This is a genomic window from Oceanobacillus sp. FSL K6-2867 (assembly GCF_037963145.1).
GTDB lineage: Bacteria > Bacillota > Bacilli > Bacillales > Amphibacillaceae > Oceanobacillus.
The window spans coordinates 346029-461371 of record NZ_CP150144.1 but is presented as its reverse complement, the minus strand read 5'-3'; the positions used below and the strand labels follow the sequence as shown (position 1 = coordinate 461371).

Here is a 115343-nt window from a genome sequence, read left to right as displayed (position 1 = left end):
CAATCACAGAGGGCAAGTTTCATCAAGTCAAACGGATGTTTGAAGCTGTTGGGAAGCGGGTTATATATCTCAAACGTCTTCGTATGGGAGATCTGCAATTAGATCCAGCCTTAAAGCTTGGATCATATCGTGCGTTAACGGAAAGCGAATTAGCTTATTGTAAGTCATTAAAAGATAAATGAGGGAATAAGGATGGCTCATTATTTCATCGCAATTCAACTCCCAGAGAATTTACAAGTATATTTCTCTGCCTGGCAAACTGAACTGCAAACTAAATTAACATACAAGCAATGGACACATCAGAAGGACTTGCACGTCACCCTACAATTTTTAGGCGAAGTGGACGATAATAAAATAAGGCAATTAACAGAAGCTTTAGATGAGCTTGAACGTGTTTCTTCATTCGATACCAAGGTCGGTAGTCTTGGGATATTTGGAAATCCGAATAAGCCGCGTGTATTGTGGGCAGGAGTTAACAAGACAAATGCATTGGCGCAGCTCCAAAAACGCGTTGAATCATGTACAAAAACTGTTGGTTTTCCAGAAGAGAACCGAGCTTATACACCACATATTACACTTGCAAAGAAATGGAATGGAACTGGCTCTCTAGACAGAAATACGATAGAAAAATTAAAGGAAGCCTGGAATGAAACACGGCCTATGACTGTAGAAGAGGTCGTGTTATACCGCATCCATCCAAAGCAAACACCAAAATATGAAGTTGTAAAACAATATAAGCTGAGGTAATGAAGTTGTAAGCAAAAAGGAGGTGGTAGCAATCGCGCAGTTAATCAAGCTTCAAGATTATATTTCACGTTACGAATGGGATGCTTATCGGTATCCGGCACAATATATCAGGCTTAAAAAAGATAATTGGCATAAGCTGTATCATATTTGGGAGAAGCCGGAAGCTGAAGAATCAATCATAGAAACAAATGATAAAGTGGAGCAGACGCTGAATGGGCGGTCTGCGTTTTCAAAGCTTAAGGCAAAATTCAAACGAGCAAATGAACAAGAGCAGGAAGAGGAACCGAAACAGGAAAATAATAATTATGCTGATTTACCTGAAACGGAACAAGAATTGAAGCGCTATTTTTTAAATAAACTGTTTCAATTCCAAATGAAGTGGGCCACTTCAACTGTTACGCACACATCTTTTGTAGATAGAAGCTATTATCAGGATCCTTTATTACGCTATTTACTGCAGCGATTACCAGATACATATCTGGTAATGTATTTTCCTGTATTTGAGATAAAAAATGCACCAGTTGAAACGGAAATACTCTTAATTAGTCCTATTGGTATTGAGGTTATACATTTTCTAGAAAAGGAATCAGGGGCAGTGATTATGGCTGGTAATGAACGAACATGGATGGTAGAAGAGGAGAGGGAACAAACGAAAATCCTAAGTCCTCTTATAGCCTTAAAACGAACCGAAAGACTTATTCGCAGCATATTACAGACCTATTCTATTGATTTTTCTATTAAAAAAACGGTACTTTCCCGCACAAATTCAATTGTATTTGCAACAGAGCCATACCAAACGAAGCTGATTGATCAATCGCGTTATGAAGAATGGTTTCAAGAGAAGCGAAGGCTGACAACTCCTTTGAAAAGTACGCAATTGAAAGTAGTAGAAGCGTTGTTAAAGCATTGCAAGTCAACCTCTGTAAGACGCCCTGAATGGGAAGAGGATAAGAGTTCTATATCGATTGTCGATATGGAGGAATAGGAGATGTATATATTTATTATTAATCCAAAAGCGGGCTCTGGCCGTGCTTTGAAGGTATTTTCCGATATTCAGAACTGTGCTGTGTACCGACGAATTGATAGTCACTATTATTTCACAGAATATAAAGGTCATGGAGAGGTCATTGCAAGTAAAGTTAGTGCTTCCCCAAAAGGGAAAACCATTATTGTCATTGGCGGCGATGGAACGATTCACGAGGTTATAAATGGCTTGTCAACGACAGAAATACCCGTTTCCTTTATACCTGCTGGGTCCGGAAATGATTTTGCCAGGGGCTGTAAAATAAAAGGAAGTCCGGAAGAAATATTGCATGATATCATCGAGCATGACACTGCGCGTCCTTATTGGATAGGGAAATATACAGCAGATGGGTGTGCAGAGCGTAAATTTGTTAACAGCATTGGCTTAGGATTTGATGCTGCTATCGCTCAAGCTGCAAATCAGTCAAGCTATCGAAATTTCTTTAATGCCTGTGGACTTGGAACGCTAAGCTATGTAATTGCATTAATTCATGTTTTAATTCATTATAAACCAATGTCGGTCGAGCTTGAAATTAACGATGAACAACGCACGCTAAAGGACTGCTGGATGGTGACAATTGGAAACCATCCTTATTATGGTGGCGGAATGAAAATTATTCCAAGTGCTATAATCCAACCAGATGTATTTCCGCTTTTAATTATCCACTCCATTTCTAAATGGAAGGTGCTTGCATTGTTTATGATCGTTTTCTTTGGTTTGCATACATGTTTTAAAGAAGTGGAAATACTGGAAGCTACCAGTTTGAAATTGACTGCCAAAACGACCACACCTTTTCAAACAGATGGTCAGACTGGAGAGTGCGCTTCCATTGTTATTACAAAGCAAAAGAAAGCAATACATATTACAGGAATAAATGAAGCATGGGAAAAATAAATAAAATTTATAGAAAAAGTTATTTGTGTTTTAATGGAAATCACTATAAAATGTATTATTGAATGCTAATTTTGAAAGATGTGAACGAATTATGATCGAGTGGCTTGGACAAGTATTAGGTGTTGGATGGACAATAACACCGGCAGGCGGACTTACTGGTGATGCATATGTTGCAGAAAAAGATAACAGACGGCTTTTTCTGAAACGTAATTCATCTCCATTTCTTGCTGTATTATCTGCTGAAGGAATCGTTCCCAAGCTGATTTGGACAAAGCGATTGGAAAATGGCGATGTGATTACGGCACAGGAATGGCTTGAAGGCAGATCGCTGAAATCATATGAAATGCAGCACCAGCAAGTGGCGGATATTTTGTATAAAATCCATCATTCGTCTGAGTTATTGCATATGCTGATGCGGATGGGGAAAAAGCCTGTTACGTCGGATGAGAGCTTTGGCTATGTAAAGCGCCTGTTAGCATCCTTGGGTCTTATGAAGCATCAGGAAGTTCAAGAGGCGATGAAGCATCTTGAGCAATTACTCCCTAAAACACGGAATCAAAACCTTGTCGTCTGCCATTGCGATATTAACCATAATAATCTTATTCTTACTGAGGAAAGTGATGTTTTTCTAGTGGATTGGGATAATGCGATGATTGCAGACCCTGTAACAGACTTTGGTATGCTGCTTAAATGGTACATCCCAAAAGAGAACTGGAATGATTGGCTGTATAAATATGGAATTACACCGAATAGTGATCTATTCGAACGCATGTACTGGTACCTAGTACAAGATGCGCTTCGATTTCTATGCTGGCATACTGAACGTCAAGAACCACAGAAAATGGCGGAACGGTTACGGGATTTAAAGGAATTAAATGAACATATTCGACAGTTTATTCTAAAGTAGATTGTTTTAATGCGTTTATCCAATCATCCATATTTTTCTTATGTGCTGTAATGTGATCTGGCAGGTTTTGTGCGGAAACACCTTGTCTGCCATAATAATAAATATCCGGTAAGAGTTTTAACAGCTGTTCATTAGTAATACTGTTATTTTTTATCATTGATTCGACTAAACGAATAATTTGTTCGTATTCACTGACACTAGCGCAGCAGTCAGCTTGCTGTTCATCCAAAATATCATATAATAATGTTAATTGATTGTTAACAGAAAGCGTCATTGTAATCACCTCCAGGTTAGTTTAGTCTGTTTCGTTTTTTCTATACACAAAAGCGCAAGGACTTATGCAGGCTAAATTGCTTCACACTGAAATTACACATACCTACATCATGGATAGTGTTTTTTGCATATAACTGTTAATCATATTTCTATTTAAAAAGTAATAAAGCGAGGGTTTTAGCAATGCGTCAACGACATAAACCATGGGCAGATGATTTTTTACAGGAAAACAGCCAGCTCATTATTCCGAATCCGTCGGAGCATAAGGGAAAATGGCAACAGCTTTTTAACAATGATCATCCGATCCATATTGAAGTAGGAACTGGTAAAGGCCAGTATATTGTAGGGATGGCTATGCAGCATCCAGAAATAAACTTTATTGGTATTGAGATTGTAAAGAGTATCATCGTAACAGCAGGGCAGAAAGCTTTAGATGCTGAAGTGGATAATTTATTGCTATTAAATGAAAATGCTGCTGATTTGCGGGATATTTTCGCTGATAATGAAATTGCAACGATTTATTTAAACTTCTCAGATCCATGGCCGAAAAATCGTCATGAGAAAAGAAGACTTACGTATCATACGTTTTTAGAACAGTATAAAGCAATTCTTGATCCAGCGGGAAAGGTAATTTTTAAAACAGATAACCGGGGGTTATTTGAATACTCGCTTGTCAGCTTCAATGCTTTTGGTATGAAATTTGAAGAAGTGAATTTGGATTTACATGCAATCGAGGATCCATTAAATATCATGACGGAATATGAGGAAAAGTTTTCTGCGAAGGGGCAAGTTATCTATCGTAGCAAAACGAGCTTTTAATGTATGAAAAGACCATATTGTAGTAATTATGGTTGTGTAGTACGATAAAAAGAAGATATTTGACTTAGCGACAGAGGATTAAAAATTAGCTTGACATATTGCGGCCTTTCTTGCAATAATAGATTTAACAATAAAATGAATTGCCTTTAAATCAGTCCTGTGAGGCTGGTAAGGATGAGACGGATACGTATGCACAGGTGGGAACAGGCTATGTCTGCTGCCATGTGCTGCATCAAACACCTTGCCAGTTTTTCAGCAAGGTGTTTTTTATGTTAGACACCTTGTATTTCGAAGGCGAACAAGGAGAGAAAGAAATGAAACAACGAGAAATACAAGTTAATGAGCGGCTGCCGTTATTACAAAGTCTGCCACTTAGCTTTCAGCACTTATTTGCAATGTTCGGATCAACCGTATTAGTTCCTATTTTATTCGGAGTCGACCCAGCAACAATCCTGCTCATGAATGGGATTGGAACATTACTATATATCTTCATTACAAAAGGTAAAATCCCGGCTTATTTAGGTTCAAGCTTTGCCTTTATTTCGCCGGTAACAGCTGTATTAACTGTTGGGGGAGGCTATGGTGCAGCGTTAGGAGGATTCTTTGTAGTAGGCTTAGTCCTTGTTCTAGTAGGTATTATAGTGAAATATGTAGGGACTTCTTGGATTGATGTAATCTTCCCTCCAGCCGCAATGGGGGCGATCGTTGCTGTAATTGGATTGGAGCTCGTACCAGTTGCGGCAGATATGGCTGGTCTTATGCCTGCAGAAGGTGCAACAGATACTACGGTTACCGTAACGGTTTCGCTGCTGACACTAGGAGCGACTATTATATATTGGGTGACAATGCGTGGATTTTTAAAAATTATTCCGATTTTACTTGGAATCATTACTGGTTATATTATTGCGACGCTTTTCGGAATTGTTGATTATACAGCTGTAAAGGAAGCGGCTTGGATTCAAATGCCAACGTACTATCAAATTGAGTTTAATTGGTCTGATATCTTAATTATTTTACCAGCAGCACTTGTACTTATACCTGAGCATATCGGTCACTTAGTTGTAACAGGGAATATCGTTAATAAAGATCTAACAAAGGATCCTGGCTTAGATCGCTCTTTATTTGGTAATGGTATTTCGACAATGATTTCTAGTTTGTTTGGTTCAACGCCGAATACAACATATGGGGAAAATATTGGTGTGCTTGCGATCACAAGAGTCTACTCAACTTGGATTATTGGGGGAGCAGCGATTATTGCGGTGATTTTATCATTCTGCGGAAAGCTTGCTGCGCTTATTTCTTCGATTCCAACGCCAGTAATGGGCGGGATTTCCTTGCTTCTTTTCGGCATCATTGCGGTAAGTGGACTTCGAATGTTAGTTGAACAGCAGGTTGATTATAATAACTCGCAAAACTTAATTCTTACCTGTGTTGTGTTAGCAATTGGAATTAGTGGTGCGTCAATTACAATTGGAAAAGTCGCACTAACAGGTATGGGGCTTGCAACAGTAGTAGCGATTGTGGTCAGCTTATTGTTTAAATTGTTCAATACACTTAAATTGTCAAATGAATAAATCTCATGCAAAAGCTCTGCAGTAGAGGATGGACTGCAGAGCTTTTGTTTTACATAGGCATTCACTCTGCGGGGCATGGTGAATGCTTAAAAGTGGAAGGACGTATGGATTTACTGGACCCCTGGTTTTCCGGGCCTTGTCAGATAACGTTTATTTGTCCATACACGATTATGATTTGTGTTTTCTGGAAATGTATCCCCAGCACTTAATTCAACCTTTTGGGGGTCATTGACATTCCCTCCAGTTTCACCAATCTCAATATAGACACCATTGTTCGGTGCTTTTTGCCCGGCACGAAACTGTCTGCTTTCACCCATTTTACATACTCACCCCTTAATATTTATTTTTCTTATTATGGACTCATCCGTATAATTCATAAGTGGGAATATAAGGGTAGAAAAAGTGTGCATCCAGGAGGATGTACACTTTTTTAACTTAATAAATCAATCAATTCGATTTTGGGATTCTTATCTTTAAACCAATTTAATGAGAATTCATTTCGGAATAAAACAAGTGGCTTGCCGTAACGATCTTTAACAAGTAAATTTCCACTATCAAATAATGATTCATCAACTTGGTCTTCTTTTAACCAGCGGGGAATTCGTTCTCCGATTGATTCAAATAGAACCTCTGCATTATATTCGTTTTGCATGCGATATTTAAACACATCATATTGCAGTTCTCCTACAGCTCCTAAAATAAAGGAATCAGTAAGGCGGTCACGGAATAATTGAATCGCTCCTTCTTGTACGAGCTGTTCAATTCCTTTTCTGAATTGCTTCGATTTCATAACGTTTTTTGCAGCTACTTTTTTAAATAACTCTGGCGGGAATACAGGTAGTTCATCGTATTCGAATGTTTCCTTGCCACCAATTAATGTGTCACCGATTTGATAAGCGTTTGGATCATAAATGCCAATAATATCTCCTGCATATGCTTCATCAACTGTTTCTCTGGACGAAGCAACCATTTGCTGGGATTGGGAAAGCTTAAATATTTTACCCGTTCGTGATAATTTGACGCTCATTCCGCGTTCGAATTTTCCGGAACAAACTCTTAGGAATGCAATTCGATCACGGTGAGCAGGATTCATATTGGCTTGGATTTTAAAAATAAATCCAGAAAAATCTTCGTGCTCCGGTTCGACAATCCCTTCTGTTGTTTTCCTTGGTGTTGGCGTTGGAGCCATTGTGATAAAGGTATCGAAAAAAAGCTCGACACCAAATGGTGCAAGGGCACTGCCGAAAAAGACTGGTGTTTGCTCGCCATTATTAATGGCATTAAATGAAAATTGATCACCTGCTTCAGCGACTAATTCCAGCTCGTCCTTGGCTGCTAAGTAGGTTTGATCTGTTGTGAGCTTTTCATGCTCGGCATTATCTAATTCTGCATAAGGAATATAGGTTTCTGCTTCGTTGGCATGATGCTGTACAAACTGTTTGCCATAGCGGTCGAATATGCCGAGGAATTGCTTGCCTGATCCAACTGGCCAGTTCATCGGATATGTTTCAATATCAAGTACTTGCTCAATTTCCTCTAATAGCTCAAGTGGTTCTTTGCCTTCACGGTCCAATTTATTGATAAACGTATATATCGGAATACCTCTCATACGGCAAACTTTAAATAGCTTGATTGTTTGAGGCTCGATTCCTTTTGTAGAATCGATAATCATCACAACACTATCAACAGCTGTTAATGTACGGTACGTATCCTCACTAAAATCCTCGTGTCCTGGAGTATCGAGGATATTGACGTGGTAGCCTTCATAAGAAAAGTTCATTACACTGGAGGTTACGGATATCCCACGTTGTTTTTCGATTTCCATCCAGTCTGATGTAGCAAATTTTCCAGATTTTTTCCCTTTCACAGTACCTGCTGAACGGATAAGATTTCCGTATAAGAGCAGCTTTTCTGTCATCGTTGTTTTTCCGGCATCGGGATGCGAAATAATCGCAAATGTTTTTCGTTTCTTTACTTCTTCATGTATTGCCATTCCAATAATCCCTTCTATTCATAAATGAGTGAACAACCTCTTAAAGATTCTTTAATCATACTATATGAAAGTGGAGTCTGTCACTCATCGGATTTTTTTAATTGATGTTAAGCGCGATTTAGACGAAGGCACAAAGTCACAAAGAATATGCTGACCCTTGCGGGGGGAGAGTAAGAATTACAAGTTTTTTCTTTTATATACACAAAAAAGAAGCTGCAATAATGACGCAGCTTCTAATATGACGAGCTATTCTTACATGGTAATAATAAGTGAACAATATATTGTCACAGATCAATAAACATGCTATACTAAGTAAGTTAACGACAAGGATTTTTATTAAATATAATTATCCAATTTTATTATATCAACATTTTTTGTTGTTGTCAATTAAAAAGGTGAAATTAATTATAGAGAGGATTGGATGCTATGAGTCATGAAACTGATAATCGCCAATATGAACAGCGTCGGGTTGAAATGGTAATCGAAGAAATCGACCATAAAGAAGAAAAGCTCTATGTGCAATCTGCTGGATTAAAGCAAGATGTTGTTGAGCTGCGTCAAACATTCTGGGATGATGTTACGGTTAACCTAGAGGAGCTTGACGATGTTATTGAGACCCAGGAAAGTATTAAGCAGCAAGCTGCGTTGTTATCCCAAAAGGAACGATTCCATGGAAAAATAAATGAAGAGATAAAAACATTACAACGACTCAGGAATGCTCCTTATTTTGGACGAATTGATTTTATTGAAGAGCCAGGAATAGAGAAAGAGTCGCTTTATATCGGGATAGCCTCATTGATGGATCGGGGAGATGAGGATTTTCTGATTTATGATTGGCGTGCACCAATCTCGAGTCTGTATTACGATTTTTCTCCGGGACCAGCTTATTATCAAACATTGGATAGCACGATACATGGTGAAATGACTTTAAAGCGACAATTTATTATGAAGCAAGGCACCATTGAAGGGATGTTTGATACAGGGGTTACAATAGGCGATGAGCTCCTGCAGAAAGCGTTAGGGAATAATGCGAGTACAACGATGAAAAATATTGTCGCCACCATTCAAAAAGAACAAAATAAAATTATTCGAAATGAGCGGAGCAAGCTATTAATCGTGCAAGGTGTGGCAGGGAGTGGCAAAACGTCTGCAGCCCTTCAGCGCATCGCATATTTAATGTATCGATATCGTGAAGAGTTACATGCAGATAATATCGTATTATTTTCTCCGAACCCGTTATTCAGCAGTTATATTTCCAATGTGCTTCCAGAGTTAGGTGAAACAAATGTCAGACAAATGACGTTTTTAGATTACTTAAGAAAAGGCATTAACGAATCCATTGCAATTGAATCACCTTTTGAGCAGATGGAATATGTGCTGACACAAATGGATAGTGAAGGTTATTCCATACGTATGAAGAGCATGGAATATTTATCGACAATCGATTTTATGCAGTTAATAGATGCGTTTACTACTGAGCTGCAGCAAGGCGGGATGGAGTTCAAACCGATTAAATTCCGTGGTGACACACTTATCACGAAAGAAGAATTGGAGGAATATTTTTACAGCTTGGATAAACAGGTAACAATCCCAAATAAGATGGAAATGGTAGCGAAATGGCTGCATCAAGAATTACTAAAACGTGAGCGGAAAGAAATGCAAGCTGATTGGGTAATGGAGCAAATCGAATTGTTAGATAAAGAGGATTATATGAGGGCATACCATCAAGCGGAAGAGAAGTTCCAGTCAAGCACTGTACAGGATGAGGAAAGACTATTGCGAAAATATATGGTAAAGCGGTTTTTCCGGCCGCTCAAAAAGCGCATTAAACAGCTGGAATTCGTCAACATTTTAGCTACTTACAGTCGAATGTTCACGGAATGGGAGCCGAAAGCCTATATTGTTGGCTGGAAGGAGATTCGCAGTCAGATTTCTGCGGATTTAGCACAACGATTTTTAACATGGGAAAACGCAACCCCTTATCTCTATTTTAAAGGCAGATTACTCGGTGCGAGTGAGGACCGATCTGTCCGGCAATTAATTATAGATGAGGCTCAAGACTATTCATCCTTTCAATTTGCCTATATTAAGCATCTCTTTCCATATACAAGGATGACACTATTAGGAGATATTAATCAAGCTATTTATACACATGTAACAAAAGATAATCCGCTCATACCAGCTGAACATACAGAGAGTCACGAGCGGATAACATTGACCAAAAGTTATCGTTCGACAAAACAGATTGTTGACTTCACAACTTATTTTGCACCAGGCGATGAACAAATTGAACCGTTTAATCGGGAAGGCGGTAAGCCAGAGCTTATCAAGGTGCAGGTTGACAAGGATTGGGTGACAAGTTTGCTTATGAGTGTGGAGGAACAATTGGAGAACGGCCACGAGACAGTAGCGTTGATTTGTAAGACATTAGAGGAAAGCAAGCGAATTTATCAATTATTACAAGATAAATTATCCGTTCATTTAGTAAATGAGGAAACCTATTCATTTGAGAAAGGCGTGCTTGTTTTGCCGGTTTATTTAGCAAAAGGAATTGAATTTGATGCTGTCATTATACCGGATGCATCAGCAGATAAATATCCTTCAGAATCGGAAAAATCCTTATTCTATACCGCTTGTACAAGGGCAATGCATGCATTGACAATGATTAGTATTCAGGAACCGAATGTATTTATTAAAGGTACTCCAGAAGAATTGTATAATGTGAAGAGCTGATTCCGATTCCATGCTGGTGCCCTGTCATAGATTTTTCTTGTTTAAAGAACTGTGGTGCTCGTATTGTTACTGAGCTTGCTTGTTTATTGGCGGCTGCTCAGCTAACATTACCCCAGTTGTTTGTAATCATGCTAAAGGGGTGATGCTGTATTCCTGGACGTGGTGCTGTTTATCTTGTGCGATCAATCAGCAGATGCTCCAATTCGATTTGGAAGAAATCTCCGTATCTATAGGATAAATAGTGAAACTCCTTTCCTGTTGTGCTATATTAAACAATTGAGGAACGCGGATTCAGTAATATAGATAGAAGCTCTTAGGAAGAGGAGAGAATGGCCTTGGTCTTATATACAGTAAAAAAGGCATTGAATAACAATGTGTTGATTGCAAGTGATGACGAGGGGCAGGAAGTAGTTTTAATTGGTAAAGGTATCGGTTTTAATCGGAAAAAGAATGATACGATTACAGAGGATGCGATTGAAAAGCTTTTTGTGTTAAGAAATGAAAAGGAACAGGCGAATTATATTAAACTTTTGCCTCAAGTAGATGAAGCGGTATTAAAGACGATTATTGAATCGATTAATATTATACAGGCTAGATCAAATACACCCTTACACGAAAAGGTGCATGTTGCATTTACAGACCATATCGCATTTGCAATTACCCGCCTGCTAAAAGGAGTGGCAATTAAAAACCCATTTTTAAAGGAAACAAAAGCGCTTTATCCTGCAGAATATGAAATTGCCGCTGATGTTGTTGATTATATTAATCAATCGCTGCAGCTTGAACTGCCAGAAGGGGAAATTGGTTTTATTGCATTACATATTCATAGTGCAATTACAGATAAAGCAATTGCTGATTTAAATAAATATTCTCAGCTTGTGACGAAACTGATTAATGTGATTGAAGACCAATTAGAAATACAGATTGATAGAGAAAGCATTCATTACCTTCGTTTAGTAAGGCATTTGCGTTATACAATTGAACGAATAATTAACAGAGAGTTTATTGATGAACCAGAAAAGATTGCAAACCTCTTGAAAACGGAGTATCCTGTGTGCTATAATCTTTCATGGAAGCTAATTAAAATTATGCAACAAACACTAAATACTTCTGTGTACGATGGAGAAGTTGTTTACTTAACGATGCATCTCCAGCGGTTAAACAATAAAATAGACTAGTACAATCTTACGTGTTACTGATTCGATCAGGCATGAGTTGAGATAATCACATGAATAAATGACAAGGGTTACAAGTTCCTTGCCATTCGTTTATCGTGTTTCTCTGCTCATGTCTTTTTTGTTCTTTAAAAGTGTTTGTTGGATAGTAAAAAAATGGAGGAAGATGTCAATGTTTAAAAAGGCTTTTGGTGTATTGCAAAAAGTCGGTAAAGCGTTAATGCTGCCGGTAGCATTGCTGCCAGCTGCAGGTCTTTTGCTTGGGATAGGAAATGCTATCCAGCAGGAAACGATGCTTAACTATCTTCCATTTCTAAATGCGGATTGGATTCAATTAGTCGCTTTAGTAATGGAAGATGCAGGGAATATTATATTTGCGAACCTCGCACTTATTTTTGCGGTTGGAGTTGCCATTGGACTAGCTGGTGATGGAGCGGCTGCTCTTGCGGCGCTTGTTGGATACCTTGTGTTGAATCAAGTAATGGGATCATGGTTGACGGTTACACCGGAAATGATTGAAAGCGATCCAGGTTTTGCGGCAGTGCTAGGTATACCAACGCTGCAAACAGGAGTATTTGGAGGTATTGTAGTCGGGCTAATCGCGGCATTTTGTTATAATCGCTATCATGATATTGAAATGCCTTCATTCCTTGGATTCTTTGCAGGGAAACGATTTGTACCAATTATGACAGCGGCAGTATCTTTTGTTGCAGGTCTAGTGCTTTTATTCATTTGGCCGCCTGTACAAGAGGCAATGAACGCCGCATCTTACTGGTTAATTGAAGAAGGCACCTATTTAGCGGTATTTTTCTTTGGATTTATTAAACGTTTATTAATTCCATTTGGATTGCACCATATTTTCCATGCACCATTCTGGTATGAGTTTGGCGCATATACAACAGCGGCAGGAGAAATTGTCCGTGGTGACATGACGATTTTCTTTGCGCAGTTAAGAGATGGCGTGGAAATCACTGCAGGTAATTTCATGGCTGGAGAATTCCCGATTATGATGTTCGGACTGCCGGCAGCTGCACTTGCTATGTATCATGCTGCAAGGCCAGAGCGCAAAAAGTTAGTCGCAGGGCTCCTTGCATCTGGTGCATTAACATCATTCTTAACTGGTATTACCGAACCACTTGAATTTTCATTTATGTTTGTATCACCACTGTTATTCGTGCTGCATGCATTTTTGGACGGTTTATCATTTGTGCTCATGACATTTTTAGGTGTTAATATTGGTTATACGTTCTCAGGTGGGGCCATTGATTTTGCGTTATTCGGTATTTTACCTGGACAAGAGCCATGGTGGCTTGCGATATTAGCTGGTCTTGTGTTTGCGGTTATTTATTACGTCTTATTCCGTTTCTTCATTAAAAAATTCAACCTAATGACTCCAGGTCGTGAAAAGGTTGAGGAGCAGGACGAAAGTGAAGCAGCAGATGCTGGTGAACTTGCTTATAATGTATTGGAAGCGATGGGCGGACAAGACAACATTACGCATTTAGATGCATGTATTACGCGTTTGCGTGTCTCTGTAGGCAGTGTAGCGAATGTTGATAAAGGTAAACTGAAAAAGTTAGGAGCTGCTGGTGTACTTGAAGTAGGTGATAATATTCAAGCAATATTTGGACCACGATCTGATATCATTAAAAGTCAAATGCAGGATATTATATCAGGAAAAACACCACGTCCTGTAAAAGTCGAAGAAAATAAAGCTAGTGAGGCAGCTGTAAATACTGGCTTCGATGAAACAATTGTCTCACCAATGAAAGGTGAAATCATTTCTATCACAGAAGTACCGGATGAAGTCTTTTCCGGAAAAATGATGGGGGATGGTTTTGCGATTGTTCCGGAAGACGGAGTTGTTGTTTCACCAGTAAACGGAAAAATCATGACTGTATTCCCAACGAAGCATGCAATCGGGATTTTATCCGATGGTGGAAAAGAAATTTTGGTGCATGTTGGTCTTGATACGGTGAACCTGCATGGTGAAGGATTTGAAACATTAGTTGGCGAAGGGGATATTGTTGAAACTGGACAAGCCTTATTAAAAGCTGATCTTGAAGTTATTGGCATAAAGGCAAAATCTATTGTGACCCCGGTTGTATTTACAAGTGTTCCAGAAGGGCAAGCAATAAAGCTTCCGGAAAACGGACATGTAAATGCTGGAGATACGATTGCTTAATTTAAAATAGAAAAAGAGCAACCCCTAACAAGGCTTAAAAGCAGTTAGGGGTTTTGCTTTTGATTACATCATTCTATTAGGATCTAACGCTTTTTCAATTTCAGGCGTAAATAGTCCTTGCTGCTCAAGTACTTCTCGAATGGTTATATTTTTATCGTCTGCTTCCTTACCAATTTGTGCAGCGCGGTCGTAGCCCATAATTGGGCTTAGAGCGGTAACTAAAGATAAACTTTTCTTCATCCAATGCTTGCATATTTCTTCATTTGCTTGAATCCCGCTAATACATTTCGCTTTAAGTGTTTCTACAGTATTGGAAAGTAATTCAATGGATTCAAGAAGAGTGTGTGCAATTAGTGGCATCATCACATTAATTTCTAATTGACCAGCGATACCTGCTGTAGAAACAGCTGTCTCATAACCAATGACCTGACAGGAAACCATATGTGTCATTTCCAATATTGCTGGATTTACTTTACCTGGCATAATGGTTGAACCTGGTTGAACGGAAGGTAGTGTAATCTCCGCTAAACCGGTTCTCGGACCAGAAGCCAGTAAGCGCAAATCACTCGTTATTTTAATTAAATGAATGGAAAGTTCCTTTAATGTCATCATCGTTCGGATTGGTGCACCCATATTTTGCATGAATTCGAAGAGATTTGCTGGTTCGCGAAAATCCAAACTCGTCCGTTCTGAAACTTCTTTAATAACTTTAGAGATATAGTCTGGGTGCAAATCAATCTTTGTTCCAATTGCATTTCCGCCTAAACCGAGTTCATATAAACTGTCAGCTGTCTTTTCGATTTGTTTAAAAACAGCATGAATGGTTTCGGCATAGCCAGAGAATTCCTGTCCCATTCGAATCGGGATGGCGTCATGAAGATGTGTCCGCCCAGATTTCATAACAGGCATAAATTCTACTGATTTTCTCTGTAACTCCTGTTGCAGCAGTAAAAGAGAAGGGAGGAGCCGTTGATTTATTTTTTCAATCGCTGCAATATGAAGTGCGGAATGAAAAGTATCATTTGTTGATTGGGACATATTGACATGATCGTTTGGGTGTACACGATGAGATTCGAGTGTTCCATCTAATAGTTCAGATGCTCGGTGAGCAATAATTTCATTTATGTTCATATTTTGCGACGTTCCTGCTCCTGCTTGGTATACATCCACAACGAAGTGATTGTCCCATTTCCCCTGAATTACTTCTTCCGCTGCTTCTATAATGGCTTCTCCAATTGATTTGGTCAGCATTCCTAGTTCCATATTTGTTTTTGCTGCAGAAGCTTTTATAATTCCTTGGGCGCGGATAAAAGATCTGGGAAGCCGTATTCCACTAATTTGAAAATTTTCCTTTGCACGCTGTGTCTGTGCCCCGTAATATGCTGTGAAAGGTACCTTAACCTCGCCAATACTATCTCTTTCCATACGATATTGCTCGAAAGCTGCCATTTTCGGGTCTCCTTTTTGTATGGTTGTTTCCTAGTAGTATTTCCGTTTTTGCATGAGAAACTCTTTATTTTTCGTTTGAGCCTATAGGAATTTCACTAACGGTCCTTTCATTTGTTGGAACACCCTGGGAAAGGCAATAAGGAGAAATAATTTCACTAAACACATATTATGATTGCCAACACAGCCGTTTAACCGCTGGTTAGTATAGTGTCAAGAAATCTCATAGCAATTTGACATGCTCGTCTATTATCAGAATTCCTATCATATACATAAAACGGGGGTGATGCGTTGGCAAATCAGGTTTTTTCGATTTTGTTAGTAGCTGCAACATATATTGGAACAGTTGTTGGAGCGGGATTTGCAACGGGAAAGGAAATTGTTGCGTTTTTTAGTGTGCACGGTACATTTGGAGCTATAGGTATCGTTATAACGGGTTTTTTATTTATTATAATCGGGACAAAAATTATGATTATATCCGCACGAATAGGGGCATATTCGTATCAAGAATTAAATATATATTTGTTTGGGGAAAAAGGTGGCAAAGTCGTTAACTTATTTATGTTTATTGTCGTCATTTGTGTCACTTCTGTTATGCTTTCAGGGGCTGGAGCTGTTTTCCGCGAGCAGCTTGGGCTTTCTTTTCAATTGGGAATAATGGTAACAATAATACTTTGTTATCTCGTTGTGTTAAAAGGCATGAAAGGTATTCTTGCAATTAATTCCTATATTGTTCCAATAATGATTTTATTTAGTTTGTTTGTATTTGTATCCATATTCAGTGGAAGAACAGATGGTTTAATTGGACAAGTGATGGCAAGCATTCAAACACAGAGCTGGGAATGGATTATATCACCTTTTACCTATTCTTCGTTTAATTTAATGACAGCACTCGTTGTACTTGTGCCGTTAGGAAATGAAATTCGCGATGAGCGAATTTTAAAATGGGGCGGTTTTATTGGCGGGCTTGGTCTATTTTTTATATTAATCATGAGTCATTTTTCTTTATCCGCTTTTCCTGCGACATTTAATTATGATATCCCGATGGCAGAGATCGTTAAATTATTTGGCAGTATGATCCATGTCTTTTTTCTGATCGTAATTTTTGGAGAGATTTTTAATACCGTTGCTGGGAATGTTTTTGGAATCACAAGACAATTAAAAGCGGCATTGGGCCTGCGATATCAGTATGCAGTATTAATTATACTGTTTGTTATTTTTATTATTAGTCAGGCAGGCTATGGAAAATTACTGACTGTTCTCTATCCATTATTTGGCTATTTAGGACTGTTTATGCTTTTTTTATTGATATTCAAGCGCATGCCAGAGAAGTGATTTTCGGAGTGAATGCAAAAGCAGGGTTAACCACTCAGGTTAGTCCCTGCTTAATGCTGGCATAATCTAATTTAACCAATAGATTGCTGTAATTTTTGGAGCTTCTCTAATAGATCTTGATATGTTTCCTTACCTAAATCATGTTCTACATTGTTTTGCAATTTTAACCAAATTGGAGTTGCTTCTTCTATTTTGCTAAGACCTACTTCAGTTATTGAAACCGACTTTGTTCTTGAATCATTTATCATTCTTGTGATATTTACATAGCCATCATTTTTGAGGAGGTTTACATTACGAGTAACAGTAGATTGGTCAAGCAGCATGATATCTCCTAACTTGCTAATGGAAATTTTACGATAGCGCGCGATATTAACTAGCATATAGTATTGCGTGGATTTTAAGCCGATCTCTGCCATTTCCCTTTCGTAAACCTGTGTTACAATTCGCGCTGCTTTTCGAATGTTGGCACAAGCACATGACTGAATAATAAAATCCAGTTCACTGTCCAGATTTTGCATAAAGTAGATCCCCTTCCATACTGATTAATTGATTGAAAATTAATTCTTGACAGATAATATAATTATTAATACCATTATATATGTATATACATCAATTTAAAAGAGGATATCAGTTTTTTATTTTCGCTTAATATATGTATATACATATATTAAATTTTAAAAAAGGAGACTGTTTATGATGTTAAAGGAACAAATAATAGGGGTATGGTCACTTGTTTCTTACCAATCTCAAGATAGTGCAGGGTATATTGAGTATCCTTTGGGTGAAAATGCAACTGGGTTTCTCATGTATCATCCAGAAGGATATATGTCTGCACAACTAATGCGACAAGGGCGTCCGGCTTATGCATCTGGTGATTCACATAAAGGAACAAAGGAAGAAATGGCTGAAGCTGCGTATGGTTACATGGCATATGCAGGGAAATACGAAGTGAATGAGGACAGGAATACATTAATCCATCATATGGAAGTGAGTATGAATCCTACTTGGCTTGGACAACAGCAACCACGAATTGTTTCAATTGAAGCGGGTATTCTTAGAATTCGCAACGGCTTGAATCCAAATCAAAAGCTCATTTGGAAGCGTGTACAGTAGAGTTTTATTCTGGATATCGCTCTGAACACCTTTTAAGAATCCGTAAGTAAAAGTTAAGACTAAATATAATGATAATAGGCCCTTAAAGGAGGTACTTATATTGGCTAATCAAATTCTTTATCTCGAAGATTTAAAAGTAGGAGACGTGTTTATCAGTGAAACATATGAATTAAATGCAAATAAAATAAAAGCATTCGCGCGGGAGTTTGACCCACAGGATTTTCATAGTGATGAAAATCTAGCAGAGCATACCTTTTTTAAAGGGTTAGCTGCGAGCGGCTGGCATACTGCAGCGGTTACGATGCGACTATTGACAGAAAGTTTACCGTTTGCACATGGTGTGATTGGAGCTGGAGGAGAAATTAAATGGCCTCGTCCTACTCGCCCAAATGATGTATTATACGTAAAGAGCACTATAAAAGAGATCAAACCTTCTAAATCAAAACCGAATCAAGCTCTTTTGTTCGTAGAAAGTAAAACATTCAATCAGCATAATGAGGTTTGTCAGCAATTAGTTGCAAAGCTCTTAAGCTTTCAAAAGAATTGAAGGGAAAGTGCACGTAATTACTATGATTAGGTGCACTTTTATTTTCTTAAAGTGAGTAAAACCGTTATCTTCCACTCAACTGCATAATCGTCATATCATCCATCGGTGGGTTATGGAGTCCTGCGCGCACATCACGGTAATAGCGCTGTAATGGGCTTTGCTTTGATAAGCTGCGCGCTCCAACAATGCGCATTGCCAAATCGACAATATGGATAGCTTTATTGACGACGGATATTTTAACTGCACCAAGCTCAGATCCCATCTTTTGGCGAATCGTATCATCACTTTCATCCCATTTTCTTGCAACAGAATAAAGGAAATGCTTCGATTCTAATATTGCAAGCTCCATTTCGCCTAACTTTTGCTTAACATTCGGTAAGTCAGAGATGGTCCCTTGAATGCTGTTGGGTGAGTAGGTTGTTGCAAACTCATTTGCATGAGCTTGTGCGGCCCGTGCTATTCCAAGATAGCATGCAGGAATATGTAATAGCCATCCAGCGGGCTTTTTTCGACCTGATTTGATTCGTTCCACAAGGTCATCAGCATCTACATGAACGTTTTCTAATACTAAATCATGGCTTCCACTTCCGCGCATCGCGATTGAATCCCATGTTTCATCAACACGCACACCTTGTTTATCACGTTTTATCAGGAAATTCCCAATTTGATCTTCACCATCAATGGAAGCACTGACGATAAAATAATCGAGAATGGGTGAGAGTGTTGTGAAGGTTTTTCTTCCATTTACAATCCAGCCACCCGTTGATTTCGTTGCCAAGGTTTCCGGTTTGCCGCCGCGCGTTGGGCTTCCGGTTGCTGGCTCGGAAGCGGCATTATTTAATAATGCGCCATGTTTAACGACATCGTTGGCAACAGATGCGTAGCGCCCTTCAGGCCAACGTTCATTTTCACCGAGATGCTTGACAATGCCCATATGCCAGCCAATTGAAAGTGCTGTTGAGCCATCAGCCTGGGCAATGATTTCTTGATGCTGCAGCATTTCGGTCAGCGTTATTTCCAATCCGCCAAATTGTTTTGGCACTGTTAAAGCAGGATAATCAATTGCTCTTAAGTCTTCAAAATTTTCATAAGGAAATGATCCGTGCTCATCATGCTGCTGAGCGCGGTCTTTAAAGGGTTCAACTGTTTTTTTTAATAGTTTCATTCGTTCTGCTGCAGTATTTAATGTGGTAAGTTTCATGGTAAACCTCCTGTACAATGAAATTTGTCCCTAAATCTTATCAAACTTATAGGATTAATATATCTATTATTTCATTCAATTGCAAAAAAGTAAATTGAATTTGCTAGTTAAGAAAAAATCAATTATGGAGTATACTCATAGTATCCCATTGAAGTTCAATAGCAAAATCAGCATTAAAACGAGAAGCTGGAATCAGCAGGTGTCAAACGGAGGTGATTGGATTGGATCCATTAGAGGTGATGTTAAATTTGAAGCAGGTTGTACCGTATTATCAGCCGGTTATCAGTGCGGATACGCAATTAATTGCTGGTTATGAAGTACTGCCTTTATTTCAGGAAGAAAGCGGTAATTTAAAGCAATTGGACTGGTTTTTTGATGACAGTTCAATCCCTGAAGATTTTCACCTTGAGCTGAATCATAATATTCAACAAAAGGCATTAAATACCTTTATGGAAAATGATCAGTCAATGAATCTGACATTTTATTATAATGCAAGATTATTAATGAAGGATGGTGGGGAGTCACTGTTAACCCTTTTACAATCCCATGCCGGCAAGGGGATGGATTTGAATAAAATTATTATTGAAATAAAGGAAGCTTCGATTACTGAACAAAGCAATGATTTAAGAAAACTAATCAAATATATGAAAACGTTAGGAATTCGTATCGCAATTGATGTTGAACAACGAAATGCTAGCTTAGAACGTTTAGTTCAGTTAGAGCCAAACATTGTAAAGGCAGATGCTGGTTTTTTAGAAGACAATTTAATGCCGCAGCTTTATGGTGATGTTCATCATTCGCTATCCATGCTTTCCCGCAAAATCGGAGCGGCACTTTTATTTAAGGGTATCAGTACATACAGTCAATTAAACTATGCTTGGCGCCATGGTGGACATTATTACCAGGGAAGTTATCTAAAGCAGGCACAACCTCATTTTGTTGCAGCGAATTCATCACAAGAGAAGATTAAATCAGACTTTCAGCGCTTTGTATTATTTGAACGAAAAAAAATCAAAGCACAGCTTGAATTAACCAATTGGATTAATGAACAATTTAAAATAATGCTGCCATCGATAAAATCTAATGCGTCCTATGATGATATTATTCTTAAAATTGGCAAGGCCTGTACTAGTTTCGTTTTCCGTGTATATATTTGCAATGCAGATGGAATACAGCTGTCTTCAAATGCAGAGAAAAATATTGCAGGTGAGTGGGAACTGCAATATGAAGGCAAGAATAAAAACTGGAGCTGGCGCCCATATTTTTTTGAAAATGTTATGCGAATGAATGTAGAAAAGAAAGGGCTCCTATCTGACTTGTACACAGATATTGAAAGAGATGAACGAATCAGAACCTATTCATTTCCAATTTCCGAAAAGCTGTACGTATTTTTAGATATTCCATATGCTTATTTATATGAGCAAGAAGGCTTGCTTTGATTAGCTGATGAACGTCTAAGAAAAAACCATAAAGATGCTGAAAAAGACTCCATTTTGATCAGTTTTTGTAAAATGGAGTCTTTTCTTATTGGAATATTGAAATTGCGCGCGTATTATTCTGGAATTCTACGTTAATCACTCCCATCATTTTTTATGTAACATATAACTTCTCAACTGGTAAATTTTCTGTGAAAAATAAAAAGCTGATAAAAATCAGCTTAAGGTAGTATTTAGTTTTGTGTGATTTTACCCCTGATTTCTCCATCCGGATAGGATTTAGTTTGGATACTGACATATGCTTTTCCTGCGTTCATAAGATCAACTAAATCTGATATCGATTTATCTTTAAGTGGTCCGGTTAAATCATCCGCTGTTAGAAACCCTTCTAAAATAGCTTCTTTTTCCCCGGGGCTAGCAACTTTATTGGATAAAAAAGCGATAACGGGTCCATTAATATTTCTGCGTCCGACATGAATATGTGCCTGTGTCATATTTGTTAGATTCGTTGCAGCAAGTCGATAACGAATCTCATTTTTATTTTTGCTCACATGAAACAGTGCTGTACCATCAGCATATGTGTGAACTGGCGGTGACTGTTGTGAGCCTGTTAATTCCGCAATATAGAAATAGTCATTATACATAAAGGTTACCTCCTTATATAGTTTTAAGTACGGTTAATATGAAAAGAAGGCATCCGTCCAGGGAGGCTTGCACTTGAGATATACAAAAAAGCTATTTCTTAAACTACCTTCATGAATGCCGCGCTTTCTAATTTATTTTATTACTTAGATGCAATTTTGCTTGTACGACTATCCTAAAGGAACTTGACTTTGCTGAATTTTGGCGAATACCTATTAACTAGCAGACGTACGTTTGAAAAAGGGGAGTACAGGGAATAGAGGTTCTTGTGCGCACTTATAAATAATATTTAACAGGAATGGCACAATATAGATAGCTGCATAAAAGGAGCGATAACGACAACATGACAAATATTATTTTTACTTCACCTAGCAAGTATATTCAAGGAAAAGATGCATTAAAAGATATTGGTAAGCATGTTAAGTCAATAGGAAAAAAGCCTTTAATTCTTTCGGATGAAACGGTTTGGAAGATTACAGGATCAACAATTGAAGAGAGCTTGAAGGCAGACAGTGTTGATTATCATTATGTAGAGTTTAATGGGGAGGCTTCACTGAATGAAGTAGAAAGAATTGTAAATGAAGGGAAAAACGAAGCAGTTGATAATGTCATTGGAGTTGGAGGAGGAAAAACACTCGATACAGCAAAGGCAGTTGCTGACGGCCTAGAACTCAGTGTTGTGATTGTCCCTACAACAGCATCAACCGATGCACCAACTAGTGCGTTATCTGTAATTTATAGTGATAAAGGTGTGTTTGAATCCTATAAGTTCTATGATAAAAATCCAGAATTGGTACTTGTCGATACAAAAGTAGTTGCAGGTGCACCACCACGACTTTTCGCTTCAGGGATTGCAGATGCGATGGCAACATGGGTGGAAGCAAGAGCGACAATTAAAAGCAATGGTGATGCAATGGCTGGCGGCAAGACTAGTATCGCTGCACAGGCAATAGCGGAAGCATGTGAAAAAACATTATTTGCTTATGGACAGGCAGCTTATAAAGCAGTGCAAAAAGGACTTGTAACCAAACATGTGGAAGCTGTTGTAGAGGCAAATACATTATTATCCGGTCTTGGTTTTGAAAGTGGTGGACTAGCGGGTGCGCATGCCATTCACAATGGTTTTACTGTGCTTGAAGGTGATATTCACCATCTGACACATGGCGAGAAGGTAGCATATGGTACATTAACACAGCTCCTATTAGAATTGCATTCACAAGATGAAATAGTTAAATATATTGATTTTTATCGTGCGCTTGGATTACCGACAACATTAAAAGAAATGCATTTAGAAGAAGTTTCTTATGAAGATTTGCGAAGAGTCGGAGAAGCGGCTACACAAGAGGGCGAAACAATGGGGAACCTTTCCACCGATATTTCTGCCGATGATGTTGCTACAGCAATTCTTGCGGTCGATCAATTGAGTAAAAATAAATAAAATGAAATAAGAGAGTAAGGCTGGTTTCTCGCCTTACTCTCTATTGCTTTCCTGTGGTTTTGGATTTGTTTCGCGTTGTGGTTCGATATCTTGATTTGGATCATTGATTTTTTGTTTTTGCTCTAGTGAATCATCGCTTCGTTTTTCTTTGTCTTGATTGGACATGTTATCACCTCGCTGACAAACTAGAATGTTATTTCTTTCTATATATACATTCCTGTAACCGTTATAGCTCAATTTCAAACATGATTTACCCAAAACAATTTAAACGAGAATGCCAGCTTTTCTTAAATCCCTGCACGCTGCTTCAATTTTAAGCAGCGAATCGGACTCAAGGGTATGCAAGTGAATCCCATTAGTTAGCGCAGATAGGTACGACGCGTCTGTAGTCTGTATCTTTGTAATAAATGTGTCAGCTTCTTTTCTGCTGCCAACCCGAATGGAGGCAGTGATTTCTCCATAAACAGGATGTTCAACAATAACGTCTCTGATTGTCACCCCATGATCAACAATCAAGTATAGCTCTTCTTTGGTTTGGCCAGCATCATGCTTGCATGCAATAATTTGCTGCTTTTGATTATTTAAATGCTCACTGAGATAAATATAGCCTTGGCTTGTTGCAATAATAGGTTCATTTTTTGCCTTTAATATCGATACATCCTGAACAATCACTTGTCTGGATACGTTGGTAAGTTTGGCGAAATCCTTGCCGCTTATAGGCCGCGCCGATTCTTTTAGCTTTTGTATGATAAGCTGCTGTCTTTTTGCTGAAGGCATTTTTCTCTGCTGCTCCATTTATTGCCCTCCTTGTACATTTACATGTAACACATTGTTTTATAGTTCAAATAAAAAAGCTTTTTATTAATTTGTACTTGATAATATATTAATTCTATGTAAATATAGATGTCAAGACAGATGACTATTGAATCTTGATTCATCACTATTGTAAAGACATAGGGGGATGACAGACTTATAAGTAAGCGCATTCTATTGTATTTAATGTGAAAATAATCACAAATAAAACAACAACTGAAGGAGTAAACTATGATGAATTCTATTAAACTAAAAAACGCACTTGAAGAATTTTTAAATGAAGATATCGGTGATCAAGATTTAACGAGTGATTCTATTTTTCCAAAGAATCAATTGGGAAAAGGTGTGTTTATCCTTAAAGAAGCTGGAGTTCTTTCTGGACTTTCTATTATTAAGGAAGCTTATCATTTGCTGGACCCTGAAATGGAAATAAAGCTTTATTTTAATGACGGCGATAAAGTGGCGGCCCAAACTGCGATTGCGGAAGTTTATGGTTCTGTCCGTTCCATACTTACTGGGGAGCGCGTCATTTTAAATTTACTGCAGCGGATGAGCGGGATTGCTACGGTGACAAACCATTGTATAGAAGCCCTGAATGACACATCGATCAGCATTTGTGACACAAGAAAAACATTGCCCGGACTAAGAATGTTTGATAAATATGCAGTTACTTCTGGAGGAGGGAAGAATCACCGAAATGGATTATATGACGGTGTGATGATTAAAGATAATCATATTTCCTATTGTGGATCAATCACAGAAGCTGTTGAAAAAGCACGTGCTGTACTTGGTCATATGGTAAAGATTGAAGTGGAAACAGAGAATAAAAAGGAGGTCCTGGAAGCGGTAGGTGCTGGAGCAGATGTCATTATGTTCGATAATCGCAATCCAGAGGAAGTAAGAGAATATGTCGAACTTGTACCTGATTCTATCATAACGGAAGCATCTGGCGGAATTACGCTTTCTAATCTGGCAGCGTATGCAAATACTGGGGTGCAATACATATCGTTAGGCGCACTGACACATTCTGTTCAAGCATTGGATATTAGTTTGCAGGTGAACGAGGGAAGTAAAAAATAAAGCCGGCAACAGGAGGCCATTTGATGAACAAAAAAATTGTTGTTGCAATCATTTTAGGGTTTATTTTTTTAACTGCATGTGAAAAAGATAACGAACAAGAAGCAAATGATGCGGTTCAATCGGAAGAGTCTTTTCACACAACAATTGTTGGTGGAAGAGTTGGTGGTGCTTGGTCTGTTTTTGCTGAAGGAATCGCTGAGTCGATTCGCAGGGAAAATGAAGGAGCTATTATTACTGTAGAACCGGGGGGGATTGTGGAAAATCCATTAGCTGTTGCAACAGGAATTGTCCCGTATGGATTATCTTATGCAATGACTTCTTACGCGGCATACAGTGGGGAAGAGCCATACGATCAGCCATATGAAGATATTCGTGCTGTAAGTGTTGTGATTCCAGCAAATTACTATCAATTTATTATAGCTGCGGATGTACCCTATAATTCCTTTGAAGAGCTGATTGAGCTTAAAGCTCCAATTCGATTGGCTGTGGATCAAAAAGGAGCGGCTGGTGAAATCATTACTCGCAAAGTTTTACAAGCATATGGAATCTCCTATGATGACATTATTGCTTGGGGAGGATCAGTTGATTATTTATCTGGGTCAAAAACATTTGAAATGATGGCCGATAATCGAATTGACGCTAGTGGAGATGCGGTGTCAGCACCTTCAAGTGATATTATGGAAGCATCTGCGCTGATGCGTTTGAAATTGCTTGAATTAGATGAACATGTGATTGAACGCGTATCCGAAAAACTTGGAATGGATGCTGGAACGATTAATGCTTCGGCATATTCCTTTTTACAGGAAGACATAGCGACCGTCAGCACACCGGCGATTCTTATCGCCAATAAAGAGGTTCCAGAGGAAGAAGTCTATCAGATAACTAAAGCAATCTATGAAAATTTTGACTATCTAAGAACGGTGCACAAGGAATTTTATAATCTATCAGCAGATAATATCATGAAGGTCGGTAATGTGCCCCTGCATCCAGGAGCAGAAAAATTTTTCCGGGAGAAAGGATTGCTTCCGTAACATATTTTGTATTCGATTAAGGGACTCACCTAGTAGCTTAATTTGTAAAAAATGGTTACTTAAGTTTTCCTTTTTATTTCGAAAGGAGTCATTGCATTGTGAACATGAAAGCAAAATTGAAAAGGTGGTTTGTAGAAGGTTACAAGCGTAATCTTTCAGAGCAACCAATGAAACTTTTTATATTGTTTGCCTTTGGATTGTCTATATATCAAATTTGGTCTGTAATCTTTGGAAATCTAGATCCTCTCAATCAAATGGCAATCCATTTAGCTTTTATTCTTGTACTTACCTTTTTGCTTTATGGCTTTTCAAAAAGGGAAGCAGTTCGAAAACACAAGCCTGGCTTGATTGACTATTGCTTTGGAATATTGGCTATTAGTGCCGGTATTTATTTCACTTTCCATGCCGAACGAATTGCAGTTCGAATACCAATTATGAATCCATTAACGGGTTGGGATATTTTTTTCGGAGTCGTGTTTATCGTGTTAACGATTGAAGCAACACGACGTACGATTGGTTTTCCAATTATTGTTCTTGTGTTTATTGGCTTCGCTTATACACTGTGGGGTCATCATCTCGAGAGTTTATTTGGTCACCGGGAAATGTCTGCGGTTGAGTTTGTTGAAAAACTTACATATAGCTTTAATGGACTTTGGGGTTCGCCAATTTCGGTCGCTGCTTCATTTGTGTTTATGTTTATGCTGTTTGGTGCATTTTTGCAAAAATCAGGTGCAGGTGAGTTTTTCTTTCGGATTTCAACAGCTATTGCTGGGAAAACACGAGGGGGATCTGCAAAAGTGGCAATTCTTGCTAGTGCCTTTTTTGGCTCCATCTCTGGGAGCCCAACGGCAAATGTTGTCACAACTGGTAACTTCACGATTCCGGTTAGTAAAAAATCAGGCTATACTTCGGCTGTTGCAGCTGCAGTGGAGGCTGCTGCCTCGACAGGTGGAAGCATTTTGCCGCCTATTATGGGATCGTCGGCATTTTTAATGGCAGCTGTTACACAGATGTCATACGGATCAATTGTAATTGCGGCGTTAATTCCTGGTATTCTGTATTACGTTTCGTTATTTGCAATGGTGCATTTTGAGGCAATGCGCCTTGATTTACCGAGACCTGCAAAAGAAGCCATTCCCAAGGTCAGCGAAGTGCTCAAGGAAGGATGGTTTTATTTTATCCCATTATTTGTACTAGTCGTTCTCTTAGTACTAGGATACAGTGCATCGCGAACGGGGTTCTATGGAATTCTTTCGGTTATTCTTGTTAGTTGGTTCCGTAAAGAGACACGAATGGGTTTGCAAAAGATTTGTAGTGCATTAGTAGACGGTGCACGTTTTTCCATTCCAGTTACAACAGCATGTGCAGCCGCAGGGCTTATTATTGCTGGTATTATGTCAACTGGACTTGGTGGAAAGGTAACGAGCATTGTGCTCGGTTTAACAGAAGGAATGCTATTTCCGACATTACTTCTTGTCATGCTTATTTGTATTGTATTAGGTATGGGGATGCCTGTTGCAGCTGCTTATATATTAACAGCAATGCTTGCAGCGCCTGCCTTAATTGAATTGGGAGTGTCTGTATTGGCTGCACACCTATTTATTGTCTACTTTTCCATTTTCTCAGCAATCACTCCACCAGTGGCTGTTGCAGCCTATGCCGCAGCGGGGATTGCCGATGCAAACCCGAATCGAGTAGGATTGGAGGCTGTTAAGCTAGGCATTGTTGGATTTGTCGTTCCATTCATGTTCGTCTTGGAATCAGCCCTTTTAATGGATGGAAATATTGTAGAAGTACTACTTGCATTTTTGACAGCAATTATTGGTGTCACTGCTTTAGCGGGTGGAGCGATTGGCTGGTTGAGAACAAAAACGACGGTTATGGAACGGATACTATTGGTAGTAAGTGGAGCATTATCCATGTATGCTAATCTATGGACAAGCATAATTGGCCTCGCAATCATAATTCTAGTCTATGGTTCACAGTATAGAAGAAAAGAAAAGGTAGCTATCAGGGCTAGTGAACTTCGACCATAATACAACTGGAGCTGGACGTGGCTCCTCCGGCATCTAAGTTATCCACATCATTCAAATTTTATAGTTTTCTATACCACAGGAAAAAGGTGTTATCAAGAGATTTTATTGCTTGATAGCACCTTTTTAAGTAAGCAACTGTGCCATTTAAGCAATAAGTATTCTATGTCCCCCATCTTTGCTTCTAATTTCCTATCCAATAAAATTTATAGTAAAATAAAAATATAGAATTAAAATAATTTTTACATATTTTAAATAATATGCTTCTAAAACTACAACAAGAATATGTAGCTCCTCAACATATTCTATATTTAAAAGCTGAAGGTGAGTTAATGAACATTACCTATCTATTATTTTTTCTTTGTATTGTTGTTTGTACCTTAATTATTACCTATTGGGCGGCAAGACAAAGCAAAACGACCAATCAATTCTATATTGCTGCTGGCAGTTTAACAGGGACACAAAATGGAATGGCAATTGCAGGGGATTACATAAGCGCCGCTTCTTTTTTAGGAATTGTTGGTACTATTGCGATTAATGGTTTTGATGGTTTTTTGTACGCAATTGGATTTTTAGTTTCCTATTTAATTGTTTTGTTCTATATTGCTGAGCCTGTCCACCGCTTAGGAAAGTATTCATTGGGTGATGTCATTTGCGCGCGCTTTCCCAGTTATAAAATGCGTGGGATGATGGCTGTCGGAGCTTTAATTATTTCGGTTCTTTATATGATTCCACAATTAGTAGCTGCAGGGTTGCTAATTCGTTTATTATTAAATATAAATTATTCTGCATCCGTGTTAATCATAGGACTATTAATGACAGTTTATGTGGTATTTGGTGGAATGTTTGCAACATCGTGGGTGCAGATTGTCAAAACGGTTTTACTTTTGTCCGGAACATTTTTGCTTGCACTTATTGTACTATCCCGATTTAATTGGAGTATTTCAAATCTCATTGAACAGGTAACAGTTGGTTCTCCATTGGGAGATCAATTTTCTCTGTCAGGTCATCTATTTAACAACCCTATCGAGACAGTTTCGCTTCATCTTGCCTTAATTCTTGGAACAGCTGGTTTGCCACATATTTTGATTCGCTTATTTACTGTCGGTAATACGGTTGAAGTGCGTAAATCCCTTTTAACTGCGAGCTGGATTATTGGTATATTTTATTTGATTGCACTCGTTTTAGGGCTGGGTGCTGTTGCATTGGTTGGGTTTGAAGATTTGGTTTTACTTGATCCGTCAGGTAATTTGGCTGCACCATTATTAGCGGAAAGCTTGGGTGGTGACTTTCTAATGGCATTTATCGCAGCGATTGCCTTTACAACAATAGTTGCCGTTGTAGCGGGTTTAGTTATTTCGGCTACAACTGCTTTCTCGCATGATATTTATTTTCATATTCTTAAAAAAGGGAATACAACGGAAAAAAAACGTGTACAAGCTGCTCGTTGGACTGCATTTTTTATTGGCTTGCTATCAACGTTATGTGCACTTGGCTTAAGAAATATGAACGTGACGTTTCTGGTTTCTTTAACATTTATTGTTGCTGCATCTAGTAATCTGCCAGTACTTTTATTAACTATCTATTGGAGACGATTTAATCAGACTGGGGCAATTACCGGAATGGCCTGCGGTTTAACAGCATCCTTATTATTGCTATTGGTCGGACCACATGTAATGAATTCGGATGGGGGATGGATTGCAAGGGAAGCTTTAATACCACTCTATAACCCAGGGATTATCGCCATACCAATCGGTTTTTTAGGGGCATATCTTGGAACAGTGCTATCCCGTAAAGGACATGAAAATGCAGTTTCATTTCATGCATTCTATTTGAAAGCTCAAACGGGTATTGATTCAAGGAGAGATCGTCCATGATGTATTTGACAATCGTATTATTCGAGCGTTTAGGCTTATTATTGGTTATTGCTTTCGTTCTTACACGAAGTCCTGGATTTAAGTCCCTGCTTTATCGTGAATTTAGTTTCAAAATGTCAGGCATTCATGCGTGTGTGTTTGGTTTGTTTGGGATTGCAGGGACATTAACAGGAGTCATTATCGGAAGCGACTTTACGGTGGTACAGGCGTTTGTTTGGGATGTAGGGGATGATCAAATGGTTGTAAGCTCTAGTCTGGTTGCAATTGTCATTGCAGGTCTGTTAGGAGGACCACTTGTTGGACTTGGAGCGGGAATCATTTCAGGCACGCATTTGTTCTTTCTTGGAGGAATTGGTTTCCTTGCCAATAGTCTTGTGAATCCACTTACAGGACTATTAGCTGGATTTACGGCGCGTTTTTTTTCGCAAGAACGAGTTATATCACCCTTAAAAGCACTGTTTATCGGGATTTTTCCACCCATTTTACTCATGCATTTATTGCTTATTTTTGATTCACAGAATCGGGAAATGGTTGCTTTGGTTAATACAATCGGATTGCCGGTTGTATTATCGAACAGTATTGCCATAGCAATTTTTACAGCAATGATTGCTGTTGTGCTGCGGGAACAGGAAAATGAAGCGGCAATTGCAACAAAGCAAGCATTGACGATAGCAGAAGAAGCGTTGCCATTTTTAAAGGAAGATTCTTTTCAGGAAAAAGCAGAGGGAATTGCAAATCTTCTTTATTCACGCTTAAAATTAGCCGCTGTCACGGTAACAAATGAGAAGGAAGTGATGGCACATAAAGGGCTGGGAAGTGACCACCACCAAATTGGGAATCGGTTAGTAACACAAATATCACATCAGGCAATGAAAACAAAGCAAGTACTTGTTGCTTATTCACAAGCTGAAATCCAATGTTTCAATAAAAATTGTCCATTAGAAGCAGCCATCATCATCCCGATTTTGGAGACGGGTAAAACAATTGGATTGATAAAATTATATTTCTGCAAGCCACAGCACATCCGCCCAGTAGAGCTGATGCTTGCAGAGGGGCTTGGTCAATTAATTGGAAATCAATTAAAAACGATTAAAGCGGAGAGGCTTGAATTACATACTCGTGATGCAGAGCTAAGTAATTTACAAGCACAGATTAATCCACATTTTCTCTTTAATACATTGCATATGATTGCAGCATTGTTTCGTAAAGACCCTGAAAAAGCAAGACATATTACTGTTCAATTAGCGCAATTTATGCGATTTAATTTGAAGCTTGTCTCCAATCATCTCGTGGCATTGGAAAAAGAATCAGAGCATGTAAAAGCCTATATAGCGATCATTCAGACACGTTTTACTAGTCGATTACAAATAAATTTCTCACAGCCAGCCGGAATTTCTCATTTGCTTATTCCGCCGTCATCAATCCAGCCGCTTGTTGAAAATAGTGTAGGACATGGACTGGAGCGTGTTGCAGAGGGTGGAAGAATTGATGTAGTGATGGAGCGATTAGGGGATCGAGTGAAAATAACTGTTCGGGATAATGGGCAAGGATTCTCCGAAAAAATTTTACCACAGGCTGGAAATGTTGTGTTGACTGAAAACCAGCATGATGGAACTGGTTTATATAATGTAAATCAACGTTTAATTAATTTGCTTGGTGAGGAAGCACGTTTACATGTTTGTAATTTACCGAGAGGCGGAAGTGAAGTATATTTTTCCATTCCTTATACAGAAAGGTAGGTTCTATATGAAAATCCACACGATGATTGCTGAGGATGAACAACTGGCACGTGAAGAATTATTATACCTATTGGAAAATGAACAGGATGTAAAGCTGCTGCCAAGTGCAGAAACAGGGGAGCAGCTGGTAGAACTGTATGTTGAGCATGAACCAGATGTTATCTTTCTTGATGTCCATATGCCGGGGATGCATGGTGTAGATGCTGCTAAGAAGATAATGGAGCATGCATACAGAAATCTTCCTTTATTCGTTTTTACAACTGCATACGACGAGTATGCGGTAGAAGCATTTGAATTGGAAGCAATTGATTATATGCTAAAGCCTTATGATACGGAACGATTTCAAACAACGATGAATCGTATCCGTAAGCGCATGCAGCAAATAGAGAGCAATAGCCAGCAGTTAACAAATTATGGAATGCAGCAGGCGACGAAATTACTGATTGATGATAATGATCGGACAGTTGTTTTGTCTCCAGATGCCATTTATTATGCTGTTCCATTTAAGCGGATGTTAGAGATACATACGGAGGATAAAGTAATCCACAGTAGGATGACATTGCAAGAACTTGAAAAGAAGCTGCAGGGCCATGCTTTTTTCCGAACCCATCGTAGTTACCTTGTCAATTTGAATCATGTAAAGGAAATTACGCCATGGTTTAATGGAACGAGCAATGTAACATTAAAGGATAAAAAACAGACGACAATTCCAGTTAGCAGAGCTGCGAGGAAACAACTTTTCGATTTATTTGGAAATTAACCATTAATCGCATAATTAAAACAGTTCAATCGCAAATATAAACCATTGGAGCAAATTTCCTTACTTAAATGTTCATCTTCCTATATAATCCCGGTAAGCGCTTACAGTGATTATGGAAAAGTATAAAGGGAGGAATAGCGGAGTGAATGAGACGTTTGCAGCCGTTAAGGAGAAAGTAAATATGCGAGATTATGAGCAGGCATACGAGGAATTTAATTGGAAAGATGTAGAGAAAAACTTTTCCTGGTATGAAACTGGTAAGGTGAATATGGCCTATGAAGCAATTGACCGTCATGCAGACAGCTGGAGAAAGAATAAAGTTGCACTTTATTACAGTGATCAAAAACGGGATGAAAAGTATACATTCCGGGATTTAAAGTTATTATCCAACAAGTTTGGGAATGTACTGCGAACCATTGGAGTAGAAAAAGGTGAGCGGGTCTTTTTATTCATGCCTCGGTCACCTGAGCTTTATATTAGTTTGCTGGGGATTTTAAAAAATGGTTCTATTGTAGGACCGCTGTTTGAAGCATTTATGGAGCAGGCTGTTCGAGATAGGTTAGAAAATAGTGATGCGACAACATTAATTACAACGAAGGAACTTTTACCACGTGTACCATATAAAGAGCTTGCTCATTTGAATCATATAATTTTGGTCGGTGAGGAGAACCTGCCAGATAATACGGAAGATGTTATGTTTTATAACTTCGAAACAGAAATGAATAAGGCATCTCACGATTTTGATATTGAATGGCTAGATCGTGAGGATGGTATGATTTTGCATTATACTTCTGGTTCAACAGGCAAGCCAAAAGGAATTTTACATGTTCATAATGCAATGATCCAACATTACCAAACTGCTAAATGGGTACTGGATTTGCAGGAGGACGATATTTATTGGTGCACAGCTGATCCCGGGTGGGTAACAGGTACATCATACGGTATTTTTGGCCCATGGCTAAATGGTGCATCAAATTTGATACGAGGTGGTCGTTTTAGTCCAGAAGATTGGTATACAACAATCGAGAAATATGGTGTGAATGTGTGGCTAAGTGCACCAACAGCATTTCGAAGACTCATGGCTGCAGGTGATAATGTCACAGAAGAATATGATTTAAGTTCACTGCGCCATATATTAAGTGTTGGTGAGCCATTAAATGCGGAGGTTGTTCATTGGGGAATGAAAGTTTACAAGCTGCGGATTCATGATCATTGGTGGATGACAGAAACAGGCGGTATTATTATTGCTAATTATCGATCCATGAAAATGAAGCCGGGATCGATGGGTAAAGCCTTTCCAGGTATTGAGGCTGCTATCCTGGATGATCAAGGAAACGAGCTCCCTCCAGGGCAAATGGGCAAGCTTTGCGTAAAGACAGGGTGGCCATCCATGCTTCGTGCAGTCTGGAAAAACGAGGAGCGGTTTAATCAATACTTCCCGGTTGATGGTTGGTTTGAATCAGGCGACTTGGCTTCCAAGGATGAAGATGGTTATTTCTGGTTTGGAGGGAGGGATGATGATGTCATCCAAACTTCTGGTGAACGTGTAGGTCCATTTGAGGTCGAAAGTAAGCTTGTGGAGCATCCTGCGGTTGCAGAAGCAGCGGTAATTGGAAAGCCAGATCCGGTACGTGGAGAAATTATCAAAGCATTTGTTGCATTAAGGGATGGTTATACGAAAACAGATGAATTGCAAGAGGAGCTTCGGTTATTTATCAAGCAAGGGCTTGCAGCACATGCAGCACCAAGAGAGATTGAAATACGTGACTTTTTACCGAAAACAAGAAGTGGAAAAATTATGCGCCGAGTATTAAAAGCTTGGGACCTCGGTTTGCCAACGGGCGACCTATCAACGATGGAAGAATAGGGAGAATATTAAGGGGCGAGAAGGTATTCTAAGGCTTGGAAATTAGAAACATTCTGTCTCAAAGACTCAAGGAGGATGCAAATGGGTGCAGAAAAAGAACTTAAGCGAAAAGTTACAGAAGAGGTAGACTATGTTCAAGTAATCGAGAGTAAATCCTTTAAGAAGTTAATGCACGATCGGAAGAAATTTATTGTCCCACTGACAATCTTTTTCCTGGTATTTTACTTCCTTCTTCCAATATTGACTTCTTATACGACCTTTTTGAATACACCAGTGATTGGTGATATTTCATGGGTATGGCTGTTTGCTTTAGCTCAATTTGTAATGACATGGGTTTTATGTACGGTTTATGTGAAAAAAGCTGCCTCCTTTGACAAGCAGGCAGATCAAATTATCAAAGAGATGGATCAAGGAGGAGATGGTCAATGAGCCCTACAGTCATCATACTTTTTCTTGTAATTGTTTTATTAACACTTGTCATTACTTTTTTCGCAGCCAGAAAGACGCAGACGGCTGGTGATTTTTATACTGCAGGAGGAGGGCTTACAGGAACGCAAAACGGTCTTGCAATTGCAGGTGATTATTTATCAGCGGCATCTTTTCTGGGAATTGCGGGTGCCATTGCACTTTTTGGTTTTGATGGATTTTTTTACAGTATCGGATTTTTAATTGCATATTTGGTTGTGCTATTCTTAGTTGCTGAACCATTGCGTAATCTCGGTAAGTATACACTTGCAGATATGATTAATTCCCGTTTTGATGCGAGGAAGGTTCGGGGAGCAGCGGCACTGAATACAATTACGATCAGTACCTTTTATATGATTGCACAGCTCGTTGGTGCCGGAGCGCTGATTCAACTATTATTTGGCATCGATTACTGGCTTGCTGTGCTTATTGTAGGTGTTATGATGACAATTTACGTGTTATTTGGCGGTATGATAGCGACAAGCTGGGTGCAAATCGTTAAAGCTGTTCTACTAATGGCTGGTATGGTCGTTATGGCATTTCTGGTATTACTTAAATTTAATTTTAATATTGGTCAAATGTTTACGGATGTTAAGTCTGTTACAGCTCATGGCGAAGCATATTTAATGCCTGGTTTACAGTATACGGAGCCACTTGGTACTATTTCACTGATGTTAGCGCTAGTTCTAGGAACAGCGGGATTGCCACACATTTTGATGCGGTTTTTCACTGTACGAGATGCGCAAACAGCTAGAAGTTCTGTTGTTATTGCAACCTGGGTGATTGGGATTTTCTATGTACTTACATTATTCTTAGGCTTTGGGGCAGCAGCCTTTGTTGGATATGATACGATTATTGCAGCAAATTCGGGTGGAAATATGGCAGCACCATTACTCGCACAAGCAATCGGAGGCGACTTCCTGTTTGCTTTTATATCTGCTGTCGCCTTTGCAACCATTTTAGCTGTTGTTGCAGGTCTTGTCTTATCTGGTGCATCGGCGTTTGCACATGATTTATATGGCCAAATTATTAAAAAAGGAAAAGCGACGGAATCTGAGCAAGTACGTGCTGCACGTTATGCCTCATTAGCTGTATCCGTTCTCTCAATTGTCTTAGCATTATTTGCGCAGTATTTAAACGTAGCTTTCCTTGTTTCTCTTGCCTTTTGTATTGCTGCAAGTGCAAACTTACCGGTTATTCTTTACACCGTATACTGGAAAAGATTCAATACTGCGGGGGCAGTTGCTGCAATGTTAACTGGGTTATTCTCAGCGTTGATTCTCGTATCGATTAGTCCAAGTGTTTTTTCACCAGTTGAAGGTGCAGCATTATTTGTAGGGGAACCAATTTTTCCACTGACAAATCCGGCTCTTGTATCGGTGCCGCTTGGATTCCTTGGAGGGTATATAGGAACAATATTATCGAAGGAAACGGATATGAAACGTTACGCTGAAGTGAAGGTAAAGGCGAATACGGGATATAAGCGCAGTGGTGTAAGTCATTAGGAAAAAACATCAAAAATGCCTGCAGCTAAAATTGCTGCAGGCATTTTTGGTAATGGGTAAAACTTTAAATCGTTTTAAAATGCAGTACATGTAAATACTCATATATTTTCTTTCTTATCGGGAATTAAAAAACTAAAAATAATCCCAAAGAGAGCTGCAATGAAGAAAGTTGTAAAGCGCGATGTGATCATTCCCTCAAGTGGTGTACTTATCCAAATGATTGTTGAAATTAATCCGGATAAGATGGTGGCTATAACGCCGGCGCTTGAATAGCGCTTCCAGAAAAATGTCATCAGAATAGCGGGAGAAAGGGTACAGCCGACACCAGCCCAAGCCCAGCTGACAATTAAATACACTAATGATTCTGAAACTAACGCGATGCCCATACCTACAAGTCCAAAAAATGCTACAGAAAGACGAGATAGCCAAACAAGTTGCCTGTCTGTTATATTCAGACCCAGAGCTTTATGAATAATATCTTCAGTAACTGAACTTGTTACTACTAATAACTGGGAATTTGCGGTTGTTATAATTGCTGCTAATACACCAGCCAGCAGAAGCCCAGCAAGCCATGGTGGCATTAATTGAAGAACCATAGTAGGTAACAGCGTTTCAACATCGGAGAATGATCCTTGTTCATACATTGCTATTGCAGCCAGACCAATTAGAAATGCACCGCCATATGCAAGGAATGTCCAGATAATAGCAACGATACTGCCCTGATTAGCCTCTTTATTATTCTTCAACGCCATAAACCGAACACTAAGTTGTGGCTGCCCACCTAAAAAGCCGAAGAACCAGGAGAAGTTATTAAAGAAAAGTACACCAAGTGAAAACCCAGTTAAACCACCAAACCATGAATTAAATGGTTCACCTGAAGTAGTTAGAGATTGACTGATTGATAGATCATTTGTATATATATAAACAAGTGCGACAATAGGTAAGCCGACCAATGTAATTAACATCATTACACTCTGTATCAAGTCCGTCCATACAACTGAAATGAACCCACCAGCGAAAGCTGTTAAAATAATAATGGATGTGGCAATTAAAATACCGATAAATGGAGGAATTTCAAAGGTTGTAAATAGCATTTTTCCCGCACCAGCCATTTGAGCACTGATATAAAACATTAAAAATCCAGCAATTAAAACACTAGTTAACCAGCGGATTATTTTCGCTTTTTCACCGAATCGGACAGCTAGATAATCCGGCAAGGTTATCACATTATATTTATCTGTTTCCGCCATAAATTTTTTAGCTAAAACTAACCAAGCAAAAATGATTCCACATGCGATTCCTGCAGCCACCCATATACCTGATAAACCAGTCATAAATACAAATCCGGTGTAACCTAAAAGAAGCCAAGCGGATTCTCCTGTTGCGCGCTCAGAAAAGGCTAATGCCCAGCCAGGCAATTTTTTGCCGCCTAATAAATAATCCGCTTGGGTCTTTGTTTTTTTACTGAAATGGTAGCCTATACAAACAATTACAATGCAGTAAAGAATAAATTCAACTAAAATAATCGTATTCATAACAGCCTCCATGTCGATTAAATGAAATCAAACCGGAAATAACTTGAATCGGTACTATTAATCTATGCATCAACTCCTTCTGCAATTGCATAGTTTGTTTTGTGTAATCCAATCTATTATGTTGATTGCCAAGGATGAAGGTTGCTTTGAAAAATAGTTAAATTATATTGTTCTATGTATATAAGAAAGAGGGAATAAAAAATACAGCATAATTGCACAAAAAAATTGTTTTATTTCAAATGGTATTTTTGGAATGCATCAAATAAATGAATGACTATAATAGGTTAAGGGTAATTAATACATATATATAAATTGCACAAAAAATAATGAAAGCGATTCCAAATTCGCTTTCATTAAAAAGAGTTGAGTGGTTAATAAAATTGTCTCTTTAAACCTAAGTATAGCAGCATACAATGTTCAAAGCTTTTAGTATCCAGTGAAGTTATTTCTTCAATCTTTTGTAACCGATAAATAAGTGTGTTTCGATGAATAAAGAGCTTCTTTGCAGCTTTACTCGTATTCATATTTGTCTCACAGTAAGTTATAAATGTTTTTGCGAGCTCTGAAGCAGACTTATCCTGGAGTAACGGTAATAGCCTGAATGCAAGTCTATCTTTGTAATCGGCTTTCATTTGTTCCGGAAGCAAACCGAGTAACAAATCCCAATTATGGTAACTGTAAATTTTAGGTGAGATATCCAATTGCTCGCCATACTGAATTAAGCTGTTTGCTTCTCGGAATGATTGATCTATTCCTGCGATGGTTTGTGATAGGCTGCCGATAGCAATGGCCGTATGTTTAATTTGAAACGATCGCAGAACAGCCATCAATTTTAAACTTTGCTTTTCAAAACAATGAAGTCTATCTATATATGCTTTCTCGCTGAGGGCGGAACTTAATAAAATTATTTTCTCTGAGTTTAAAAATGTACAAAGACTATCCTCCTGTTTACAATGGAATGCCTCACGTGTTGACTCCAGCAACTCTGCTTTTATATCTCCAACTTTATGTTGTATCGTTGTATTTTTTAATAAGGCATTTCCGATGTCTATCACAATACAAAAGCAATATGAATCATAATTTATCTGAAACATGTCACAGTACTGCTCTAGTGTTTGCTGATTATGTGTATCATTCAATAAAACATATTGGGCAAATGTTTCGGCTGCTTTCAGACGCAAATCTTTTGTTTGTCGACGAATTGCATCTTGCCACATCATTTCAACATAGTTTTTCACTAAGTATGCATAAGGCTTTACTTGTTCTGGTGGACCGATAATACCAAGGACCCCAACGGCTTTACTCTCAAATGTTAAAGGAATGACGACGCCTGGCAGAACATTATTCATATTTTTTGTTTTTTCCTCATCATATATTAGTACAGTATTTTTCTGTAAAGCCTCTTTAGAAGGGGGATGAACTGTTCCGATTCGATCTGGATTTGTTGATCCGATAATATAGCCATTTTCATCAATTAAACTGATAGGAAAAGGTAATATATCTGAAGTCGATTTTACTATTTTCTGTGCAAATTGCACAAAACCTTTAATAATCGTCACCTCCATTTATTTCGATTCATTTAATTCTATATTAACATAGTAATATAATTAGGAAAATATAGAAAACTTAAATTTTTGTATATCTTGTCTATAGATTTATTGATATTACAAAGCTATAAATAAACTATAAGATTTTTTAAATGGGCTTGGAGGTGCGGTTTTGGTAAAAAAGACAGACATTATTATTGTCGGAGGCGGGGTTATTGGATCAAGTATCGCATTTAATCTTTTAAATGATGGGTTTGAAGGAGAAATTATTTTATTTGAAAAGGATAAAACGTATGAATTTGCCTCTACACCAAGAAGTGCTGGTGGTATTAGGCAATTATTTACGACAGCAATCAATATTCAGATTAGCAGGTATAGCTTAAAAAAGTATAAGACATTTCCAGAGGATATGGCTGTAGACTCTGAACAGGCAAAAATTGATTTTAAACAGAATGGTTATCTATTTCTATCAACTAATGAAAATAGTAATCGGCTATTTAAGCAGCAGCAATTACAAGCGAAATATGGGGTGCCTTCAGAGGTGTTATCAAGTGAAGAACTGAAGGCAATTATTCCTGAGTTGCATACCGATGATTTACAAGGCGGGCTTTATTGCAGAGAAGATGGATATTTAGATCCTTACTCTGTGATGCAAGGATACATCCGGAAAACAAAGCAGCTTGGTGGCGTATACCAATATGAAAAGGTCGAGACAATTATTCAGGAAAGAAACAAGGTTACAGGTGTGCAATTAAAGAATGGCGAGATATATCATGCGCCGATTGTTATAAATTGTGCAGGTCCTTGGGCTCCATTATTAAGTGAAACAATTGGTTTATCAATTCCAGTTGTCCCATTCAAGCGCCAAATCATTCAATTTGATATTTCGAAACCGTTAACGAATGAATTGCCTTTAACCATTGATCCAACCGGTGTTTATTTCCGACATGAAGGAAAATTCCTGATTGCTGGTTACTCTGAAAAAGTAAAGCCAGGGATTGATTTTAAATGGTCCCGTGATTTTTTCTATGAACATTTATGGCCAATTCTAAGCCAACGCGTGCCAAACTTTGAAAATGCCAAAATAATTCGAGGCTGGGCAGGTATGTACAGCCATAATACACTTGACCAGAACGCTATTATAGGAGGGCATCCTAAGCTGCAAGGATATTATTTGGCATGTGGATTTAGCGGGCACGGTATGCAGCAGGCGCCTGCGATTGGAAAAGGATTATCCGAGCTCATTCGTACTGGTTCATATGAAACATTGGATTTAAGTCCATTATGCTTTGAGCGATTTGCTAATAATAAGTTAATTGTTGAAGAGGCAATTGTATGATGGTTAGAGAGATTTGAAAAATGATCTTAATAAAAAAGGGGAGACAGAATGAACGATTTTGTATCCGATGTCGTGAAAAATATGCCGGCATATTTGTTTTCAGAGCTTAACAGGAAGAAGAAAGCTTTGCAGGAAAAAGGAGTGGATGTGATTGATTTAGGAATTGGTGCACCTGATTTGCCAACCCCTGACTTTATTTATGATGTTCTAATAAAAGAGGCCAAACAGCCTGCGAACCACCGTTATTCCCCTTATAGCGGCATACAGGAATTTAAAGAAGCAGTTGCTTCCTTTTATGAAAAGCACTATAGTGTGGATTTAGATCCGAGCACTGAAGTTTTAACTCTTATTGGTACAAAGGAAGGGATTGTTAATCTTATCCAGGCAGTAATCAACCCGGGTGATACAGTACTTATCCCTGATCCAGGTTATCCCGTTTATCGGATGGGCGTTCATTTGGCTGGTGGGGATGCGGTATCCTTGCCGCTCGATGAGCAAAACGGCTATGTTCCACAATATGATTCGCTCACAGAGAGCGAGCGAGAAGCTGCAAAATTAATGTTTCTAAATTATCCGAGCAACCCGACAGCAGCAACGGTTGAGTTATCAACCTTTGCCGAGGCAGTTGAATTTGCTGTTAAAAATAACATTCTGCTTGCCCATGATGCTGCCTATGATCTTGTTACATTTGACACGTATAAGTCACCAAGTGTGCTTCAAGTACCGAATGCGAAAGATAATGCAATCGAATTTGGAACATTATCCAAAAGCTATAATATGACCGGGTGGAGAATCGGCTATGTTGTTGGAAATAAAGAAATTATTCAAGCGCTTGCAACTTTAAAGAGCAATATTGACACAAGTCAATTTCTTCCAATTCAGTTAGCTGCAGCTACTGCATTGCGAAGCGATCATCGAACGGTGAAAGAAAATAGTGCAATTTTTAAAAAAAGAATGGAAAAACTCCACAGCGCTTTGGCTGAGATAGGGATAACAGCAAATAAGCCAAGAGGCACAATTTTTCTTTGGGCAGACGTTCCGGATGGGTTTACGTCTGCTGGATTTGCTAACAAGCTTTTAGATGAATTAGGTATTATTGTGACTCCTGGAACTGCGTTCGGTCCTGGTGGGGAAGGACATTTTCGAATATCTTTGTCCGTATCTGAAGAGCGTTTAGATGAAGTGATCAAGCGAATGAAAAACTTAGATGGATTAGGGGTGAACCCGTCTTGATTATGAAAGCAGAAAAAATGACTGCTGCCAGTGCAATTGTTGAATGTATGAAACAGAGTGAGATACAAAAGGTTTTCTGTGTGCCTGGCGAAAGCTACTTGCCGGTTCTCGATGCTTTATATGATGAACAATCCATCCAGCTGATTTCTGCCAGGCATGAAGGTGCAGCAGCTTTTATGGCAGAAGGATATGCAAAAGCAACATTAAAGCCAGGCGTTGTATTAGCAACGAGAGCTGTAGGTGGAAGTAATCTGACGATTGGTGTGCATACGGCTTATCAGGATTCAACCCCAATGGTTGTTTTTCTTGGTCAGGTTAGCAGAAAGTTCAGAGGCAGAGAAGGATTTCAAGAAGTTGATTTAGATCGCTATTTCCAACCAATCACGAAATGGGCCGTTGAAATTACAGACCCGGAGCGGACACCGGAAATCGTTAGCCGGGCATTTCGGATCGCACAATCTGGACGACCAGGACCAGTTGTTGTTTCCTTACCAGAAGACGTTCTTCCAGTAAAAGCACTCATGCAATTCGGTCCGAAGTTAGTGCCGCCAAGACCTGCACCATCTAAACAGGAAATGAACCAGGTGAAGGCACTGCTCCTGGAGGCAAAAAAACCAATCATCATTGCAGGAGGTGGTATAAAGAGCGCTCAGGCAGAAAAGTTATTAATTGATTTTGCAGAAAAAAACAAGCTTCCTGTACTTGCTGCCTTTCGAAGGCATGATGTGTTTCCAAATCAGAACAAGTATTATGCTGGTCATCTTGGATTGGGTACGCCGAAAGAGATACTCGAAACCGTTCGTGAAGCAGATGTTGTTTTTGCACTAGGAACAAGGTTATCAGAGGTGACCACACAGGATTACACAATTATAAACTCCGGTCAAAAATTAATCCATATCGATATTGACTATGACACGATTGGCAAGGTGTATACACCAGAAGTTGGGATTGTAGCGGATGCTAAGGAGGCCTTACGCTTACTAAATGAACTATCGATGCCGGTAAATTGGGAGGATTGGACATTAGCAAGACGGCAAACTTTTGAAAAAGTAACTGATTTAGCAACTTTACAGGATGAAGTGATCAATCGAGAAGTAATCGAAATCCTGAAGGACAAACTGCCAAATGATGCCTTATTAACGAATGACGCAGGTAATTTTGCAGGCTGGCTGCATCAATTTTATATGTTTAAAGAAAAGCATACATACATTGGACCAACATCGGGTGCAATGGGGTATGGTATGCCTGCAGCATTGGGAGCAAAGCTTGCTTTTCCGACGAAACAGGTCGTTTCCCTATCAGGTGACGGAGGATTTATGATGACCGTTCAAGAATTGGAGACAGCTGTTCGCTATCATATTCCGATTATTTGCCTTGTGTTTAATAACAATATGTATGGCACAATTCGGATGCACCAGGAAGTGCATTACCCAGAAAAAGTAATTGGTACAGATTTAGGACAGGTTTCTTTTAAAGATTTAGCCATCAGTATGGGTGCAGATGGCTATGCAGTAGAATCTCCGGAGGAATTTGCATCTGCATTTGATAAAGCGCTAATAAAAAACAAGATTGCTGTTATTGAGATTATGACGGAAAAGGAGCAAATCTCTGTTTCACAAACAATCACGGGATTACGCGGAAAATGAATAGCTGAGAAGGAGAGTTAATATGACAATACAATTAGAAACAAGGAAACTAGCAAACTTTATTAATGGAGAGTGGGTTGAGGCAGGTAAATCTACAGGGGTTATTAACCCTGCGACAGGTGAGGAGATTGTTCAAGTACCACTTTCTGATTCAGGCGATGTAGAGGAAGCAGTGCAGGCAGCTAAAAATGCGCAAAAGGAATGGGCGCTAGTTCCGGCACCACAACGGGCAGAAGTACTATATCGTGTTGGTTATCTCCTGAAAGAACGGAAAGAAAGGCTTTCACAGCTTTTAACACAGGAGAATGGCAAAGTGATTGAAGAAGCTCGTGGAGAAGTGCAAGAAGGAATCGATATGGCTTTTTATATTGCCGGGGAAGGGCGCCGGCTTTTTGGCCAAACGACACCAGCAGAATTAAAGAATAAATTTGCGATGAGTCAGCGTGCCCCAGTTGGTGTTGTTGGAATTATTACCCCATGGAATTTTCCAATTGCGATTGCTACGTGGAAATCGTTTCCGGCAATTATCGCTGGAAATGCAGTAGTATGGAAGCCTGCAACGGAAACTCCGATTATGGCGTATGAATTAGCCAAAATCTTTGAAGAAGCTGGTCTGCCAAAAGGTGTAATAAATGTTGTATTTGGCTCTGGATCTACAGTTGGAGATGCCTTTGTTCACCATACAGACATTCGGGTTATTTCTTTTACAGGGTCAAATGATACAGGGCGGAATATTGCTGCAGCATGCGGAAAGCAATTGAAGAAAGTTTCATTAGAAATGGGCGGTAAAAACGCTGTGATTGTTATGGATGATGCAGATCTTGAACTTGCTGTAGAGGCAATTTTATGGAGCGCATTTGGGACGAGTGGTCAACGTTGCACAGCGTGCAGCCGAGTAATTGTGCATGAAACTGTCAAAGAAACATTGGAAGAACGATTACTAGCAGCTATGGAAAATTTAACGATTGGTAATGGTTTAAATGAGTCCATTAAGGTTGGTCCAATTATTAACAAAGCTGGAATAGATAAGATAAAAAGCTATATTGAAATTGGGAAAAATGAAGGTGCTAACCTTCTTGCTGGCGGCTATGAATTGACGGATGGAGAATATCGCCAAGGAAACTATTTTGCTCCAACATTGTTCACCGATGCGACAGCAGATATGCGGATTGCACAAGAGGAAATCTTTGGTCCTGTTGTATGCTTGGTTCCTGTAAAAAGCTTTGAAGAGGCAATTGAAGTAAATAATGGAGTCGAGTATGGTCTATCCAGTTCAATTTTCACAAATGATGTCAATCGTGTATTTAAAGCACAGCGGGATCTGGATACAGGAATTGTCTATGTGAATGCAGGTACAACTGGGGCAGAAATACACTTGCCGTTTGGGGGAACAAAGGGAACGGGGAATGGTCATCGTGATTCTGGTGTTCAGGCTCTCGACGTGTTTACAGAATGGAAGGCAGTTTATGTTGATTATAGTGGAATGCTTCAGCGTGCGCAGATTGATGTATGAGGAAAGGGGGAGCAAGAGACTATTGCGCTGCTTAGGGTTTTAAACAACTTTTGACGAATCATTGTGTCAATATAAATGAAACAGGAACTTGAATACTCTAATCAAGATCCTGTTTCATTTAAAAACAACAGTTGAAAGCGTTTACTTAAAATTGTGCATATTGCACGAGAATAGTAATTAGTTGTTTAACTATTATACATAACATGCAGAGTCCATCTTCTATTATTTTATTATGTCATCTTTAAAATCGAATGGATTATTTTTAGTCATTTTAACGGTAGATATTTTGTCTTTTTTCATTATAAACTAATATAAATAGAAATATTAGTAATAATTAAAATGTAAACAAGAACTAATGGGGGTAATGTTTTGTTATTTTTAAATGAACATAATATTAAGCAGGCAATAACGATGGAAGAAGCTATTAATGCGATTGACGAAGCATACAGATTATATGGGGCTAATGACTTTCAAATGCCAACAAGGATGCAGATAAATGAGGATAAAAATACGTTAATTCTTATGCCCTGTATAACAAACAAAGCAATCGGCACAAAACTCGTCACATCTTTTCCTGATAATAAAAGTTTACCTACACTTCATGGATTAGTAATTCTTAATAGTATTGAAACTGGAGAAATTCAAGCGATTTTAGATGGTGCATTCTTAACTGGATTTAGAACGGGTGCGATTGGCGGATCTGCCATCCGCCATCTAGCAAATTCGAACGCAAAAAAAATAGCGATTATAGGAACAGGAGTTCAAGGGCTGTACCAAGCAATTGCAGCCTGTACGGTACGCCCTATAACAGATATATATTTATATAATCGTTCAAATGAAAAGATTGATTCTTTTATTCAATCATTTTGCAGTTGGATTGACAGTCCTCCCACATTTCATAGAACTAAGACTGCAGATGAAGCAATTCAGGATGCGGAAATTATTATCACAGCTACAACCTCTTCTACGCCGGTTTTACCGAACGATACTTCTTTATTAAAAAACAAATTAGTCATTGGTATTGGCTCTTTTCAACCAACAATGAGGGAATTTCCTGAAGCTCTTTACCACATATCTGACCATATATTTGTAGACTCCAAAGATGCAATTTTAGAATCTGGTGATATGAAAACTCCTCTAGAACATAACTGGATTAATGAAAATGCAATTGAAACGATGTCTTCTTATCTTACAAACAAATACTCCATAAATCATGAAGCTCAAAAAAGTATTATTTTCAAATCAACAGGCATTGCACTGTTTGATGTTGTTGTGGGAAATTTCATTTATCAAAATGCAAAACGCAGAGAAATTGGTATGCTGTTAGATTAAACATTTCCAATAATATTGATGTTACTATGCTGATTAATTTTAGGGCCAATTAAAATATCCGATTCTTGGTATTCTTTCTATTGGAACAATGGTAATTATTTACGAAATCGGTTTTCAAAGTATTCATTATTAATTTATTTTATATAGATCTGGAAAGGATGAAAAAATGCCAAAAGTGATCATTATTGGTGGTGGAATTATTGGACTTGCAAGTAGTTATTATTTAAGAAAAAAAGGATTTGAAGTAGTGGTTATAGATAAGGAAGAACCTGGTATGGGGTGTTCCAGTGGAAATATGGGGTGGATTGTTCCAAGTTTATCTGATCCAGTACCTGCACCTGGTCTCTTTAAAACTACTTTTCAATGGATGATGAAAAGTGATAGTCCGCTATATATTAAACCTTCTGCATTACCTTCATTAACAAGATGGATATATCATTTTAGAAAATACTGTAATGAGGCAGACTTCAAAAAAGGTTATGAAGCTGGATTGGAGATAAGCAGAGATACACTATCCTTATTTGATGAACTTGAAAAAGATGAGAATATAAAGTTTGAAGTATATAAAAAAGGCCTATTATTTGTGTTTCTAAATGAGAAATATATCGAAGAAAAATACAATATATATTGTCATGCTGAAAAGATTGGCTTATCTGCACCTGTACCAATGTCAAAAAAAGAATTATTAAAAATGGAGCCTGCTCTATCGGATAATGTAGCAGGTGGACTTTATTTGCCGGATGAACGTCATACACGCCCTGAGTCATTAACCAAGGCTATTAAAGATTGGTTAGTAAAAAATGGGGCTGAGGTTAAATCCCATTCGGAGGTAAAGGATTTTGTTATAAAGGAAGATGAAATAGTTGGTGTAAAAACATTAGATGAAACAATTGAGGGAGATTATTTTCTTATAACCACAGGTGTTCTAGCTGCTGACATGTTAAATAAAATTGGTGTATCCTTCCCAATGACTGCAGGTAAAGGATATAGTATTACAATTACCTCTCCATCTTTACAGCTTCAACAACCGCTCTATTTAGGAGATTCAAGAGTTACACTTAGTCCGTTTAGTGATTCGTTGCGTGTTGGGGGAACCATGGAGTTATCCGGGATTAACACAAATCTGGACCAACGTCGAATTAAGAGCTTACTTGTTACTCTTCAAGATTATTTAAAAACTCCCTTATCAGGAGAAAACCAAAAGAATTGGGTAGGTATGCGTCCAATGACACCTGATGGCTTGCCGGTTTTGGGTGAAGTACCAGAGTTGAAAAATACGTATGTGGCCACTGGTCATGCCATGAGCGGAATTTCCATGTCACTTTCTACAGGGAAAATAATGTCTGATTTAATTGTTAATGGTAACTCGGACGTCAATATCAGCCCATTTGCTCCTGACAGATTTAAGAGACGGTTTAGTCAGATAGATAAAGATAATAAGGAACCAATGAATATCTAAAATCCTTTAACTGCTAAAAACAGTAATATCGATAGATCATATATAACTTGGGTTTTGAAGGTGAGTAGTTAGTAACATTTTAGAGTTCTAATAAAACGTTGATTGTATGTGCTTAAAAAATTAAATAATTTAGGGTCAGGAGGTTTAACAAAATGAATCACGGAATCAAAATTCGGAATCTTGGTAATATACTTTCCCCGATTAGTATTGGTCCAATAAAGATAAAAAATAGAATTTTGGTATCAGCTCATCAACCTGTTTTAGCAGAGAATGGTTTACCGACAGAAGAGTATCTTCAATATCACCAAAATCTCGCGGCTGGAGGAGCGGGGCTGCAGATAACGGGTGCAACATCCGTACATCCCACTGGAATGAATGAATATAACTGTTTAGTGAATCATGATGAAACTATTATTCCCGGCTATCAGAAATTAGCAAAGGTAGTTCACGAAGAAGGTGGAAAGATACTTGCTCAATTAACACATTTTGGTGCAACTGGTTGGACAGGAGTCCTGGAGGAACCAGCATGGGCACCTTCACCCGTTGGCTCAGAAATAATGCGTGTAACACCTCATGAAATGACAGCAGGGGAGATACAAGAAGTAGTCAAAGCTTTTGGGGAAGCAGCTTACAGAGCTAAGGCAGGTGGTCTCGACGGAGTTGAAATAACGGCAGCTCACGGTATGTTAATTTCTGCATTCCTTTCAGGTTATGCAAATCATCGAACTGATCAATACGGTGGTAATCTAGCTAATCGTATGCGTTTCTTAATTGAAGTTATCGATACAGTTTATAAGTATGTTGGTGAGGATTTTATTATTGGTATTCGTTTTTCAGCTGATGAAAAGGTTGATGGAGGTATAGACATCACACAAGCAAAAGAAATTGCTAAGCGATTGGAGTTAACAAAAAAAGTAGACTATTTAAATGTTATTTCTGGTACTAACTTGGATCGATTTCAACGATGGGAGCATTGGCCTGCTACCCCCGCACCGCACGGACTTTTTGTAAATTTAGCTAAACAAATTAAAGAGGTAGTAAAGCTCCCCGTCTTTGCAGTTGGGCGAGTAACCGAACCTGAACTGGCTGAGAAAATTATTTCCGAAGGTTTTGCAGACATGGTAGCGATGACTCGAGGACATATAGCTGATCCAGAAATCATAAAAAAGATTCGAGAAAAACGCCCTGAAGATATACGTCCGTGTGTTGGTTCGAACTATTGTATTAAACAAGTGCTTCAAAGTAAACCAGTTCGCTGTATATATAACCCATCAGCTGGCCGTTCAAAGAAATTAGGACCAATTATACCTGCAATAGAAAATAAGAAGGTAATCATTATAGGGGGAGGTCCTGCTGGATTAGAAGCTGCTAGAGTTGCTGCTATACGCGGGCATACAGTAGAAATGTATGAAAAAAATAATAAAATTGGGGGACAATTGCGGCTTTGGGCAAATACTCCTTCGATGAATGAACTCCAAAAGTCAATAAATTGGTTTGAAAATCAAATAGAAAAATTAAATATAAAAGTACATTTTAATAATGAAATTACAAAAGATATGCTCTTAAAACTAGATGCCGACGAAATTATAGTTGCAACAGGAGCTGAACCAGCTGACTTAGGTTCAGAAAATTGGCTTCCTTCTTTGTCAGTAAACGAAGACATATTGGTTAAAATAGTTACTCCTCATCAAGTACTGGATAGTAAAAACATTGAATTTAAAAAAGCAATCATATGGGATCATGCAGGTGGTGAGGCTGGAAGTCAAATAGCAATAAGTGCTGCTGAATACCTTATAAATAATGGTGCTGAAGTTGAAATTGTTTCTCCAACCTTTTCTATTGGTGAAGATATCCATCCAACATTAAGAACACCATTATATAAACGGTTGTTAACAAATGGAGCAGTTTTAAAGCCAAACAGCAGGATACAATCTATTCATAATAGAGAAATAGAAATTGAAAATATTTATTCTGATGAACAGCATGTAAGTTCAAATGTTGATGTCTTAGTTACATGGCTAGGAAATAAAGCAAATGACAGAATTTATAAAGCCCTTTTAAATAACGGGTTTAAAAATGTGCATTTATTAGGAGATGCAGTAGCTCCTCGAACAGTTGAAGCAGCAACGTACGAAGGTGCAAAAATAGCCAGGAGAATTTGACATGCTTCTTAATTCTAAATGAAAATTAGTAATTGGTTTTATGCGGTCTTAAATAAGGACCCAGAATTTTCCGGAATATTTAGAAAATAAAACAAAGTAAAAAAAATTCTATAAAAGATACGAATAAATCAATTAAAAGAATATGACAGTTCATATTTGAAATAAAGCTTAGAATTGGATTTATATTTATTGGTGAAAAGAGATTATTAGAATTAAGGGGGATGGAAATGAGTACGGACAAAGTGCTGATAGATGATTTACCACTTAACAAATTTCATTGGAAAGTAACAATCTATACAGCTGGGGGACCATTTTGTGATGGTTATATACTTAGTATAATTGGGATCGCCTTAGCATTATTGGCCCCACAACTTGGTCTTTCACCTTTAATGATTGGTTTGATTGGGTCTTCAGCATTAGTGGGAATTTTCTTTGGAGGGCTTATTTTTGGGTATCTTACTGATATAATCGGTCGAAAAACGATGTATATATTAGATTTAGTAGTATTTGTAGTAGCATCTGTACTTCAGTTTTTTGTTGGAGAAGGATGGCAACTTCTAATATTAAGATTTGTTCTTGGAGTTGCTGTAGGGGCAGACTATCCAATTGCCACATCTCTGTTAGCAGAATTTACTCCACGCAAACACCGTGGTTTTATGCTATCCTTCCTGGTTCTTGGTTGGTGGGTTGGTGCTGTAGCAGCTTTTATAGTAGGATATCTGCTTATGGATCTTGGCGAAAATAGCTGGCGGTGGATTCTGGCATCTAGTGCAGTTCCGTCTTTAATCGTGCTTTTTTTACGGGCGGGTACACCTGAATCACCTAAATGGTTAGTGAGCAAGGGACGTATAGAGGAGGCGCGAGTGAACTTACAAAAAGCCTTTGGCGAAGGTGCAGATTTAGGTGATATTCCAGCAGAACCACCAAAAACATCTTTCCTGAACATTTTTCGTGGGGGTTATGATAAAAGAACCATATTTATGAGTGTATTTTGGATGATGCAAGTGGTTCCTACTTTTGCTATTATGACTTTCGCTCCATCAGTTTTATCAGCTTTTGGATTTAATGAAGGAAATACTGCACATCTAGGGGCCGTAATCACAAGCGCCTTCTTCCTTATAGGTGCACTGATTACTTTGTTTTTAGTGAACAAAATTGGAAGACGACATATTCTAATATGGCCTTTTTTAATAACTGGTATAACATTATTTTTATTAGGTATAGTTTCAGAAGCTTCGATAGGCTTGATTATAGGACTTTTTGCTATATTTGCCATTTTTAATGGGGGTTCCAGTGTACTTCAATATGTATACCCAAATGAACTCTTTCCAACTGAGATTAGAGCTACTGCGGTAGGGTTTGGAACTGCAATGAGCAGAGTAGGAGCAGCAGTAGGTACGTTTTTGCTTCCAATTTCAATGAATGGTATTGGGATAGGAACAACTATGATTATTGGTGCTGTATTATGTTTTATCGGATTTATAGTTTCATTGTTTATGGCTCCTGAAACAAGACATTTAACTTTGGAAGAGTCTAGCAGAATAGATCATTCCAGAAATGTTAGCGCTAACAAAAGGACGATTTAATGAATTTAATTCCTATAAAAAATGGAGGTTATTATAAATGATGATAAATAGTGTAAATACATCTTTCAAAAAATTGCTTAGTCCCCTTAAAATTGGAAAAAAAGAGGTTAAAAATCGAATTGTCTCAACAGCCCATGCAGTTGGCTTTGATAATGGTGTTTTAAATGAGAGGCATCTTCGGTATCAAGAGCGAAAAGCTGAGGGTGGTGCAGGTTTAATTATGACTTTTGGTTCCGCCAGTGTATATAAAGAATCATCAGCATCTTATGGTTCTGTCAGTCTTTGGGATCCTGAAAATGAGCCCTATTTAAGAGATCTTGCAGAACGTGTCCATGCACACGGAACGTTAATTATCTCGCAAGCTACTCATATGGGACGAAGAGGAACATCTATAGTAGATGGTCATCCAGTCCATGCCCCCTCAGCTAATCCAGAAGGGGTTCATCGTGAGGTACCTCATGTTATGCGTGCTGAAGAGATACCACCAATAGTGGAAGCCTTTGCTGAATCTGCAGCAAGATTAGAAAGATGTGGATGGGATGGAATCGAAATTACTTCTTTTGGCGGGCATTTAATTGAACAATTTTGGAGTCCTAAAATAAACAATCGTACAGATCGCTATGGAGGAGATTTTGAGGGAAGAATTCGTTTTTCTATTGAAGTAATCAAAGCGGTAAAAGAAGCAGTCTCTGATGAGTTCATTATCTCCTTTAGAATGACAGGGGACCCCAAAACAGAGGTAATTGGTCTCAATCAAGATGATATGCTTGAGATTGCAAAGAGGTTAGATGAATTAGGTTGCATAGATTTGTTTAACATCAGCGGGGGGACAGGAGCAACATACAGTGCACAGGCCGCAGTGGTACCTGGAGACACTTTCGAAAGAGGTACCTTCAATGAACTAGCAAAAAGAATGAAAGCTGAACTTTCAGTTCCTGTTTTAGTGGCAGGACGTATTCTTGATCCATCTCAAGCAGAAGATGCTTTAATAAATGAGGACTGTGATTTGGTAGGAATGACTAGAGCTATAATAGCCGATCCAGATATGCCAAAAAAAGTGCAAAATGGAAAACTGCTTGATATTAGACCATGTATTGCCTGTAATGAAGGGTGTATAGGGAGAGTTTATACGGGGATGTCAATGATTTGTACAGTTAATGCTTCTATTGCTGATAATAGTTTAGAAAACTTTAAAACTGCTAAAGACAAACGACGAATAATAGTGGTAGGCGGTGGACCATCAGGTATGGAAACTGCTCGTGTTGCTGCCAGTCGCGGTCATAAGGTAATTATTCTGGAAAGCAGCGACAGTCTTGGTGGCAAGGTTAAATTTGCTTCACTTGCTAGTGAACGCCCTCACTATGGAAGTCATATAATATGGCTGGAAAGGGAATTGGAGCGGCTTAATGTAGAAATTCATACTAACACAAAAGGTACACTTGAAAGTGTGGTGGAATTGCAACCGGATTCTGTTGTGATTGCTACAGGATCAAATTCAGTTAATCCATATGAAAGAGAAATAAAAAATTTACTTTTTGAAAATGAAATTAATCTACTTAATGGAAATGTTAATTTAGAATCATATAGAAAGGTATTAATACACGACCGGGAAGGAAAATATAGAGGTGGCAGTATAGCAAATCATGTGACGCAGAATAGTGCTTTACATGTTGAACTAGCTTCACCACTATGGTCCGTTTGCGAAGACCTTGATGAGATGCAAAAAGCTGAGATGTATCGACTCTTAGCGAAGGGAAATGTAAAACTATCACCAAATAAAACCCTTGTAAACAAAGATGGCAAACTATTTCAGAAGGATATTTGGACAGGAGTTTCACGGATTGTTAAAGAGGATGAGGTTGTTGTTTTAATAGGTTATGAACATGGGGATAATGAATTGTATGAAGAGCTTATTTCTAACAGTCCAGATTTGGATGTTCAGCTTATTGGAGATACCGTATCACCTAGGCGTTTAAATGATGCTATTGCTGAAGGTGTGCGGATTGGAAGTGTTTTATAAAATATTTCCCACTATTTTAAATTGAACTATTTTTTATTAAAAGTATACCTCAATAAGACACTTTATTGAGGTATACTTGCTTTTTCTATAAACATAGGTATGTTACCATCTGTAGCTGTTCTTGAAACATCCTGATTGTAAAACAAAATGTGAAATGAAGGTATTGTAAGATAAATTCCACAGCGAGTAATTGAATGATGAAATTAAATAATTAAATCTGATTGACAATGCCCAGCAGATACTTAATTGCGTCTGCTTTTTTTATGTATGAATTAGTATCCGCTTTCATAAATTGAATTAATAGATCATCGAAGACTAATGCAGGAGTTGATGATTCCAATATGATTATTTGCAGATGTGAAGAAGTATTGTTAAGCGATATTATCACTTCCGTTAAAAACGGAGCAGCGACATTAAAAGCAATTAAAATGGAAACTAGAGCTGGAATGGGGATCTGTCAAGGACGAACGTGTCGTGTATTGCTGGAACAGGCTATCGCTCCTTATACAGATATAACTATTCAAGAAATAAATAATGTATTATATAAAAATCCCGTCCGTCCAATAAGTTTAGCGAACTTATCACGAAGTGGAAAGGATCCTTCTCTATGAGAATAAAAAAACATCCTATTCTTGTGAGTTTGGAACGAAAAGAAGTACGGATTACCTTTAATGGTAAAAATTATCCAGCGTTTGAAGGAGAAACAATTGCAGCAGCATTACTCGCTAATCAAATACGCATATTACGATATACCGAGAAGGAGAAAGCGCCACGAGGAATTTATTGCGGAATTGGTCACTGTTATGAATGTCGCGTAACTGTTGATGGAGAAAGAAGTGTAAGAGCATGTGTAACGGGTGTAAAAGATCAGATGAAAATCATATCTCAAGGGACAGATGATGATGAAATATGATCTAATTATTATCGGTGCTGGTCCTGCAGGAATGAGTGCAGCAATTATAGCAGCATCACATGGTGCACGAGTAGCATTGGTCGATGAAAATCCAGTTCCCGGTGGTAAATTACGTGGTCAGGTCTATAAAGAAACTAAAGCAGGCTGGTGGATTGGCGAGAAAGTTGCGCGAAACATGGAAAATAAATTAAAGCAATTAGATGTTCCGTGTTTCCTCGAGTGTGAGGTTTGGGGGATATACCCAAAATGGAAAGTACTGTTGAATAATGGAGAGCAATTAGAATCAGATTTTGTTTTAATTGCAACAGGTGCAGCGGAAAAAGCAATTCCGATTCCAGGCTGGACAAAACCAGGTGTTATGGCGATAGGTGCAGCACAAGTACTGACAAATATTCAGCGGGTAAAACCAGGAAACCGAGTTGCCATCATCGGGATTGATGTTCTCTCTTTAACAATTGCCTATGACCTTAAAATGGCTGGAGTTGATGTTGTTGGCATTTATCTTCCTCCATTAAACTCATTTTCTTTGGATAAATCCAATCCATTAAAGATGATCGCCTATCTTTCTAGTTTATCTCATTTAGCCCCAAATCCAATACTTAAATTACTTGGAAAGTTAGGGCGGAAAGAGTCTATGCAAAAGTTTGGGGTTAACTATTATCCGCCTTTTGGTATGAAAGTATGGGGAATCCCGCTACATTTAAGAAAAGCAATAGTTAAAATTATTGGAAATGAAATAGTCGAGGAAATTGAGGTAGCTGCAGTTAGTCGTAGTGGACGGCTTGGAAAGAAAAAAGGAAAACGAATACCTGTTGATTGTGTATGTATATCAGGAGGACTCCATCCATTAATCGAGCTTGCAAGCGCAGCCGGCTGTGAGTGTGTCTTTATCGAGGAATTGGGCGGGCATATACCATTGTATAATGACAAATTGGAAACAACACAATCAAATGTTTTTGTGGCGGGAAGCAGCACCGGTGTTGAGGGGGCTAAGGTTGCCATTGCACAGGGAGAACTTGTAGGTACCGTCATTTGTAATCGATTGGGACTAGTAGAGAATGGACCAGAATTCATAAAAATAGCAAAAGAAAAAGTTAACTCAGAGCGAGAGAACGCCGTTATTAAATTTCATCCTGGGCTTGAAAACGGCTGGACAAAACTGGAGCGTTTATCCTGGATTAGTGAACAGTAAGTCATTACAGACTGAAGCTTTCGCGCATTATCCCGTATATCCAAAGGCAGCAAACCAAAATAAGCGAAGGTGATAAACAACTGCCATTCAAGGGACTTCGTTCTCCCCTTGTGGTACTAACATTCAGTAGAAAAAATCCTTTCCTGAATGAAGTTTCATTTTGTGGAATGAAATAGTTGTTTGAGGAGTTGGAGTTCATGGAAACAGCTGATATTGTAATTGTTGGAGGCGGAGTAATCGGAACATCAATTGCTTTCCGGCTTGCTGGAAATCATAAGGTAGTTTTAATCGAAAAGGGGGAAATTGGTTCTGAGACTTCAGGAGCCTGTGACAAAGCTATTTTTTTGCAATCCAAAAAGCCTGGATTTCCTATTAAACTAGCACAGACGAGTCGAATGGTGTATGAGAATCTGGAAGAAGAATTAGGAATAAAAATTGAATTTCAAAAAAATGGCGGTATGATTGTCATTGAGAATGAAAGCCATCTTGATTTCATGAGAAAGTTTGTAAAGCAGCGAAATAAAGCAGGTATAAATGTAAAACTAGTCGATCAAAAAGAAGCATTGGCATTTCAGCCATGTTTATCACCTGGAATTATTGGTGCGACCTACTGTAGGGAGGATGCAGAAGTAAATCCTCTATTATTAACACAAGCATTTGCTGAAGCAGCAAAGCGAAAGGGGGTAATCATTCGCAGGCATACAGAAGTAACTGATATTGTTACAAAGGAAAGTCGAGTAATCGGAGTACAAACCAATAAGGGAAGAATCGAAACGGAACTTGTTATCAATGCTGCTGGACCCTTCGCCTCTAAAGTAGCGGAAATGGCCGGAATTGGACTGCCGATTATACCGCGCCGCGGAGTGATTCTAATTTCAGAAAAAGTAAAACCAATCGTTCATGGGAATATTTTATGTTCACAGTACATTGCTGCAAAGCATCTATCCAATAACACAGACGTCCCAGCCTATGGAATTGGACTTTCACTTGGACAAACGGAAAGTGGAAATTTATTAATAGGTGGGAGCAGGGAGTTTAGAGGATATGATAAAGCGGTTGAACTGAAAATATTATCAGCTGTTGCAATGCATGCTCGCCGAATAGCACCATCCTTAGAGCCTGTCCGAATTATTCGTGCAATGGTAGGGTTTCGTCCATTTACAAGTGACGGGCTGCCAATTATTAGTGAAGTACCGCATTTAAAAGGGTTTATTATTGCTGCAGGCCATGAAGGAGATGGAATTGCACTAGCTCCAATTACCGGTTTATTAGTTGCCAGCTTGTTAAATGAAGATTCGAAGTACAAGGATTTTTTGGATCAATTAAAACTCGATCGTTTTAATGCGACTCATGCTTCACCTAAACAGGGGTGATAAAAATGTTGGAAATTATAATACCTTTAGTGTTACTTTTTGCCGTCGTTTTTGTTAAACAGATACCAAAAATCGGTGGTGATATAAGAGCAGCGCTTCTCGTCGCGGCACTCTCATCTGCATTTATTTCAGGCTTAAACTTTAATGAAATGATTGTTGCATTTATTGATGGAATTGATCGTTTATCTTGGGTTATTATGCTTTCTATATTTGGCAGTTTATATGCTGAGTCACAGGTGAAATTAGGTGCAATGGATACAACATTGAATAGCTTGCGGGCAGCATTTGGTAACTCTCCAAAAGGGTTGATTGCTGCCGTGTTTATCACATTAATTTTGGCTGGTTCTTTCCTGGGGGATGCTATTGCTGCTGCTACGGTTATTGGATTTCTCGTAATCCATGCACTGACTGAATTGAAATTAAAGCCTGAGCAAATTGGAATGATTATCTTGCTCGGTGCATCTATAGGTTCAATTATGCCGCCAATTACACAAGGTGTGTTCTTGTCTGCATCCCTTATCGGTATTGATCCGGGTCCAGTTGCGAAGCTTGCATATATCACTGTATCCATCGGTGGAACTCTAGCAATTTTAGAATCGTTTCGCTTTGTGCGCGGGAAAAAGATGCCTCCAGAATTAATTCCAAATCAATCTGTTTTCCAAATCCTGAAAGAAAACTGGAAAACACTCATTCCTCTCCTTGTTTTAATCGCTATTGTTATCGCAAATACACTGTTTGACTATAATATTTTTACCGAGATAGCACTTTTCTCTTATATCCTCGAACCGCTTATCGGAATACCTATTATACAGGGACTAACCAATCAAATTGTAGCAGCAATTATTATCGCACTGCTTGTCGGTTTCTTATTCCCGTCTGTTAGAAAGCAAACAAAAGGTGTGGTTAAAAACGGACTGGGAAAAGTGAACCAGACTGTCCAAATTCAACTTTCCGCAGGTGTTATGGTAGGAGTGTTCTATGCCTCAGGTTTAATTGAAAAGGTTGCACTTATGACAGAAGGTTTAGCTTCTTCGATGATAAAAGTGGGAGGGGCCATAGCGATGGTAGTTGTCGGGATGCTAACAGGCTCTCAAACTACTGCCCAATCTGTCGTTGTTACATTTTTGGGTCCGATACTAGAATCAATGCAAGTTGATCCAACATTAATTGCATTGGGTGCATCTCATATTGCAGCAGCTGGGCAAAACATGCCGCCAGTAGGTTTAACTGCATTTGTTGTGTGCGGGTTAATTGGTGGGATATTAAATAAAAAGGTGGATCCGATTAAAGTGATGACTTTAGCATTGCCAAACTCACTTTATTTCTTAATTATTGGCTTGATTGTGTGGTTTATCTAATGGATGAGAAACCACTTATTGGCATATTAATGTTAGATACAAATTTTGATAGACCGACAGGCGATATTGGTAATCCAGAAACACATCCTTTTCCAGTAGCATATCAAGTTGTTGAGAATGCAACAACAGATTGTGTAATTAAATATGGAGATACGCGATTAATTGATCCCTTTATTATTGGAGCTAAAGCTTTAGAAAATAAAGGAGTAAAGGCAATTACAACAAGCTGCGGTTTTCTCGCATTATTCCAAAAAGAGATTCAGCGCGAATTGCGGGTGCCATTCTATTCGTCAAGCTTAATACAGATTCCAATGGTACAGCACATAACCGGAGGGATGGTAGGGGTTATTACTGCACGAAGGTCAAGTCTGACTCAAGCACATTTTCAAGGTGTCAATGCTCATCGTACACCAATTGCAATTGCTGGTATGGATGATATGCCAGCATTCACAAATGCCATTCTAAATGAGACAATTAATCTGGATAGGAAAGCTATTGCAATTGAAATGCAGCAGGTTACATTAAAACTGTTGGCTAAAAACCCAATTGTGAAGGCGATTGTTTTAGAATGTACGAATATGCCACCATATAAAAGTGCGATGAGAGAGGTTACAAGTTTGCCAATTTTTGATATTAATACGTTGACAGATTATGTTGCTGGAGGAATATAGGATTTGTAATTTAATTGCTTCATTAAAAAAATCTTAAAATTCGATAAAATTCGAAGTTGACCACGAGTATACTATTTGCTAAATTATAAATAATAAGACAATAAATAACTGCCCAATCTAAACGACGCTGCTGGGCAAGCAGTGCGCCCTCTAGATGATAACCAGTTATATCGACAGTCTAAGATTATTAAACCTGTCCATATAACTGGTTTTTTGTAATTTTTTAAAATTATGTGGGTAGGGGAAAGTTTAGGAAAAGGAACTCCATGACTAGGCAAGTTATGAAAAAAACAAAATAATAAGGAGGAATCATAATGGATAATTTGATCGAATTGGACAAAAAGCATTTCATTCACCCAACCTCTTCTATTCAGCAGCAACAGGAGAAGGGTGCAAAAATAATAGTTGAAAAAGGGGAGGGTATCTATTTAACTGACATAAATGGAAACGTATTCATAGATGCGATGTCATCTTTATGGAATGTAAATATTGGCCACGGCAGAAATGAACTTGCAGAAGCAGCTGCAGATCAAATGAAAAAGCTGGCATACAGCTCTGCTTTTTCAACATTTAGCCATGAACCAGCTATTAAGCTGGCAGCAAAGATTGCTTCACTCGCACCAGAAAATTTAAATGCTGTTTTCTTTACATCGGGTGGATCAGAGTCCAATGATTCCGCTGTTAAATTGGTACGTCACTACTGGAAAATACAAGGTGAGCCAAAACGCAGGAAAATCATAGCGTTAAAACGCGGCTATCACGGGGTTGCAGCCGCTTCTACAAGTGTTACGGGAATTCCTGAATTTTGGGATATGGCTGGCCATTTAATGAATGATTTTATCCATGCGGACACGCCTTACTGGGAAGGAACAGACAAGGCAATTGCGTCACTTCGTTCTGTTATTGAAGAAGAAGGTGCTGAGAATATTGCTGCATTCTTTGCAGAGCCAGTACAAGGTGCCGGTGGCGTGCTAATCCCTCCATCTGATTATTTTAAAGAAGTCCGTGAATTATGTAATGAGTACGGCATCTTGCTTGTTGCTGATGAAGTGATTACTGGATTTGGGCGAACTGGAAAATTCTTTGGTATTGAAAATTGGGGAGTAACGCCTGACTTAATGACATTTGCCAAAGGAGTGACAAGCGGCTATATCCCACTGGGCGGGGTAATTGTGTCCGATGCTATCCATAGCATATTGAAGGAAAAATCAAAAGGGACATTATTCCACGGTTTTACCTATAGTGGACACCCGACAGCAACTGCTGTTGCATTAAGAAATATTGATATTATCGAAAAGGAAGGCCTGGTAGCTAATGCTAAAGCAATGGGTGCATACTTGCTCAATGGATTCCAAAAAATAAAAGAACAATTAAATATCGTTGGTGACGTAAGAACAATAGGCTTATTAGGAGCAGTTGAGCTCGTTCAAGATCCAGCTGCAAATAGGCGCTTTCCAGCCAAATTGCAAGTGGCTCTGAAAGTGGTGGAAGCCTTGCATGAAAGAGGTGTGATTTGCCGGGCTGTTACGTACGATAATACGGATATTATCTGTTTTTCACCACCATTAATTATGAATTCTTCGCAAATTGACAGCATGGTAGAAAAATTACATGATGCTATATTATCTGTTCAAAAACAACTTGTTCATCATACGGTGAACGAATAGCAGTAAAAATCATTTTCATCCGGATTTAACATTAAGTGAAATTTCATTTAGTGGAGGGTCTTGCTTCCCCTGCTAAATATTAGTACCGCAGAATTAGCAATTTACGGGCTGATATATCCCGCCTTCACGCTTGCATAAGGGGCATTACAGCCCGTTAATGCGTGGAAAATCACGAAGTTAAATGGGGGAATACATGATGAAAAACGAACAGAAACTGTTAAAAATATTAGGAAATAGAGATGTACTTACACTTGCATTTGGAGCTATGATTGGCTGGGGTTGGGTCGTAACTGCTGGCTTGTGGATAACAGGTGCAGGTTCTTTAGGTGCAATTCTTGCATTTGCGATCGGTGGATTGATGGTAATCTTTGTCGGACTCACCTATGCAGAGTTAGCTTCAGCACTCCCATTAGCTGGAGGTGAACATGTATACAGTTTTAAAGCAATGGGGAGAACGGCATCATTTATTACGACCTGGGCTATTATTCTGGGTTATGTATCGGTTGTTGCATTTGAAGCAGTTGCCCTTCCGACTGTTTTCGAATACTTAATTCCAAATTATAGTCAGGGATATTTATATACAATAGCAGGTTGGGATGTCACGCTAACATGGGCTGGTGTCGGGATTTTAGGGTCTATTCTAATTGCTTGGATCAATTATCGTGGCATTAAGTTTTCTACCTCGATTATGTTCATCCTTACATTATTAATTATTATTGCAGGTGTATTGCTGATTACAGGCAGTACCATTGGTGGAAGTACGCAAAATATGCAGCCTTTATTTGATAATGGGATGGCAGGGCTATTGACAGTACTTATTATGACACCATTTATGTTTGTTGGATTTGATGTTATTCCACAATCAGCTGAAGAAATTAATTTGCCTCAAAAGCGAATTGGACAGTTATTAATATTTTCCGTTGTGCTTGCGATTGTCTGGTATGTTTCCGTTATATTTGGTGTGTCACGCATTTTAACGCCTGCGGAGCTAAATGAATCAACCCTAGTCACTGCCGATGCAATGGGGAAGGCATTTGGAGGCAGTCAAATGATGGCTAATATTCTTGTTCTTGGTGGTATTGGCGGAATTTTGACAAGCTGGATTGGTTTTTATGTAGGAGGAAGTCGTGCTATTTATGCACTTGCAAATGCGGGTATGCTTCCTAAAAGCTTAGGAGAACTTCATTCGAAATATAAAACACCGCATAAAGCTATTTTGCTGATTGCTGCATTATCAACTGCAGCGCCATTATTAGGCAGACCAGCATTAGTTTGGTTTGTTGATGCTGGTGGACTTGGATTGGTCGTAGCATGGTTTATGGTAGCCATATCCTTCATTATTTTACGTAAGAAAGCTCCAGAAATGAAACGGCCATTTAAACTACCTGGTGGCACAACACTCGGCTGGGTTGCAGTTGTGATGGCAGGTGGGATCGCCACCCTTTATATGCCAGGTATGCCATCAGCACTTGGTGGTCCTGAATGGATTATTATTGCTGTATGGTCTGTTTTGGGAATTATTTTGTACAATGTATCGATGGCTAAGTATGGGAAGGAATTTGCTGATGAGCATATGAAAAATGAAATTGACCGTATCGCTTAGAATAAAAAAACAACAAAGGGAACAGTTGTAATTTAGCTGTTCCTTTTCAATAGGAAGTTTAAAGCGATAGGATAAAATATAAAAATGGAATCGTAATAACACACAACAAGCTTGAAACAATGACCCCAATCGATGCAAAAAGCGTGTCGCCATTGTATTCCTGAGCATAAATTGAAATAGTAGGCGCAGAAGGCATCCCAGCGACGAGAACGGCAATGGTTAGTAATGGTAATGGTACAGAAAGAAACGCAAAAGGGAGTAGAAGGAGTGGGACGATAAGCAGCTTCGATAGTGCAGCTTTCCAAATATACTTATTTTTAAGTAGCAACGGAAAATCATTGTATTTTACATCTGCGATTAAACTACCAATTAAAATCATGGAAAGCGGCACAGTCATTTTTCCGAGACTTTCCAATGTGTTAGCGACTCCACTTGGCCAACTGATGGGAAGAAACAAGATAATTAATCCGACTAATGTAGAAAAAGTCCCAGGATTCAAGAATACTTTACTCCAATTGATCGTTGCTTTCGAACGCGAAAATAAATAGATTCCATATGTCCAGATAAGAATGAATAAAACAATATTATACATCGTCAAATAAACGATTCCTTGCTCCCCGAAAATAGCAAAAATAACTGCGAAACCAATATATCCTTGATTGCCGAAAATGATAAGTCCCTCATAAACGCTTTTCTGATTTTCGTTCAGCTGGGAGCGATTCCGCATCCAAATAGCAAGAAAAATGGATAAAAGAAGGGCATAGGAGGACATTGCAATAAGCCAAAGGAAATCTTTCATTAAATGATAGGAAAACGGCATATTTAAAGAGTATAAGATGAGTGCAGGTAATGTGATATATAAAATAAGCTGTGTCAGTACATGATTGGTATTTTCATTAAAAATCCCAAATTTTCTGACTAAAAAACCAAGCAATGCAATGCTGTATAACTGTATCATCTCTTGCAGGAAATTCAACGTTGAATCCATTATGATCCCCCCTCGAAGTACTATATGTGCAAATGACCTAATTGGTCTCTGCTGTTTGGAGGATCTTCTTAAATAATATGTTTATATAATCCCTTATTTAAAGGTAGGGGGGGAGGATAAATATTTTTCCCTTCATGTAGTCCCTCTAGTAATAAGAGGGGCTACTTCTTGGTTGGGATGGTAGGCAAATTCATGAACTTAACACAAACTGATTTTGATAATGAACAAATATTGACGTATAGGATGATATGCAAAACCTTGCTGTGTCATATGTTCTTACATGTAGTATTAGCTCTCCCAACTCTTTTGTTGCTTACGAATGTAAATAATCTGACCGATGTGATATGCATTATGCGTCGTTGCATTTCCGATAAGTTCCCACCATTTAGCCGTTTCATAGTCCCAGCGAACAGCTTCATCTAACTTTTCCTCTGTTAATAGCTTTTGCCATTTTAAGAGTACGTCTAATAATGTGTTCTTTAAGTCGTCAAACGTTTGCCCTTCTGGAATGGTGAAGCTTTGATCGTTATTTTCTAATGAAGGTACAGCATGCACATCTGATTGAATAAACCTTGTCTGCCATGTTTTATTCCAGTAAATAAGGTGCTGCACAATTTCTGCAATGCTGTTACTAGCTTCATTAGGCTTCCAAAAAGCATCTTCTTCAGACAAATTTTTAACGGAACTTGTAAATGGAAGATACCAACTAGGATCATTTGCATTTGCCAATAATTGATTAAGTAAAAGCTCTTTCGTGTGTGCCATCTATAGTTCACTCCTAAAAATAGATTTTGGTGCCTAAATATTTCATTAAGCCATTTCTATTAGTAATTGATAGCTTCTATTGTTGAAAACAATGTACTTGAACTTAGCTTCGTCACAGCCTTTTCAAGAACTTCCTCTGGTTGCACAAGCCCAATGCGAACATAACCTTCACCAGTCTCTCCGAATGCATTACCTGGCACAACAACGATTCCGGCGTCATCCATTAATCGGTAAACGAATTCTATTGAAGTGAACGGCTTCGGAACTTTTGCCCAGATAAACATAGATGCACTTGGTGCAGCAACCTTCCAGCCAAGCGCATTTAAACCACTTACTAAAATATCTCTACGTCTCTTATAAATCGCTCTTAATTCCTCACTAAAGCTAGCAGAATTCTCTAATGCACGGATTGCTGCTTTTTGAATCGGAAGAAACACACCATAGTCAAGGTTTGATTTAAGTCGATTTAGTCCAGCTACGATAGTTGGATTGCCAACGATATAGCCAATTCGACAGCCTGCTAAGTTAAAACTTTTTGAGAATGAATTAAACTCAACACCAACGTCCTTTGCTCCTTCTACGGATAGGAAGCTAACCGGTTTATGCTTATAGTAAAGCTCTGAATATGCAAAGTCATGAACGACAGCAATCTGATGTTTCTTTGCAAAAGCTACTACCTGTTCGAAAAATTGTTTTGTTGCCAAAGCAGGAACAGGGTTTCCTGGGAAGTTTAAAATCATGAGCTTAGCTTTCTCCCGAATTTTTTCTGGAATAGCCTCTAAATCTGGTAAAAAGTTATTTTCCTCTTTTAGTGGCGTGCCATAAACAGTCGCACCAGCCAATGTGACACCTGTATCATAGGCGGTATAGCCAGGATCAGGTAAAAGAATAATATCTCCGGGGTTCGTTAGCACCATTGGTAAGTGAACGAGTCCATCTTGTGATCCCATCACCATTAATGCTTCCTTTTCTGCATTCAGGGATACACCATATTGATTGCGATAGTAGGTGGTAATAGCTTCATGAAGTTCTTCGATGCCTGTTAATGTATAGCCGTAGTTAGAAGGTCTGGTAACATGCTTGGCAAGCTCATCAATGACAAATTGTGCTGGGGGTAAATCAGGGCTACCAACACTTAAATCAATCATTTCTTTTCCATCTTGCATTTTTTTCTTTTTGTAACTGGCAAGCTCATTAAAAATGGAAGTTTGGAAATGGTTCATTTTATCCGACAGGGTTATGTTCAAGCGAATCACCTCTAAAAATAAATTGTATATCTTAAAACTCTGTATATTATAACATTGTTTGGTGAGAGATGATTATTGATTAATTGTATTAGTGATAAATCAGCTCAACAAATGGAGGTTGTAAAAAATTGTTAAGGTAGGTTCGATTAGCTGCAGGCACTAAAGAAATTGTTCCAAACTGGTTTTTAAGGAAAAAGCCGCAACAAAAATTGCGTAAAAAAACAGAGAAAGGAATCTTTTCAAAGTACTGTTTGCAGATATGGAAAGTAGATTGGCAAGATATCGGTAAAGTCAGTTCACAAAGGAAATGTTAAACTTTGGCGTAGTTTAAAAGCTAACTAGTAATGTCAAGATACTGTGCACATACTAATTTGTAGTGAAAGATAACGATAAACCTAAACCTTAAAAAGGTACTAAACAATTTATATGGACTCTTTCTATAACCTTAGACCTAATTATCTTTACGAAATTTTCATACAATATTTAACCCCGGTTAACATGCGAAATCTATACTTAATAGGAACGTAAACTTAGTCATGGAGGGAAGAGCATGAGGAGAATTTTTGCACTACTATCGGCTATTATGCTTTTATTTACGACTATCTTTCATGGAGCGGCACCTATTTATGCCTCACCTATGAATGGATCAGATGCAGAAGTTATCGAGAAAGATGCCGAAGCAGAAGAAGCGCAAGAGATTTTACCAATTCAGCATGAGCAGCCAAAACAGCTGCCACAAGGCGAGGATTACCAAGTAGAAGCAATGATTCAAGATGCAGATGAAGTGTCGTTGTTCTATAAGCAAGACGTGAATGCTGAAGCGATAGCAATCCCAATGGAGCGTTCAGGAAATAAAGATTTATATACTGCAGTGATTCCAGGGGATGCTATATCAAGTTCAAAATTGGAATATTGGTTTGAAGTAACAAATGAGAACGAAAATGTTACATCTTTGCCTTATATTGTAGAAGTTAAAGAAAGGGAACCAGAAAATCAGAAGCAAGAAGAGACAGAGGACGACCAAGATGCTATTCCTGCTATAAATGAAGAAGAAATGGCAATTGAGCATGAAGCTATAACAAGTATCAGTGATGGAGCAAATATTACATTTGAGGCGAACATTAAAAATGCAAAAGATGTAACATTGCAATTCCAATCGGGTGAAAAGATGGTTATGCAGGAATTGCCATTTACAAAGATTGAAGGGACGGAAAATTATACAGTAGAAGTTTCAGAAATACATTTATGGTCCGATAACTTTAAGTACAACATAATCGCACGTGATGCAAATGGAGAGGAAATAATTTTTCCTGAGGAAGGCTACATTGAAGCAGCTGTACAACCAGAAGAACGAGATACACAAAAATTTCCGCCTCTGCTTATTACAGAAATTGCACCACACCCAGATGGTTACGGATTTATAGAGCTTTATAATAATACTAATCAGCCAATAAACCTGGAGGATTATCAACTTACATATGGCGTCAATAACGATACAGATCAGGTATGGGATCTGACAGAGAAAGAGGACAAAGTTATTCAGCCGCAGGAAGCATTTATCGTCTGGGTGCAAGACAGAGCGTTAACAGCAGATGATTTTAATAAGAATTATGATGCTGAATTAACAGAGAAGCGTTTTGCAACAGTTGAAAGCAGCGGGTTGGAAAACAATCAAGAACAAACTGTAATGATCCATGATAACATGGGCGAAGAAATTATACGTGCTTCTTATAGCAGTCTGGAAGAGGAGAATCAAGGAATTGTTTATCAATATCCGTCTGAAGGTAGTGAGATGCAATACGTTGGACTTGGAGAAACTGCTACACCGCTAGCGCTTGTTAATGGACAAGTACCAAGTAAGCCGGTCGAATTGGAGCCAGTGGAGGTTGAAGAAGGAACAGAAACGAATAATGCTAAAGCACCTAGCATTGGAAAACCTTCCGTATCTCTTACAGATGATTCTGTTACGGTAGAAATTGAAGTAACCTCTGAGCAGGAACTAGATGAAGTACAACTTCACTTTAGCCAAAGCAGTGCCCTTATGGAACAAACTATGCCAATGCAGGTAGAGAAAGATTCTGTTTATAAGCTTACTGTTCCACGCAATCAAATTTGGAGTGCGCAGGTTCAGTATTATTTTACTGCTTCTACTGAGAGTAATACGGCAACATCAGAAACTTATGAAGCAGTTATTCCGCAGCCAGAAGTCGATCCACAAACCATGCCGAAGCTATTAATTACGGAACTAACACCAGACACAGCAAACATGAATGGTGCAGATGCGTATGAATTTATTGAGATTTATAACAATACGGATCAGCCAATTAATATGAAGGATTACCAGATCATTTACCGTTATCCGACTGAAACCGCCGATCAGATTTGGGATATTACCGACGATAAGGTAATTGACTCTCAGGAAAGCTTTATTGTATGGATCCATAATGATGGGAATCAGCAGGCGACACTTGATGATTTCAATGAACAATATGGGCTGGAATTAACCGAGGATCGAGTGGCAATCATTCAAAGTGCTGGGTTGGCAAATGGAAGTGAACGTACTCTAATTCTTGCAGATGAGTTTGGGAATGAAATTGTACAAGCTTCCTATAATGATGGCTCAGATGATGTTTTTACCGATCGGGGAGTGATGTATAAAAATCCATCAAAAGGAAATACGATGCAGAAAGTTGGGGTTGCAGAAAGTATTTCCCCACTTACCGTTTTTCCAGGGCAAGTACCAAATGAGCCTGTTGCAATTGAAATGGATGCAGAGGTTCCTATAATTGGCGAACCTGCAATTGATGTAACAGATGAAGAAATAACGATTCAGCTTGAAGTTATTTCCGAGCAAACTTTACAAGGGGTTAATCTTTATATAAGTCAGAGTGAAGCGATGGGATTTGAATCCATCATGATGGAAAAGACAGAAGAAGCTGCAATCTATACGGCAAGTATTCCACGTTCAGAAATATGGAGTGACAAGCTCAACTATTATGTTGTAGCATCGAACCAAGCTGGCAGGACAACATCAGAAATAACATTGTTCGACATCCCGCAAGAAGTTATAGACTATCAGGCTGTCCCGCCTCTATTTATTACGGAGGTAGTGCCAGATTCAACAAATGCAAATGGTGCGGATGCCTATGAATTTATTGAAGTATACAACAATACAACAGAAGCGATTGATTATAAAGATTATACCATTCGCTATCGTTACCCGAATACGGGCGCAGAGGGAGACCTACTTTGGGGACCGCCCGCGAACCAAGAGGATATTATGATTCCGTCTGGTGAAACGGTTGTTTTCTGGATTATTAATTCTGGAAATACGGATTTAACGAGTGCAGATTTTAATGCCCATTATGGAACTGATCTGACAGAAGATAAGAACTTAATTAAGATTTACAACAATGGAATGTCAAATAGTGCAGAGCGTACATTTGCAATGGCAACGAAGAGTGGCTATGAGATTTCCAATGTAACCTATTTGGATGAAGCTGGTGTAGATGATACGGTTGCTGATAAAGGGATCCTATTCCGTTATCCTATTGACGGCAGCCAAACGCTGAAAAAAATCAGCGCCGGTGTTTTGGATGCAACACCTGGAGAAGTCATACCAGAACAAGTGCCGGGAGAAAAGGTACAAATACCTGATGACACCGCGGAACCAAACATAGAAGATACAACTGGAAAAAATACCATTACATCGGAGGAACCTGTTCAAATTACAGCAACCATAACAGATGATATCGAAGTGAAATCGGTTAGTCTTTTTTACCGTACGTTGGATGGAGAGAGCTTTAAACAAGTAAATTTGGAACGACAAGCGGAAGATACATTTCAGCACACCATCTATGAACCCGAATTAATTGGGCAGAAAGAGCTGGAATATTATTTTGTTGCACGTGATGGACGTAATGAAAGTACAACCGAAATAAAATCTGTTCCGATTGAACATCCAAATGCAGAAACTGGACTTCGCCTAAATGTTGATGAGGGCGAATTAATTGCTGGTGAAAAGGTCATCAAAGCAGCTGAAGATGCTTATACAGATGAGATGCTATTGTTCCTTGATGATGAGCAAGTGACCGATACGTTTATGGCAATGGAAAATGAAGCGTATTTCGCATTTGATGTTAGTGAAACGAATATTTATTTTCAAAATGGTGTAACGATGGGGGATGAAATCCTAGAAATTTTCGATGATACGTATATGGATTTTGTTACATTAACTGTCCCTATTCCAGCTGACAAGCTGAAGCCGGGAGAAAACACGATTACCATTCGCGCTGGAAATAAAGTAAGCCCGTTTGATGAAACATCAACTGAAAACCGGGATGATTTTACGATTAAAAATGTTCGCTTAGTACTAGAAGATGGAACAGTTATCTATGACCCAGACTATAATAACCCGGATACTAATTATGCAATCGGTGATAGTCCTGGTAAGGATCCAGTTTATGACTTTGATTTTATGATCGATGAAGAAAAATTCGCATCGCTTGCTTATTTATTCGATACAACAACCGTTTCAGATGGAACACATGAAATAAAGGCAGCATTAGGTGATGACGAGACATCCGCAAATGTGATTGTTGATAATACTGCACCGGTAATTAAACCAAGCATTGAGGAAGGACAAGAGTATAAAGGGAACTTTACCATTGATGCGGCAATTGAAGACGCGAGTGATGTTGCAGAAATGACTGCAACATTAGATGGGAAAACAATCACACTCCCTTATGATACTTCATCCGCTCAGCTTGCGCCAGGTGAACATAAAGTCGTCTATACTGCAACAGATGCAGCGGGCAATACTGGAACAGAGACAGTTACATTCCACGTTGTGGAGGAGCATCCATGGCTGCCGGATTGGATGACTAACCAGCCGGATGCGACGCGTGCAGATCTATCAGTGAAAATAAATGATCCAACTGGTGATAAGATGAAAGTCGACTTTTACCAGTCGTATCAGTATACAGCAGATGATTCAGAGCATCTCACGATTTCACAAAATAGTGTAGGTACTGAACCTCCTGGAGAATATTTACCGGAAGGGGAAACCGATTTTACAGAAGATGAGCTGACACAGTTATCCGGTGTAGATGGAAAAGAAATGTCTACCGAATCGACTAACGAATTTCCGTACCACCGTTTCGATGTTACCGTTGATGAAAACGTCCAGCCTGAAGATGAAATCGAAATTGTATGGAATGGCTCCTCTTTGGATGGGCGAAAAGTAACGATGTACGCATGGAATTATGAAACAACTGAGTGGGATGAGCTTACTTCAATTATTGCAGGTGAAGAAACATTTGAACTGATTGGTTCTGTAACTGGTGGAGCCTATTTACAAGACAGTAAAGTAAGTGTTATCGTTCAAGACCAGATAGCGAATCCAGGGGAGGATTTCACGTTTGTATGGATGTCAGATACACAATATTATTCAGAGAGCTATCCAAATATTTATGACGAACAAGTGGACTGGATTGCAGCCAATCAGGAAGCATTAAATCTTGAGTATGTCATCCACACTGGAGATATTGTTAATATTTGGGATGATTTTGACCAATGGGAAGTTGCAGACAAAGCAATGAAAGTACTTGATGATGCTGGCATACCATATGGAGTTCTTGCTGGAAATCATGATGTTGATCAAAAGGATAATAATTATACGAATTACTATACGTACTTCGGTGATCAACAGTTTGAGGGTCGTTCCTATTTTGCTGGTTCCTATGAAAATAATCGCGGACACTATGACCTTATTTCAGTTAATGGAAATGATTTTATCATTGTTTACATGGGATGGGGTGTCGATCAGGATGGAATTGACTGGATCAATGATGTCCTGGATGAGCATCCAAACCATAAAGCGATTCTAGGCTTCCATGAATATTTGCTTGCAAGTGGAACAAGGAGTCCAATAGGGGACGAGCTTTTTGAAAAAGTCGTTGTACCGAATGAGAATGTTCATGCTGTTCTTTCCGGACATTACCATAATAGCCAGAAATTAATAGACGAAATTGATGATAATGGTGATGGTGTGGCAGATCGCACTGTGTATCAGTTGCTTGCAGATTACCAAGGTGGTCCAGAAGGCGGTCAGGGCTATATGCGACTGTTAACCTTTAATATGGAAACAAACCAAATGGAAGTACGTACCTATTCTCCGTATATGGATGAATACAATTACTATGATCCAGAAGAGTTTCCAGAGAAAGATGAATTCAATTTGGACTGGGATCTAGAGCCCCAGCTGAAAAAAGTTGCAACTGATTATGTAGAGATAAATGTGTATACCAATAATCTGATTGATTCGGTAAAGAATGTTGAGAGCGGAGGTAAAGCAACAGTTGTTTGGGAAAATCTAGCCCCAAATAGCGAATATTTCTGGTATGTTATTGCATCTGATGATTTCGGTGGTATGGTTCGTTCAGATATTTGGAGTTTCCAAACTGTCGACGGAGAAGTGGTTGACCCATCTGAACCAGAAGTGCCGGAGGTTCCTGATCCAGTAGAAAAACCGAATAAGCCAGGAGACTCTGAAGAAACATCTGATGATAAAGGAGACAAGGATCCTGGTGATGTTCCAAATGAGGAACTACCTAACAATAAAAAGCAGATTGTAATACCTGATGTACAGCATAATAAGGCCAAGCTTGATAATGATGTTTTTCATAAGGTGGCTAATGGTGGCAATATTATTGTTGATTTACATGAATATGCAGATCAAGCTATCGTTGAACTTGATTTAACGGAAGAACAAATTAAGCTTTTAAAGGAAAAACATATTAATCTAACAATCGAAAAAGGTGATATAACACTGGATATTCCTGCATCTGCATTTAGTGAGTCTGGAGATGCTGTTATCAAAATTGAACGCCTTGAACAAATCGCGGATGCATTAAGTAATGTATATGATATTACGATTACCCAGGGTGGAACAATAATCAGTGAATTTGCTGAGCCAATTACGTTAACGTTAGAGGTATTCAATGACAAGGTCACAAATCCAGAACACCTTCATTTGTATCACCTGAATGAGGGTGCTGCAGAACGGAAGCTAATCGATAGTAGTGAATTTGCAAATGGTAAAGTAACTGCGCCATTACACCACTTGAGTACATTTGCTGCATTCGAAAAAGCGGATGAAACGAATACGGAAACTGATTCTGCCCCAGTATCTGGTGACAGAGCTGGCGGGAAAGGCAAAACGCCTGTTATTGAAAAAGGAGAATCGAGTGACGGATCGGATTCCGGTGGATTCTTGCCAAACACAGCCACCAATATGTTTAACTATTTATGGATAGGTTTTATGTTAATAATTAGTGGTTTAGGGATCTGGTATATCGCATACTACAGGAAACAGCGATTGATGGATTAATGGATTTGAAAGAACTTCAGCTAAGGCTGGAGTTCTTTTTTTCGCAAAACGAATCAAAGCAATATCCTCGTTCATCATTTGCGGTTTCATATCTATGCAATAATTTTTCCCATTAAAAGCATACTATTATCTGAGGTGAGAAATATGTATAAGCTTTTGTCTCATAATGATTTAGATGGTGTTGGCTGTGGTATTTTAGCGAAGATCGCTTTTGGAAAAGAGGTTAAGGTTAGATACAATTCCATTGCCAGCTTAAATCGGGAAGTTGAGTGGTTTTTTGAAAACGAGAATAAGGACACCTTTTTATTTATTACTGATTTGTCTGTGAATGAGGAAAATGAAAAAAGATTGGAAGCATTTTATCAAGCTGGTGGGAAAGTACAATTTTTGGATCATCATAAAACTTCATTGCATTTTAACGAATATGAGTGGGGACATGTTGTCGTTGAAGATACACAAGGTAATTTAACATCGGCAACATCTTTATTTTATGATTATCTTGTTGAACACCAACTGCTGGAGGCTTCTGAGTCTGTAGCAGAATTTGTAGAACTTGTAAGGCAGTATGATACATGGGAATGGGAAAAAAACGAGAATCAAAAAGCGAGGAAGCTCAATGCGCTGTTTTTTCTTGTCTCTATTGAGGAATTTGAAGAAGTTATGATCGAACGATTACAAAAAAGTGAGCAATTCTATTTTGATGATTTTGAAATGAAAATTCTCCATATGGAAGGTGGTAAGATAGAGCGCTACATTCGCCAAAAAAAACGACAGGTCGTGCAAAAGAAGCTTGGTGACCATTTTGCTGGAATTGTATATGCGGAGTCCTACCACTCGGAACTTGGAAATGAGTTAGGAAAAGAATACCCACATCTTGATTACATTGTGATTTTGAATATGGGCGGAAAGCGAGCAAGCTTTAGAACAATCCATGATCATGTCGATGTGTCTGAATTCGCAGGAAGGTTTGCAGGAGGTGGGCATGCGAAAGCATCAGGCTGCACATTAACGGATGAAGCTTATAAATTGTTTGTTGCAGATACCTTTCACCTGGAATCATTGCGGGAAGATGCAAAAAGAAATCGATATAATGTAAAAGGATCACCTTTTGGAGCAATGTATAAAAATAGGAAGGAAGCTATTTTTCTCGTTTATCCTGAAAACGATGATCATTGGGTGATTGAAAAAGATAAGAAAAAAATTGCCCAAGTCTTTTCAAGCTTTGAGGATGCAGAAATTTTTTTGAAGCGAAAAGAGGAAGCATGGCTTGTGAGAGATGATACATTTGTCAGTTATTTGATGGAGAAGCTGGGCAGTGTAAATGGAATACAATTAAATAATGATGAGAAAAGGATTTGAAAAGTTGAATAGTAGTATCGGCAGACTTCCAATAAAGTTTGGAAGTCTGTTTTTTGCCCCTTAACTAATTAATGCATGGAAAATAATAATTATATAACCGAACCAAGCTGAATTGCTTAATAGTGAAACTTTTAATTACTCTAATTCGTATAAAAAGGACAGTGGCTTCTACAAATATCAATATCGAATTTCAGATGAAATATATGCTAAAGTGGTTTGCAATTTGTCTACAAATGCAAATTTGGGCAGCTGTTTCGCAAACCACTCTGTTTCATAAAATAAATCTTTTTTAAAGTACTTTTCAAAGAATAAACGAGAAAAAACAAATTAAAGTCCTCTAAATTAGCCGGCTTTACTTATTAATTGCAAAACTGCCGCTTAGTATTTTAAGATTACTAATCTATGGAAAAATATATGCGCAGAAGAGATGCCAAAGAAAGAATGAGAGTGGAGGGTATTGTAGTGTGTCACTTTTGTAGAAGTTTTACGCACAATAGCTATCTTTTTACTTGTTTTTAGTTCAGCTTTCTATTTTAGGCACTTGGAAAAGATTAGAAGGAAAGGGAAACTTTCATCCTTTGAATTTACAATGTATATCATCATACAGATTGCATATGGACTCTTTGCAATTAGCTTATTGATTTCATTGTTTTTTATTTAAGGTAATACGCTTTTTTTTCGTAACCTAGTGGTCTGATGCTGTGAAAAGAAGGTGGGAGATTAGAATTGAGGATTTTATTAGAACTACCACGTATAATAATTATTTTTGTACTGCTTGGCGGATTGGGATGGGCGGTTTTAGGGAATATTTATAGTATCAATGAATCAACCAAATCTTATTCATGGCTTGGTGCAATCGCTATTTTTTTACTGCTGTTTGTATGGTACAGGAATAAGTTACAATTCTCAGGATGGTATAAGGGTAAAGGTAGAGTAAAACTCCCAAAATCCGTTTCCTTAACGCTTATTATCAGTTCCATATTATTAATGATAATACCATTTATAGTAGGTTATTTATTGGTCTAGAAGATTGGTAGTTGAAAAGAAAAGTGGTAGTTTCTAATTATTTTTAAAGTTAACCAAAATTATATTTGGGTATATACTTCATATCGTTTTAATGGAGAGGATAGAATGGATAACCAATATTTTGTAGGGTGGGGTACCCTAGCGTTGATAAACGCCGCACTTGCACAAGGAAAGAATAGAACAGGATTAAACTGGTTTTTACTTTCTCTTGTACTTGGTCCATTGGCGACAATGATTTTGTTATTTGTTGAAAAGAGGATTCACTAGCTCACAATAATCTATTTAAGTTTGTGTCCCCCACGCATATTGATAAAATCAGCATTGTTATTAACTTCAAAGGGAGGAGTTCGGTTTGACAACTAATTCAGCAGGATTTTGGGTAAGGTTAGGTGCAGCTTTACTAGATGGAATTATTTTGACAATTACACTTGGGTTTATAAGTTCTCTTATTTATAATCAATTCTTTATGGAGGATTTTTCCTTCATTGATATTTTAAATTTGTTGTATTTCTTATTACTTCCTGTTTTCTGGCATGGTTATACGATTGGAAAAAGAGCGTTAGGAATACGCATTGGACGTATAGATGGGGAAAAAGTGGGTTTTGGAACCATGTTTCTGCGTGAAATTGTATCAGGATTAGTTTATGTATTGACATTTGGAATTGGGCTTATTGCCAGTGCTTTTATGGTAGGTATTCGAGAAGATAAACGGTCTATTCACGATTTTATTGCAGGAACACATGTTACGTATGATAAACCATAGTAAAAAGGAGACCACGCAATGACCCCCTTTTTATTTAAACTATATTCTTAAATATTATGTTATGTTGTATGAATCTATTGGAGGAATTGTCCAATAAGTAAACTGTGTTTCTATAGCTAGGGGGGATTATTTGAACATAGATATCGACTCACTGATTCATTTTCTATTGATGTGGGGAACACCTGCTATTATGATGCTTATAGCTTATTTAAAAATGAACAAAGATGATAGAGATGACGGAAAACGGATTTTAAAACAGCAAATTTTATTTTAACTATAGGCTTTCTTGTAATAGGCTATTTTCTAGCTTCTTTAGGAAATCTGCTGGCATTAAACATTATGAAGCTACTTGGAATACCCTTAATGATTATAGCTGCTATTATGATAGCTTTGGATATGTGGAACAAAAGCAAAGTTAAGAGCATTTTACTTCCTATACTTATTATAGCTGCAATATTCGCTGTGGCTACATGATTCTGAAATAGGGTTTATTAACAATCAGGGCGAATATTTACTAAGTATGGGGAGGAATATAGTGAAAAATACATTCAAAAGATGGACAGGTTGGATTATTGGTGTACAACGATCTTAGCTCATTCTTTAGATAAAGAGATAAAGCCATAGCATACGCTAGTCCTTGACCTGATCCTGTACCAATTGCTGCTTTTCCAATTATAAACAAATAAGGCTTAGAGAACATTATCTCTAAGCCTTACGTACGTTAAAATATCAATGTAAATACATTTAGAACACTTTCGTCGTCCAATCCTCACAATTCCATTTATCCGTTACAATACCCTCGTAAAAATCAGGTTCATGGGAGATGAGGAGGACGCTGCCTTTGTACTCGCCTAGTGCTCGTTTTAGTTCTGCTTTTGCATCCGGGTCTAGATGATTTGTAGGTTCATCTAATACGAGTAAATTGGATTCGTTATTAATTAATTTACAAAGTCGGACCTTGGCCTTTTCTCCACCACTTAGTACTTGAACTTTACTCTCAATATGTTTTGTTGTTAATCCACATTTTGCAAGAGCAGCACGTACTTCGTATTGCGTGAAATGAGGGAATTCATCCCAAACCTCATCCATGCAGGTTTTATCTTTTTCTGTTTTAATTTCTTGTTCAAAATATCCGATATGAAGATGCTCTCCTAACTGAACCGAGCCCGAAATGGCAGGGATTTCACCAAGAATGCTACGTAGCAAAGTAGTTTTACCAATACCATTGGCACCGTACAATGCAATCTTTTGTCCACGTTCCATTGATAAATTAAGTGGCCTAGACAAGGCTTCATCATAGCCGATAACGAGGTCTTTCGTTTCGAACAGGTACTTACCTGGTGTACGAGCTTGTTTGAAGTTGAATTCAGGCTTTGGTTTCTCGGCATCTAGCTCAATAACATCCATCTTATCCAATTTTTTCTGGCGAGACATGGCCATTCGACTTGTTGCTGCATTTGCTTTGTTTCTTGCTACAAAATCTTTTAGATTAGCAATTTCCTGTTGTTGTTTCTTGTATGCAGCAGCAAGTTGCTGTTTCTTCATCTCGTATACTCGCAAGAATTCATTGTAATCTCCAGGGTAGCGTGTCAACTGTTGATTTTCCATATGGTAGATGAGATTCACAACACTATTTAGGAATGGGATATCATGTGAAACAAGGATAAATGCATGTTCATATGCTAACAGGTAGTTTTTTAGCCATTCGATATGCTCCACATCAAGATAGTTTGTCGGCTCATCGAGCAATAAAATATCTGGTTTTTCCAATAATAACTTGGCAAGCAATACTTTCGTTCGTTGTCCACCGCTTAAGTCATGGACATCACGATCTAAACCAAATTCGTTTAAACCAAGCCCGTTCGCAACTTCCTCTGCTTTTGCATCGATAATATAGAAGTCGCTGTTTGTAAGGGCGTCTTGTATTTGTCCGGTTTCTTCGAGCAGTTTTTCTAATTCTTCTGGACCGACCTCACCCATTTTTGTGAATAGTTCGTTCATTTCAGCTTCCATATCATATAAATATTGGAAGGCCGTTCTTAGCACATCTAAAATAGTCATCCCTTGCTTGAGTAGAGCATGCTGATCCAAATAACCTACACGGACATTTTTTGCCCATGTTACATTTCCAGCATCAGGCTCAAGTTTCTGTGTAATAATATTCATAAAAGTGGACTTGCCTTCACCATTCGCTCCGATTAGTCCAATATGTTCTCCTTGTAATAAACGAAAAGAAACGTTATCGAAAATGGCGCGATCGCCAAATCCGTGACTTAAATTTTTAACAGTAAGTAAACTCATTATAAAGCACCTTTTCCTTCTAAAATACATTCTGTTCTATTATATAGGTCATTATAGAAAACGGCTAGTCAAGATTTGACTCAGTAGGCAGGTTTTATAACTCGTGGAGGCAGTTCCTGTCACTGTTTTTTTATTTTGACTATAGATGTAACATTTTTCTGTAAATTACGTCTGTAATTATAAGTAAATAGTTTAAATAGCTGATAGAAGTGAAAGGGTGGGTCTTTATGAAAAATGGGTTGTTGATTTTGATTTTTCTTTGGATTGGCATTTTGCTAACCGCTTGCAGTAATGATGCACAAAATAGTGATGTAAGCAGCGACAGGGCTGAGTTTGACACGGAGGAAAGCGTGGAAATGGAAAGTGTTGAAATAGAAAGCAGCAATTCAATGAGTGGAGAAGCTGATCGCACTACAGAACAAGAAGTGAGTGATTCACAAGAAGAAAGTGCTTCATCACAAGAAGGGGAAATCATCCAGACAGATCGAAAAATAATTTACACTGCCAATCTGCAAATTGAAGTAAAAAATTACCAACAGTCATTCAATGCGATTGAGTCTCAGGTTATAGATCGTGGCGGCTATATTGTGGATTCGAATATGCAAGGATACGCTGAAAATGATTCAGCGACGGGACATGTGACAGTTAGGATTCCCCAGGCGCAATTTCGTGAATTTATTCAAATAGTGGAAGATGGGAGCAGTAAAGTTTTGGAAAGTTCCATTTCAGGTCAGGATGTGACAGAAGAATTTATTGATCTAGAATCGCGTTTAAAATCAAAAGGTGTCGTCGAAGAAAGATTGCTTTCATTTATGGAACAAGCAGAAAAAACAGGGGATCTATTAACCATTTCAGGTGATTTGGCAAAGGTTCAAGGTGAAATAGAGGAAATAAAAGGGCGAATGAATTATTTAGAAAACAGAACCGACTTAGCAACGGTTACAATCTATATGGAGGAAAACAATGTAACGATTTCAGGAATGAGTGAAGGGGAATTAGACACATGGGAAAAAGCCAAACAGCAATTTTTGAATAGCATCAATTTTCTTCTCGCAGTTTTTTCAGGCATTTTTGTTTTCTTTATCGGTAACATGCCGGTGTTTATCTTGCTTGGGATAATCGCGATAATTAGTTTTTTTATTTACAAAAGGATAAGAAAAAATAGCCGGAATGATTAGGTTCATTAGCTGAAGTTCAGTAAATGAAATTCAAATTATTAGAATTGTATTTAATAAACAGGTTTTGAACAGCAAAAAGTGGCCGATAATTATTTATCGATCACTTTTTTATTTGTATTGCTAAATCTATACAACTGTCGCAACAGCTGGATAGAGACAATCAATGGGAAAGAAAGGAATTAAGACATTTTAAACTAAAATACCTAATCCAACAGCTGTTAGCATCGCAAGAAAAAGTAATATCTTTTCATAATTGCTTACCTGTTCATGATTAGCTACATCCATCTTCAGAACAAGTACTATCGCTATGGAGAGCATAATCAATAGGAAGCCTGCAGCCAAAAATCGTTCGAATCCTAACCAAAGCATGCATAATAATGCAGCGAAAAGATAGAGCAGCGCTGGGAAACGTGCATAATAAAGTCCGAATCGCTCAACAAACCAAACGACACTTGTTTGTTTTTTCGGTAAAGCTCGTCTGTCAGCTTGTAAATCTGGAATGTGATGAACCATTACCCATGTCATACAAAAAAGGGCATTAATCAAGGAATTTTGGATTGCCCATATTGGAATTGTATTTAACATCAACCAAGGTCCAGCCAAACCAAGTGAAAAGATAGCTGGAAAAAGACTTGCCCATTCTCCTAAAAATGGCCGGTAGCTCAGATGCAAAGGAGAGACCGAGTAAGAAACAGCACCCCAAATTCCAATCAATAATAAAATGACGAGCTTGTATTGTGCAAAGATAGCAAGCACCAAAGCAAGGATTAAAAGAACAAAGGTAAAGGCGAAAGCTAGTTTGCGAACTGCATGCAAAGAAAACATTCCATTCTGGATTACGCGACTTCCTCCAGACAAAATAGCTGGACTAAAGCTATCCGTACCAGAACAATGATCGGTATAATCGTTAAAAGCATGTGTTAGGACGCCGTGTATGGCGAATGCAGCGATCGTAAGGAAAACAAATAACAGCCAAAGCCGTCCCGATGAGATGGATGAATATATAAATAAAGGAAGTAAACTAGAAATAATCGTGGCAACACTTGAGGAGAGAACGGCGATAGAACGCAACAACATCCATCCTCCGCGAAGTATTGCATAAACTTGATTCGGCAATAGTAGCAGCTCCTTTCGTTCATGATTTTGGATATGAATCTAAACCTATTATTACCAAAAAGTATTTTAATTTAACAGTGGTGAATATATCATTCCCTTTTTGCCAAAAAATGCTGCCGCTTTTACAATGAATTTCAATCGCTTAAGGAAATTTGGATATTTTACTTATTATTACTTATAATTACTTGATAAAATGTGATAATAATGTATAATTACTTATAAATACGTACTGAAGTTGGTGAAGAAGCATTGTACCAAGAAGAGAGATTGTTATCTATTTTAGACTTCCTTCAAAAAAATAAACGAATATCGGTTGAAGAAATATGTACGATGTTTAATGTTTCAAGAGACACAGCACGAAGGGATCTTGTTAAGTTAGAAGAGGAAAATTCTATTATCCGTACACGTGGCGGAGCAATCTTACCATCTATTCAGGAAGAAATTAAAAACTACTCAAAGCGTCTGGAGACTGTATCACAGGAGAAAAAGATAATCGGGAAGAAGGCAGCTTCTTTAATTTATCCAAATGACAATATCATTTTAGATACATCAACAACAGTTCAAGCCTGTGCAGAGCACTTGAAAAATATGGAATGCACAATTATTACGAATTCAATTAATCAGGCAGAAGTATTGTCTAATAAGTCCCATATCAATATTCAACTTCTTGGTGGTACACTGCATAAAGAGCATCGCTTTTTATATGGCTCTTCTGTAGTAGAGAAGCTCTCGGATTACTATGTGGATAAACTTTTTGTTGGTGTGATAGGAATATCAGAAACTGGATTAACCATTGCACATGAAGAAGACGGTGTTGTAAAAAGAAAGATGGTTAAGCAAGCGAAACAGGTGATTGTCCTAGCAGATCATACCAAGCTCGGAACGAAACACTTTTTCAAATTTGCAAGTTTAGATGATGTAGATCTATTAATTACAGATAAAACACCACCAAAGGCTTTTATGGAAGTTCTGCGAAAAAACAATGTAGAATTACTAATAGCAGACGGTGAAACGAAAGGTGATAAATAAGATGACAAAATTAATTGCAATCGATTTAGATGGAACCTTACTCAATGAAAAAAATGAAATAAGTGAGAACAATAAACAAGCGCTTCTAGATTCGCAAGCGGAGGGAATTGAGGTTGTTATTGCAACTGGCCGTGCTCATTTTGATGTGCAAACGATCTTTAAGAATACTGGTATGAAAACATGGATTATTGGAGCAAACGGAGCAACGATTCATCGTCCCAATGGTGAATTATTCCACCATATACCGATGAAGCATGAAGATGCACTGGATAGTTTAAAGTGGCTCGAGCATGAGGAGTTTTATTATGAGATCTTTAGCAAAGAAGCTATCCTAACACCACAAAATGGCCGGGAACGATTAATGATTGAAATGGATCGCTTGTTAAGCGCCAATCCAAATATAAGTGTGGAAGAACTGAACCAAGCTATGGCTAAGCAATTTAGTCAAACCGGGTTTTCTTATATTGGCTCACCAGCAGAGTTAAATGAGATGAACATTGATATTTATAATATCCTTGCATTTTCATTTGATGACGAGAAGCTTAATAAAGGCCAGGTACAATTTAAAGATCATAAAGACTTAACTGTTGTATCATCAGCAAATCATAATTTTGAATTGGAGCATAAGGATGCTTCCAAGGGCAATGCCATGGCAATCCTTGCGAAGAAATTAGGCATTCATTTAGCGGATACTGCAGCAGTTGGAGATAGCTTTAATGATTTATCAATGTTAAAAACTGCAGGCAGAAGTGCAGCTATGGGAAATGCTCCTGATGCGATTAAAGAAGCAGCTCAGTCCGTTACACTTTCCAATCATGAAGATGGAGTTGCTCATTTTATTAATTCGCTTCGTGAACGATAAAGTCATGCTGATTATTTAAGTATAGAAACACTAATCTGACTTTGTGTGCCACTATACGATTGTTTTTGATATTATATTTCCATAGCCATTGGCTATTCCTAATATTTTCGGGTTTGCTTGAAACCTGATGAGAAGCTCTCTTTCTCGCGTAACGCGTATGCGGCGTAACGGAAGGGGGGCTTATTAAGTTTCATCGTACAGTCCTGCGAGGTGGACTTAAATATGTGATAAAATAGAAATAAAAGGGGAGGCGGCTAATGAAGATTTCTGAATTTGAGGTTCGAGGAGCAATTGATGAAGCAACACGTTGTGAGCATTACCATACCAGCAAAGATATTATTGCTATTCGTTTTTATTGCTGCAATCGTTATTTTCCTTGTTATTTATGCCATGAAGCATATGGTTGTGGCAAGAAGGAAGTTTGGCCACAAGAAAAATTCGATGAAAAGGCTATTCTCTGTGGAAGCTGCAAAACAGAGCTGACAGTTAACCAATATATAAACTGTGACAACACATGTCCAAACTGTCAAGCGTCATTCAACAGTGGCTGTTCGCTTCACTACCATTTGTATTTCGAAAAATTCCATCCGTCTTGTTTGTCGGGGAATAATGGTTAGAAAAAAGAGGCTATACAAACCGTGTGAACGGTCTCATAGCCTCTTTTATGATTAGTTTGCTCGCGAATGAACGCGCTCACCTTGGACCCAGACCTCACGAATGTTCTCTGGTCGAGTGAGGTACATGATTTTTTGGAAAATATCATACAAATCTTCATTAGCATTAAAAATCGGCAGTTTTGCAGATGGAAGCTTCGTATCGATAATTTGTACATCCCATGCATAATTTTCCTCGATTCTGCCAACTGGTAAGCTTAAGCTTTCTCCTCCGCCAGCAGTGGCGAAATAAAATGCTTCATTAATCGTAATCCGTGAATCTGGAACCCCGCGTTTATTTGCTGGAAGGGCAGTATCTACACCATCCTCCAGCATCCTTGACGAAACAACCGCTTGTCTTGCATTATCATAAATACTTGGTATTGAACCAGCAGAAATATCCGTACCTAATCCAATATCAATTCCTTTCTCGTGAAAGCGTGCAATCGGAATAACACCATTTGCAAAGTATGCATTGGATAGTGGACAATGGCCGATCGCAGTACCTGTTTTAGCAAATAATTCGGCGTCCTCATCCTCCAGAAAGTTACAGTGTGCCATCACCGATTTATCACGTAAAAGACCAAAATCATGTAATGCAAAGGCATCGTTTTTCTCGAAACGATCCCGTACATAATGGTGTTCCCAATCACTTTCGCTGCAATGTGATTGAATATGTGTATCATATTTTGCTGCTAATTCGCCTAGGCCCTTTAATGCATCATCGGTACAGCTCGGAATAAACCGGGGAGTTACAACAGGATAAACCCCTTGTTTTGTTGACTTAGCTAAGTCTTTTACAGCTAAAATAAATTCCTCCGTATCGGCTAATGCGGTTTGCGTATCCTGATCCCTATAGTAATCAGGATTTTGGGCAGGATCGTCCATGACAACTTTACCGACTAGACCACGTTGGCCTTTTTCAGAACAAATTTTAGCGAGCAGCAAACTAGCTTCCTTATGCACGGTTGCAAAATAAAGGGCAGTCGTTGTACCATTTGCAAGGAATGTGCTGACCAAATCTTCATAGACGTCCTTCGCATAATCTAAATCGGAAAACTTGGACTCTACGGGGAAGGTGTATGTATTTAACCAATCATAAAGCGGCAAATCAAGCGCTGTTCCTGACTGTGCCCATTGTGGGGCATGGACATGTAAATCAACAAAACCTGGAAGTAAATATTGACCATCAGCTAACCGATGGAAATTCTCTGCTCCTTCATAAGTGTTAAGCAGCTTTTCATAATCTGAATCTGTTGGTGCAACCATTCTTTCAATCATTCCATCCTCATTAATGCAAAAAAGATAGTCTGCCAGCTGCTCCACTTCTTTCGCTGATTTACTTGTAAAAGCTGTACCATGAAATATATGCGTATATTTTTCCATTTTATCACCTTAATGTTCGTATTTTGAAATTATATCTGTCATTATAAAGGATAAAAATAACTTCGTCTATGGAATTTCACTTTACTTTTTAAAGATGCAAAAATCCTAGTTATTCTATAGTTAGCGTATTTGTCTAAATTATTGGAAGGTTATTTTTTATTTAAGAGGTCTTGTATTTGGCCAAATGGGTGCTATACTATAAACATTCTAAAAAAATATGTATTGTATTTTCATATAATCGTAGGGATATGGCCTACAAGTTTCTACCGGTTTACCGTAAATAAACTGACTATGAGAAGCAATCGTGAATAGACATTCATTGAAACTCACTTTATTAGTGTTCAATGCATAAAAATATGGTTTGTTTGAAGTATTGTCTTTTCACGGTATTTCGATATCTAAAGCTCGAAGTACATTGCCTTCTCCATAGTGAAGGTAATGTACTTCGGGCTTTTTTTATTCTATGTTTCCGTTATATGAGAAGCACTACAGTAATTTAAAAAATCTAGTGAACAGCTAGACGAGGGGAGTAAAGAGCTTGGAGAGTGCTGTGAGAGAATTAGAGCCGAAAGTAGCAAAGAATGAGCAAGCTGGAAAGAAAAAGGATATTTCAGTAGGAAAATCTATTTTTGTAGGATTACAGCATGTATTAGCAATGGATTTATTTATACCGCCAATTATTTTAGCCGGGCTACTGTCCTTTTCTGTTGCTGATAGTGCCTTGTTAATTCAGATGACATTTATTGCTTGCGGAATTGCAACGATTATTCAGGCTGGATTTGCGATGAAGCTGCCTGTAATGCAGGGACCATCGTTTGTTCCACTTAGTGCACTTGCGGCAATTGGAACAACGTCTGGAATAGGAGCAATGATTGGCAGTTTAATACCTGGTGCATTGTTAATCGCGCTATTAGGCTATCCATTTAAGTTTTTTAGTAGAGTAGTGAAGAGATTTATACCGCCAATTGTTGCAGGTACCGTTATTGTTGTTGTTGGTTTTTCGTTAATGCCGACGGCAATCAGCTCGATCTATGGTGCTGAAGGCAGCTTTAACACAAATATATTGATTGCATTTATTACAGCAGCTGTATTGATTTCCTCCATGTATGTCGGTGAAAAGGCTACAACAAAATGGAAACATATTAAAGTTGCATCTGTTATTTTAGCGTTAGGGTCAGGTACAATTGCTGCATCTTTCTTTGGAATGGTAGACTTCTCTTCTGTACGTGATGCTGCTTGGTTTGCTATGCCCAGTATTTTTGCATTAGGAACACCAACCTTTGAAATGGATGCAGTTTTAATTATGATTGCTATCTATTTTATTATCATGATAGAAACAACGGGAACGTGGTTCACTGTAGGTAATGTTACGGAAGAAAAGCTGGATCATAAACGATTAAACGGAGGAGCTTTTGGTGAAGGGCTTGGCTGTTTTGCTGGTTCCTTCTTTGGTGGTACACCAGTTACAGGCTATTCCACGAATGCAGGAATTATTGCTATCACTGGTGTGAAGAGCCGCAAACCAATAATCTCAGGTGGCATTTTTCTGCTTATGTTTGGGATGATGCCAAAACTTATGACCATAATTGCTAGTATCCCGCCAGTAGTTATAAGCAGCGTATTCGCTATTATTTGTGTTGTCATTATGATGAATGGATTTAAAGTCGTCAAGCAAGCACCGTTTACGGAACGGAATATGCTTGTAATCGGCATCCCAATCATGCTTGCACTATTTGCGGTGCTTATGCCAGTAGATATTTTATATACTCTTCCAAGTATTATTACTTATTTCGTTTCCTCTGGAATTGCTATTGGAGCAGTAGCTGCATTAATTCTTAATTTGGTGCTTCCAGAGAAAAAAGAAGATACTGGATTACAAGCGGAAGTAGACGTGAATTAGATTAAAAGTCTTTTGAAAAAAGAGAAACAATTTATTTGGCAGATATGAAAGTACTTAAACTTTCCCATCTGTATATGTGTAACTAAGGCATTCTTATTTAGGCTGGCAAACAGCACTTTTATGATTTTGTTGACGAATGTCAAGTGTACGAATAAAAGGGGAGCTTATCGATATGCAACAAGATAGATTATGGAATCAATGGCATCCGGTTTATAAGGCGGGTGCATTAAAGGAAGATCCTGAACAAGTTTTTGTTTTAGGTGAACGGGTAGTAATTTTCCGGAATGAAAAAGGGGTACATGCATTTAAAGATTTATGTATCCACCGTGGAGCAGCACTTTCATTAGGAAAAGTAAAGAATGGAAACCTTGTTTGCGCTTATCATGCTTGGGAGTACAATGAAACCGGTGAGTGTGTGAAGATACCAGCATTGCCATGTGAAAGGCCTATCCCTAAGAAAGCTAGAGCAACGGTTTATCACGCTCAGGAAGCATTTGGTTTAATCTGGGTCAATTTAGGTGATGAACCAGAATCGATGATTTCTTATCCAGAATATGATGAAGCAGGTTATCGTACGGCGATTTGCGGACCATATGATGTAAAGGCAAATGCACCAAGAATAATTGAAAATTTCTTGGATGTTTCGCACTTGATGTTTGTGCACGAAGGAATGCTTGGGGACGAAGATCATGCTGAAATTGTAGATTATGAAGTTGATTTTATCGATAATCGTTTTATTACGAGCAAAATACCTGTGTATCAACCGAATCCAGATGGACGCTCTAAAGGCGGCTATGCAGATTACGTCTATGAAATTCTAAGTCCAACGATAGCAAGATTTACAAAAACAACTGAAGGCTCAGACGAAGCATTGACGATACTAGCTGCTGTAAATCAAGAGGACAGCGAACAGACAAAGGTATTTATGCTGCTAACGAGGAATTATGATCTTAATAAGCCAGATGATTCATTTATTGAATTCCAGGATACAATTTTTTATCAAGACTTAGATGTTGTTGAAAGTCAAAAACCAGAGCTTCTGCCTTTGGATTTACAAGCGGAAATGCATCTTAAATCAGATGCGCTGACGATCGCATATCGCAGATGGCTGGATGAGCTTGGGGTGGAAACTGGAACATTGCCAATAGATGAATCGAAGCGGAATAAACGGAAGAAAGTATTGAACTAGAATATAGCGCTTTTGCAGAAATCGGATATCTGCATGGCGCTTTTTTATTTGTGCAGAGTTAACGTTTTCCACGAATTCATTTCTAGAGCCTTTTTCTTTATGCGATGGAAGAATTTGTTGATCAGTCCGTTTAATATCGCCTGCTGCCATATGTTACGTTGAAAAGCAAGGGCATAATATAGCGGGGTTGAATTTAGAATAAGTACAACATTGAAAAACAAAGCAATGTGCTACTGTGATAAATGAGTAGACACATTGCTTTGTGATCATCTTACGTTTTCTAAAACATTTGCTTCTTTTAGTTCTAATGATTGAACAAATTTGCCAATTCGCTGCATTGCAATCTCGAGCTGTTCAATGGATGCAGCATAGGAACAGCGAATATAGCCTTCACCAGATGCTCCGAAAGCATTACCTGGTACAACAGCAACCTTTTCTTCTTGAAGAAGGAGAGCGGCAAATTCTTCAGAGGTAAGTCCTGTCTTCTGGATGGATGGGAAAACATAGAATGCTCCGCCTGGTGTATGACAATCTAACCCAATTTTACGAAGCGATTGAACCATGAAATTTCTTCTCCTCCAGTAATTTTGTCTCATTTTCTCAACGTGATCTGTGCTGTTGCGCAATGCCTCCAATGCCCCAAGCTGAAGCATCGTTGGTGCACACATCGTCGTGAATTGGTAAATTTTCACCATCACTTGAATAAATTCCCGCGGCGCAGCTAGAAAGCCTAAACGCCATCCAGTCATTGCAAAACCTTTCGAAAATCCATTAACGACAATGGTACGATCATACATGCCAGGAATTGCAGCAAAGCTAGTGAACTCTTCATCATAAGATAACTCAGCATAAATTTCATCTGTAACCACAAGCAGGTCGTGTTTTTTCACAACTTGAGCAATTTCGGAAAGTTCTTCTTTGTTAAGACAGGAGCCTGTTGGGTTACTTGGCGAGCATAATAGAATTGCCTTTGTTCGATTTGTTATAGCTGATTCGAGCTGCTCAGGAGTTACTTTAAAGTCGTTTTCCGCATATGTTGCAATACGAATGGGAACACCACCAGCTAATGTAACAAGTGCTGTATAGGATACGAAGGCAGGTTCAATAATAAGCACTTCATCTCCCGGATTCAAAATCGCCCGGAATGCTAGATCAAGGGATTGACTGGCGCCAACTGTGACGATGATTTGATTCTCTGGCTGATAATTAATGTGAAAGCTTCTGTTCAAATAATTAGATATTTGTTCGCGTAATTCAAGTAATCCAGCATTTGCCGTATAAGATGTATGTCCATCCTTTAATGCTTCTATTGCAGCTTCCCGAATATTCCACGGTGTCACAAAATCCGGTTCGCCAACACCAAGTGAAATAACATCGTCCATACTTGCTGCTAAGTCAAAGAATTTCCGTATGCCAGATGGTTCTAATCCTTTTGCGGTAGTAGATAAATAATTTTGAAAATCTATACTCATGGGGTAATCACCATTCTCCGATCTTTGTCATCATTTCCTTCAATTATCACGCCATCATGCTTGTATTTCTTGAGCATAAAGTGGCTTGTAGTCGATACAACATTTTCAATTGTAGCTAATTTATTGGATACAAATGCTGCAATCTCATTCATCGTTTTGCCTTCAACAGTTACAGATAAATCATATGTACCGGACATCAGATAAAGCGATTGAACTTCCGGATAACGGTAAATCTGTTCAGCTACTTCATTAAATCCAACGCTTCGTTCGGGTGTTACTTTAACATCAATCATCGCTACAATTGATTCCTTGCCCTCTATTTTATTCCAATCAATAAGTGTCGGGTAACTAACAATAATGTTTTCATCTTCAAGTTTTTTTATAATCATTTGTGCTTTTTCTTCACTTATTCCAAGTTGGAATGCAATGGATTCTGTTGATACTTTATGGTTTTCATCAAGTATTGATAAAATATTTAATTCCTCGTTTGTCAGTTTCATTCCAATCCGCCTTCCATTGCTATTAATTTGTAACCTGATAAAACATAGCAATGATAAAATTATATCATTTTTGTACTGTAATCAAAACTAAAATTTGTGCTTTTTTAATTCTAAATGGATAAAAACGTATTTTAAATCTTTTAGCAGTTTAGGGTTACTGATATTATAAATGAATGTGATTATGTAAGGGAGTTTTTTATCATAAGCGTTGAAACGAATGTTTAAGGGGGTAGGATAAAATTCTTCAAAAATTGAAAAGAAGCGATAACTCTTCTTTTACGAGATTATCGCTTCCTTTATTAATCTTCTTCTAAAATCTGATCGAATGCCTCGGATACTTTGTCAAATTCTTCATCACTTTCAATAGCTGATAATTCATTATCTGTATCAATTTTGAGGAAGAATATATCAATGTCTTCTTCACTATCCTCTTGCAAATCTTCTAAAAAGCTTACTGCTATATAGTCTATATTTTCCAATGTAACCTTTCCGAGCACTTCTACTTCCTGATCTGCATCTGTTTCGTCACTAATTGTAAAAACTTCACCAACTTCAATTTTATCCATAGGATAACCTCCGCTTCTTTATCTCGAAATGATTTGGTAAACATCTCTCCTTATTTTTACTTTATTTGGGAATAGAATGCAAATTATACTCTGTTCTATTTTATATTTGCTGATTGAGAGCAATAATTGATTCGAGAGAAAATTTCTATTCTTCTAATTCAAAGCTACATGACAATCTGTCTGCTTTTCTAAGCAATGGAATCTTTTAATTTTGCCTCAAGTGTCAGGATAATCTCCATGTATCAAAATTATCCCTCCATTAAAAAATACCCTTCCAATCAGAAGGGAAGGGTATTTGCCGCATTTATAATGTTGCAGGTTCATTTAATGCATTTTCCAAGGACACATAATCATATCCAAGGTCCCGAGCGACAGCTTCATAAGTCACTTTTCCATTCATGACATTCACACCAGTACCAATTGCTGGGTTATCCAGGATAGCTCTGGCAATGCCTTTAGCACCAATTTGTGCTGCATATGGTACGGTTACATTGGTTAAGCCAACTGTTGCAGTACGTGGGACAGCACCAGGGATGTTTGCAACTGCATAATGCAGTACATCATGCTTAATATAGATTGGCTCATCATGTGTTGTCGGATGATCGACGGTTTCGAAGTTCCCGCCCTGGTCAATTGCAACATCAACAATTACAGATCCTGCCTGCATGGATTTCACCATTTCTTCACTAACAAGCTTTGGAGCCTTTGCTCCTGGAATTAAAACAGAACCAATTACTAAGTCAGATGTCTTCACTGCTTCTGCGATGTTGTAAGGGTTAGACATTAAAGTTTGTATGCTTGAACCAAAAATATCATCAAGTTCACGAAGACGGGTTGGATTCAAGTCTATTATTGTTACTTCAGCTCCAAGACCGAGTGCAATTCGAGCGGCATTTGTTCCTACGACACCACCACCAATGATTGTAACTTTTCCACGGTTCACACCTGGAATTCCACTTAGAAGAACTCCTTTACCACCTTTTGATTTCTCAAGGTACTGTGCTCCGATTTGTGTTGCCATACGGCCAGCAACTTCACTCATTGGAGTAAGCAGTGGCAATGTACGGTTAACCGTAATTGTTTCATATGCAATAGCGGTTACTTTATTGTCAACTAACGCTTTAGTCAATTCTGGCTCAGCTGCTAAGTGAAGGTACGTAAATAAAATCAATCCTTCACGGAAATATTGATATTCAGATGGGAGTGGTTCTTTTACTTTCATAATCATTTCGGATTTTGCCCAAATGTCCGAAGCGCTTTCAATGATTGCAGCACCAGCTTCAATATACTCTTCATTTGAAAAGCTGCTTCCTAATCCAGCGTCCTTTTCAATAATGACTGTTTGACCTGCCTTTACTAAATTCACTACCCCCGCAGGTGTCATTGCAACGCGGTTTTCGTTATTTTTAATCTCTTTGAGTACCCCTATAATCATGTTTACCCTCTCCTCATAAGCTATTTATAATTAGATGATAACGCTTTCTTTGTGTTTTTTCTTCATTAAAAAAAATGAAAAAAAGAAGGGGGCTTTGTGTATTTGCACAAATCACCCTTCTTCCATGGTTTCCATTATAAAATCGAGATAAACTGCAGTTTTTTGATTAGGATCCTTTAAATCCAGCATAGCGACTTCACGGATTCGTTTTAGTCGGTAATTCATTGTATTGGGGTGAATAAATAGTTCCTTTGCAGTTTGATAAACATTACAATCACAATTTAAATAAGCCTGTAAAGAGTCTGTAAGAGAAGTGTTGTGTTTTTTATCGTATAAACGTAATTTTTCAATGTATTTATTTTGCCTGTGATGCATTTTACGAATTGCAAACAATTCTTCTATAAATTGATAAACCCCGAGATCATCATATAAAAAGATACGAGATAGTTCTTTTGGATATTTTTCTTTTAGTTTTAATACGTTTATTGCTTCTTTATAACTTTCATTTACCTGCTTTATATCATCCTCATGTAGGGATCCAGCTGAGGCGCGGACATTTTTTAATGCAAGCTGGTTGCTGATTTTTTCAGTGAATTGCTTTATAAATTCCCGTATCAGGTTCGGAGCCTCATCTTTTTTCCGATAATGTCGAACGAGGATAATGAATTCATTGTCATCAAATAGACGAAAGAGTGATTTAACTTGTAATTGTGTTTCTGCCAAATAATATGCATACTTTTCGATTTGCTCCGTTATTTGGTCATCGAATTGTATGATAATAACTGCGAGTTCCCCGTCTAATTGAACATTTAGCTGTTTTGCCTGCTGGATTACTTTCTCTTTGTCCTTGATTTGCCCCGTAAGCAATTGCCAAAAGAGGTTATTATAACTTTCTTCTGATTTTTTATTTCGTTTTGAGTGCTTTAAAAAGAATTTTCGAACCTGTTCAGCGACTTCTTGAAGGAGTTCGAGTTCTTCCTTGCTTAACTTTTTTTCTCCAGTATGTGCCCAAATAAAACCTAGGATTTCATTTTTTTGCCGTATAGAAATAGCTACACGATTTCCCAGCCCGATTTCTTTAATTTTCGGGATGACGACAGCATTATCACAATCAATAAGTTTAGACATAACACCTTTTTTCCAGAGCTCGCTGATAACTTTATCAGGTACTTTGCGATTCATAATTGTACCGATCCGCGCTTCGTCAATGTTTTCTTTATGCTTGCTGTAGGATACTACATGGTGGTTAGAGTCTTCTATTGTAATAGGGCACTCGAAAATTTCGCCAATCCAGTCAGCCAGCTGATCTGCTGAGTCAAATTCTTTGTTCAATCTGTTTTTAAAACGTTCTAGATGCTTAAATTTATCCTGCATAAAAAATACCTTCCTCTTCAGTATCTGGCGCTAGGTTATAATAGAAAAGCTAAAAACAATATTAATAACGTTTGAGTAGATACACGAACCTACTTATTCACATTTTAGTATATACACAAATAGATTTCATCTTTTAGCTGTTATAATGTAACTGGAAACATCCAGAGGGGGAGACACAATGAAAAATATACTCAAAATTGGAAGCGCTTTTATCGGAGTTATTGTTGGGGCAGGATTTGCTTCTGGACAAGAAGTATTACAGTATTTTACAAGTTTTGGGGTAATGGGTATCGTTGGTGCAGTTATTGCAAGCGCTTTATTTGCGTATGTTGGGATGGTGCTTGTCTGGTTGGGCAGCCGTTCACAAACAGCATCTCATAAAGAAGTTATTTATAATATAAGCGGTCGATATCTGGGGAAGGCTGTTGACTATATTCTTATTTTTACTTTGTTTGGGGTAGGGGTAGTGATGATTGCTGGTGCAGGGTCAAATCTAAATCAGCAATTTGGTTTACCATATGTTTTTGGGACAACCTTGATGTTGTTGCTTGTAATCTTAACAGGGATGCTGAAAGTTGATCGGATTGTTTCCATTATCGGCAGTATTACACCTTTTCTGGTGCTATTTGTCTTAATCATTTCAGTCTATAGCTTTCTGACATTGGATGGCTCGTTTGCAGCACTTGATAGTCTTGCTAAGGAACAGCCGACTTCATTACCTAACTGGTTTATTTCAGGAATTAACTATGTTTCCTTTAATACAGCAGTAGGGGCATCGATGGCAATTGTGATGGGTGGTGCAGAAGCGAATAAAAAATCGGCTGCAATAGGGGGCTTAGTAGGGGGACTAGGTCTCGGAATTCTGATTCTGCTTAGTCATTTGGCAATTTTCGCTAAGATAGAAGAGGTAGGCAGCTTAGATATGCCGATGCTGGGTATTGTAAATAATTTATCACCAATACTCGGGGTGTTAATGTCAATTGTCATATTTGGAATGATTTATAATACTGCTGTCAGCATGTTTTTCTCATTTGTAGTACGATTTGCGGAAGCGGGAACAAGACGTTATAAACCATTCCTAATAGGAACGATGATTGTTGCATATATTGCAAGCTTTGCAGGGTTCACAGATTTAGTTAGTTATTTTTACCCGTTTATCGGCTATCTTGGCCTTGTGCTTATTGCGGTATTAATTATTACGCCGTTCAGAATGAAAAGGACTGATAAAGAAAACGATCAGCAATTAGCTAACGAAAAACAGAGGGGACTAGGATAAAGGGTGTTAAAATCTGTTAATAATTTCAAAAGAAATAAACCCTACAGGACAAATTCCTGTAGGGTTTATTTTAGTTTTCTTCAATTTTTTTACGGTTTTTCTTAAATAGCTTGGATAGTAATTCGTAAACAAGCGGTACAACAAGTAAAGTAAGTAATGTTGAGCTTGCTAGACCACCGATTACCGTAATACCAAGACCTTTCGAAATTAAACCGCCACCGCCATTACCAAATGCTAACGGAAGTAATGCGCCCATTGTTGCTAGAGCGGTCATTAATATTGGGCGAAGTCGTGTTGCCCCAGCTTCGAGAATTGCTTCACGCAGTCCCATACCATCTCGTTCCATGTGGATGATTCGATCAACTAGCACAATTGCGTTTGTTACTACAATACCAATTAACATGAGGAGACCCATCATAACGGAAACGGAAATGGTTTCTCCGGCAATAAGCAGTCCAACGAACGAACCAATAATTGCAAATGGAAGGGAGAACAGAATTGCAAATGGTGCAAGTCCTTCACCGAACGTGACAACTAAGACGAAGTATACGATTGCGATTGCAGCAAGCATTGCAACACCTAGCTGAGTAAATGTTTCTTCCATATCTGCTGCAACACCATCAACGCCCATGGATACGCCTTTTGGTAAGTCAAGCACTTCAATTGCTGCATCAACATCAGCTGTTGCTTTTGAAATATCATCTTCTACAATTGTTCCAGTAACAGTAGCGTAGTACTCATTGTTACTGCGTGATAGTGTATTCATCGTTGTTCCTTCTTCAACCGTTACAAGCTCGGAAAGCGGAATTGTTGTTCCAGGCTCCATTTGCAATGGTACTGGAATTTCCAGCATTTCCTCGATGGATTGCGGGTCAAAAGTTTGCTCTTGCTGTACAATAACATCAAGTGTCTCGCCGTCTTTTTCTACTGTTGTGATGACATCCTTTGTTGATGATGTATTAAGCATCATAACAATTTGACCAGTTGTTAAACCATATTGGAGCAGATCTTGCTGATCTACTTTCAATACATGTTCAATATACGCATCCTCTGCACTTGATGAAACATCGTCAATTCCATCAATTTTACTAACTTCTTCTTCTACCATGTGAACAGCTTCGTTTAAATTATCTAAATCCTCGCTATAGAATGTATAGCTTACTTCATTCGTAGCCATTCCCATTGAAGAGAAGTCCTGGCTTTTCCATTCACCTGATTGGTCGATATTTGTGACATATTCTAAGATCTCATCCCGTGCTTGTGGAAAGTCTTCCATATCTGGGTCGAAGATTAAGTACATTAATGCGCCGCCAGCTCCGCCGCCCATCATAGCTGCATTTGGATCTGCAGTGTCTGAATCATTTACAGAAAGCTGAACAATATCGATATCTTCATGTGTTAATAATTCGTCTTCAACCTCTGTAATGTTTTCAAGTGTATCATCCATTAATTCGCCAGCTTCAGGAGTATACGTTAGGTACATTACTTTTTCTTCTTCGCTGCCTAAGAAACTGAAGCCGATTAAAGGCGTTAACAGCAAGCTACCGACTAATAATACAATTGATAGGATGGACATAATCACTTTATGATTTAGTGTCCAGTCGAGAACCTTTTTATAGCCTCTTGCAAGCTTCCCTTGCTCCTTATGCTGGCTTTCTGCTTTTTCACCATATAATTTTTTCTTGAATAAGAAATGTGAAAGTGCAGGTACAATTGTAATCGCAACGATTAAGGAAGCAAGAAGCGCAAATGTCATTGTTAATGCGAAAGGCATAAACAATTCACCAACCATACCGCCAACAAAAATGAGTGGAGCAAATACAGCAACTGTAACGATAGTTGAAGATAGAATTGGTTTAAACATTTCTATTGTTGCCTCGCGGACCAGAGCTCTTCCAGAAAGCTTTTCTTCTTTTAGGTGGATCCTCCGATAAATATTTTCTACTACAACGATGGAGTCATCAATTACCCGGCCAATTGCCACGGTAACCGCACCTAGCGTCATAATATTTAAAGTAATATCCATCCAGTTTAACAGAAGCAATGCCATAAAGATGGATACTGGAATCGAAATAATGGAAATAATCGTTGATTTAAAGTCACGTAAGAAAAGTAATATAATCAGAACAGCAATTAAACCGCCGAACAACGCTTTTTCAATCATCGTATTGACGGAATCCTGAATTGGCTGACCTTGGTCAAGAGATACATCAATAATTAATCCTTCATTAGCTTTTACTTCTTCTTCAACTAAGTCCTTTACTTCATTTACTACGTCGACCGTATTATCCTGTTGTCCTTTGACAATTTGGATTGCTATTGCATTCTCGCCATTTGTACGGGATACAGACTCTACTTTACCAACAGTCTCGATTGTTGCAATGTCTCCTAGTTCTACAAATGGAGCAGGATTTGCTTCTGTTGGTGTCACAGGGATAAGCATACCTTTAAGCTCATCTTCTGTCATGAACTTTCCATCTACTGCTACAGCCTGCTCACCTTCTTCAAATTCATAAAGTCCTAAAGAAACGGCCATATCACTAGCTTGTATCATTTCCTCAACCGTATCTTCAGTGATATCAAGCTCTGCCATCAATTCCTGATCATATGTCAGTTCAACCTCTTCAATGTGTTGCCCTGTGATGGTCGCAGATGCAACACCATCAAGTTTTTCGATTTTGGGTAGTAAAATATCGTTAACGGTTGATGTCAGTTCTACAATATCTTCTGAAGAACTACTGACACTTAATGCTACAACCGGCATCATGTTCATGCTGATTGATGAGATAATTGGTTCCTGTGCATCATCTGGCAATTTGACATTATCCAGTGCTGATTGCAGTTCACGTTTTTTCTCATCCATATCAATACCGTAATCATATTCGACTTGAATATTTGCGATATTAGATGATGAATTGGAATAAACGGCCTTAATGTCTTCAAGCCCGTTAATTGCTTTTTCAATTGGTATGGAAACTTCATCCATAACCTGTTCTGGAGTTGCACCTGGAAATACATCCATCACCATGAGGTATGGAATATTAATATCCGGAATCATCTCCGTTTTCATTCGCGTCCCTGAATAAATACCTGATGCAGTAATAATAATAGTCAGCAGCCATACTGCCAGTTTATTTTTCAGGACAAAATTTACAATACCTTTCACCTTTACACCTGCCCTTATTTGACTTATGATACTACGTTATTTATAATAATGACTACTTGGTCAATTGTCAATGTCAGAAGCGGGAAAGGAAGTGGAAAATGTGGCAAAAAAACAACTAATTATGGATAAGGCACTGGAGCTTTTTGCAAAACAAGGTTTTAATGCAACTTCGATTCAGCAAATAACCGATCATTGCGGAATTTCAAAAGGAGCTTTTTATTTATCGTTTAAGTCAAAAGATGCACTGATTCTAGCTATAATTGACCACTTTATGATGAAATATGTATCAAGCATTGACTACTTGGTCAGAAGTGAAGATGATAAGGATAGATTATTATATGAATTTTACCACCTATGTTTTGACTCGTATTATGAGCACTCTGAATTCGCGAAAATTTTCATTCAAGAACAGGCACATTCATTAAATGATGAATTGATAATAAAAATGCGTTATTATAGCCAGTTAATTGAGGAATCCATTCTATATATGGTTGAGAAAATATACGGATATGAAGTAGAACGAATGAAGTATGATCTCGTATATTGTATTCAAGGTTTCATGAAAACTTATTCAGAACTTTTTTTCTTCCTTAATTTACAAGTTGATTTAGATACACTTTGCAAATCACTTGTTGAAAAGACGAATTTATTAGCTGCTTATACAACAATTCCTTTTTTGACTAAAGATTTCGTTCAATTAATGAAAAAACCATTAAATGAAGAAATAACGACAGAAGAAATGTTGATGCTGATGGACCGTGCGTTAGAGGAAGTTGAAGGGGAAATTGAAAGAGAATCACTGACTTTATTGAAGAAAGAGCTACGAAAACCAAGCTTAAGCAGGGCATTAATAAGTGGACTGCTGGAAAATATCCGTCATCATGCAGAATGTCAAGCTATCTATTTTAAACTGAGACACCACTTCAGCTTTGAATAATGGCAGTTTGAGAAACTACTTATTGGTATGTGATAAGTAGTTTTTTCTATGGATACAAAGAAATAAAAACAGTCAGCCCTCGTTCTGTGGTAAAATTATAATTTGACTTGAGTTTTTACAGCTAGGAGATTACGCAAAATGGAGATGAACAATTATTACTATCATTTTTTGGAACAGATGAATAAAGAGCTGGCATTTGTTGCTAGAGAACTTGAAAATAGTATATTTGCCAGCCCGCGGACAATGCTCACACATGCAAGGGTTTTTGTAGAAACAATCTTGCAGCTCGTAATGAAAGTGGAAGGGCTGCCTTCTAGAATGAGCCTAACACTGATCGAGAGAATTGATACGCTAAATGATAATGGATACATAACCAGAGAGGTTCGGGATGCTTTACATTCTGTGCGAATGTTAGGCAATCAGGCTGCACATGATACACGGAAATTCCGTTATTCGGAGGCGCTGGAATCATGGGAAGCTGTTTATGAGATTGTAAGATGGTATGTGGAGACATATGGTCCGATTGAATTTGTATTTCCAGAATACCAGGATCCAGCAACTCTGGGAAAAGAACACTATGATATTTCAGAAATAGAATTTCGTTTAGGTGCATTGGAGGAATTGTTAAATGCTTCGGTAGGGAAGCATGATAAAAAATTTGAAACTGATGATAAAAGGAAATCAGCTGCAGAAAAAACTTCTAACCCATTACCACCAGGATTTACTGAGATTCGAAAGCTTATATATAAAAATAGAGAGCTGGAAATTCCGCACTTTTTGCGAGATGCATTCCTTTTGCCACAGCGTTTTGACCGTTCAGAGATGTACTTAATCCGGCTGGGAGCTGAGCAGCAGGCGCGGATTATGAGTGAGCTCCCAAATAACTTAGAAGGATTATCGGCACATGTAAAGCGCTATAGCGCTAAAAATGAAGAAATACTTTTTGATGAATTGAAAATGTTTATAGAAGAAGAGAAGCAGCGAAGAAAAATTACGCTTGAACGTCCTGGAGAATTATTTTTCTTTTTTAAAGCAGAGTACCTTATTGTAACAGAAGAATTGGCAAAAGTATCTCTTGATGAGGATATCTTTTCTGGCTTCCCAAGCTTACTGAAGCAGCTGCGTGCAGATCAAATAGAAAGAGTTGGGCAGCTGCCGAAAGAATTAGTTATTTTAGCTAAGTATGACAATGCGGGAATTGGAACAATTAAAAGTTTATTTGAACAAATGAAGCAAATACAAGCAAGCAGCACTTCCATTCATATAAATTGAAGCGATGGAGCAGCATTAATAACCGGGAGGAACACCCCTGGTTATTAATGCTTTCATTATTTGTCAAGTTTGAAAGTTAGAGTTCACAAATTAGAAATAAATGTTTGACAAAAGTGTGAACGTGGTAAATAATAGTAAGTAAGGGAGGTCGTTTCAAATGAAAACACATGCGGCAATTTTGAATCTAATAAAATATATTTGTGGTACGTTGGTTTTCCTTGGAATTGGCATTTTTTCTTATGGGGTATATGTAAGCGATTACCAAGGGCTGGTTGGTATTGGTGTGGGTACAATTATGAGTGCAGCGTTTATTTGGATAATGGGTACATTTCTTGTTGCGACAGAGGAAATGGTCAACAAGCATGGTGAGGGGAAGAGAACCCTTTTATAAAATGAATTAAATTTAATAATAAAAAAAGCGAGCGTCCTGTGACGCTCGCTTTTTTGGTATTTACATATCCCATACCATTGCCAGTAATGAACCAAATATGGTCACTAATGCAATCAAGGCACTGTAGTATAGGGTAGTGAAGATTGTTCGTTTATCATCGCTCTCGCCGGCATGCATAAACATGACGAATTGCACCGTTGCTTGAATAAAAGCAGTTACGAGCAGAATAGTCATACCTGCTTTAAATGACATATCCATGAAGTAAACACTAAGTGCAACAACAGTTAGCAGCAATGAGAAAACAAAGCCATTGACTTGTTTTATTGGAAATAGTTCCTTCATGTTACATCATTCCTTTCAAGTAGATGAAGCTGAAAATGAAAATCCACATAACATCAAGAAAGTGCCAATATAGAGAGAAAATAAAAGATTTATTGGTCGTTTCTAATGTCAGGCCACGCTTTTTAATTTGCAAGAGAATAGCAATTCCCCAGAACAAACCAAAGGTTACGTGGGCACCGTGTGTTCCAAGTGTTGTTAATAGAATGCCGGTAAAGCCACTAGTTTGCAGTGTTGCTCCTACATGGTAATAGTGAACAAATTCATAAATCTCAACGCTAAGGAATGTTGCGCCAAGAAGTAAGGTTACAGCTAAGAAGCCTAACATTGCTTTTGGGCGATTTAAACGCATAGCGTTAATTGCAAGACCGATTGTAAAACTACTTGTTAATAGTACAACCGTTTCAATTAAAACAGGTGTTATTTCAAAGATTTCTGCACCACTAGGTCCATTTCCAAATCTGTTTTCATAAATGAAAAACGAGGTAAATAGTGTTGCAAAAAGCATGATTTCAGCGCCTAGGAAAACCCAGAAGCCTAAGATATTCATTTCATTTTTGTGTGTTCCGTATTCAAGAGGTTGCGAGTGATCTATCTTCATTTCTTAGCACCTCCAAATTTCTCTTCTGTTTCTTTAACTTCTTCTTCAGAAATATAACGCCCTTGATCATTTTCAAATGAGCTATACATCATGCATCCGAAGAATGCAATGGCTGCGATAATAACGGCTGGCCAAATACTAAACACAAACGAGAATCCAAATACAAAGAGGATACCAGCCATTATAATTGGTATACCACTATTATTAGGCATGTGGATTTTACTAATTTTTTCTTTAAATAAAGTATGGGTCTTTTTCTTATGATCCCAGAATGCTTGGCTTGAGTTTACTTCAGGTGTAATTGCAAAGTTGTACTCAGGTACTGGGTTATGTGTCGCCCATTCTAATGAACGACCATTCCATGGATCATCTCCAACATTTCTAGGTGAGTTTTTAATACTATAGAAAATATTGTAAGCGATCAGGATGAATGCAATTGCCATTAAACCTGCTCCAACAAATGAAACCATGTTCAACGGACCAAAACCTGTAGCTTCCGAGTAAGTGTACATACGACGAGCTTGCCCGTCTAAACCAGTGATGTACATTGGGAAGAATGCTAACACAAAGCCGACAACGTTAAACCAGAAAGCCCATTTCCCGATTCGTTCGTTCAGGATAAAACCGAACATTTTTGGCCACCAATACGTTAATCCAGCTAGCATTGCGTAAACAACACCAGGAATAATTGTATTGTGGAAGTGTGCAACTAAGAACATTGTGTTGTGATATTGATAGTCAGCACTAGCCATTGCAAGCATTACACCAGTTACGCCCCCAACTGTGAAAAGTGGAATGAAGGCTACTGAATAAAGCATTGGGACGGTAAACCTTATTTTACCTTTCCACATCGTCAGGAGCCAGTTAAATATCTTAATCCCGGTTGGTATGGCAATTGCCATCGTTGTAATCGAGAAGATACTATTTGTTAATGCGCCCTGTCCCATTGTAAAGAAATGGTGTACCCATACAAAGAATGAGAGCAGGGAAATTAACACCATGGATGCAACCATTGATTTATATCCATATAAGTTCCGTTGTGAGAAGGTCGAAATAATCTCACTGTAAATACCGAATGCTGGAAGGATCAAAATGTAAACCTCTGGATGTCCCCAAACCCAGAACAGGTTTGCCCAGTACATATCCATTCCGCCATTGCCTGTCGCAAAGAATGAAGTTCCAAATTGACGGTCTAGCGTTCCCATTAAAAGTGCTACTGTTAAAACTGGGAAAGCAAACACAATAATTACGTTTGTGATGAGGGCTGACCATGTAAATAGTGGCATTTTCATTAATTTCATGCCAGGAGCTCTCATTTTGAAAATCGTTACGATAAAGTTAATACCTGTCATCAATGTTCCAAGACCAGAAATCTGCAGTGCCCACATGTAATAGTTTACGCCAACAGATTGACTGAACTCATTACCCGCCAGTGGGAAGTAGTTGGTCCATCCTGCGTCAGGGGAGCCACCAATAACAAATGAAATATTAAATAGCATTGCTCCTGCAAAGAATAACCAGAAGCTAAGTGCGTTTAGTCTCGGAAATGCAACGTCACGAGCACCGATTTGCAGTGGTACGATGTAGTTCATTAATCCGATAACGAACGGCATCGCCATAAAGAAGATCATTACAACTCCGTGTGTTGTAAAAACCTCATTATAATGTTGAGCGTTTAAGAATTCCATTTCAGGACTGGAAAGCTGTATACGCATCATGATAGCATCTGCGCCACCACGGAATAGCATTAGTAAAGCGGAAATTAAATACATTATACCGATTCGTTTATGGTCAGTCGTTGTTAACCATTCGTTCCATAAATAGCCCCATTTTTTAAAGTAAGTTAATCCGGCAAAGATTGCGATGGAAACAAGAACAATTGCTACCATGGATGCATAAATCATTGGATCTGGATGGGGGATAGCGAATCTTTCAAAAAATTCCATGTTTGTTACTCCTTTCGAGAAGTTCAAATACATTTAGATTATTAATCTAGCTGTTCTATTCGTAGTCTTTCAAGTTAATGATGATCATGCTCTGATTCATCATGTTGATCATGCTCATCATCAGATGACCCATGATTATGTCCACCATGTTCACCTTCAGGTGCTGGTGCAAATTCAAGATGTGTTCCTGTGAAAGAAAGCTGACCTAGATGCCCAGGTTCTAACAATTCATTGAATACATCTTCTGTTAATGGATCAGCGGTAGCCTGAATATCTTCTACCCAAGTATCGAATTCATCTTGTGGCATTGCTTTAACGTTAAACGTATTTTCAGCAAAACCTTCACCACTGAAGTTAGCATTTCTGCCCATGAATTCTCCAGATGATTCAGCCGCTAAGTTAATCGTTGTTACCATGTCAGCCATCGCGTATTTTTGTCCGGCTAACTGCGGTATCCAAAAGCTTGTAATTGGACCGTGTGAGTATAGCTTGAACTGGACGGAACGGTCTGTTGGGATAAATACATAATTGACTGTTTCAATATCTTCTTCTGGATAGCTGAAATGCCATTTCCAGTTTGATGAAGAAGCGTATATTACCAACGGCTCTTGATCTTCATATCCTTCTGGCACTGTTTCAACTTGGTAGGTTGATACAACAGAGACAATGGATAGGAAGATGACAATTAAAATTGGTATACCAACAATAATTCCTTCGACAATCGGATTCCCCTCAATATGCGGTGGTTCATAATCATCATCCTGTTTTGATGCGCGGTATTTTACAAGGATAACGATAAGTAATACGAGTACGGCAATAACAATGAACGACATTGTAAAGATGGATATCCATATAACATCAGCGGTAGTTTCAGCTTGTGGTCCCTTTGGATCTAAAACTAATAAAGGCTCACAACCTGTTAACACTGTGGCTATAGTGAAAATGAATGTTAGTAAGGTCCATTTAAGTTTCATGTATATACCCCTTTCTGTTAATAATCTGTTTTTTTGCGCAATATAAAGGTAAACACAAATATCGTCCTATATAATAGTACGCAATTGCTTAAAATACAAGAGTATGAGAAATGCTTCACAAAATGTTCATGAAGATTTGTAGATTTAGTGGAGAAAGGTAACTTCTGGATACAAAGGCACAAAAAATAGTTGCTTTTAACACAAAAATGTGCTTTTTATTTTTGTTTTATGCAAGTGAGAAAAATTCTTATATTTAATGATGAAAAGGCTTTTCAAATTTTACAGTATTTTTATGCTAGACTCATAGTCTATTAAAAATCGAATGAATTATGAAAAGACTCATAAACTTGATAAAGACAATAAAAAAATTATTTGTAATATGTGAACTAAAGGTATATGATATGATTTATGTCATTAGAAAAATTCGGGTGATCAATGTTTAGTTTAATGTAAGGGAGAAAGGTTTATGGAATCATCAATTAATCAGAATGTCCGGCCGAAATATGGAATTTTAGCGATACTTATGGTTGGTGCATTTATTTCATTTTTGAATAATACACTGTTAAATGTTGCATTGCCATCCATAATGATAGACCTTGATGTAAGTACTTCTGTCGTTCAATGGTTAACAACTGGGTATATGCTAATTAATGGTGTATTAATTCCGACGACAGCATTTTTGATTCAAAAATACTCTGTGCGTCGCTTGTTCTTAGTCGCGATCGGCTTGTTTTTATGCGGTACTTTTATTGCGGGTATTGCACATTCATTTCCCATCTTGTTAGCTGCACGAATGGTGCAGGCATCAGGGTCGGCAATTATGATGCCGTTGTTAATGAATGTTATGTTAATAAGTTTTCCAATCTCGAAGCGTGGAACAGCGATGGGGGTTTTCGGCTTAATTTTAATGTTTGCTCCAGCAATTGGACCAACACTTTCCGGATGGATTGTTGAGCACTATGATTGGAGAATGCTATTCCATTTTGTAACACCAATTGCAGCTGTCGTGTTTTTACTCGGCTTTTTCCTATTGAAGGGTAAAAAAGAAAAAGTGGCTATTACTCTGGATTTGCTTTCTTTAATCTTGTCCAGTATAGGGTTCGGCGGTCTGCTTTACGGTTTTAGCTCTGCAGGATCAAAGGGATGGGATAGTTTGCAGGTGTATGGAACAATTACGTTTGGGGTTATCGCACTTATCTGGTTTATACTTCGACAATCAAAGCTTGAAAAGCCAATGCTGAATTTCGATGTGTTTAAGTATCCAATGTTCTCTTTAGCATCTGTCATTTCAATGGTTGTGAACATTGCGATGTTTTCCGGATTTTTATTGCTTCCGATTTATGCACAAACAATTCGCGGTATTTCACCGATGGAAACGGGGTTAATGCTATTACCGGGCGCGCTCCTGAATGCATTTATGTCGCCAGTCACGGGGCGATTGTTTGATCGGTATGGCGGACGGGTGTTGGCACTTACCGGCTTATCAATTATGACGATCACAACATATTGCTTTAGTAACTTAACGGTTGAGACGGGATACTTCACACTTATGCTGCTGCATGCAATGCGTATGCTAGGTCTATCTATGGTTATGATGCCAGTTTCAACCAATGGTCTAAATCAGCTGCCTGCAGAATATTACCCACATGGAACTGCAATGAATAATACGTTGAATCAGGTATCTGGAGCAATTGGTACGGCGTTATTAATAACGATTATGTCAATTCGCGAGAGTGTATATGCAAACCGTTTAACCGAGGCGGTAACAGGTAGTATAACAGCAGAAACACAACAGCAAATTGCTTTAGAAGCAATGCTGGGTGGAATTAATGATGCATTTTTCATTTCTACTTTTATTATTGCAATAGCAATTATCCTTGCCAGCTTTTTGAAACGAGCGAAGCAAGGAGATATTAAAATGATGTAAATCATCTTAAGCCCGATACAAAATTTTGTATCGGGCTTACTTATTTAGAGGTGTTTTAATAGTTCAGAGATAGCTCTTTTGCTCAATAGGTGATAGGGAAAGCATCCGATTGTCCAGTTTAATCAGACCATTTAAAATGATTTTAAGGTATTTTTAACTTTAATAGTTTTTCATTTTATTAGCTAAGTCCATATCAAAATCAAAAAACGACGAGTTAAATAGTTCTGACTTCAGAAAATCAAGAACAGAAACTGGCAGAAAAATGAAGAATGACCATGTTTCCTAACATTGATACAATAGAAGAAGAGCAGTATACTCATTATAGATTTAAGTTAATAAAGGAATTTTCTCTATTAATTATAGAAGTATTCAATTCTGTTTAAAAACAGATTAGTAGGTATGACATAATCGCCTTGTATTTTAACCAATATTATTAAATTTGCGTGAAAGGGGAGATACCATGAAATTTTTTCATACCGCAGATTGGCACTTAGGAAAACTTGTACAGGGTATCTATATGACAGAGGATCAGCGTTACGTATTGGAACAATTTATTCAAGCAGTTAAGGAAGAAAAGCCGGATGCGGTCATTATTGCAGGTGATTTATATGACCGAGCAGTGCCGCCAATTGAAGCAGTTCACTTATTGGATGAAGTGCTGGAAACGATTGTGCAAAAATTAAAAACACCTGTTATTGCGATTGCAGGAAACCACGATAGTCCAAGCAGGTTAAACTTTGGAAGCAGCTTAATGAAAAATCATGGTTTTCATATTGTTGGTAATCTAACAAAGGAATTAGAGCCGGTTATTTTAGAGGATGAATTTGGAAAGGTATATTTCCATCTGATTCCGTACTGTGATCCAAGTGTTGTAAGAAATATATTTGAAGATGAGGATATACGCACGCATAATGCCGCTGCCAAAAAGCTTATCGAACAAATATCCCTGCAGATGGACGCCACCGCCCGTCATGTTGCAGTTGGACATGCTTTTGTAACACCGCATGCCAAAGAGGAGGAAAATACAAGTGATTCTGAACGGCCGCTTTCCATAGGTGGTGCAGAATATGTCGCTAGTGAACACTATATGCCATTTCACTACACAGCATTGGGACATTTACATCAGGCACATTACGTAGTCGATGAAAAAATACGTTATTCCGGATCAATTTTAAAATATTCTTTATCCGAGGAACACCATAAAAAAGGCTTTCATATCGTAGAGATGGATGCTTCTGGGTATGTTACGGTTGAAAAACGTCTCTTGAAACCTCGAAGAGATATTCGCATGGTTGAAGCTTACTTAGAAGATTTATTGAATCATCCCATCAATCAAGATTATGTATTTGTTCGATTGCTGGACGAGACACCGGTTTTATCACCGATGGAGAAGGTGCGGTCTGTCTATCCAAATGCTATGCATGTTGAGCGTAAAAGCTATTCAATAATGCCTGTTGCTTCAACAGAGGATCGAGTGATTAATCGAGCCAAGATGAGCGACGTGGATTTATTTAAGGCATTTTATAATGAAGTAAAAGGCAGCAGTGCAACAAGTGAAATGGAGAATATTTTTAAAGAAACATTGGATGAACTATTAAAGGATGCAAATGAAACAAATGAGTCTCTGAAAGAGAAAGCGTCTGTATCGAATTAAAACGATATAAAAGAAAGGAGTGCAAATAAGTTGAAACCACTTCAATTATCAATGACAGCATTTGGTCCATATAAAAATACAGAAACGATTGACTTTAGAGAGCTGGAAGAGACGAATCTATTTGTTATATCAGGAAATACAGGAGCTGGAAAAACAACAATCTTTGATGGTATTGCTTTTGCATTATATGGCAGTGCAAGCGGGGCGGACCGGGAAGATATAAAGGCACTTCGCAGTGATTTCGCTGATGATAACATCCATACTGCTGTGGAGTTGGAATTTTCTTTAAATGGACACGTGTATCGGATACTCCGCCAGTTAGGTCATGTAAAAAAAGGAAATAAATCGAAAACTGGGGAACGTTATGAGTTCTTTGAAAAAGTAGATGACAAAGAAATTCCATGTGTTGACAGACAAATTGTATCTGAAATCAATAAAAAGGTAGAAACTATTATTGGCTTAACGCAAGACCAATTTAAGCAAATTGTGATGCTGCCACAAGGTGAATTTCGCAAACTATTAACGTCGGACACGGAGAATAAAGAATCTATTTTAAGAAGGCTTTTTAAAACAGAACACTACAAGCATCTCAGTGAACGATTGAAAAATAGGAAACATACAGTTGAACAACAATATAACCAAGTAAGACAAACACTTGACCACTATATATCAACCATTTATTCTGTCCTGCCTAAACGTGAGGATTCCACATTAGCAAGTGTGCTGGCTGCAGAACATTACCACACGCAGCAGATTATCGCTGGGCTGGAAACGGAGGCTGATCATTACCTTAAGCAAATCGAAAACGATGAAAAAGCATATGAAGCAGCATATCGCAAACACGATGAGAAGCAAAATGCTTTCCACGAGGCACACGCATTAAATGAACGATTTAATGAGTTGGATATAAAAGAGAAGCGCTTGAAGCAGCAGAAAGAGCAAGTACCAATGTTTGCAAAGAAAGAAAAGAAATTAGAAGCAGCAGGGCGAGCAAGTACAATTGAAATTTATGAAAAGCAGGTTTCTGATTGGCAAAAGGAAACAAAGGAGAAGAAACATGTATTAGAAAATGCAGAAGTTGCTCTGAAGCTAGCTGAAACAAAACTTGAAAAAGCAGCATCTTTTTATAAGGAAGAGGAAAGTAAAAAGGATTTAAGAGAAGAAACAGGGAAGAAGCTAGATCGATTAACTGATTATTTACCAATCGTAAAAGATATCGATCAACAAAAAAATAAATTGGAAAAGCTTGTGAAAGAAGGTCAGCAAACTCGATCTGAACTGGAAAGACGTAAAGAAGAGCTTCATAGCAAAAATGAATCGGCTGAGAAATACCAGGTTCAAATTAAGCAGCTTGATGAGGAGGTAAACCAATTTCATGATAAGAAACAGCAACTGCTCGAGATGAGGGAGCGTGCAAAGCTGCTGCAAGGTTACATGGATTTATCCAAGCAAAAAGGCAAGCTTGAACAAGTCCTTTCCATAAAAGAAGAGGAATTTAAGCAGGCGAAAGAGCATTATCAGCTTCAGGAGCAAGCTTGGCTAGCTAATCAGGCAGTTGTTTTAGCAAACCACTTGCATGATGGAGGAGCATGTCCTGTTTGTGGCAGTATCGAGCATCCAAATAAGGCAACAGCACAAAAAGATGCTATTACAAAAGAACAACTGGAAACTTTGAGAAAAGAATTGGACACAAAGAATGATTTGTACAGAAATGCTCAAGCTGATTTAAAGTCTAAATTAGCCCAGCATCAAGAAAAAGAAACAGAAATAGCAGAATATGCGATTCCGCTTGATACTGTTGCGTCCGTTTTTGAACAATTGGTAGAAAAGGGGAAAAAGCTAGCAGCTGAAGTAACAGCTTTAGAAAAGAAACGCTCCGAATTAAAAGAGCAAAAAGAAGTACAAGAAAACTTAACCGCAGTTATAAAACAGCTAGAACCAAAAAAAGAACAGCTTGAAAAGGAATATCAGAATCTGGTAACTTCCTATGAATCGCAAAAAGCTGTATATCAGGAACGGTTACGAAACATCCCTGATGAAGTTAGGGAGCTGTCGGAGCTAGAGAAGCAATTAAACGAGACGAAAAAAATGAAAGAAAATCTAGAAAGACAGTGGGAAGAAGCACAAGCTGAGCTGCAAAAAGCAAAAGAAGAGCAAGCAAGCGCAAGTTCAAACCAAATGCATGCTAAAAAACAATTGTACGAAACGAATGAGAAACACAAGATTGCAGAAATTCAATTTCATGAAGCGATGCAAGATGCTGGATTTCAATCGATTGAAACTTATCGTGAGGCAAAAATATCTGCGGCTAATCAGCAGGCATTAAAAAATGAGATTGAACAGTTTAAACAAAGCTTGTCCGCGCTAACAGAACAGGTTGCTGATTTAAAAACAGGCTTAAAAGCAAAATCGCGAATTGATTTAACGGTACTAAAAGAGCAGCTGGATAAGTTAAAACAAGCATATGAGCTAGCGCTGAGTACTTGGAATCGCTCAAAAGAGAGCTATCAAGAAGCAATTGATTTAAAGGTTCGTATTATGGAGGCCGAGAGTCGTGTGAAGGAACAAGAAAAGCAATTAGCCACCATCGCTGAACTATATGATGTTCTTAGAGGACAAAATGATCGAAAAATTTCTTTTGAACGCTATTTGCAAATTGAATATTTGGAGCAAATCATTGATGCTGCAAATATGAGATTAAGGGATCTATCAAATGGTCAATACTATTTAACGAGAAGTGATCGTCAGGAATCACATGGTAAGCAAAGCGGGCTAGCACTTGATGTGTATGACTCTTATACCGGACAAACCCGTGATGTCAAAACATTATCAGGCGGGGAAAAATTTAATGCATCACTTTCGCTTGCGCTCGGCATGTCTGATGTCATTCAAAGCTTCCAAGGCAATATTTCAATTGATACAATGTTTATTGATGAAGGCTTTGGCTCGTTAGATGAGGAATCGTTAAGCAAAGCTATTGATGCCCTGGTTGCATTACAGCAATCGGGTAGAATGATTGGTGTTATCTCTCATGTGCAGGAGCTGAAAAATATATTCCCTGCAATGCTGGAGGTTAAGAAAATGAAAGAAGGCTATAGCAGCACGAGATTTGTAATGCAATAACGCAAAGCCCATAAAACGGAGAACGTTTGTGGGCTTTTTTCTATTCTAAATAGAAATGCGTATGTTTAATGAGGAACGTAAAATACTAATTATAATAGCATCGTTGCTTATTAATAGACATAAAAATCTTCTTAGCTGAAAAAATGGTACTTAAAAGGGGTGTTATCTTTGCGTGTGAGGATTGAACTGACATACCGTACAAAAAAAGGACTCGAAACAGTGCTCTGCACTGATGATATGGAACTAAGTCAGGCTATCACTATTGCAGAAGACATGGAGAAAACAGGACGCATCAAGCAGTTAACATTTATTGATAATAATGAAGGAAACTGGACCTATAAGCAATTAAAGAAATACATGGAAGAAATTAAAACGGAACCCCATGATATAACCGTTTATTTTGATGGTGGGTTTGACCTGAAGACAGATAAAGCCGGTCTTGGCTGTGTTATTTACTATAGACAGAACGAAAAAGACCTTCGAATTCGAAAAAATGCTAACGTTGATGGACTTGTTAGTAATAACGAAGCAGAATATGCAGCACTTCATTTAGGATTAACGGAATTAGAGATATTAGGGGTTCACCATTTACCTGTTACTTTTGTAGGAGATTCAAAGGTTGTTATCCATCAGCTTGATGGGGAATGGCCATGCTACGAAAAGGAATTAGCGGCATGGATTGATCGGATTGAACGAAAAATAGAGCAGCTTGGAATTACGCCCACATTTAAAGATGTCTCTCGCAAGATGAACCGAGAAGCTGATCAATTAGCAACACAGGCACTGCAAGAGATCGAAATTACAAGTCAGCGTAAATGGTGATGGGAAGCAAGTCGGTTGCAAAAACAGTGATTTGGAAAACCCTTCCAAGCCACTTTATATGAGTTGTTTTTCGTAATACTTTATATTATCATTTAACTATTGGTAATTTAGAGGTTAATAGATGTGCATCATTTCACGAAGCAATACAGTATTAAATTTTGGTAATTATAAAGGAGCAGGGCATTGAAAATAGGAATAGATAAAATAGGCTTTTATACACCACACTTATATGTAGACATGAACAAATTAGCTGTAGCAAGGGGCATAGAGCCGGAAAAATTCACAATTGGAATTGGTCAGGAAAAAATGGCGCTTGCACCAATTACACAAGACCCGGTTACTTTGGCAGCAAATGCAGCACTTGGAATTTTAAACGAGGCGGATAAAGAGAAAATTGATTTCGTTATTTTTGGTACGGAATCTGGTATTGATAACTCTAAGTCGGCAGGGGTTTATGTACATAATTTGCTTGGGTTAAATCCCCGTGCGCGTACTGTTGAAATGAAGCAGGCATGCTACGGCGCAACTGTTGGAATACAATTGGCAAAAGGACATATTGCATTAAATCCGGAAAGCAAAGTACTGGTTTTAGGTTCTGATATTGCAAGGTACGGTCTAAATACATCCGGTGAATCTACACAAGGTGCTGGAGCGGTTGCGATGGTGATTAGTGCAAATCCAAAAATCATGGTCCTCGAGGAGCAGAGTGCTTATTTAACAAATGATATTATGGATTTTTGGAGACCTATTTATTCAGACAAAGCGTTTGTTGATGGAAAGTTTTCTAATGAGCAATACATATACTTCTTTTCAAAGGTTTGGGAGCAATATAAGGAAAAATCTGGTCTTGAATTGAAAGACTTTGAAGCGATTTGTTACCATTTGCCATATACAAAGATGGGACTAAAGGCGTTGCGTACAATTTTTGATGAAAGTACAGAGGAAGACAAAGAAAAATTAGTAGCAAACTATCAAGTAAGTACGCAATATAATCGAATCGTTGGAAACATTTACACAGGATCATTGTATTTAAGCTTGCTGTCCCTTCTTGAATTGAGTGAGGGTTTGGAAGCAGGATCAAGAGTTGGCTTATATAGCTATGGATCAGGTGCTGTAGGAGAATTCTTTACTGGGATATTACAGCCGGATTATCGCGAGCATCTTCATGTTAACAATCATACGAGGCTGTTCGAATCAAGAACTGAAGTAACTGTTCCCGAGTATGAAAAAATATTTGAGGAGACTCTACCAGTTGATGGTTCCACGTTAAAGTTTGATATTACAAAAGATCCTGCTGCAATTTGCTTAAGTGGAATAGAAGATAATAAGCGTTTGTATGTGAGAAAGTAGGACATTTATATAAATTTTTTAAGGTGTAAAAGTTTTCGTGACAAAAATTTGATGTTGATTAATTTTTATGTTATTATATTCTAATGGTACATTATTTAAATAATAACTTCTCCCTATAAAATATACTAGTGAAACAAATTTATAGCAAATAAGGCTGTCTTGGAAGATTGTATTTTTATGATTTTCCGGGCGGTCTTTTTTAATGCAAATGCTGCATTCTTTTCTAAGATCTGGAATGCATATATTATGCATGATTGGACTGTCATCTTCCAATGAATGACTTGATAGAGAGATATCTCAACTTCAATATGCACTATTATTAAATTGGTTGGAAATTTTTGGAGGTTAGGAAAGGATAAACTTTTCAATCTGCATAAGTGCAATTAAGGCATTCGCCTAAAAGGCTGCCCCCCAAAGTAGAGGGCTTTTAAGAAAGCAAAGAATGCTTTCTTAAAAATCCCTTTAACGCATGCCAATTTTTCTAATGACTGAAATTTAGCGGAAAGGAGAAATGAGAAAATTGAGCTCAGAAAAAAATAAATATCAGGATCAGTCACTGTTTAACCTTACATGGCCACTGTTCATTGAAATATCCCTTCACATGAGCGTGGGCATTATTGCTACATTAATTTTGAGTGGCTACTCTGATAATGCTGTTGCGGGTGTTGGCGTTGCCAACCAGATAATGAATATATTTATTTTAGTGTTTAACGTAACAGCGATTGGAGCAACCATTCTAATCGGTCAAAATTTAGGTGCTAATCGGATTAAAGAAGCTCGCAGTATAGCGAGATCTGCATTCGGACTTAACTTCTGGATTGGTATTGGCATGACGGTTGTAGTTGCTGTTTTTGGAGGAATCTTTTTAAATTTTTATGGTTTAAGCGGTGAAGTATATAGTTACGCGCATACTTATTTAGTAGTTGCTGGCTTGTCTCTTTGTCTTGAAGCAGTTGCTTTGGCTTTGAGTGCAGTGCTACGCAGTTATGGTCATACAAGAGAAACAATGTTTGTAACTATCATGATGAATGTGATTAGTATCATCGGTTTCCTCATAGCGATTAATGGTTTGTTTGGAATCCCGGTAACAGGAGTTGTTGGAGTTTCTGTTTCCATAATTGTTGCAAGATTATTTCTGGTGTTGGCACTATTATTTTTCGTGTTTAAACGTCTTGCAATACGTTACAGGATCAATGATATTTTAAAGATTGATAAGACAAACACAAAAAATCTAATGAGTATTGGAATACCATCGGCAGGGGAGCAGCTTTCTTATCAATTGTCCCAAGTTGTGATAACAAGCTTTGTAGCAATTGTTGGGGACGCAGCTTTAGCAGCTAGAGTGTATATATTAAATATCTCGATGTTCTGTTTTATGTTTACCATGGCAATTTCACAGGGGACCCAAATATTAGTTGCGCGCTATGTAGGAGCAAAGCAATATGAGAGAACATTAAAACGGGGGTTAAAGACACTTCAGATTGCTTTTTTCATTTCGATTGTTATCTCCTTTATAATCGCATTTACTGGAAAAAATCTTCTTGGACTTTTTACAGAGGAGCCAATGATTATTGCTGTGGCACTACCTGTTTTATGGGCAATCGTATTTATTGAACCAGGCCGTGCCGTGAATATGGTTTTAATGGGTTCACTAAAATCAGTGGGGGATGTCCGATTCCCAGTAATAATAGGGATCATATCCATGTGGGGACTTGCGGTTGTACTTAGCTATGTGTTTGGTATTTCACTAGGACTAGGTCTTCTCGGAGTTTGGCTGGCACAAGGTGTGGATGAATGGGTACGTGGAATATTTGCCTATAGGCGTTGGAAATCTCAGCCTTGGCTACGAAAGAAAGTAATGCGAGATCCTGCTTCAGTATAAAGATTTTAAATGAAATAGCCGATACAGAAGGAAGTATCGGCTATTTTTATATTTACATTTTTATCGCAGCACGTTTCGTTAACAGTCGAATAACAATAAGCGTTATGAGTATTCCGGCGATTAAGATCGGCCATGTTAAGCCACTTGGAATAATATCCAATGCTGAGAAGTTTTCAAATAGTGGTATACCCATTATTAATCGTATCATGGAATCTTTAACAGCAACAATCACAATTGCAACCGCAATAAATAGTATTCCGAAAATAACGTTTATGCGATAGAAGGCAGAACTGATCAACCAGCCAGCAAGATAAAATACGAAAAGATGAAGGCTGAATAAGCCAAGTGAAAGAAAAATATTAGATTCTGGATTAATAAATGGT

Annotated in this window: 90 protein-coding genes and 1 riboswitch (2 of these 91 cut by a window edge); of the genes, 62 read left to right on the top strand and 28 right to left on the bottom strand. The window is 38.2% G+C overall.

Translation table 11 applies throughout. The annotated features are described in order from the left end of the window. From NSQ77_RS02095 to NSQ77_RS02075, 5 genes are all read left to right on the top strand, one after another. Positions 1-182 carry the 3' portion of a pseudouridine synthase gene (locus NSQ77_RS02095; RefSeq protein ID WP_339228568.1) on the top strand. It extends 538 nt beyond the left edge of the window, so the window shows 182 of its 720 coding nt (coding positions 539-720); its start codon lies beyond the left edge, outside the window; the stop codon is at positions 180-182. Between the two features lie 10 nt (positions 183-192). Continuing rightward, positions 193-747, top strand: a complete 555-nt coding sequence (gene thpR / locus NSQ77_RS02090) for an RNA 2',3'-cyclic phosphodiesterase (protein ID WP_339228567.1) — start codon at positions 193-195, stop codon at positions 745-747. 22 nt (positions 748-769) lie between these two features. Continuing rightward, complete coding sequence (locus tag NSQ77_RS02085) at positions 770-1732, top strand: NERD domain-containing protein (RefSeq protein ID WP_339228566.1); 963 nt, start codon at positions 770-772, stop codon at positions 1730-1732. 3 nt (positions 1733-1735) lie between these two features. Further along, entirely contained in the window at positions 1736-2665 is a 930-nt protein-coding gene (locus NSQ77_RS02080; RefSeq protein ID WP_339228565.1) for a diacylglycerol kinase family protein, read from the top strand. A 91-nt stretch (positions 2666-2756) separates the two neighbouring features. Continuing rightward, positions 2757-3572 carry a phosphotransferase family protein gene (locus NSQ77_RS02075; protein ID WP_339228564.1) on the top strand — a complete coding sequence of 272 codons (816 nt, stop codon included), beginning with the start codon at positions 2757-2759 and terminating at the stop codon, positions 3570-3572. Here the strand turns inward: NSQ77_RS02075 and NSQ77_RS02070 are convergent. Continuing rightward, a complete protein-coding gene (locus NSQ77_RS02070) occupies positions 3559-3846 on the bottom strand; it encodes a YtzH-like family protein (protein ID WP_339228563.1) in 288 nt (95 codons plus the stop codon). The two genes, NSQ77_RS02075 and NSQ77_RS02070, sit on opposite strands and share 14 nt — an antisense overlap. A gap of 182 nt (positions 3847-4028) precedes the next feature. Here NSQ77_RS02070 and trmB point away from each other — a divergent pair, with 182 nt between their 5' ends. Beyond that, complete coding sequence (trmB, locus tag NSQ77_RS02065) at positions 4029-4664, top strand: tRNA (guanosine(46)-N7)-methyltransferase TrmB (protein WP_339228562.1); 636 nt, start codon at positions 4029-4031, stop codon at positions 4662-4664. Between the two features lie 314 nt (positions 4665-4978). Then, positions 4979-6238 (top strand): uracil permease, encoded by a 1260-nt coding sequence (gene uraA / locus NSQ77_RS02060; RefSeq protein WP_339228561.1) that lies wholly within the window; start codon positions 4979-4981, stop codon positions 6236-6238. 110 nt (positions 6239-6348) lie between these two features. Here uraA and NSQ77_RS02055 read toward each other — a convergent pair whose 3' ends face one another. Further along, positions 6349-6555 carry a YjzC family protein gene (locus NSQ77_RS02055; protein WP_339228560.1) on the bottom strand — a complete coding sequence of 69 codons (207 nt, stop codon included), beginning with the start codon at positions 6553-6555 and terminating at the stop codon, positions 6349-6351. Positions 6556-6668: 113 nt separating this feature from the next. Beyond that, positions 6669-8231, bottom strand: coding sequence for a peptide chain release factor 3 (locus tag NSQ77_RS02050; RefSeq protein WP_339228559.1), 1563 nt, complete (start codon positions 8229-8231; stop codon positions 6669-6671). A gap of 426 nt (positions 8232-8657) precedes the next feature. Here NSQ77_RS02050 and helD point away from each other — a divergent pair, with 426 nt between their 5' ends. From helD to ptsG, 3 genes are all read left to right on the top strand, one after another. After that, positions 8658-10964, top strand: coding sequence for an RNA polymerase recycling motor HelD (gene helD / locus NSQ77_RS02045; protein WP_339228558.1), 2307 nt, complete (start codon positions 8658-8660; stop codon positions 10962-10964). Positions 10965-11299: 335 nt separating this feature from the next. Next, complete coding sequence (locus NSQ77_RS02040) at positions 11300-12142, top strand: PRD domain-containing protein (protein WP_339228557.1); 843 nt, start codon at positions 11300-11302, stop codon at positions 12140-12142. Positions 12143-12311: 169 nt separating this feature from the next. Further along, the gene (gene ptsG, locus NSQ77_RS02035) at positions 12312-14324 is read left to right on the top strand and encodes a glucose-specific PTS transporter subunit IIBC (RefSeq protein WP_339228556.1); all 2013 of its coding nucleotides are present in this window, start codon (positions 12312-12314) and stop codon (positions 14322-14324) included. Positions 14325-14387: 63 nt separating this feature from the next. Here ptsG and NSQ77_RS02030 read toward each other — a convergent pair whose 3' ends face one another. Then, a complete protein-coding gene (locus NSQ77_RS02030; protein WP_339228555.1) occupies positions 14388-15773 on the bottom strand; it encodes an aspartate ammonia-lyase in 1386 nt (461 codons plus the stop codon). A 288-nt stretch (positions 15774-16061) separates the two neighbouring features. Between NSQ77_RS02030 and NSQ77_RS02025 the strand changes: the two genes are divergently transcribed. Then, positions 16062-17105, top strand: a complete 1044-nt coding sequence (locus NSQ77_RS02025; RefSeq protein ID WP_339228554.1) for a hypothetical protein — start codon at positions 16062-16064, stop codon at positions 17103-17105. A gap of 71 nt (positions 17106-17176) precedes the next feature. On the opposite strand, the gene NSQ77_RS02020 is transcribed toward NSQ77_RS02025, so the two are convergent. Next, positions 17177-17623: a MarR family winged helix-turn-helix transcriptional regulator gene (locus tag NSQ77_RS02020; RefSeq protein ID WP_339228553.1), complete on the bottom strand. Its 447-nt coding sequence runs from the start codon at positions 17621-17623 to the stop codon at positions 17177-17179. Positions 17624-17801: 178 nt separating this feature from the next. Between NSQ77_RS02020 and NSQ77_RS02015 the strand changes: the two genes are divergently transcribed. Next, positions 17802-18218: a lipocalin-like domain-containing protein gene (locus tag NSQ77_RS02015; protein ID WP_339228552.1), complete on the top strand. Its 417-nt coding sequence runs from the start codon at positions 17802-17804 to the stop codon at positions 18216-18218. Between the two features lie 100 nt (positions 18219-18318). Beyond that, on the top strand, positions 18319-18765 hold the full coding sequence (locus NSQ77_RS02010) for a MaoC family dehydratase (RefSeq protein WP_339228551.1): 447 nt from the start codon (positions 18319-18321) through the stop codon (positions 18763-18765). 64 nt (positions 18766-18829) lie between these two features. Here NSQ77_RS02010 and NSQ77_RS02005 read toward each other — a convergent pair whose 3' ends face one another. Next, on the bottom strand, positions 18830-19966 hold the full coding sequence (locus tag NSQ77_RS02005; protein ID WP_339228550.1) for an acyl-CoA dehydrogenase family protein: 1137 nt from the start codon (positions 19964-19966) through the stop codon (positions 18830-18832). Positions 19967-20187: 221 nt separating this feature from the next. On the opposite strand from NSQ77_RS02005, the gene NSQ77_RS02000 reads away from it, so the two are divergent. Then, complete coding sequence (locus NSQ77_RS02000; RefSeq protein ID WP_339228549.1) at positions 20188-21405, top strand: EAL-associated domain-containing protein; 1218 nt, start codon at positions 20188-20190, stop codon at positions 21403-21405. 230 nt (positions 21406-21635) lie between these two features. Here NSQ77_RS02000 and NSQ77_RS01995 read toward each other — a convergent pair whose 3' ends face one another. Then, positions 21636-22046, bottom strand: coding sequence for a CHRD domain-containing protein (locus NSQ77_RS01995; RefSeq protein WP_339228548.1), 411 nt, complete (start codon positions 22044-22046; stop codon positions 21636-21638). Between the two features lie 341 nt (positions 22047-22387). Between NSQ77_RS01995 and NSQ77_RS01990 the strand changes: the two genes are divergently transcribed. Beyond that, positions 22388-23482, top strand: a complete 1095-nt coding sequence (locus NSQ77_RS01990; protein WP_339228547.1) for a glycerol dehydrogenase — start codon at positions 22388-22390, stop codon at positions 23480-23482. 33 nt (positions 23483-23515) lie between these two features. Here the strand turns inward: NSQ77_RS01990 and NSQ77_RS01985 are convergent, their stop codons facing one another. Beyond that, positions 23516-23647 carry a hypothetical protein gene (locus NSQ77_RS01985; protein WP_339228546.1) on the bottom strand — a complete coding sequence of 44 codons (132 nt, stop codon included), beginning with the start codon at positions 23645-23647 and terminating at the stop codon, positions 23516-23518. 99 nt (positions 23648-23746) lie between these two features. After that, positions 23747-24277 (bottom strand): transcription repressor NadR, encoded by a 531-nt coding sequence (locus NSQ77_RS01980; protein ID WP_339228545.1) that lies wholly within the window; start codon positions 24275-24277, stop codon positions 23747-23749. 252 nt (positions 24278-24529) lie between these two features. Between NSQ77_RS01980 and nadC the strand changes: the two genes are divergently transcribed. The 9 genes from nadC (at position 24530) to NSQ77_RS01935 (ending at position 36652) form a co-directional block, all read left to right on the top strand. Further along, positions 24530-25375, top strand: coding sequence for a carboxylating nicotinate-nucleotide diphosphorylase (nadC, locus tag NSQ77_RS01975; protein ID WP_339228544.1), 846 nt, complete (start codon positions 24530-24532; stop codon positions 25373-25375). A 23-nt stretch (positions 25376-25398) separates the two neighbouring features. Further along, the gene (locus NSQ77_RS01970) at positions 25399-26406 is read left to right on the top strand and encodes a TAXI family TRAP transporter solute-binding subunit (RefSeq protein WP_339228543.1); all 1008 of its coding nucleotides are present in this window, start codon (positions 25399-25401) and stop codon (positions 26404-26406) included. 104 nt (positions 26407-26510) lie between these two features. Next, positions 26511-28442, top strand: a complete 1932-nt coding sequence (locus tag NSQ77_RS01965; protein ID WP_339230918.1) for a TRAP transporter fused permease subunit — start codon at positions 26511-26513, stop codon at positions 28440-28442. Positions 28443-28771: 329 nt separating this feature from the next. Beyond that, positions 28772-30316 (top strand): cation acetate symporter, encoded by a 1545-nt coding sequence (locus tag NSQ77_RS01960; protein WP_339228542.1) that lies wholly within the window; start codon positions 28772-28774, stop codon positions 30314-30316. Beyond that, positions 30313-32055, top strand: a complete 1743-nt coding sequence (locus NSQ77_RS01955; RefSeq protein WP_339228541.1) for a LytS/YhcK type 5TM receptor domain-containing protein — start codon at positions 30313-30315, stop codon at positions 32053-32055. The genes NSQ77_RS01960 and NSQ77_RS01955 overlap by 4 nt, the downstream gene beginning before the upstream one ends. A gap of 7 nt (positions 32056-32062) precedes the next feature. Beyond that, complete coding sequence (locus tag NSQ77_RS01950) at positions 32063-32815, top strand: LytTR family DNA-binding domain-containing protein (RefSeq protein ID WP_339228540.1); 753 nt, start codon at positions 32063-32065, stop codon at positions 32813-32815. A 142-nt stretch (positions 32816-32957) separates the two neighbouring features. Next, positions 32958-34682: an acetate--CoA ligase gene (gene acsA, locus NSQ77_RS01945; protein ID WP_339228539.1), complete on the top strand. Its 1725-nt coding sequence runs from the start codon at positions 32958-32960 to the stop codon at positions 34680-34682. Positions 34683-34763: 81 nt separating this feature from the next. Next, positions 34764-35111, top strand: coding sequence for a DUF485 domain-containing protein (locus NSQ77_RS01940; protein ID WP_339228538.1), 348 nt, complete (start codon positions 34764-34766; stop codon positions 35109-35111). Continuing rightward, entirely contained in the window at positions 35108-36652 is a 1545-nt protein-coding gene (locus NSQ77_RS01935; RefSeq protein ID WP_339228537.1) for a sodium/solute symporter, read from the top strand. Before NSQ77_RS01940 ends, NSQ77_RS01935 begins: the two co-directional genes overlap by 4 nt. A 98-nt stretch (positions 36653-36750) precedes the next feature. Here the strand turns inward: NSQ77_RS01935 and NSQ77_RS01930 are convergent, their stop codons facing one another. Both NSQ77_RS01930 and NSQ77_RS01925 read right to left on the bottom strand, forming a co-directional pair. Continuing rightward, positions 36751-38187 (bottom strand): sodium/proline symporter, encoded by a 1437-nt coding sequence (locus NSQ77_RS01930; RefSeq protein ID WP_339228536.1) that lies wholly within the window; start codon positions 38185-38187, stop codon positions 36751-36753. A gap of 371 nt (positions 38188-38558) precedes the next feature. Further along, positions 38559-39752: a sugar diacid recognition domain-containing protein gene (locus tag NSQ77_RS01925; RefSeq protein WP_339228535.1), complete on the bottom strand. Its 1194-nt coding sequence runs from the start codon at positions 39750-39752 to the stop codon at positions 38559-38561. A 154-nt stretch (positions 39753-39906) separates the two neighbouring features. Between NSQ77_RS01925 and NSQ77_RS01920 the strand changes: the two genes are divergently transcribed. The 17 genes from NSQ77_RS01920 to NSQ77_RS01840 all read left to right on the top strand — a co-directional run bounded on the left by NSQ77_RS01920 (position 39907) and on the right by NSQ77_RS01840 (position 62801). Beyond that, complete coding sequence (locus NSQ77_RS01920; RefSeq protein WP_339228533.1) at positions 39907-41073, top strand: FAD-binding oxidoreductase; 1167 nt, start codon at positions 39907-39909, stop codon at positions 41071-41073. 48 nt (positions 41074-41121) lie between these two features. Then, a complete protein-coding gene (locus NSQ77_RS01915) occupies positions 41122-42306 on the top strand; it encodes an aminotransferase class I/II-fold pyridoxal phosphate-dependent enzyme (protein ID WP_339228532.1) in 1185 nt (394 codons plus the stop codon). Between the two features lie 17 nt (positions 42307-42323). Beyond that, the gene (locus tag NSQ77_RS01910) at positions 42324-43952 is read left to right on the top strand and encodes a thiamine pyrophosphate-dependent enzyme (RefSeq protein WP_339230917.1); all 1629 of its coding nucleotides are present in this window, start codon (positions 42324-42326) and stop codon (positions 43950-43952) included. A gap of 22 nt (positions 43953-43974) precedes the next feature. After that, positions 43975-45465, top strand: a complete 1491-nt coding sequence (locus NSQ77_RS01905) for an aldehyde dehydrogenase family protein (RefSeq protein WP_339228531.1) — start codon at positions 43975-43977, stop codon at positions 45463-45465. A 369-nt stretch (positions 45466-45834) separates the two neighbouring features. Continuing rightward, a complete protein-coding gene (locus NSQ77_RS01900) occupies positions 45835-46797 on the top strand; it encodes an ornithine cyclodeaminase family protein (protein ID WP_339228530.1) in 963 nt (320 codons plus the stop codon). A 166-nt stretch (positions 46798-46963) separates the two neighbouring features. Next, complete coding sequence (locus NSQ77_RS01895; protein WP_339228529.1) at positions 46964-48256, top strand: FAD-dependent oxidoreductase; 1293 nt, start codon at positions 46964-46966, stop codon at positions 48254-48256. Between the two features lie 152 nt (positions 48257-48408). Then, positions 48409-50418 (top strand): FAD-dependent oxidoreductase, encoded by a 2010-nt coding sequence (locus NSQ77_RS01890; protein WP_339228528.1) that lies wholly within the window; start codon positions 48409-48411, stop codon positions 50416-50418. 227 nt (positions 50419-50645) lie between these two features. Beyond that, the gene (locus NSQ77_RS01885; protein WP_339228527.1) at positions 50646-52004 is read left to right on the top strand and encodes an MFS transporter; all 1359 of its coding nucleotides are present in this window, start codon (positions 50646-50648) and stop codon (positions 52002-52004) included. 37 nt (positions 52005-52041) lie between these two features. Continuing rightward, entirely contained in the window at positions 52042-54024 is a 1983-nt protein-coding gene (locus NSQ77_RS01880; RefSeq protein ID WP_339228525.1) for an NADH:flavin oxidoreductase, read from the top strand. Positions 54025-54365: 341 nt separating this feature from the next. Next, positions 54366-54635 carry a (2Fe-2S)-binding protein gene (locus NSQ77_RS01875; protein ID WP_339228524.1) on the top strand — a complete coding sequence of 90 codons (270 nt, stop codon included), beginning with the start codon at positions 54366-54368 and terminating at the stop codon, positions 54633-54635. Further along, entirely contained in the window at positions 54632-54937 is a 306-nt protein-coding gene (locus tag NSQ77_RS01870; RefSeq protein ID WP_339228522.1) for a (2Fe-2S)-binding protein, read from the top strand. Before NSQ77_RS01875 ends, NSQ77_RS01870 begins: the two co-directional genes overlap by 4 nt. After that, complete coding sequence (locus tag NSQ77_RS01865) at positions 54927-56129, top strand: NAD(P)/FAD-dependent oxidoreductase (RefSeq protein WP_339228521.1); 1203 nt, start codon at positions 54927-54929, stop codon at positions 56127-56129. The genes NSQ77_RS01870 and NSQ77_RS01865 overlap by 11 nt, the downstream gene beginning before the upstream one ends. A gap of 197 nt (positions 56130-56326) precedes the next feature. Beyond that, entirely contained in the window at positions 56327-57502 is a 1176-nt protein-coding gene (locus NSQ77_RS01860) for an FAD-dependent oxidoreductase (protein WP_339228519.1), read from the top strand. A 5-nt stretch (positions 57503-57507) separates the two neighbouring features. After that, the gene (locus NSQ77_RS01855; protein ID WP_339228518.1) at positions 57508-58860 is read left to right on the top strand and encodes a hypothetical protein; all 1353 of its coding nucleotides are present in this window, start codon (positions 57508-57510) and stop codon (positions 58858-58860) included. After that, on the top strand, positions 58860-59531 hold the full coding sequence (locus NSQ77_RS01850) for an aspartate/glutamate racemase family protein (RefSeq protein ID WP_339228517.1): 672 nt from the start codon (positions 58860-58862) through the stop codon (positions 59529-59531). Before NSQ77_RS01855 ends, NSQ77_RS01850 begins: the two co-directional genes overlap by 1 nt. A gap of 314 nt (positions 59532-59845) precedes the next feature. Next, on the top strand, positions 59846-61198 hold the full coding sequence (locus NSQ77_RS01845) for an aspartate aminotransferase family protein (RefSeq protein WP_339228516.1): 1353 nt from the start codon (positions 59846-59848) through the stop codon (positions 61196-61198). A 196-nt stretch (positions 61199-61394) separates the two neighbouring features. After that, positions 61395-62801, top strand: a complete 1407-nt coding sequence (locus NSQ77_RS01840; RefSeq protein WP_339228515.1) for an APC family permease — start codon at positions 61395-61397, stop codon at positions 62799-62801. 58 nt (positions 62802-62859) lie between these two features. Here NSQ77_RS01840 and NSQ77_RS01835 read toward each other — a convergent pair whose 3' ends face one another. The 3 genes from NSQ77_RS01835 to NSQ77_RS01825 all read right to left on the bottom strand — a co-directional run bounded on the left by NSQ77_RS01835 (position 62860) and on the right by NSQ77_RS01825 (position 65801). Continuing rightward, complete coding sequence (locus NSQ77_RS01835; RefSeq protein WP_339228514.1) at positions 62860-63789, bottom strand: AEC family transporter; 930 nt, start codon at positions 63787-63789, stop codon at positions 62860-62862. A gap of 288 nt (positions 63790-64077) precedes the next feature. Then, positions 64078-64554, bottom strand: coding sequence for a DinB family protein (locus NSQ77_RS01830; RefSeq protein ID WP_339228513.1), 477 nt, complete (start codon positions 64552-64554; stop codon positions 64078-64080). 59 nt (positions 64555-64613) lie between these two features. Then, positions 64614-65801, bottom strand: coding sequence for an LL-diaminopimelate aminotransferase (locus NSQ77_RS01825; protein WP_339228512.1), 1188 nt, complete (start codon positions 65799-65801; stop codon positions 64614-64616). A 550-nt stretch (positions 65802-66351) separates the two neighbouring features. Between NSQ77_RS01825 and NSQ77_RS01820 the strand changes: the two genes are divergently transcribed. The 5 genes from NSQ77_RS01820 (at position 66352) to NSQ77_RS01800 (ending at position 76613) form a co-directional block, all read left to right on the top strand. Beyond that, positions 66352-73191, top strand: coding sequence for a lamin tail domain-containing protein (locus tag NSQ77_RS01820; RefSeq protein WP_339228511.1), 6840 nt, complete (start codon positions 66352-66354; stop codon positions 73189-73191). Between the two features lie 144 nt (positions 73192-73335). Continuing rightward, on the top strand, positions 73336-74550 hold the full coding sequence (locus tag NSQ77_RS01815) for an oligoribonuclease (protein WP_339228510.1): 1215 nt from the start codon (positions 73336-73338) through the stop codon (positions 74548-74550). 1131 nt (positions 74551-75681) lie between these two features. Further along, positions 75682-75843: a hypothetical protein gene (locus NSQ77_RS01810; protein ID WP_339228509.1), complete on the top strand. Its 162-nt coding sequence runs from the start codon at positions 75682-75684 to the stop codon at positions 75841-75843. 85 nt (positions 75844-75928) lie between these two features. Next, positions 75929-76339, top strand: coding sequence for an RDD family protein (locus tag NSQ77_RS01805; RefSeq protein WP_339228508.1), 411 nt, complete (start codon positions 75929-75931; stop codon positions 76337-76339). A 130-nt stretch (positions 76340-76469) separates the two neighbouring features. Next, positions 76470-76613, top strand: a complete 144-nt coding sequence (locus NSQ77_RS01800; protein ID WP_339228507.1) for a hypothetical protein — start codon at positions 76470-76472, stop codon at positions 76611-76613. Between the two features lie 470 nt (positions 76614-77083). Here the strand turns inward: NSQ77_RS01800 and NSQ77_RS01795 are convergent, their stop codons facing one another. Then, a complete protein-coding gene (locus NSQ77_RS01795; protein ID WP_339228506.1) occupies positions 77084-78640 on the bottom strand; it encodes an ABC-F family ATP-binding cassette domain-containing protein in 1557 nt (518 codons plus the stop codon). A gap of 227 nt (positions 78641-78867) precedes the next feature. Between NSQ77_RS01795 and NSQ77_RS01790 the strand changes: the two genes are divergently transcribed. After that, positions 78868-79818 carry a DUF4349 domain-containing protein gene (locus NSQ77_RS01790; protein WP_339228505.1) on the top strand — a complete coding sequence of 317 codons (951 nt, stop codon included), beginning with the start codon at positions 78868-78870 and terminating at the stop codon, positions 79816-79818. A gap of 189 nt (positions 79819-80007) precedes the next feature. On the opposite strand, the gene NSQ77_RS01785 is transcribed toward NSQ77_RS01790, so the two are convergent. Next, positions 80008-80934, bottom strand: coding sequence for a prenyltransferase (locus NSQ77_RS01785; protein ID WP_339228504.1), 927 nt, complete (start codon positions 80932-80934; stop codon positions 80008-80010). A 249-nt stretch (positions 80935-81183) separates the two neighbouring features. Between NSQ77_RS01785 and NSQ77_RS01780 the strand changes: the two genes are divergently transcribed. The 3 genes from NSQ77_RS01780 to NSQ77_RS01770 all read left to right on the top strand — a co-directional run bounded on the left by NSQ77_RS01780 (position 81184) and on the right by NSQ77_RS01770 (position 83442). Continuing rightward, on the top strand, positions 81184-81963 hold the full coding sequence (locus tag NSQ77_RS01780) for a DeoR/GlpR family DNA-binding transcription regulator (RefSeq protein ID WP_339228503.1): 780 nt from the start codon (positions 81184-81186) through the stop codon (positions 81961-81963). Position 81964: 1 nt separating this feature from the next. After that, entirely contained in the window at positions 81965-82825 is an 861-nt protein-coding gene (locus NSQ77_RS01775; protein ID WP_339228502.1) for a Cof-type HAD-IIB family hydrolase, read from the top strand. Positions 82826-83082: 257 nt separating this feature from the next. Further along, entirely contained in the window at positions 83083-83442 is a 360-nt protein-coding gene (locus NSQ77_RS01770) for a CHY zinc finger protein (protein WP_339228501.1), read from the top strand. Positions 83443-83493: 51 nt separating this feature from the next. Here NSQ77_RS01770 and guaD read toward each other — a convergent pair whose 3' ends face one another. After that, a complete protein-coding gene (guaD, locus tag NSQ77_RS01765; RefSeq protein WP_339228500.1) occupies positions 83494-84864 on the bottom strand; it encodes a guanine deaminase in 1371 nt (456 codons plus the stop codon). A gap of 210 nt (positions 84865-85074) precedes the next feature. Further along, a riboswitch (purine riboswitch) is annotated at positions 85075-85176 on the top strand. A 226-nt stretch (positions 85177-85402) separates the two neighbouring features. Between guaD and NSQ77_RS01760 the strand changes: the two genes are divergently transcribed. After that, positions 85403-86764, top strand: a complete 1362-nt coding sequence (locus NSQ77_RS01760; protein WP_339228499.1) for a nucleobase:cation symporter-2 family protein — start codon at positions 85403-85405, stop codon at positions 86762-86764. A 172-nt stretch (positions 86765-86936) separates the two neighbouring features. Then, a complete protein-coding gene (locus tag NSQ77_RS01755) occupies positions 86937-87953 on the top strand; it encodes an aromatic ring-hydroxylating dioxygenase subunit alpha (RefSeq protein ID WP_339228498.1) in 1017 nt (338 codons plus the stop codon). A 266-nt stretch (positions 87954-88219) separates the two neighbouring features. On the opposite strand, the gene NSQ77_RS01750 is transcribed toward NSQ77_RS01755, so the two are convergent. From NSQ77_RS01750 to NSQ77_RS01730, 5 genes are all read right to left on the bottom strand, one after another. After that, complete coding sequence (locus NSQ77_RS01750) at positions 88220-89425, bottom strand: aminotransferase (protein ID WP_339228497.1); 1206 nt, start codon at positions 89423-89425, stop codon at positions 88220-88222. Beyond that, entirely contained in the window at positions 89422-89925 is a 504-nt protein-coding gene (locus NSQ77_RS01745) for an Lrp/AsnC family transcriptional regulator (protein WP_339228496.1), read from the bottom strand. Before NSQ77_RS01745 ends, NSQ77_RS01750 begins: the two co-directional genes overlap by 4 nt. A gap of 299 nt (positions 89926-90224) precedes the next feature. After that, the gene (locus NSQ77_RS01740; RefSeq protein ID WP_339228495.1) at positions 90225-90491 is read right to left on the bottom strand and encodes a DUF1292 domain-containing protein; all 267 of its coding nucleotides are present in this window, start codon (positions 90489-90491) and stop codon (positions 90225-90227) included. Between the two features lie 304 nt (positions 90492-90795). Continuing rightward, the gene (gene ald / locus NSQ77_RS01735) at positions 90796-91926 is read right to left on the bottom strand and encodes an alanine dehydrogenase (protein WP_339228494.1); all 1131 of its coding nucleotides are present in this window, start codon (positions 91924-91926) and stop codon (positions 90796-90798) included. Positions 91927-92037: 111 nt separating this feature from the next. Next, entirely contained in the window at positions 92038-93300 is a 1263-nt protein-coding gene (locus tag NSQ77_RS01730; protein WP_339228493.1) for a helix-turn-helix domain-containing protein, read from the bottom strand. Positions 93301-93478: 178 nt separating this feature from the next. On the opposite strand from NSQ77_RS01730, the gene NSQ77_RS01725 reads away from it, so the two are divergent. Then, positions 93479-94576, top strand: coding sequence for a hypothetical protein (locus NSQ77_RS01725; protein ID WP_339228491.1), 1098 nt, complete (start codon positions 93479-93481; stop codon positions 94574-94576). Between the two features lie 70 nt (positions 94577-94646). Here NSQ77_RS01725 and NSQ77_RS01720 read toward each other — a convergent pair whose 3' ends face one another. Further along, positions 94647-97742 (bottom strand): efflux RND transporter permease subunit, encoded by a 3096-nt coding sequence (locus NSQ77_RS01720; protein WP_339228489.1) that lies wholly within the window; start codon positions 97740-97742, stop codon positions 94647-94649. 100 nt (positions 97743-97842) lie between these two features. On the opposite strand from NSQ77_RS01720, the gene NSQ77_RS01715 reads away from it, so the two are divergent. The 3 genes from NSQ77_RS01715 to NSQ77_RS01705 all read left to right on the top strand — a co-directional run bounded on the left by NSQ77_RS01715 (position 97843) and on the right by NSQ77_RS01705 (position 100342). After that, positions 97843-98679 carry a TetR/AcrR family transcriptional regulator gene (locus tag NSQ77_RS01715; RefSeq protein WP_339228487.1) on the top strand — a complete coding sequence of 279 codons (837 nt, stop codon included), beginning with the start codon at positions 97843-97845 and terminating at the stop codon, positions 98677-98679. 138 nt (positions 98680-98817) lie between these two features. After that, complete coding sequence (locus NSQ77_RS01710; protein WP_339228485.1) at positions 98818-99951, top strand: DUF4145 domain-containing protein; 1134 nt, start codon at positions 98818-98820, stop codon at positions 99949-99951. Positions 99952-100108: 157 nt separating this feature from the next. After that, positions 100109-100342: a hypothetical protein gene (locus NSQ77_RS01705; RefSeq protein WP_339228483.1), complete on the top strand. Its 234-nt coding sequence runs from the start codon at positions 100109-100111 to the stop codon at positions 100340-100342. A gap of 60 nt (positions 100343-100402) precedes the next feature. Here NSQ77_RS01705 and qoxD read toward each other — a convergent pair whose 3' ends face one another. The 4 genes from qoxD to qoxA form a co-directional block, all read right to left on the bottom strand. Beyond that, positions 100403-100684, bottom strand: coding sequence for a cytochrome aa3 quinol oxidase subunit IV (gene qoxD, locus NSQ77_RS01700; RefSeq protein ID WP_339228482.1), 282 nt, complete (start codon positions 100682-100684; stop codon positions 100403-100405). A 1-nt stretch (position 100685) separates the two neighbouring features. Further along, positions 100686-101282 carry a cytochrome (ubi)quinol oxidase subunit III gene (locus tag NSQ77_RS01695; RefSeq protein ID WP_339228481.1) on the bottom strand — a complete coding sequence of 199 codons (597 nt, stop codon included), beginning with the start codon at positions 101280-101282 and terminating at the stop codon, positions 100686-100688. Beyond that, complete coding sequence (qoxB, locus tag NSQ77_RS01690; RefSeq protein ID WP_339228480.1) at positions 101279-103228, bottom strand: cytochrome aa3 quinol oxidase subunit I; 1950 nt, start codon at positions 103226-103228, stop codon at positions 101279-101281. Before qoxB ends, NSQ77_RS01695 begins: the two co-directional genes overlap by 4 nt. 74 nt (positions 103229-103302) lie before the next feature. After that, positions 103303-104202, bottom strand: a complete 900-nt coding sequence (qoxA, locus tag NSQ77_RS01685; protein WP_339228479.1) for a cytochrome aa3 quinol oxidase subunit II — start codon at positions 104200-104202, stop codon at positions 103303-103305. A gap of 466 nt (positions 104203-104668) precedes the next feature. On the opposite strand from qoxA, the gene NSQ77_RS01680 reads away from it, so the two are divergent. The 6 genes from NSQ77_RS01680 to NSQ77_RS01655 all read left to right on the top strand — a co-directional run bounded on the left by NSQ77_RS01680 (position 104669) and on the right by NSQ77_RS01655 (position 114960). Further along, the gene (locus tag NSQ77_RS01680) at positions 104669-106129 is read left to right on the top strand and encodes a DHA2 family efflux MFS transporter permease subunit (RefSeq protein WP_339228478.1); all 1461 of its coding nucleotides are present in this window, start codon (positions 104669-104671) and stop codon (positions 106127-106129) included. Positions 106130-106589: 460 nt separating this feature from the next. Then, the gene (locus NSQ77_RS01675; protein WP_339228477.1) at positions 106590-107783 is read left to right on the top strand and encodes an exonuclease SbcCD subunit D; all 1194 of its coding nucleotides are present in this window, start codon (positions 106590-106592) and stop codon (positions 107781-107783) included. A 30-nt stretch (positions 107784-107813) separates the two neighbouring features. Then, a complete protein-coding gene (locus NSQ77_RS01670; protein WP_339228476.1) occupies positions 107814-110906 on the top strand; it encodes an SMC family ATPase in 3093 nt (1030 codons plus the stop codon). Between the two features lie 168 nt (positions 110907-111074). Next, positions 111075-111728 carry a ribonuclease H family protein gene (locus tag NSQ77_RS01665; RefSeq protein ID WP_339228475.1) on the top strand — a complete coding sequence of 218 codons (654 nt, stop codon included), beginning with the start codon at positions 111075-111077 and terminating at the stop codon, positions 111726-111728. A gap of 183 nt (positions 111729-111911) precedes the next feature. Further along, entirely contained in the window at positions 111912-113078 is a 1167-nt protein-coding gene (locus tag NSQ77_RS01660; protein ID WP_339228474.1) for a hydroxymethylglutaryl-CoA synthase, read from the top strand. A 520-nt stretch (positions 113079-113598) separates the two neighbouring features. Further along, a complete protein-coding gene (locus NSQ77_RS01655; RefSeq protein ID WP_339228473.1) occupies positions 113599-114960 on the top strand; it encodes an MATE family efflux transporter in 1362 nt (453 codons plus the stop codon). A 52-nt stretch (positions 114961-115012) separates the two neighbouring features. Here the strand turns inward: NSQ77_RS01655 and NSQ77_RS01650 are convergent, their stop codons facing one another. Beyond that, a protein-coding gene (locus NSQ77_RS01650) for a hypothetical protein (RefSeq protein ID WP_339228472.1) crosses the window boundary here: on the bottom strand, positions 115013-115343 show its final stretch. Its footprint extends 440 nt past the window's final position; the window shows 331 of its 771 coding nt (coding positions 441-771); the start codon falls outside the window, past its right edge — the gene reads right to left on this strand; the stop codon is at positions 115013-115015.

Excerpts from the sequence above, each read along its gene's own strand:
- NSQ77_RS01850 (WP_339228517.1), top strand. The coding sequence starts at position 58,860 with ATGGATGAGAAACCACTTATTGGCATATTAATGTTAGATACAAATTTT.
- NSQ77_RS01860 (WP_339228519.1), top strand. The coding sequence starts at position 56,327 with ATGGAAACAGCTGATATTGTAATTGTTGGAGGCGGAGTAATCGGAACA.
- NSQ77_RS01930 (WP_339228536.1), bottom strand. The coding sequence starts at position 38,187 with ATGAATACGATTATTTTAGTTGAATTTATTCTTTACTGCATTGTAATT.
- NSQ77_RS01925 (WP_339228535.1), bottom strand. The coding sequence starts at position 39,752 with ATGGAGGTGACGATTATTAAAGGTTTTGTGCAATTTGCACAGAAAATA.
- NSQ77_RS02020 (WP_339228553.1), bottom strand. The coding sequence starts at position 17,623 with ATGCAAAATCTGGACAGTGAACTGGATTTTATTATTCAGTCATGTGCT.
- NSQ77_RS01970 (WP_339228543.1), top strand. The coding sequence starts at position 25,399 with ATGAACAAAAAAATTGTTGTTGCAATCATTTTAGGGTTTATTTTTTTA.
- NSQ77_RS01875 (WP_339228524.1), top strand. The coding sequence starts at position 54,366 with ATGATTATTTGCAGATGTGAAGAAGTATTGTTAAGCGATATTATCACT.
- trmB (WP_339228562.1), top strand. The coding sequence starts at position 4,029 with ATGCGTCAACGACATAAACCATGGGCAGATGATTTTTTACAGGAAAAC.
- NSQ77_RS01695 (WP_339228481.1), bottom strand. The coding sequence starts at position 101,282 with ATGAAGATAGATCACTCGCAACCTCTTGAATACGGAACACACAAAAAT.
- NSQ77_RS01750 (WP_339228497.1), bottom strand. The coding sequence starts at position 89,425 with ATGAGTATAGATTTTCAAAATTATTTATCTACTACCGCAAAAGGATTA.
- NSQ77_RS01985 (WP_339228546.1), bottom strand. The coding sequence starts at position 23,647 with ATGTCCAATCAAGACAAAGAAAAACGAAGCGATGATTCACTAGAGCAA.
- NSQ77_RS01910 (WP_339230917.1), top strand. The coding sequence starts at position 42,324 with ATGACTGCTGCCAGTGCAATTGTTGAATGTATGAAACAGAGTGAGATA.
- NSQ77_RS02030 (WP_339228555.1), bottom strand. The coding sequence starts at position 15,773 with ATGGCAGCTTTCGAGCAATATCGTATGGAAAGAGATAGTATTGGCGAG.
- NSQ77_RS01865 (WP_339228521.1), top strand. The coding sequence starts at position 54,927 with ATGAAATATGATCTAATTATTATCGGTGCTGGTCCTGCAGGAATGAGT.
- NSQ77_RS01995 (WP_339228548.1), bottom strand. The coding sequence starts at position 22,046 with ATGTATAATGACTATTTCTATATTGCGGAATTAACAGGCTCACAACAG.
- NSQ77_RS01960 (WP_339228542.1), top strand. The coding sequence starts at position 28,772 with ATGAACATTACCTATCTATTATTTTTTCTTTGTATTGTTGTTTGTACC.
- NSQ77_RS01885 (WP_339228527.1), top strand. The coding sequence starts at position 50,646 with ATGAGTACGGACAAAGTGCTGATAGATGATTTACCACTTAACAAATTT.
- NSQ77_RS01705 (WP_339228483.1), top strand. The coding sequence starts at position 100,109 with ATGAAAACACATGCGGCAATTTTGAATCTAATAAAATATATTTGTGGT.
- NSQ77_RS01810 (WP_339228509.1), top strand. The coding sequence starts at position 75,682 with ATGGATAACCAATATTTTGTAGGGTGGGGTACCCTAGCGTTGATAAAC.
- NSQ77_RS01830 (WP_339228513.1), bottom strand. The coding sequence starts at position 64,554 with ATGGCACACACGAAAGAGCTTTTACTTAATCAATTATTGGCAAATGCA.
- NSQ77_RS01955 (WP_339228541.1), top strand. The coding sequence starts at position 30,313 with ATGATGTATTTGACAATCGTATTATTCGAGCGTTTAGGCTTATTATTG.
- NSQ77_RS01795 (WP_339228506.1), bottom strand. The coding sequence starts at position 78,640 with ATGAGTTTACTTACTGTTAAAAATTTAAGTCACGGATTTGGCGATCGC.
- uraA (WP_339228561.1), top strand. The coding sequence starts at position 4,979 with ATGAAACAACGAGAAATACAAGTTAATGAGCGGCTGCCGTTATTACAA.
- NSQ77_RS02080 (WP_339228565.1), top strand. The coding sequence starts at position 1,736 with ATGTATATATTTATTATTAATCCAAAAGCGGGCTCTGGCCGTGCTTTG.
- NSQ77_RS01965 (WP_339230918.1), top strand. The coding sequence starts at position 26,511 with ATGAAAGCAAAATTGAAAAGGTGGTTTGTAGAAGGTTACAAGCGTAAT.
- NSQ77_RS02005 (WP_339228550.1), bottom strand. The coding sequence starts at position 19,966 with ATGAAACTTACCACATTAAATACTGCAGCAGAACGAATGAAACTATTA.
- NSQ77_RS02015 (WP_339228552.1), top strand. The coding sequence starts at position 17,802 with ATGTTAAAGGAACAAATAATAGGGGTATGGTCACTTGTTTCTTACCAA.
- NSQ77_RS01890 (WP_339228528.1), top strand. The coding sequence starts at position 48,409 with ATGAATCACGGAATCAAAATTCGGAATCTTGGTAATATACTTTCCCCG.
- NSQ77_RS02050 (WP_339228559.1), bottom strand. The coding sequence starts at position 8,231 with ATGGCAATACATGAAGAAGTAAAGAAACGAAAAACATTTGCGATTATT.
- qoxD (WP_339228482.1), bottom strand. The coding sequence starts at position 100,684 with ATGAAGGAACTATTTCCAATAAAACAAGTCAATGGCTTTGTTTTCTCA.
- NSQ77_RS01675 (WP_339228477.1), top strand. The coding sequence starts at position 106,590 with ATGAAATTTTTTCATACCGCAGATTGGCACTTAGGAAAACTTGTACAG.
- NSQ77_RS01980 (WP_339228545.1), bottom strand. The coding sequence starts at position 24,277 with ATGGAGCAGCAGAGAAAAATGCCTTCAGCAAAAAGACAGCAGCTTATC.
- NSQ77_RS01725 (WP_339228491.1), top strand. The coding sequence starts at position 93,479 with ATGAAAAATATACTCAAAATTGGAAGCGCTTTTATCGGAGTTATTGTT.
- NSQ77_RS02075 (WP_339228564.1), top strand. The coding sequence starts at position 2,757 with ATGATCGAGTGGCTTGGACAAGTATTAGGTGTTGGATGGACAATAACA.
- ald (WP_339228494.1), bottom strand. The coding sequence starts at position 91,926 with ATGATTATAGGGGTACTCAAAGAGATTAAAAATAACGAAAACCGCGTT.
- NSQ77_RS01820 (WP_339228511.1), top strand. The coding sequence starts at position 66,352 with ATGAGGAGAATTTTTGCACTACTATCGGCTATTATGCTTTTATTTACG.
- qoxA (WP_339228479.1), bottom strand. The coding sequence starts at position 104,202 with ATGAAACTTAAATGGACCTTACTAACATTCATTTTCACTATAGCCACA.
- NSQ77_RS01895 (WP_339228529.1), top strand. The coding sequence starts at position 46,964 with ATGCCAAAAGTGATCATTATTGGTGGTGGAATTATTGGACTTGCAAGT.
- qoxB (WP_339228480.1), bottom strand. The coding sequence starts at position 103,228 with ATGGAATTTTTTGAAAGATTCGCTATCCCCCATCCAGATCCAATGATT.
- thpR (WP_339228567.1), top strand. The coding sequence starts at position 193 with ATGGCTCATTATTTCATCGCAATTCAACTCCCAGAGAATTTACAAGTA.
- NSQ77_RS01950 (WP_339228540.1), top strand. The coding sequence starts at position 32,063 with ATGAAAATCCACACGATGATTGCTGAGGATGAACAACTGGCACGTGAA.
- NSQ77_RS02070 (WP_339228563.1), bottom strand. The coding sequence starts at position 3,846 with ATGACGCTTTCTGTTAACAATCAATTAACATTATTATATGATATTTTG.
- NSQ77_RS01935 (WP_339228537.1), top strand. The coding sequence starts at position 35,108 with ATGAGCCCTACAGTCATCATACTTTTTCTTGTAATTGTTTTATTAACA.
- NSQ77_RS01845 (WP_339228516.1), top strand. The coding sequence starts at position 59,846 with ATGGATAATTTGATCGAATTGGACAAAAAGCATTTCATTCACCCAACC.
- NSQ77_RS01680 (WP_339228478.1), top strand. The coding sequence starts at position 104,669 with ATGGAATCATCAATTAATCAGAATGTCCGGCCGAAATATGGAATTTTA.
- NSQ77_RS01775 (WP_339228502.1), top strand. The coding sequence starts at position 81,965 with ATGACAAAATTAATTGCAATCGATTTAGATGGAACCTTACTCAATGAA.
- NSQ77_RS01740 (WP_339228495.1), bottom strand. The coding sequence starts at position 90,491 with ATGGATAAAATTGAAGTTGGTGAAGTTTTTACAATTAGTGACGAAACA.
- ptsG (WP_339228556.1), top strand. The coding sequence starts at position 12,312 with ATGTTTAAAAAGGCTTTTGGTGTATTGCAAAAAGTCGGTAAAGCGTTA.
- NSQ77_RS01755 (WP_339228498.1), top strand. The coding sequence starts at position 86,937 with ATGCAACAAGATAGATTATGGAATCAATGGCATCCGGTTTATAAGGCG.
- NSQ77_RS02055 (WP_339228560.1), bottom strand. The coding sequence starts at position 6,555 with ATGGGTGAAAGCAGACAGTTTCGTGCCGGGCAAAAAGCACCGAACAAT.
- NSQ77_RS01730 (WP_339228493.1), bottom strand. The coding sequence starts at position 93,300 with ATGCAGGATAAATTTAAGCATCTAGAACGTTTTAAAAACAGATTGAAC.
- NSQ77_RS01710 (WP_339228485.1), top strand. The coding sequence starts at position 98,818 with ATGGAGATGAACAATTATTACTATCATTTTTTGGAACAGATGAATAAA.
- NSQ77_RS01870 (WP_339228522.1), top strand. The coding sequence starts at position 54,632 with ATGAGAATAAAAAAACATCCTATTCTTGTGAGTTTGGAACGAAAAGAA.
- NSQ77_RS01770 (WP_339228501.1), top strand. The coding sequence starts at position 83,083 with ATGAAGATTTCTGAATTTGAGGTTCGAGGAGCAATTGATGAAGCAACA.
- NSQ77_RS01855 (WP_339228518.1), top strand. The coding sequence starts at position 57,508 with ATGTTGGAAATTATAATACCTTTAGTGTTACTTTTTGCCGTCGTTTTT.
- NSQ77_RS01815 (WP_339228510.1), top strand. The coding sequence starts at position 73,336 with ATGTATAAGCTTTTGTCTCATAATGATTTAGATGGTGTTGGCTGTGGT.
- nadC (WP_339228544.1), top strand. The coding sequence starts at position 24,530 with ATGAATTCTATTAAACTAAAAAACGCACTTGAAGAATTTTTAAATGAA.
- NSQ77_RS01840 (WP_339228515.1), top strand. The coding sequence starts at position 61,395 with ATGAAAAACGAACAGAAACTGTTAAAAATATTAGGAAATAGAGATGTA.
- guaD (WP_339228500.1), bottom strand. The coding sequence starts at position 84,864 with ATGGAAAAATATACGCATATATTTCATGGTACAGCTTTTACAAGTAAA.
- NSQ77_RS01940 (WP_339228538.1), top strand. The coding sequence starts at position 34,764 with ATGGGTGCAGAAAAAGAACTTAAGCGAAAAGTTACAGAAGAGGTAGAC.
- NSQ77_RS01905 (WP_339228531.1), top strand. The coding sequence starts at position 43,975 with ATGACAATACAATTAGAAACAAGGAAACTAGCAAACTTTATTAATGGA.
- NSQ77_RS01835 (WP_339228514.1), bottom strand. The coding sequence starts at position 63,789 with ATGGATTCAACGTTGAATTTCCTGCAAGAGATGATACAGTTATACAGC.
- helD (WP_339228558.1), top strand. The coding sequence starts at position 8,658 with ATGAGTCATGAAACTGATAATCGCCAATATGAACAGCGTCGGGTTGAA.
- NSQ77_RS01880 (WP_339228525.1), top strand. The coding sequence starts at position 52,042 with ATGATGATAAATAGTGTAAATACATCTTTCAAAAAATTGCTTAGTCCC.
- NSQ77_RS01990 (WP_339228547.1), top strand. The coding sequence starts at position 22,388 with ATGACAAATATTATTTTTACTTCACCTAGCAAGTATATTCAAGGAAAA.
- NSQ77_RS01790 (WP_339228505.1), top strand. The coding sequence starts at position 78,868 with ATGAAAAATGGGTTGTTGATTTTGATTTTTCTTTGGATTGGCATTTTG.
- NSQ77_RS01745 (WP_339228496.1), bottom strand. The coding sequence starts at position 89,925 with ATGAAACTGACAAACGAGGAATTAAATATTTTATCAATACTTGATGAA.
- NSQ77_RS01915 (WP_339228532.1), top strand. The coding sequence starts at position 41,122 with ATGAACGATTTTGTATCCGATGTCGTGAAAAATATGCCGGCATATTTG.